This is a genomic window from Breznakia sp. PFB1-19 (assembly GCF_029893935.1).
In the GTDB taxonomy this organism is placed as follows: Bacteria; Bacillota_I; Bacilli_A; order Erysipelotrichales; family Erysipelotrichaceae; genus Breznakia; species Breznakia blatticola.
This window is the reverse complement of record NZ_JARXXJ010000008.1, coordinates 1-92,148: the sequence shown is the minus strand read 5'-3', so window position 1 is coordinate 92,148 and position 92,148 is coordinate 1. Positions and strand designations below refer to the sequence as shown.

Below are 92,148 nucleotides of genomic sequence, written 5' to 3'. Positions count from 1 at the left end.
GGTTCGGAGTAGTACAAGCAGAAATCAATGACATGTTCGATAAACGATACAATTAGACTCTACTGTGACGTTTACACAAAATTATTGACACTGCCGTACTCTTTTTAATCCATCATTCTTGTATTTATCATTAATTTGTCTAATTTTAGAATACATTTTATATTTCTATAATCCTTACTTTTAGCATCCAACAGTTTTTGATTGCATTTTTAAATAGTCTGCCCAATACTTATACATTCTTTTTTCATTTAGGTCCTTTGTAGCGAGCAGAGGTTCTTTTATTGGCATATATCTAACAAATGAAGAAATCTCTTTTGGAAATCCAAAGTCTGCATAAATAACTTCTACTACTTCAAAGGCATCATCATACTTTTCCTTATTTTCATATACAAAAGATAAAACACTGTATAGGAATTTCTCTTTTGTTTCTTGTTCTTTTTCAATACAAGAGTCACCAACAATTTTTTCTACATATAAGATTGTAGATTCGTTTCTGTGCAAAATAGCAATCTCCATAATTTTATTATGATCATAATAGTTTTCATTAGAAAGTAAATCTATTGCATAATCAATTGCATTCTCTTCATTTAGATAATTATTATTTATTCCAAATAATGTATCACACCATGAAATACTAATTTTATTCTTTAAAAATTCATATGGTAAATGAATTTGCAGTGTGTTCAAATTATTCATCACTATCTCCTCTAAAATTTAATGATTTGTCCATTCAGTAATAGTCACTATATAGCTATTCGTAATGTGTATGCTGCTTGTTTACGCATTAAACTCTTTCTTAATCAAGCTAATCTATTTCAGTTTTAAAACAAAAACATTAAATGATCTCCACTAAAAAACTTCCTCTTATGTAATGTCTTAAAACTCACATATCGTAAATTCACATGTGCATTATATACTTTTGGACAAGAATATGGATCAATTGCAGGAATCACTCTTCTTGTTACAAACAATTGTTATAGCCGTTTTTATCTATAGTCTTTTATCTATATTCTTTGCTTATTAAATATTTATCGGGTATTCTTAATTCAAGTTCGTCCTTTAAATCACAAAAAAAGCTACTTAATTCAATTTTCTCAAACCATATTGACTTGGAATCAAGATTTAAATATGAACTTCCTTGCTTTATACTACAGCCGAAGATTCCACCATCATATGTCATTACACATATGTAATAATTATATGCATTGAACTCAATTTGGAATCTTCCATGCTGAATTGATTCTTCATATATTTCTAGAATATAGTCTTTGCCAATTTTTTCAAAAGCAGTTTCAAGTTCTAACATTACATCATCTGCTATATCTCTTATTTCTTTACTTTGCATACCAAAATTCTCCTATCTCTTCTACTTCAGTAAAACCAAGCATTTTATCCATATACCCATTCATCAAATAACATACGTTTTTCCCATCATTGCAACTGATTTAAATCAAATAATTGTTTAACTATTAGGTTACATCGCTCCTATAGATAATCCTAATTATTTTTAAGGTCAAGGTATGTATCATCATATTTATCAGTTAATTGTTCTTCTAACATTAAGTTCAACATATTTGGATTCAATGTATTCATTCCACAAATGAAAACTACAAAAAGTTGCTTTCCTATCGCAATATCATCTAATAACGATTTTTCTCCGATCTATTTAGCATGTTGTACTCACTAGAATTAATTCGAAATATGGTATATTTTTACAATCGTTTCATCTTTTTGAATACACATAATATATTTTTGCCAATTTCTTCACGAATAGATCTTGATGAATTTAGATCACTAAATCGTTATTGGTTTGCCAATTGTTCTTCTACTAATGAAAGAATAAAGTCACCAAAATCTTCTGCTAAATTATTAGTTTTTTCATATTGTTCTCCTGTATATATTCCCATAATGACTTTTGGTTCCTGCTCTTCATTTAAATCTCCATAATCTAAAAAAGCCATATATCCATCATTATAATTATAAATAGGCAACCAATTTCGTGGTAAATTGTTTTTCTTTCTATAGTACATGCAGGACTCTACAATGCTTCCTTCTGGTATAGCACTAAAATCTGTTTTGATTATTCCATAAATTTCACATCCATCATATTCAATAAATCCATTTTTAGTTAGATAAAGAGTTAATTGTTTAGAAAACTGTACATTAAGTTTACACTCCGCATCTTTTATTACATTTTCGGGTATACCTGTCCCTGTCAAGTATCCATCACATTTCTTAGCTAATTCAATTGCTTTCTTGAAATTTTTATAACTCATATTCTTTACCCCTTATTTTTTGTAGTAACATTCCATCCAAATATGAACACCACCATTTGTTTCTTTTTTTTACTTGTTGGCATAGATCATCAAATGCATTTTTGACTTTTGTATTACTTGAAGCAGTTACATCGATAACTCCTTTATAATCATTCCGTTCTTGTTTTTGATAGGTTCGTACATCTTATTTGCTTTCACTGATTTTATCTCCTTGTGCATTCTCAGTTTTTTTCTAAGTACCCCTAGTTAACTAGCTGCACCTCTTTATAATCTATTTGATTTTATAGACTAAAGGCAATTTATGAATATCTTTCCATAATTTTATGATTTCGTCATCATTTATAGAATCAAGATTCCTAATAGATAATTCTATGATAAATAATGCTAACTTTTCCATCATAGCACTACTAGTACCAATCACACTATACGCTCCAGATTCAATAGTTAAAAAACCTGAAGATATATTTGACTCTTGTTGTTGAATTTTTCTCATTCTTTTATCTCCCAATACTCATTTTCTTAAGGACCGAACCCTGTACATTATCCACATTTTGTTTCTTCCAAGTATTGTTTACTTTTTTTAAAACATATAATCTAACAATATTGTCAAATTCGAATTTGTAGTAATAATAGTAGGCAGTTTCTATATATGCATCAACTCCTACAAAAACTTTCTGCTAGTCTTCTTTTAATTCATGTTCCGTTGAATTTTCTACATACATATCAAGTTCAATTAAATCAAACGCACTTATAACACTTTATAAGTCAGTTGGTATTTTGGAGTCATTTGCTTTTAGAAAATACTCTAGCTATCTGTTGAATACCTTATTACCTTTCCCTTCGTCAAAAATCCAAACAACACTGTCGCCATATACAGTCTTATTAATTGTATAATTTCTCAACTCGTTCATTTCACTTGTGTAGTTTCCATTATCGTTATAGTAGTAACTGCTTACCCCCTTTGTGTTTTCAACACTTTCTAATTGGTTTTTATCATTATATGTATACATTTTAACACCTTCATCATTTACTGGAAAAAGTTTATTTCCATTCATATCGTATGTGTAGGATATTTTAATTAGTTTAATATGCACTTATTTGGAATACTTTATTTTAATTTCATCAACTATATATGATTTTGCTTTTGATAAGTCTGGTGTTTCAACAACTTCAAGAGTTAAGTCGTAAAGTTTATTAATATCCTCTTTTCGAAAATTTTGTATACCGTTATATTCATATATATAACCATCTATCTCGTAACCCTCATATAAAAATAGAAAATGAGGATAATATGGACCGAAGGTTGAACTGTCTTCTTCGGAAATGTTAACACAAATACTCTCCTGTTATGAAGTGACCATTGTCAAGAGTAAATTTACATTCATAATAACCTTAATTATTAAATTGTCATCAATGGCACATAAAAGCCCCGAATAAACAAGATCTTATCGACAGTTAACCACTCTGTTATTCTAGGATTGGTTACCTCAGGTTAATGGCCTGTCAAATTAGTTCTATAATCTTAATACGTGGATCACAAGCTTCTATAATTACGTGTTTGCATTACATTTAATTATCACTCATGCCAGAAAAGGAGAATCGTAGGTAACTAGACCTGTCTCATTTCTGCTTCGAAGCTCATACATGCCATCAATGTTGTAAATTTTTCTTTCTATAGTCTACCTCTTCTTTCTTAATTTTTTAATTCTATATATCAACTATAGCCGAGTATAGTAAGATAACGTTTTAATTTATATTTCCTGTTTCCATTCCCCAGATAAAGCATGCTAACTCTCTTGCTATCGCTGTTACTGCTTTGTTTCTATTTACTCCTCGATAGATCATTTTATTGAATTTCCTTTGTAGTCTTTCCGCTGCTTTATCGGCATATTTAATCGTTTCTTGACTTTGTCCTTTTTGTCTTGCTTTTAGTGCTTTTGATTTACTTCCTGCCGTACCCTTCACCAATGCTTGTGCACATTCCACTAGTAACCGTCTTACTGTTGAGTTACCTTGTTTGGTTATACTTAGATATGTGACTTTATCTCCACTTGATGCTTGTCCTGGTGTTAATCCTACATAAGATGCAAATGCTTTTGCTGTTGGAAAACGATTGAAATCTGATATTTCTACATGTACCGTCATTGCTGATGTTACATCTATTCCTTTTAAACACTTTAGTTGTGATATCGGTTTTTCATATACTTCCTCTTTTGACATTTCTATTAATTTCTCTTTAAATCTTTCGATTTTGTCATTCAATGTATCATATTCATTTAAGTATTCATCAAGGACTTCTCTAAGCAAATCTGATAATTCAAGAGACTTTAGCCATTTGATATGTGCTATTGTCCATCTTGATTTTCCTTCATACTTTTGACCGTGTCTTAAAGTTAATGCATTAATATGTTGTTTGACTTTTTTTCTTTCTAATTTAAAGTCTTCCATCATTCTAATGTATTCTTTAATTTCTACATCTTTATCGTTTGGTACATATACTTTCCTATAAGTTCCATTCGCGAGATTTTGTGCAATACTTCGTGCATCAAGCTTATCATTTTTGTTTAATTTATCTTTACTTGAACGTTGCATTGTTGTTGGTGCTAAAATATCACAGGCAATACCTTTATCAACTAATTGATGATAAAGAAAATAACCCAAACATCCTGCTTCATATCCTGTTAAAATATCAACAGTATCTTCATATTTGCTTCTTATTCTTCTAATAAATTTTTCAATGTTTTTGACATCTGCTCCACATTTTACTTCTCCTAAGATTTCTCCAGTTAATCCATCATAAGCACATAAGCTATAACTGTTCTTATGGACATCCATACCAATATAAATTATACTTTTCATAGTGACCTCCTATTGTCGTTATGGTAACGATTCTTAATATTATTTTTACAATTTCTATTATGAATCTAAATCCACGTTTAGACAACTTAGGGGGTCACTTCATATTATCTTACAATTAAAGACTGTGTATGGCGATGAACCAATCACATCATTGCCTTTTTTCAATACAAAATTGAGATTTTTAAATTCTTTTGTTGTTTTTGGAACTACAGATAATTCAACCAATGCTCCATTATAAATATATGCGTAATCTAAAATCATAAGCGAATTATTTGGTCCACTTTTGTATTCAGTCTCTCTTATCTTAGTTTTATCTGTGTTTATGAAATCATCTTCGATAAAGTTATAAACTACATCAAAGTATTCCCCTTCGAATATTATGTCATTATTATAAAATTCCTTATAGAGTTCTTTTTGTTTTCCTGAGAAACTATCGAGATCGATTGCTTCATATTGGTCTGAACATCCAACTAATAAAATCAAAATTATTATTAAAACTAATTTTTTCTTTCCCATTTGATATACTCTATCATGACTCAATTGACTCACAATATTACCCCTTTCTTTACTTCTTTCTTATGCTATTACTAATAAACTTTGACTCGGCTGTATGCTTCTTTCATCGAAAATATGACACAATTCTCTTTTCCATGTCCATTGTATCCAAGTTCATAAGGTTCAGCATACCAGTTTTCATATAGATTTCTACCATATCTTTCGTCTTTTCTTATATATGGGGCTGTAGATACCTCTAATATTTCCTTATCAGTATATTTGACTCCTGAATCAACAAAAATACTAATATTTAATTAATTAAAAATTATTATTCCTAGCAAGTTCATCAACATTTTCAAAATACTCAAACTCTGGATTTATGATTGATAAAAACTCTATAATCGCATTATTCTCTCCAGCTTGAAACTCTATTCTTTGGCTATACTTTGGGTTTTCATTATCCATTTTCTTAGAAAATTTGATTGCCTTTTTACAATATTTTGTTAAAAAATCTCTTTCATCCATTTCACTTATGTCAATATAAATTTTCTTGTAAGAATCTAATTTCCCGCAATTATATTCATATAATTCATCCTTAGTGTTTTGTGTTAATCTTTTGAGATATTGTAATTTTAGTTCTACTACATCTCTTAACGTGATTTTACCAACAATATTTTTCATATTTAATCTCCAATCCAATTTAAATTCGCATCGTACGTTCCCATTCGTATAGTTTTTAAGTTTAAATTATTTACTGAATCATCCATCTTCTATATTCCATCATTATGAGATTCTATGTTTAGACTAATATATCCGTTTCCTCTTTTATAAACCCTGCCTCCATTTCTGGTGCAGGAATTGGTTTTAGTATAACTAAGTTTTTCAGCAGTAGCATATGCCTCTTTTATTAGTCATTGGTTTCTTATTCGATCCCTGTATGATCTAAAGAAATAGAGCAAATGCTCTAATTTTTAGCTTTTAATACTTTTTGCTACTACATCCATCCATAATGCTTTAAATATTTGTCGGGTATTCTTAATTCAAGCTCATTTTTGAGTTCCTCAAAAAAAGTATAAAAATCTGCTTCTTCATACCATTTTTGACTATTTGTAATACCTATTCCAAGTTTCCCACTAGAAATAGCGGCTCCCATTCTTCCTCGTTCATAATTAATCATCAAATTAAAATAATTATATGCTGTAAATTCTATGGTAAAAGATTGATGATTAATATCATCTATTACATTCGAAACACAAAAGTTATCAACTCTATTTCCAAAAAAATCTCTAATCTTTGAATCAAATTCAAATGCCATTTTTTCTGTATTATTTAATTGCATACAATATTCTCCTTCATAGTATGTTCTAGTAAAATTATATTTTTCTTGTAAGTACTACCACTCATCAAGTTCGCAAAGCTACTCGACCCTTATTTGAATTTTTGTTTCTATCTTTTTTCTTGTCACCATCTGGATCAAACAAATTAGTATTTGTTCTTGCATTACTTTGTACCTTGACTATAATCTCATCGTTGTTATATTCATCTGATAAAAACTTTGATGTCACTATAGGATCATACAATTCTATAGTTCACTGATAGCTGAACATAGTTTTACTAATCACAGATATATCCTCTTTTTTGTAGTTTGTTTATATACTCTTCTCTCTTAAGAAAACTAACACTAGGTGATATTATATTGATGGATTTCTCATTATATTCTATGATTTCACTAACTATTACTACATCATCTTCAACACTAACATTCACAGTTATATATGGAATATCTTTTAGCGCTTGCTCATAGTTTGCCTCAAGCTCTTTCTTTAAACCCTGAATATCTTCTTCATTTCGATTTAAATATTTCGTTGTAACTTCCCTCTTAATAATCTCTTCATCTTTATAATATACTTTTTCCTTTATTTCCTTATCTGCTGTCTGCATATTACATATTTGCTCTCCACTTGCTGAATCACAAGAAACTAGAAATATGAGAATTAGCAAATAAAATGTATATTTTTTAATGTTGTCTGTTTTTTTGATCATGCTCTCTCCATTTTCATTACCTTACAATTAGCTCTTTTATAAATCACATGTATTCACAATGGTCATCATGAACTGAACCTTATATTTCCTTGTTTTTCTTCATTTTCTAACAGTTCTTGTTAATATTAAAATGTAATATTTGAATTTGGGTATGAATGAACCCTTAGTTGAAAAAGTCTCCATTAATATTATTGTAAGCAATTAAACTTGTAACTAAAACAGTATCATTGTTGTAGATATATTTATCAACAATGCTTTTTTCCTGCGTCTATTGCGTCTATAGTGAAATGACTTTCGTTAGCCAAAACTTTTTATCGGAGTTTTCAACTATAGTTATTTGTATGTGAATTTTTAATCACTCAAATTGCATAATTTTCTTAGATCATGAAATGTATCGATTACTTATCACTTTCATTTGTTGATTCACATGTATATCCACCCTTTTTAAGAGCGTTAATGAATTCATCTTCATTCTCCAACGTATCTACTGATATCATCATCGAGATGTAACTTGTATCTAATGGAATTACATTTTCAACTTTTTCAAAATCTACAGCAATACTCAATTCAAACGAATCATCAAACGGTGTAAATTCAAATGTTTGACCTTCGTTTTCTGTGTGATTCTCAATATCATTTGTCATCTTGTATATAAACTCTTCTTTATCTTCTGCGTATGCACTATATGGTATTTTAAATTTTTGTTCAACATTTATTATTTCATTATTTTGATATGTACTTACTACCGTAGTTGTTGTATCATCATTAATTTGTGTACATATGTATTGTACTTTATCCATTGTTTTTGATTTTGTACAACCACACATTATACAAATACAACAACATAAATATATTATTTTTTTCATTGTATCTATACCCTCCAATACCGGCCCTCTGTAGTTAGTATGTCTATTACTGTATTAACTGTATTTTGAGCTATATAATTCTTCACACTTTTCATAGAGCGAGTTCCTGATACTTGAACTTTAAATCGTCTACTTAATTAATCATTTCACATATTCAATTTCAATACAATCTACAACTTCATAGTCATTACTATTTTCTTTATATTCTCGCACTTCTAAAGTAAGTGTTTTAAATATATCTGTTTCATCTTTGTCTATATCGCCTAATGAACGATAATAAGAAAGTAAACTTTCTTGTTCATTTGAGTTATATGCTATTAGAAAATATGGATAATACGGTCCAAAAGTTTCAATCTCATCTTTTCGTATATTAACACATCGATCTTCACTACAACTGAAAAACAGTATTGGCGATATTGCTATTATTTGTTCATTTTGAACTAGATAAAATCGAAGGTTTGTAAATTCTTTGTTAGTCTTTGGCACTATACTCAAACCAATTAGTAGCCCATCATTTTCATATGCAGCATATATTATTCCTAATGTGTCTGGACCATTTTTAAATTTTGTAAGTCTTAGTTCATTTTGATCTATTTTATAACTTGCAAAATTCGAATCAAAGGTATCAAATGTTATATCAAAAAACTCTCCGTGATAGATGTTTTCATTCTCATAAAATTCATCATATTCAATTTGTTGTTGTTCCGTGAGCATTTCTTTAGAAATTTTCTCAACTTTATCTTCACATCCTGCAATTACAACGGTTGTAATCACAAGTATGAATTTTACTATTTTTTTTACCATTATCTATCCCCCAGCAAATTCTAATTCTTAATTTATTGTCAGAATAAGAATATTCTTTTATATACTCTATTTCTATACTATCAACAACTTCATAATCAGAACTATTTATTCCACAAAAAAAGTGCAGCACTAAAAAACACTTACGGTTTCTTAACTCCTGCACACATCAATATATTTATTTTAGCATAATGTGATAAAAATGCTAGTTTATTTCATTCGTTTAATTAAATCTTCTATTTCTACTTGCCCTGGTGCACTCACTGTACCAAGTGCTGCATAGGTTAAACATGAACCTAATGTTGTAGCATGTACACGTGTGAACTCACCGAGTTCTCCCATCGAAATTGCTACGAACAGATCACCATTTTCTTTTAATGTTTTAGCAGCTTCAACCGTTGCATCGACATCCTTTTGACTTTTTGGCATATTTGCGATTTTTGCAATATCTGCACCTAGTGTATACATATGTTGCATGCGTTTAATGATAACGTCTTTTGTTGGGGTTGAATCAAAATCATGGTAAGACAAAATAACTGCAATTCCTGCTTGCTTTGCCTTTTGGACTAATGGTTGACCAACTGCTGGATCCACATTCATTTCAATATCAACAATATCAACTAACTTTCCTAAGATAATCGTATTATACAGCAAACTGTAATCACGGCTTTCAATTGCACGCACACCACCTTGGTTTGCATTACGGAATGTGAAAATCAGTGGTTTATCTTTACGAATTTCGTTGATTTCTCGTAATAATGGAAGTAGTTTTTTCTCATCTAGAACATCGTCATAGTGATCGACACGCCATTCCATCATATCTGCTTTTGAAGCAACAATTGCTTCTACTTTTTTTAGTATTTCTGTATCTGTTGTTTCAACAATGGGTACACAAATCTTTGCTTTGCCACGACCAAGTGTTGTTTGTTTTATTTGTAGTTCTTTCATCTCTCGTTCCTTTATATTCGAATTCATTATACACTATAACAAATCCCCAGAGTTTCTTCAATGTAAGTACTTAATCCTTTTCGATTGTAGTACCCCAACCATCAAATTCACCATCGTGATCTTTAGCTAATGTAATTAGTGCATTTGTTGTTTGCATAATGTAGTCCATTTGTGGAATATCCACAACTGAGACAAATACTTGAATACCTTTGCGTTCTACCTCACAAATATCCAACTCATGAATATCTGCAAATACATCATCAAGTGAACTAGCAAAGGCTTTTGCTTGTTCATTGGTTTCAAAATACGTGTAGAAATCAATCTCACGTGCTTTACAAAATAGTTCTCCTTGATTTCGTAAATCGTTGATAATTGTATCGTTTTTGATCCAGTTAAATCCATACGCATCTGGATATAGTTTTGTTTGGTAAAACTTTCCATGATCATGAAGTCGAGTCACAATCTTTGACTGTAAGTCTTTGTGGTTTCGTAACAGTTGATTACACATCGATTCCCAACGAATGATATGTTTACTCATAAAGACAAAATCACGATTTCCATCTTGTGTTCGTGTTCCCACGAAATAGAATCCTTTACGACCCCACTGTTTTTCAATTTGATCTTCTACTAGATATAGTTTTTCTAACTCTTCTTTAGTTGGAAATCCTAAATCGTTTTGTTGGTCGTAATGAATGGTTAAAATATAAGTATGTTCTAAATCTCTAAATAAATATTTAAATGCTCCATAATCAAAACGCACGGACGTATTCCCTTTAAAATACACACGCCAGTCTTCACTTAATTTGTTCACACTGTGTTTTTGTTTAGGTTTTAGTACCTTAGGTGCTTTAATATTTGGTTTTTTAATTTTTGGTTTCATTACATTAAGTTTCATAGTATCCTCATTATTTATGCAATTCAATCAATTGTACAAAATCATACGTATTTTCTAATTCTTGTTTCGCTTTTGCAAGCGCTTCTTTATCTTTGCTTAATGCAAAAACGGAACTACCACTTCCTGACATCAAGACTACTGGAAAGCCATATGCTTCTAGTGCTCGCTTAACTTGTTTAATATCAGCATTTAATGATAGTGAAGGTTGTTCAAGTGTATTATCTAGCAGTGCAAGATATGTATCGTCTTGCATTGTAATCTTATCAACAATCGCATCGATATTTGGATGAACTGCTTTTGCAAAATCAATTCCAGCAAATGCATCTTTTGTTGAAACACCACTAGCTGGTTTGACTAAGATTCCAGATATATCTAATGTTGCATCAATCGGTGTGATTTTTTCTCCAATTCCTTGCACGCGTGCAAGTGTATTAGCAATGCAAAATGGCACATCTGCACCTACTTTAACACCTAAAGCAAACAAGGCTTCCTCTGTTAGTTGTAAGTCACACAGTTTATTGATAGCAACGATTACTGCAGCACCATCTGCACTTCCTCCTGCAAGTCCTGCTTGCATTGGAATACGTTTTTCTACATGTATATGGAAATGACCAATTGATGGATATGCTTTACGCATAACATGTAGTGCTTTTACGACGGTATTACTTTCATCAAAAATCATATCTATATTTGCTGAAAATGCATCATCTTTAGCAGTTTCAATATGCAAAGTATCATGTAAATCAATAGGTGTCATAATCATATCCATTTCATGATAGCCATCATCTCTTTTTCTAATCACATTTAGTGCAATATTGATTTTCGCATTGGCTTTAATGATCATGTAGCACCTCATATAGTCTAGCAAACTCTGTAGCTTCCATGCTTTCAGCACGACGTTTGCTATCAAGGTTTGCTGCTTCTAATGCCACTTTGGCTTTTTCTTTATCTTGAAGGTATTCACCTAAGTTATTTAAAATCGTTTTTCTTCGTTGTTTAAAACAGGCTTTAACTAACTCAAAGAACGCTTCTTCATTATCTACCAATTTGCTTGGGCGATACGTAAACTGTACAACTGCACTATCCACATTTGGTTTAGGATTAAACACATGTTTACTGATTTTTAAAATCGTTTGGACATCATAGTTATATTGACTCACAATACTTAGTGCATTGTAATCTTTTGTATTTACTTTTGCTGAAAAGCGATCGGCTACTTCTTTTTGCATCATAACCGTTATCTTTTTAATTTTAACGTCACTTTCAAATAGCTTAAAAAGAATTGGCGTTGTAATGTAGTATGGTAAATTTGCTGCTACGACTACTTCGCTTTCATCTGCAAGAATTTTAGCTAAATCAGCTTGTAGAAAATCTTGATGGATAATTTCTACATTGTTATATGGAGCTAAAGTATCGTCCAGTACAGGAAGTAAACGATCATCAATTTCAAAAGCTATGACTTTTTTTGCGTGTATCGCCAAAAATTGCGTTAATGCACCGATCCCTGGTCCAATTTCTAATGCAGTTGAATTTTCTGATAACAAAGACTCTACTGCAATTTTCTCCACGATTTGTGGTTCAACTAAAAAGTTTTGTCCATAATTCTTTTTTGCATACATTTGATGCTTTTCTAATATTTCCTTTGTATAGGAAGGTGTCGCAATAATTCTATCCATGTGTATCCTCTATGATTTCTGCTACTTGTGTATAGGTTAAACCCACCATATTGATGCGTTTATATAATGTCTTTGCATTGCATTTTCCTAAATGAAAGGCATTTGCAATTGTTTGTCGTCTAACTGCACTATCACTTTGCCCTTGCAAGCCTAGTGATAAAAACTGTTCCATTGAAAGTGTGGTTGTATCTGTTTGTGTAAAACTTACTACATGTTCTAATGCATCAAGCAAATCTTTTTCGTTTGCATGTTCAATTCCAACTTTTTTTGATGTTCTACTCTTACTTTTTTCAATAAAGGCATTTTTCAAATTTGGAATTTGCTCATTAATCACTCTACGTATTCTTTCTCCAACATGATCTGGATCAAGAAATAAAATGACGCCTCGCGTTGTATTTGCTTGTTGGATTTGTCGGATTGTTTGTTTGGAAAGATTGTAGCCATTGGTTTCAATGGTATCTACATCAAAGTATTGTTTCAACTTTGCTGTATCATGTTTTCCTTCAACCACAATGATTTCTTTGATTTTTAACATACCATGATTATAGCATAGAAAAAAAGGAAGAATTATGTGTTTAGCACTCTTCCTTTAGCTTGTTGTGACAGATTCTAAAAATTGTAGTAATTCTAGTGCAATATCATCAATAAAATAGTAATATTCATCGATTTTGGCATGATTTGCTTCCTTCCAAACATCGATAGTTTTTATTATATGACTACCTTTGTACACCTTGATGTGATAATCACTATTTGATAGCGTTAAACGATACCCTTCTGGATTTGTTTCTTCATGAAATTGATCACTATCATACGGACATGTATCAAGTAACTCCAGTAACGTATTTGTTTGTTTCTCATTGAGTGTGTATTTTTGTCCATTATATGCAACTTCAACAACAGCTTCGATTTTTGATTTCGTCGCTGTCGTTGTTTTCTTATTGGTTTCAGTATTGTTGCCTGTACATCCAAAGAGCATCAATGTGACTATACACATGACTATCACACGTTTCATTCTATCCCTCCAACATTACGCTTTATCTAAATAGAAAAAGAAGGTTGTTCCTTTATTGACTTCACTTTCGACACCATATTCAACACGGTGTAATTCTAAAATCCCCTTAACGATATTTAAACCAAGTCCGGTTCCAATATCTTGTCGTTTCCATTTTTTCGGTTGTTTGAAATAGCGATCCCAAATATATGGAATTTGGCTTTTCTTAATCCCTTTCCCAGTATCTGTGATTTCAATGCGGACACGATGTCCTTCATCACGTTGATTCACATATACTTTCTTATCACTTCCAGTAAAGTGAATTGCGTTTCCTACTATATTATACACCACTTGGTTAATTCTTTCTTTATCTGCATACACAAATAATTCTTCACTGTAGTTAAATTCAATTATATAGCCATCATTTGCTAGCATCTTATTGATACGGTTGACGATATCTTGAATTGTCGTGGTGATATCAAATTCAGCAATATGCAATTCTTGACGATTTGTTTGGATTTTCGATAAATCAAGCAAGTTATTTACCAGTTGTGTAAGTCGCTGTGCTTCATCGATAATTACCTGAATATTTTCTTTGGTATTTTCACCAGGTAAATCACGCATAACTTCTCCATATCCAGTAATCATCGTTAATGGTGTACGTAAATCATGTGATACATTTGCCATCAATTCATTACGCATCGATTCTACTTTCTTTAGTTCTTCTACGGCATAATTTAAGGTATCATTAAGCTCTTCAATTTCCATATACCCTCTTGCATCAAAGTGAATATCTAAATTATTTTGTGCAAGGAGTTTTGCTTTTCCATTGGTTTTCTTGATTGGGTTTGCAATTGTCCAAGCAATTAAATACGCAATGATAAATGACATTGCAAGCACAACCCAAGTAATGATAAACAATTGACGCGTACTAGCTGCAACGGTTTCTGAGGTTGGTGATAATCTTGCATTCACAATAACCATATATGTATTATCATTTTTACTTGTAATAACATTGGTTACCGTCATATTGGTAAAAGCATCAAGTGGCTTTCCACCAAACTCTAATTGTATATCTTCTACATCAACAAGTTCATTATCAGTTTCTAATGCGCCTGCATAAAGTTTACTTACATCTTGATTTGCTTGAATTGCTTCACAAGATGCATTTTCTCCTGTAGCTAATGGTAATTCTTGAAAATGTTGTGCATCTACTTTTTCAAATACTTGAATACAATAGTTTTGATTGATTGTCAAATCTTGCACATATTGATTAAATTCTTCCTGATTATCAATCCGTTTTACCATCCTTGAAGCGGAACGTGTAATTTGTTGGCTTGTATAGTTTTGGTAGAATTCCTCAAAGAAGACAATTTGCATTAACCAAAGCAGTGCAATAATAATTGCCGCAAAGATTAAGATAAATGCCATTATTTGATTTTGTAGCTTAATTCTCTTCAAAACGATATCCTACCCCTCGGATTGTCACAATATTATTACTGTATTGTCCAAGTTTTTTACGTAATAGTTTAATATGTGTATCTAGTGTACGATCATCACCAAAGAAATCATATCCCCATACCTTTGAGATAATTTGTTCTCTAGTTAAAGCGATATCTTTATTTTCAACAAGATACAACAATAAGTCATATTCTTTTGGTGATAGATTTAATGGTTCACTATCAATTTTCACTAGGTGTGATGTATGATTGATTTCCAATGTTTTGTAGTTGTACATATCAACTGTTTGGTTTTTCTCATAACGTTTTAGAATTGCTGCAATACGCATCATCAATTCTTTTGGTGAAAATGGTTTGACCACATAGTCATCTACACCAATTTCAAACCCGTGGATACGATCATATTCTTCTCCACGTGCACTTAGCATTAAAATTGGTACACCTGAAAATTTGCGGATTTCACGACATGCGCTAAATCCATCTAATTCTGGCATCATCGCATCCATTATAATTAGATCGATACTTGGATTGAGTTTTACTTTATCAATAGCTTGCAATCCATCTTCTGCCTCTAACACTTCATATCCTTCAAACTTTGCATATTTTTTTACAATTTCTCTTATATTTGCTTCATCATCAACGATTAATAATTTCTTCATAGTCCGTACGCTCCTAAACATATTATAATACAAAAGTCCATAAAACCTATGGACTTTCCTTGATATATGACTGAAGTTTTGGTGAACGTAACCTACTCCATGACTTATTTTTCAGTTTCTTTTACATAATAAAGACAAACATCGGATAAAATACCCAGTCCATTATGTGCTACATATTGTGATAAACCATCGTTTTGACTGTTTACTAACGTGTTTGTGATAAGCAGTTGCAACGTATTTGTTTGCTTGATTACATCTTTAGGAATTACAAATCGATATGGTGGTGCAATTTGTACACCACAAGAAGTACCATTGACAACTAATTCAACAACTTCATTTGCTTCTGCAATTTCAAGTATATGATCTTGTTTAACTAGTTGCACATCATATGTATACAACAAGTTTCCACTAAAGCGAGCAAATGCTTCACTATGTAAGGCATCTAGTGTTTGCACACGTTGGTATGAAGATTCATTATATGCTTTACATTCCAATGAAGATAGCATATCTAATGTTTGTATAAATGATCCTTTACTTGGTTTACATTTTGAAGCTGTCGTACTAACGAGTACCAACATTTCATATGGTTGTAATGTAAGTTGGAAAGTAACAGAAGTTTCATCATACTTTGCATCTAGCGTATATACTTCATTAGTGGATGCATCATAAATTGCCAGTTCTTGCGCAAAAGGTAGTTTGACTTGTGTATCAATTGTATGTGTCACACTTTCATTATTAAAAACAAACACATGACTATTTGCACGATGCATGTAATGTAGCATACTTAAATCTTTTTCTGGTGTTTCTGTATAAGCAAGTTTATCTTTTTCGAGTTCTTGAGCTAATTGATCCAACGTACATGTTTTCCCAATCGATTCCAATCCAGCAGGTGCTTGATGAATCCATATAATTTGCACTTCTTTTGCCAGTTTTTCTAATGCATTCATTAGTTTTTTAGGTAAATATGGGGCATACGGTACAACAAGTGTATGAAATCCATATTGTTCAATCCAATATTTTCCATCTTGCACAGTTGCATCAATAAGGTAATCTTCACTGATGATGTTGCAATCAATCTGATTTTGTTGGAGTGTTTTCGTTACTTTCTGCACAAACATTGTTTTTCCTTGCCATTCAGCAAAGGCATGATAGAGTACACCGATTTCACACTGCTGGTGTCCATCTTGTAGTAATTCACATAAGCGATTTGTGTATGTTGACCACTGCGTAAAGTAGGCAAACTGTGGATTGTTGCCGTGTGCATAGAAATGTGGTGGACAATCAAAATCCGGGAACTGTTTTGGACTGAATGCATGAGGTACAATCACATTTACTCCATGTACCAACATATGATTGGTAATCCATTTCATCATCCGTAAACCTTCAACCCAACCATATGCACCAAAGGCTTCACACATCAATCTGCCTTTTTTCTTTGGATCCAATTTTGCTGCAGATTGTCCTAACTTACAAAGTGCATAGTGATAAAATTCTCCATCACTTCCACCTGTTGAAAATGCAGTATGTGCATAATCCATTCCAGGAATCACTTGACCACCAATAATATCAATACCTGCATACGTTTGACCAACCAGGCTGCGAAAGTAATGTCCTGGTCCATACCCAAGACGTGCATGTGCATTATTATCTTCTATCACATGTCCAACATAATCTACATCATGTGCTGTACACCATGCACCAATGACTGCTGAAAAGTTTTTCGCATATAAATCACTTACGATATCCATATAGTAAAAACGAGCATCATTCGCTGCTTTACTAACTCCAGTAAATAAGAATACCTCACAAATGTTTGCTTGTTGAAGCTTTTCTTCAATTGTCATATTCCATGGAATAACCATATCTGTTTTTCCAATGATACAATTCGCTCCTTTTGCATTACCAAAACGTGGTTCATCTGAGAAAAAACCAACAATGGTTTGTCCAAACTCTTGCGAGAAATGCGACCAATGTTTCTCATATACTTCGTTTAGTAAAATTTGTGTTGCTTCTTTTCTTGTTGGATCCAAGTATTCACGTGTTCCTACTTCTTGCCCGCAATACGTTGTATATAGTACAAAGATACTGTAATGATCTGCATCTAATTGGATCTTTAATTTTCCATGTTCCACTTGTGCTGTAACATCTTGCAAGCTATCTTCAATAAATGCATCTTGGCCACTTGTGTCGTTTTTTGCAATATATACTTTATATAATGCATCATTTTGATGTTCTTTATCCATCATGAGTTGTCGAAATTCTGCATATGGTGCAATGGATAGTTCTCCTTGCAATACAGGTCCGCAAATATCATAACGACGGACTCGTAAATACTGCTTTTGTAGGTGTTTTGGTACTTGTCCATTTGCATATCCAGTTGGAAACTTTGCATCATCTAGAATCCAAAGTTTCATTTGACGCTTCTTTGCTTCTTTAATAATAAAGGCAAGATCTTCCCACCATTGATCTTGTAAGAACGCAGGATGCGGACGTGATTCAATACATAAATTGTGAATGCCACTTTCATAGATCTTTGTTATATAGTCAAGTAATATCTCGTGTGATTCTCCATGTTGCCAAAAAAATGGAAACAGATGATTTGCTTCTTGATGTTTTAATAATGTGTTAATTTTTTCCATAATTCACCTCTATCACTTCTATGATTCATTTCGTATCACACGACATCCATCAAGCAAACCTTATTTTATTTCCTTCTTATACGTTTCGCGATATACACTTGGTGTCATTTGATACTTCTTTTTGAATATCTTATAGAAGTATGTAATATTTTCGTAGCCGACTTCTTCCATAATATCGACAACAGGCAAAGTTGTGCTGATAAGTAGTTGTACAGCATTTTTTAAACGTTCTTCTTGAACTAGTTGAATAAATGTCGATTTTGTATATTTCTTAATGACTTTACATATCTTATAATCCGCAATTCCTAATTGTTTTGATAAAACAACGAGTGAACCTTCTTTATATTTCGTATGAACGTATTTAAGAATACGACTCATTAAGACTCTTTCACTACTTTCTGATTTATGGGTTTGAATATTTTCTGGATGATTCATCAATTCGGTTAATAGTAAACCAACCAATAGTTTTAGTGATACCCTTGCATTCATCTGTGGACGATACAGTTCGCTAATAATCAATTCGATATAATCTAGAGCAACTAGATTGTTGGATTCATGAAATACAAGAAATTCTTTTGTATCATCATAGGAATAAAGTGCCTGAAAAATAAAACGTACCACTTCATTATCCGTATCCACTATCGATGATAAAAACTCGAGAAACTCAGGTTGAATAATGAAATTAAAGATAATGTCATCTTCCCCAGTAAAGAGAATTTCATGTTCTACATTTTGATTTAATAAAATAAGTTCTCCTTGCTGGATGGTAATCTTTTTTCCACTAATTACATGTGTCATTGATCCACTATATACATACGACAATTCAATATAGTTATGTCGATGCATCGGATACTGTGCAAAACGTGCATGTTTACGCACAGAAAACAAACGATCCTCATCGTGTAATTTACGATAATCAATGACATTTGAATTTTCATGCATATAAATCGATTTATCAATTTTATGCTTCATATTCAAATTATCAATCTCTTCATCTGTGAATGTAATAAGCTCATCTAGTATCTCTTGTTTGATCATCGTGCACCTCATGCTTGTTACTCATAGTTTATCATAGATGCAAAAAGAAGATAAAGACGGACTATCTTTACCTTCAAAGTAATATTATGCCTCTCTATTTGCTAATACATAGGAAAGTACTGCTGAAACTGCAAATGCAATGAGTGCACATACAATAAATCCATAGAAACTAATATCAAGACCATCCGGATTAATCATTCCTGGAATTCTAAAGAATCCATCACCAACCATGGCATATAAACGTGCACCAAGTCCACCAAGAATTCCTCCTGCTAGACCTCCACCAATCCAAGCAGCCGCAAAACATTTTATTTGTGGTAAGGCAATTGTATAAATCGTTGGTTCGGTTACCCCACATAAACACGATGCCATCGCACCAAATCCAATGGATTTCTTTTCTGGATCTTTCATTTTTAATGCATATCCAAGTGATACACCTGCAAGTGCCCAAACAGTTAATCCTAAAATCGCATTGATTGGATCACTTCCCATCGTTACGATGTTATTGATTAACACTGGAATAAATGCTGCATGTAATCCAAGAAGCACCATTACTTGCCAGAATGCTCCAAATAAGATACCTCCAATAATTGGACTAAAATCAAACACCCCAACAACAAAATCAGATAATACACTTGATACAATATTCATAACTGGTCCAATTGCCAGCCAACTTAATGGTACTGTGATCATTAATACAAGTGTTGGCACTAACATAAGTTGTAACATTTGTGGAATAATTGATTTTGCAATACGCTCTATCCACGATGCAACATAGGATGCTAAGATAATTGGAAATAATGTACTAGAATAGGTTGCAGCTTCAATTGGTAAGCCTAAAAAGTTAAGTGCTTGTTCACCATTTACAGCAGCAACTAAATCTGGATATACAAGTGCTGCTCCAATTGCAGCCGTAACATATGGATTGCATCGAAATACTTTACCTGCAGAAAATCCAACGATAATTGGCATAAAGTATAGTACTGCATCAGATGCTGCATATAAGATAAGATACACTCCATCTGTTTTTGCAATTAGTTCAAATGTGACCGCTAGAGTTAATAATCCTTTGATAATTCCTCCTGCAATCATAGGTCCAATAATTGGCATGATACAACCAGAGATCATTTTAAAGAAACGATCAAATAATGAACCTTCATTATCTTTTGATGGTGCACTTTCTGGCGACACACCAATGATATTCTCTACTTCCTTAATTACTTCATTTACATGGGTTCCAATTATTACTTGATATTGACCACCTTTATTCATGACACCCTTTACACCAGGAATTGCTTTTACTTCTTCTTCATTTGGAATACTGTCATCTTTTAATACGAATCGCAAACGTGTCATGCAATTGGTAACGCTTTGAATGTTTTCTTTTTGGCCAACAGCAGCTACGACTTCTTGTGCAAGTTGGCTATAATTATTCTTTTTTGCCATATTCTACTCCTCTATCATCATCTTACTGTCATTTTGGTACCTTGACAACCACAGTATATCAAGAGTTTATATAGGCAAAAATATCTCATCTTGGTTTTTTGATTATCCTTTTTTGCAAAAAGAAAGATACAGTATTCATCATTAAACCGTATCTTTCCTCTTTAGATTATTCTTCTTTGTCAAAATCGTATTGAATTCCTTTACATAAGTAAACGATGTGTTCACAGATATTTACTGCATGATCACTGCTACGACCAATCGTGCGATACAGTGCAGATAAGTTAAATGCATCTTCTAAGTCGGCAACATTATTTTTAATCACAATCTTACGGAAATCTTGTAAGAGTGCTTCAAGTTCTTTATCTTGTGTTGGAATTTCATATGCCAAAGAAACATCTTTTTGTTTGTAAGCAATCATGATATCCTCTAACATTTTCACCAATCTTTGTTGGATGAAACTTGCTTCTTTTAATATTTTTAGTGTTGCTGGATTGTCTAAGTTCTTAATCACAAACTTTGCCATGCTTTTTGCATAATCGCCAATTCTTTCTAAATCGGAAGCAATCTTGATTGCGACGATCACACGACGTAAATCTGTCGCAATTGGACGCAACAAGACAATATCGGCAATTGCTTGTTCATTGATGTTTGTTTCATAGTTATTGATGATTTCATCATTGTGCATTACTTGTCGAGCAAGTGATTTTTCTGGATGTTCAAATAACACTTCACAGTTTTTATGTTGTTCGATAACTTGTCTTCCCATATGTCGAACACTGGTTTCAAGTTTTACTAGTTTACGATCTAATTTCAGCATAACATCCTCCTCTTACCCAAATCTTCCAGTAATGTATTCTTCTGTTTTCTTATTTTTTGGATTGGAGAAAATATTTAAAGTACTATCAAATTCTACAATTTCCCCCAATAAGAAGAACGCTGTATCATCACTGACTCTTGATGCCTGTTGCATCGAGTGTGTAACAATCAAAATCGTATAATCCTTTTTAAGGATATCAATCAGTTCTTCAATTTTTTGTGTTGCAATTGGATCTAGTGCACTCGTAGGTTCATCCATTAAGATGACTTCTGGTTTCATGGCAATTGCACGAGCAATACACAAACGTTGTTGCTGTCCACCAGACATGCCTAATGCATTTTTATTTAATCTATCTTTTACATCATCCCATAACGCTGCAGCTTTTAAGGAGCTTTCAACAATTTCATCTAGTATCTTCTTATCCTTTACACCCTGACAACGTGGCCCATAAGCAATATTGTCATAAATACTCATTGGAAACGGATTTGGTTTTTGGAATACCATTCCAACTTTTGTCCGTAAATCAATCGTATTTATTTTATCAGACAGTATATTTTTACCATCCATATTGATTTCACCAGTAATCTTTACCCCATCTACTAAATCGTTCATTCGATTCAATGTTCTTAGAAACGTTGACTTTCCACATCCAGAAGGACCGATGAGTGCAGTTACACGGTTTGCTTTTATGTTGATATTCAAATCCTTTAATGCTTGAAAATCACCATAATACAAATTTAAATGTTTTACCTCAAATTTAATATCTTCCATATTATCCTACTTTCTTCTGAATTCGTCTAGCAACCAATTTTACAATAAGATTCAATGCAACAATTACCAATATTAGAATGGTAGCCGTCGCAAATGCTTGCGCTCTTTGTTCATCACTGACACCTTCACTTGCTAGATAGTAAAGGTGGGTTGTTAGTGTTCTTGATGAAGAGAATATCCCTTCAGGCATATAGTACACCATACCAGCGGTTAGTAATAACGGTGCACTTTCACTAACGATTCGACCAATCGCTAAGATGATGGCACTAATAATTCCATTCAAACTTGTTGGTAAGATAACTTTAAAGATGGTTTGTACCTTACTTGCACCTAGTGCATAACTTGCTTCTCTAAGTTCATTTGGAATGGTTTTTAATGTTTCTTCAATCGTTTTAATCAAGACCGGTAGTATCATAATTGATAAGGTTAAAGATCCTGATAAAATGGAATATCCATTTGTGAATGGTTGTAAGATTGTCACAAACAAACTAAATCCAAAAAGTCCATAGACAATACTTGGAACACTGGCTAATCCATCAATGGCAAAACGAATAACTTCGGTAATCTTATTTGCTTTTGCATACTCATGTAAATAGAGTGCACTACATATCGATATTGGTGTCGCAATAAGTAAGGTTAGTCCAACCGTGTATAACGTTCCAACTAACATCGGTAAGATTCCACTATTTGGATCACTTGGACTAAAACTGTTTGTTAGAAAATCCCAACTTACATGCGACAGTCCTTTTTGTAAGACAAATACGATAATTACAACAAGTGAAATAATACTAATTGCACTTGCTAAAAAGATAAACAGGTATTGGATACCATCCATAATTGTTCGTTTTTTCATGAATGTGCCACCCCTTTTCGTTTTACTCTAAGTATGATGATATTGATCAAACATACAAAGATAAAAAGGACAACCCCGGTTGCAAACAGTGCAGCTTCATGGGTTCCACTAGCATATGCAAGTTCCATAATAATGTTACCTGTTAAAGTTCTTCCACCATTCAGATACGCTTCACTAATAGGAATAAGTTGTGGCATCATATTGGCATTTCCTGCTACTAGCATAACAGCCATGGTTTCTCCTAGTGCTCTTCCTAAACCTAGAAGAAACGATGTCAGGATTCCACTTTTTGCATATGGTATTTTGGTTTTCATAATCGTTTGCATCTTTGTTGCTCCTAGTGCAAGCGAGCCTTCATCAATTGTTTTCGGTACTGCTTTTAGTGCACTTGTCGATAATGATACAACCGTTGGTAATATCATTAGTGCCAAAATCAATGATGCCGTAAACAGTGTTGTTCCACTACGAATGTTAAATAGTTTTTGCACAAATGGAACCATTACAGTTAATCCAAAAAATCCATAGATCACACTTGGAATCGATGCGAGTATTTCTACTGCAAATAAAACAAAACTCGCAATTTTCTTAGGTGCGATTTCGCTAATAAAGATTGCTGTATATAAACCAACAGGTATTCCAATCAAACATGCAAGAATCGTTGTAAGAATACTTGCCACAACAAAGGATGCAATTCCAAATTGTTCAGTTGATGGAGACCATACATCCGATGTAATAAATTCAATAATATTTACTTCTTTAAATAATGGTAAGGCTTTTAATAAAGTGAAAATAAGAATGGCAGCTAAAGCAATTACGGAAATACACGTAAAAAAGAAAACAACGGTTTTAAAGATTGCATCGATTCTTAATTTTGAATGCATACGTTTCATTCGCTACTTCCTTTCCACAGGTATATAATTATGTGCTTCAATTAGTTTCTTTCCTTCTTCTGAGAAAATGAAATCAAATAATTCACTACCTTGTTTCTCTCCTTTTTTCTGTACAAGTAAGAAAGCACGTTGGATTTTATACGTTCCATCTTTTACACTTTCTTCACTTGGTAATACGCCATCAATTTCTAATACTTTTACATTATCCGATAAGGATCCTAGTGAAATGTATCCAATCCCATGTTCATTAACCGATACATCACTAATTATGGAACCTGTTGCATTTTGAATATCGGAATTACGAATCAATTCACTTGATGTAAATCCTACAATGCTTTCAAAGCCATCGCGTGTTCCACTACCTTCTTCTCGTGAGACGACAGCGATTTCTTTATCATCACCACCTACATTTTTCCAATTGGTAATTTTACCAGTATAAATATCTTTTAGTTGTTCCATCGTGATGGAATCCACTGGATTATCTTTATGTACAACTACGACAATTCCATCTAAGGCAATGATCGTTTGATCAAGTTGCTTTGCTTCTTCAGGTTTTAATTCTCTTGAAACCATACCTAGTTGAAAGGTTCCATCTTCCGTTCCTTTTATCCCTACACTGGAACCTCCACCTTGGATACTTACTAAAGCATCGTTTTTCTCATTGTATGTTTCTGCGATACTTTCCATAAGTGGTTGTATTGACGTTGAACCGCCAATAATCATGGATGTTATCCCTTCACTTGTACTTCTTCCACCACATCCGCTAATTACAAGAATGCAGCAAAGACTTAGTATTGTTCCTATCTTTTTCATCCAAACCTCCATCTTACATGTAAATTATAAGTAAGACATATGTTCTTATTGTTTACAAACTGTTAAGAAATGGTTAAAAAGTTTTGACATTTTGCTTTTTTATAGTTTGTATGTACAATGAAGATACAAAAAGGAGTAACTATGACAAACATAATGGATTATCTTGCTTGGCGTGGGGATCTAACTTTCCAACAAGATCCCTTCAATGAAATAGATGCACTAATACTTGCACGCTTATCGTATTTGCGTTTTGATCAAATGGTCGACTTTCAACTTGATAAAACAAAACCACTGGCGGATGTTGCAGCAATGTATTTTAAGGTGCCAGTAGATCCCAAATCACTAAGTCCAACTGAACTTGAAGATCAACCATTCTTACAAGCTTTGGCAAAAAGTATTCGCTTCAAAGATCTTTTACTATCTGGATATCGCAATCATATTGATCCTATACTAGAAAAACAGTTTGCTTGTATTACGATCCAATTAACTAAAGATATATACTATATTTCCTATCGTGGAACCGATAATACGCTTGTTGGTTGGAAAGAAGATTTCAATATGACGTACTTAACTATCATCCCCGCACAACAAGATGCACTTGCATATATTGAAGAAGTAAGTCAAATCTTACCTGGCAATTACTATCTTGGTGGACATTCTAAAGGTGGTAATCTAGCTATTTATGCAGGTATGTTTGCCAAAACAAAACTACAAAAGCAAATCCTTGGCATCTACAACTTTGATGGTCCTGGCTTTCAGAAAGATACCGCAACACTATTTGCGAAAAAGCCACTTAGTAAAAACGTATATACATATGTTCCACAAGGTTCGATTATTGGTATGCTGATGTATCGCTATCTTCCTTATACGGTTGTTAGTAGTACAGAAAAAGGGATCAACCAACACGATGTCTATAGTTGGCAAATTCTTGGAAAACAGTTCGTATATGAAAATTCACGCACTGAAGATAGTCATTTTATTGATCGCACCATTAAGACATGGATGGATCAAATTCAACCTGATGATCGCAAGAAATTCATCGATTCGATGTTTGAACTTTTTGCTAGTGTGGGTACAGATACCGTTCATGAAATGGGTGAATCTTGGTTTAAATCATTAGGTAGTATGCTAGATGCATATTCCCACCTGGATAAAGAAACACGCAAAGATATGGGAGATGTTACTTCACTCTTGATGAGTACCATCTCTAAAAATATGAAGGATGTCCATCCATTAGATAAACTTCGCTTGAAAGTAAAAAATACCAAGCCTACAGAATAATCCTGTATGGCTTGGTATTTTAGTTTTTAATCCAAATTTGGAATGACGAACCTTTATCTACTTCACTTTCAATCACAAGTTGTGCATTATGGGCATCAAGTACAGACTTTACAATCGATAATCCTAACCCACTACCACCAGAAACACGAGAGCGTGCCTTATCCGTACGATAGAATCGTTCAAAGATGCGTTCTTGGTCTTCTTTTGAAATTCCTCGACCTTCATCTTTTACTTCAATTACATATGAATCCCCACGATATAGTGTAGATACTGTAATAGCTCCATGATCACTATAGCTAATTGCATTGGATATTAAGTTATTGATAACGATTTGCATTTGTCCAGGATCCACAAAGATTGGTTCTTTGTTTTCATAATTCGTTTGAATTTGTAATCCTTTTTTATTTGCTTTATACGATAAACTAGCAATACTTGCATCAATGATTTGTGTTACATCGCAAGATTCACGTTTCATAACAAGTTGTTCACTAGATAATCTTGATAACTGCAATAAATCATATACGATTCGTTCTAGCCGACTATTTTCATATTCGATTTGTTCAAGGAAGTCTTTTCGTACTTCTTCATCATTAAATCCTTCTCGATTTAAAATTTCAACCATTCCTTTAATCGCACTTATTGGTGTTTTTAATTCATGTGATGCATCTGCTATAAACTGTTTTTGCAGTACTTCTTGACGTTTAATTTTTGTAATATCTTGAAATACGATTACACAACCGCTAAACTGATTATTTTTAAATAATGGTTCACTGTATGCTTCGTATTCTTTTTCATGCACGACAATCGTTTTTCGAATTTCTCGTTCAAATAATGTCGCATCAAAAATGAAACGATATACAGGACGTTCAAAATCATTATGTACATATGTAAGTCGTCGTTGTTCTTTCGACTGACGAAACTCTGCAAAACTATCATTGAATAAAAGCACTTCCCCATTACGATCCAATAAGATTAACGGCATCGGTAAATTGGAAATTAATGTAGCAAGTTGTTCTTGTCGAATATCCGCTTGAAATGTCACGTTTTGAATTTTTGTATGTAAACGTGCATTTTCTGCTTTCTCAATACTTTCGCGTTCTTGTGCTTCTTGATAGGAAAAGTATCCTGCTGTTACACCTAATAGAATAATGACCAAAAAGCTTGGCAGGTTGAACATATAAACACCAATCAAACCAAAGAAACAAAGTAAAAGAACTTTTTGATAGCGTTCTTTAATCATTCTTTTGCCTCAAGTATATACCCAACTCCACGGGAAGAACGAATTTCCACAGGAGCATCTTTTAGTTTTGAGCGCAGTTTGAAAGTATGCACATCCACAATTCGCGTATCTCCATCATAATCAAATCCCCAAATATCATTTAAGATTTGGTCACGCGATACAACGATATTTGCATTGCGGATAAAGTACGTAAGTAAATCGTATTCTTTCTTTGTTAGTTGTAATAAATTATCTTGCAAATACACTTTCCGTTTATTTTCATCAACACGTAAACCTGAGAATGTTTGTTCCTGCTTTGTGTTGTTTCGTTTTAGATGGGACTGTACACGCGCAAGTAATACACGTGGTGAAAATGGTTTGGTAATATAATCATCGACTCCAGCTTCAAATGCTTCTAGGATGTTAGATTCCTCATCTTTTGCCGTAAGCATAATCATTACACCATCAAGCCCCTTTTCACGAAATTTTCTAACTAAATCAATTCCCTCAATTTTAGGAATCATCCAATCAATTAAAAATACATCGTATGCTTGACTATAGGCTTTTTCTAAAGCAACTTGTCCATCACTTGCTTCATCAACTGCAAAACCAGCAACCTTTAAATCATAGGCAATTAGTTTACGAATATTTGTTTCATCTTCAATCAATAGTATTTTTTTCATGGTCCATCCTCGTTTGTATTAATCATAGAACAAATGTTCACAATTGAAAAGATATGTTAACTAAAAAAGAAAAAAGTTAACACAATCTTCATCTAGAATCCATCATTCCTAAACAAAAAGGGCACTTGCCCTTGTCGTTTTACATATTATTTATTTCATAAATGGAATTTTCTTGCGAATTCCTCCTCTAACTACACCAACAAGAACTTGTAGAATGTTTGCTACATCATCATGTGCATAACCAGTTTTATTTGCTATCCAACTTACCATATTGGCATCAACTTCTGGTTTGAATGGTCGCTTAATTTCTTTAGTGCAATATTCTTCATATGCATCTGCAATCTTTGTACAGATTTCTTTATCTTTACCTGTTTGTTTCATTACTTCATCAATTACATTTGTGTAGTTCATTTTATTTACCCTCTACTTCCCTTAAAATCCAATCCATTCAAAGATATTTGTCTCTTTTTCATCTTTGAAATCAAATGTGTCTTTATCATCATCCGTCTCTTTAAAATTTGTTTCTACGTACTTTTGAATTGCTGGTTTATCTAAATTTCTTTCCACTACTTGTGATACTAACCCAATTCCTACTAACATGACACATGCCACAACTAACTTATTTCTTTTCATATACATTTCCTCCTCGTCTTTTCTAGGCCTTTATATGTTTGCTTATTGTTTCTGTAACTTTTGTTTTACTATTTTTCTTCTCATTAACTACAAGCATCTGAAAGATTGCATTTACAACACTTTCTATTTGTATTTCAATTGTAGATCCTTGAATGTGACTCAAATCAAATAGTGTTTGAATTCCTGCAATTAGAAATTGAATATCTTCTAATGGTTGCTTAGATATAAACTCTCCATTTGCATTTCCTTCTTCAATAATTTGTGCATAGATTGGACAAATTACTTCAATAGTTCTTTGCAATGTTCTTTGTTTCATCAGTGCATTGTTTGCTTCATAAAGTTGTTCAATCATTACTTTCTTATTGTCTGTTTTTGGTTTACTGAAGATACATTGCAGCAATTTATCCATTGCACCTAGCTCTTGTTTATCCATAATGGTTGTTGCCGTTTGTAAGTCTTCATCAATAAATCGCATAATTACTGCATCCATAACTTCTTCTTTTGATTGGAAATAATAATAGAAGGTTCCTTTTGCAATTCCAACTTCTTTTAGAATGGCATTTACCGTTGTATCTTCATATCCCTTACTTGTGAATAGTGCTTCAGCAGTATCAAGTATTTCATTTCGTTTGATATCGAATTCTTGTGTGTTTGACATGTCCTTCTCCTTTGTCGACCGCCGGTCTATATACATATAGTAATCGACCAACGGTCGAATGTCAACAATTTCTTTACACTTTTTTTATTTTTTATTCTTTGATTCTTTTTTGACGTTAAAAAAAGGGCCTTTCGCCCTTAGAGTAATTCTCCATATTTTCTGATATAAATCTTTTTCATAATGCTTACACCAACAAAGTATAAGAACATTAAACCAAACATCCATGCAAAGTAAATAACTGGTAATCCAGTCAATTCAAAGTAACTTGCAAGTGGTGTGTATGGCAGTGCAATAATGAATAGTACAGAAATCGTTGTTAAAGACATAAGTACTGCCGATGGTCGTGATTGAATAAATGGTATTTTACTTGTACGCATCAACCAAATCACAAAGGTTTGTGTACACATAGATTCAATTAACCAACCAGTTTGGAATACAGCAACATATAGAAGTTGCATTGATGGATCACTTATTTGATGATACATCAATCCATTACATACCATTGGACAAATCACAAAGTACAGTAATAGATAGGTAAGAATATCAAAGATGGAACTAATCGGTCCAAAGTATTTCATAAAACTAGAAATGCCATCTGCTTGCCAACGTCTTGGTTTCAATAAGTATTCTGGATCCATGTGATCCCATGGAATTGCTGTACATGATAAATCATACACCAAATTAAGTAAGATTAACTGTACTGGATCCATCGGTAGAAATGGTAAGAAGGCACTTGCTATTAATACAGAGAACATATTTCCAAAATTAGAGCTCGCTGTAATTTTGACATATTTCATCATATTTCCATAGGTCTTTCTACCTTCAAGAATCCCTTTTTCTAATACCATTAAATCCTTTTCTAATAAAATGATATCTGCACTTTCTTTTGCAATATCTACTGCTGTATCTACAGAAATTCCAATATCTGCTTGATTCATTGCAAGTGCATCATTGATACCATCTCCCATAAAGCCAACTGCATGTCCTTTTTCTTTCATAAGCCGAACTAGACGTGATTTTTGTTGGGGAGATAGTTTTGCATAGATATCAACCGTATCCACTTTCTCCTTAATTTGTTCATCACTCATTTTTTCTAAATCACTTCCAAGCAAAATATCTTGTACATCCATACCTACTTGTTTACAGATTGCTTGTGTTACTACATCATTATCACCAGTTAAGACTTTTACATTCACTCCGTAATAATGTAAGGCTTCAATAGCAGCTTTCGTTGTTGGTTTTGGTGGATCAAGAAATGCTAAATAGCCAATCAGTACCATATCTTGTTCATCCTGTACACCAAAGGCATCAACGTCTTTTGGATTTGTTTTTTGTGCAACTGCAATTACACGCATTCCTTCTTTGTTAAGTCGATCTACTACTTGAACAACACGATCTTTCATGTCTTCACGTAATCTCGTGACTTGTCCATCTAGTTCAACATATGTACAAATATGTAATATCTCTTCTACTGCACCTTTTGTGATCAATTGTACTTTTCCTTGATGATCTTTTACGACAACACTCATTCGTCTTCGATTAAAATCAAATGGAATTTCATCAACTTTTTCATAGCGATCGACAATATCTTCAAACATTTCTTTTTCTTGTGTTTTATTAATAATCGCGATATCGATAAAGTTCTTTAGCCCTGTTTGATAGTAACTATTTAAAAATCCATGACGTAACACACGATCATCTTCATTTCCATTAACATCTAAGTTATATTGCAATACAACTTTATCCTGGGTAATTGTTCCTGTTTTGTCTGTACAAAGAATATCCATTGCACCAAAGTTTTGAATTGAATTTACGTTCTTAACAATTACCTTTTGTTTGGACATTTGATATGAACCTTTTGCTAAACAGGTTGTAGTAATCATTGGCAGCATTTCTGGAGTTAAACCTACTGCAATGGAAATCGCAAACATTAATGCATGAACAAAGTCACCTTTGCTAAATCCATTAATAAAGAAAACAATCGGTACCATGATAAGCATGAAACGAATAAGTATCCATGATACATGGTTCATTCCTTTTTCAAAACTTGTTTCTTCTTTTTCTTGTATTTCCTGGGAAATAGAACCAATGAGTGTCTCATCACCTACTGCTACTACGACACCAATAGCAGACCCTGATACGACATCACTTCCCATAAATACGAGGTTCTCATATTCAATGGTTGGTTTATCATCTTGTTCATGATCAGCAAACTTTTCAACTGGAGCACTTTCACCAGTTAAACTACTTTGTTGAATAAATAAGTCTTTGGTTTGAAATAGACGCATATCTGCTGGAATCATATCGCCAGCTGCTAAATACACAATATCACCAACAACAATTTCATTAATTGGCACTTCTGTTGCAGCTTTTCCTTTACGCTTAACTCGCGTTGTATTCTCAATCATTTCATTGAGTTTTTCTGCTGCTTTACTACTACGACTTTCTTGGATAAATCGTAACAAGCCACTACTAATTACCATAATGGAAACAATAATGATAGTTGTCCAGTCCTGTTTTTTATCTGGCATTAACACAACATCTGTGAAATACGAGATCACAACTAAAATAATCAAAATCAAACTAAATGGATTGATAAATGCATCAAACAAGCGTTTCCATACACTATCGGGTTGTTTACTAGTCAGTACATTTTCTCCAAACATTTCCATTTGTTCTTCTACATGTGTTTCATCAAATCCATCCATACCACTATCAAGCATATCTAACAAATTCATAATAGGTAATTTTGCTGCTTGTTTAAGTCTTGCTTTTAAAGTCTTTGCTTTTTTTACTTCTGCTTTTTTTGCTTCTTCTTTATGTTTTTTAAATACAGTCATCTACTTACCTCCCTTGGGATGGTTACAACAAGTAACTGTAATCGTCACATGCTATACCATGCCATATATCTTGTATTTGCCTCTGCTTTGGTCCTTCGTCCATGTGACTCACTCCTTTCAAACATAGAAAAAGCCGCTCTCAAAAGAAAACGGCATTAAAAAACTATGACATTTCCGTTTGAGCTTTAGCTTTGTAGGGCGATGAAATTGCATTAAGTATGACCTTGAATCGATCATACCTGCTAACCTGCGCATAGTGTCTCCACTATTTTGCGGCAGCAACCCGTATCCCTACAGTAACCTTACTTACCGGTTTTTCTAGAGACATCATAACGCGAAATGCCAAAATGTACAACATTTATCCACGAAATCTTCACTTTCCGCTTATGGTAGAATGTCCATTTCTATGCTATTATAATGATATTATGAAATTTAAGAAAGCAACGACACAAAAAGAAATATTTCAACTTATGCGTATCCGAATTGACGTATTTGTGATTGAACAAGAAGTAGATCCAAGTATTGAAATTGATGATGCGGATGGCTTATGTGATCAATACGTACTCTATGATGACAATGAGCAAATCGTTGGTACTTGTAGAGTCATCATAGAAAATGATTCTTGGCACGTAGGACGTGTAGCTGTAAAAAAAGAGGACCGCAAACATAAGTATGGAAGTTATATGTTACAACAAGTAGAACTACTTGCTCGTCAAGCAAATGCAAAACAACTTGCGCTTGGCGCACAAGTAACTGCAATGCCTTTTTATGAAAGAAATGGATATGTTGGATTTGGTGATATCTTCTTAGATGCACATATTGAACATAAAATGATGGTGAAACAATTATGAGTAGAAGAAGACAAAACCTTTCCAGGGTTCGCCAACCACAAAAGTTTGATTACATCTTATCGTTAATCATCGTACTATTCTTTGTGGCTTCAATTATCACCATTGCTGCTTGTAAACCACTTTTACCTGTTTACTTAAGTTTATGGGGACTAGATGGTGTACTCACAAAACAAATTCTATTTTATATTCTTGGAGTCATCATCATTGCCGTAATTATTTATTTCGGTAATGATAATCTCTTTGATTTTGCGAAGATTGGCTATTTCATCTTCTTAGCATGTCTGGTGTATTTGTTTATGTCCAGTCAAGTGGTCTATCGCTTCACTGGTCGCTATTTGCCACTCGCTTCTCCTGTAAATGGTTCAACCGCGTGGCTACAAATACCCTTACTAAATATACAACCTTCCGAGTTTATGAAGGTTATGCTAATTATTATTAGCGCTTATGTAATTGAGCAACATAACGAAATGAAAGAAGATGATTCCTTTGAAAGTGACATTCACTTATTTATTGAGTTATTAAAATGGATCTTAGTTCCTGCCATACTCATTCTACTACAACCAGATACCGGAATCTTCATTTTGATTCTATTCTCGATTATGGTTATGGTTATCTGTTCTGGAATTCGTAAAGAATGGTTAATCTTTGGTGGAATCGTAGTTGTCGCTGCAGTTGTGCTATTCTTATATTTATTTTATTTCAATCAACCATTATTTGTAAAAATATTTGGTGATAGTTATAAGGTTAAGCGTATCTATGGTTGGCTGTATCCTGAAGAATATTCAACAGGTGTTGGTTTACAACTATACTCATCCCTACTTGCGATGGGTTCTGGTGGTTTATTTGGACATGGTTTCCAAGCCAGTCTTATCAGTTTTCCAGAACCACATACAGATTTCATCTTCGCGGTTATTGGAATGAACTTCGGATTTATTGGCTGTTTATTTGTAGTTGGTTTATGTGTTGCCTTAGATGTGCGTTTATATATTATTGCATCCAGGTCAAAAAATAGTATTGAGAAATTGATGGTCATTGGTTTTCTAGCCATGTTCATCATTCAACAATTAGAAAACATCGGAATGGTTGTTGGATTATTGCCAATAACCGGAATCACTCTCCCACTTATTAGTGCAGGTGGTTCCAGTATGTTATCCTTCATGATTGCCTTTGGTATTATTATGAATGCATCATTAAAAGCAAAAAAGTTATCAGACTATGTATATTAGTCCGATAACTTTTTTTATCTTCTAAACCAAGATTTTTTCTTCTTATAGAAAGGTTCATAGCTTTTCACTGCACTTTGACCAAAGTCACTTTGCAATTCAACCATATCTAAAAATTCACCTTTATCTAAATATTGTGGTGCTAAACGACCAATCTTAGGAAAATCAACTTCCTTTTGCGTTGTATCAACCACCATCAAATAACTACCTTCGCCATCTTTCATCATATATAGCAAGTATGCACTCGAAACACTTTTTAATGTTGGTAATAATTCTTTTACTGCATCAATGAGTTTCGTTGGATATTTCGCAGGAATTCCGATTTGCACAGAAGTTTCCTTTTCAACAACAACTTTTTTTGCACCAGATAACATATCTCTGGTAAATAAGAAATTCTCAGTAAACGGATTAATGACAAGTCCTGCATATGATTCATTTTTTAACACTAATGATTTTCCATCCTCAAAAGATACCATAAGTGTTTGTTGGCCTTCTTGTTTGAGCCATTTCCCCAATTCATTCCAATCGGTAAAGTATGGCAGATAATACTCATTATTTGCATTTGTAATTCCTACAAAACTAATTGTTGAGCCTTTTTCTAATACTGTTTGATTTCCATCTTGTTCTCTTGTTTTTGCATCCAGCTTTACTGGTACTAAAAATATCGCTTGTTCCAATTCTTGAAAAAATGCGAGTTCATTTTCTTTGGTTGGTTGTTCCTTCAACTGTTTCATACAAGCAACAAGCTTTGGATTGACCACCGGTTTATTTACATCATAATCTTCTCTCATATGTTTCCCTCTTTTACATCACTTATATGTATTATAACGCAAAACAAGCCGACATGACTGTCGACTTATCTTTATGCTTCATTATGGAATTCACGATACAAGTAGTTTTTGGATACACCTTGTTCCTTTGCAACCTTTTTGATTGCTTCTTTACTGCTCATTCCATTTTCCATATATTGTTCTACTTTTTCTTTTAGCAATGGTAAAGGCATGACATCTTTTTCTTTGTCGCAACCTTCAATAACAACAACCATTTCACCTTTGATATCATCAACAACTTCAAGAACTTCACTGATCTTTCCACGAATAAATTCTTCATGCATTTTTGTTAGTTCTCTTGCTAAACAAATATTGCGATCTCCTAATACTTGTAAGCTTGTTGTTAACATCTTTTCAATGCGATGTGGTGCTTCATAGAAAATCATCGTATATGGAAGACCTTTTACTTCTTCTAAAAATTTTGCACGTTTGTTTTCTGTTGCATCCATAAATCCATAAAATACAAATGGTTGTGGTATTAGCCCACTAGCTACAAGTGCATTTAAACATGCACTACTTCCAGAAATCGGTACAACATTGTATCCTTCAGCAATCACTTTTTCTACTAAAATATGACCTGGATCAGAAATACAAGGGTATCCTGCATCACTAACTAGGGCAATATTTTTTCCTTCTTCAAGAAGTTTAAGAATTCCTTTTACACTTTCATTCTCATTATGTAAATGATGTGCAATGATATTTGTTTCAACGCTAAAGTGATGACATAGTTTTTTGGTATTGCGTGTATCTTCAGCAGCAATCACATCAACTTCTCTTAAAACTTCAATAGCACGTGGTGTCATCTCTTGTAGATTTCCTATTGGAGTAGCAACCACATAAAGCGTTGCCTTTTCATTATGAAAACTTTTTTGTCTAATCATAAAGTTTTACATCCGGTAATAGAACATTGATATCTACAAACTGGATGTCCTCCTTATTTTCAATTTTCGCTTGTTTTAATAATAAGTTGTAACTTGTAATACGATATTGTTTTCCATTGAACTCAATTCGTGAATTGATCTTTGGTAAATCTTTACGCATTTCTGTATACAAGTCATCTTCATAGCGTAGACAACATTTTAACTTTCCACATTGTCCTGATAACTTTTGAATATTCAGTGCCAACAATTGGTTTTTTGCCATGTTAATTGAAACCATTTCAAAATCACTCATATATCTTGAACAGCATGTTTCTTGTCCACATTGCCCAAGTCCACCAATCATTTTTGCTTTATTACGTGGTCCTACTTGACGTAGTTCAATACGACAATGGAAAATTGATGCTAAACGTTTCAATAATTCACGAAAATCGACACGTTCTTCTGCAACATAAACAAAGGTAATTTTGCTTTGATCTAATGTATATTCTGCTTCAATTAAATTCATATCTAAATTTAAGTTTTTAATTTCCGCATCACAAGTTTTTAGTGCTTCCTTTGCTTTTTCCTTGTTTACCTCAAAACGCTCTTTATCCTTCTTACTTGCTTTTCTAAGTACAGGCTTAAGTTCCATCTTTCCTTTATGTTCTTCAATTGATAAAACATCTCCAGAAACATGTGCCATCTCAATTCCACGAACGGTTTCAACGACAACTAGATCTCCAGATTGAAAATCACTTTGTGTTGCACCGAATGTATATGCACGTCCATGTTCTTCAAAACTAACTGGAACGACATGTGTAAATGCATCTTTTTTACTCATCCTTTACACCTCCATTTCATATAAAAATTCATCCATCAATAAAGCGATATTTACCCCTTTACGATTTTTATCTTTCATTTGATTGCATACAACCATGAATTTTGTTGCTAATGAATCATCAATAGCATTCAATAGTTGATCATAACTTGTAATTGCTGTATGTTGTTGCATCAACTTATCCTTACCTAAACTCACTAACATTTCAAACATATATTTTGCGACTAAGCGAACTTCACGTTTCCCTTTCGCGAACCCTTGTTGGATGAGTACGTTAACATCACGATCCCGATTGCTTATTTTCTTCACAAACGTTTCAAATAGATAACGTGCATGCTGATACTCATCACTTTCTTCAATCGCAATAATGTTGGATAAATCCACTTGCATGTGGGAAAGTAGATATGCATCATATGCATCCATATCTTCTTTTAATTGATCATACACCGTTCCATCTTTTTGCTTATGAAAATGTATCATTTGGCATCTTGATTTAATTGTATCTAACAATTGATCTGGATGTTCAACTAACAAAATTGCCATAACTGGACTGGTTGGTTCTTCCAAAAATGTCAACAAACTATTTAATGCACTTGGGGTTGTATTTTCTGCATGATCAATAATATAGATCTTCATTCCTACACTTTCCAAATTAGTTTTGGCAAATTCTTCTTTTAGTTTTATCACATCATCTTTTTTGATCGAAGTTGTAGTTCCATCTAAATAAATAAAATCTGCATAGTTGTGGTGCATGATTCTTTGACAAGTATCACATGTCTCATCAGCAAACCCAACACTCTGACAAACCAAACTTTGTGCAAGCAACATTGCCGTTTCTTTTTTTGGTGTATTTTGATCTCCAACAAACATATATGCATGTGCCAAACGATTATTTAATAATGCGTTTTCTAGCACTTGATATACTCTTGGTTGTTCGCGTTTTAAACGTTCTTTAAACATGATCGATTACTTCTTTCACCTTTCGATATGTATCTGCATATACAGCTTCAACATTTTGATTTGCATCAATAACAGTAATTCGTTTTGGATACAATTTAGCAACTTCATCATAACCCTTTGCAACTAGGTAATGAAAGCTTTCACTTTCTTGATCCAAACGATCTAAGTGTTTTCTTGATGCAATTCGTTGCAATCCATTTTCAGGATCCACTTTCAATAATAAGGTTGCATCAGGCATTGTATCTGCAATTGCAAATTGATTCATTTGGTAGATTTCTTCAATCCCAAGACCTCTAGCTACCCCTTGGTATGCTAATGATGAATCAATAAAACGATCACATAACACAATCGTTCCAGCTTCTAGTGCAGGAATCACTTTTTCAACTAAATGTTGACGACGTGCAGCAGCATAAAGTAACGCTTCTGTTCGTGCATCCATTGCAGTATGTTCTGGATCAAGAATTAATTCTCGAATTTTTTCAGCAATCTCAATACCTCCAGGTTCTCTGGTTTGAATCACATCGTATCCTTCTTCAATTAATTGCTCATATATTTTTGTAGAAATCGTTGTTTTTCCACAACCTTCATTTCCTTCAAATGTTATAAATGTACCTTTTTGCATACATACCTCACGTTCACTGATTATTATACCATTTTTCTTTCTGCTTTTAAGTATTAAAGCGTAAAGATACATTATGATAGTTGTGAGATGAAATCTTTGTGCTAAAATAGTACCTATGAATGGAGAGTACTTATGAACTATATTGCAGACTTTCATATTCATTCGCTATTTTCGAATGATTCTGAAGAGCGCTTAGAAAATATTATTGAACAAGCGAAAGCTAAAGGTGTTAAGGAAATATGTTTTACTGAACATGTGGATTATGGAGTAAAATTCGACCATGATGATCCTGAACATCCAAATGTGGATTCAACACAACGTAATGTTGATTACCCTTTATATATAAAAACACTGACACAACTACAACAAGACTACAAAGATGATTTAACGATTCGTATTGGTTTAGAATTTGGAATGCAACGTCATCGTATTGATACTTACCAAAGACTATACGATCGTTTAGATTTGGACTTTGTTATTCTATCTTGTCATGAAATTGATGATAAAGAGTTTTGGACATATGACTACCAAAAAGGTAAGGATGAAGATGAGATGAGCATGGGATATTATGAAGAACTATATACTCTTGTAAACTCCTATAAAGATTATTCAATTTTAGGTCACTTAGACCACCTAGAACGCTATATTCCAAATCATTATCCCTTTGAAAAAAGCAAAGACATTATTACAAAGATATTAAAAATTGTTATTGCTGATGGAAAAGGAATTGAAGTCAATACTTCAAGTTTTGCCTATAAATTGCCTGATTTAACACCAGCACGTGAAATTCTTGAACTATATTATGAATTAGGTGGAACTATTATTACACTTGGCTCTGATGCACATACTGCAAATCGCATAGCAGATCACTTTGAAGAAGTAGCTACTATTTTAAAAGAAATTGGCTTTAGTCAATATTGTACATTTGAAAAAATGAAACCAATCTTCCATGCATTATAAAACGAGAGATATTTAATATCCCTCGTTTTTTTATCGTCTTAACATTTCTGATACAACTAAACCAACAGTTTTCATAATTGCATCACGTTTTTCTTTTTCTACTTTTGTTAGTGAACGTAGTAACATAATCGATGTTTGTGACCATGAATTTGTTAATTGTGCTACATCAGTTATTTGATTATCATCAAAAATTTCACTAAGACTTACTATAAATGTTTCACGTTCTTGATGTGTCAAACTAAGCAAAGCATCTCGTGCCTTTCGATTGATCTGATAGAAACGACTATCCAGTTGATCAAGATATATAAAGTTAGTATCCTCTATCATCCATGTATATAAATTATGTTGCAATAACCATCGCTCATTACTTTTCACTATGCGATAGTTCTCTTCATTTTCAAAAAACAAACCAAAAAATGTTGCTTGCGTAACAAACTTATAATAGCGATTTTGAATAGGTTCAAGTGACTCAACACTTTGTAAAGCTGGTCCATCAAAATTATAAATTGCTTTGATTTTTCGTTGTACTTTTTTATTTACATGTAACGATGCATAGGTGGCAATACTTCCACCTTTCGAATGTCCAACCACAATTGCTTTTTTAAATGGATGTTTCAGCATTTGTTCAAGATAACGTACACCATCTTGTTGCGCAGGAACAACTGGATATACTAGCATATGTAAATCTTCTTTCCACCCTAATATTGAGGTGTCTGTTCCTTCAAATACAATATAATACATCTGTTTATAAGCAAATGTTAGTGCATGAAACTGTTCACATGTTTCTTCATTGATAATCTTAGTTTCATTAATTAGTTGTATGTTTTGATATCGTTTTGCATGAGCAAGCGCAAGTAATAAGCGTCGATTATCTTTTCCACTTAAATAACCTGCTTCTACTTCTTGTAAGTCTAATAAATGTGCTATTTGTTTTAGCTTTGGTTTTGCATAAATGTTTCGTATAGTTCTATAATCGATATAACTGAGTTGGGCAAAAATTAGTGCATCAACATGCGTAAAAGGGAGTTCTTTCAAACTCCTGTTTTGATATTTTTGGATGTATCGAAAAATATCGGACATTTGATCAACTCCCTTTGTACATTAAACTTCTTGAATTACTGGTAATGCAGTTTCAGTGAATACTTTTTTTAATGATTCACATGACTTATCAAATTTTCCTTGATCTACTTCATTTAGTGGTAACTTAATTACTTCTCTTACCCCTTTACGACAAATAATTGCTGGTACACCAATGTATAGTCCTTTTTGACCATACTCTCCATTTTGATATGCACTTACTGGAATTACAACATCTTCATTATTTAAAATTGCGAGTACAATCTTATTTAATGATAAACCAATTCCATAGTTTGTGACACCTTTTAATTCGATAACTTCATATGCAGCATCACGTACTTCTTTATAAATATCTAATAAATCACTGAAGTCCTTTCCTTTTTCATCGATATAGTTAAGTAAACTTTTTGCACCTACATAACAGTTAGTCCATGATACGAAACTTGAATCTCCATGTTCTCCTAAAATATACGCATGAATACTTCTTGGATTAATTCCCAAGTAATCACTCATTAAGAAACGCAAACGTGCAGAGTCAAGAGATGTCCCAGAACCAAACACTTGATTATGTGGAAGTCCAGTCACTTCTTGGGCAACACAGGTTAATACATCTACTGGATTACTTGCGATAACAAGCACCCCATTAAAGCCACTTGCTTTAATGTCCTCACAAATTTCTTTCATAATTCGTGTATTGATTGCAGTTAACTCTAAACGTGATTGTCCAGGTTTTTGATTTGCTCCTGCAGTTACCACAATGATATTGGCATCTTTACACTCTTCATATCCACCTGATTTAATAACCATCTTTGAATTTGGAGCATATGGAAGCCCATGACTTAAGTCCATTGCCTCTCCTTTTGCTTTTCCTTCATTGACATCAATAAGTACAAGTTCATCAATACCATTCGCCATTAATAATGTATACGCCATACTCATTCCAACAGATCCTGTTCCTACAAGTACAACTTTTCGATCTTTGATTGTTCTCATAATATCCTTCTCCTGTTCTTTACCTTATTGTACATGCTTCTTGTCTTTTGTACCAACGTTATGAATTATCAGTTTGTTTATAAGTTGTTAGCACCATATTTTGGGTAAACTTTTGCCAACCTTTTCAAATCCTGTATAATAAGGTAGAGGTATATATACATGTATAAATTAATAGCTACAGATTTAGATGAAACTCTACTTAATGATGACCATGAAGTCTCATTAAAAACAATGCAAGCAATTCATAAAGCACAAGAACAAGGAATCTATATTGTTCCTTGTAGTGGACGTGCACCAGGATTTCTAGCAAATCTTTATGATGAATTACATATCAATGATGATCACAACTATAGCATACTAGCAAATGGATCAATTGTGATTCAAAACAAAAACGAAACCATCATTTCAGCAGTAAGTATTCCTTTTGAAATTGGAAATTCGATATTTAATGATGCTACTGATAAGGGATACTGTGTAGAAGTTTTTACTCCTTCAACAGTTTATGTGTTTCAAGTAACAACCGACGAAAAAGAACGACTTCTTAGTTTTGGTAAACGGATGCAATTTATTGATAACATAAACTATTCGATTTTTGAAAACCAAAAAGTGTTGAAAATCCTCATCGTAAAAGATGGTGGAATACCAGAATTTCAAGAGTATGAAGCCACTCATACCCATGTGTTTGAAAATAAAGTTTGTGTAAGTTACTCAAGTAATCGATATATGGAAATCAACCCTTTACATGTAGATAAAGGAACTGGATTACTTGCACTTGCAAAACATTTGAATATCCCAATTGAACAAACCATTGGTGTTGGTGATAACTTTAATGATATTGGATTAATGAAGACTGCAGGCTTAAGTATTGCTGTTGCAAATGCAATTCCAGAAATAAAAGAACTTGCTGATGTCGTTCTTCCTTATACAAATAATGAAGATGCGATTATGCATGTACTTGAAGAATATGTATTTTCAAAAAAGTAGTGATATAATGATTCAAGGTGATATAAATGAATAATAATCCAATTGGCGTCTTTGATTCTGGTCTTGGTGGAATCAGCGTCCTTAACACATGTTTGACAATCTTACCAAACGAACATTATATATATTATGGTGATTCTTTACATGCACCATACGGAACCAAGCAAAAGGAAGATGTCCTTGCTCGATGCATTGAAATCTGTGACTACTTTATCCAAAAGAATGCAAAAGCAATTGTTGTTGCTTGTAATACTGCAACCAGTGTTGCAATTACTGAACTTCGTAAACGTTATAGTATTCCAATTATTGGCATGGAACCTGCCTTAAAGGTAGCTGCACATAATAAAGAAAATAAGAATATTATTGTGATGGCAACACCATTAACTTTAAAAGAAGAAAAGTTTGCATCATTAATGGCTAATTATGCAAACAATAATACGATTTTAAAAATGCCGTGTCCTGAATTTGTAGAAATCGTGGAACATGGAATGCAAGATGTCCAGTCTAGAGTAAACAAACAAATCGATGTATATAAAGATCTTATTCAAGACTTGCATATTGATAGTATTGTCTTAGGTTGTACACACTTTTTGTTTGTAAAACAAGAAATCGAGAATTACTTTAACCACAATGTTCAAATGATTGATGGAAATGAAGGAACTGCTCGACAACTAAAACACTTACTGGAAATCGATGGAAATCTGGGAAATCATAAACAAAAAGTGGAAATATTCAATTCGGATGAATCGAAACTTCCACTTAGTTATCAATTAGTAGATGCTTAGGTATCTACTTTTTTCTTGCCATAATATACGACACTGCTTTATTTACGAAAGCATTTGGTAAGAGTTTTGTGCAGATATACCCTAGTTTATTGTATACACCAGGAATAATCATCATCTTATTTTTCTTCAGTCCCCGATATGCGGTTTTCGCAACACTCTGTGCTTCCATGACATGCATGGTAAACAAGTGTGTATCTTCTGCATCTGATTTCGATGCAAATAGTGTTCTTGTTGCTCCTGGACATAATGCACTTACTTTCACTTTGTATGGTTTACATTCATTATGCAGTCCTTTCGTAAATGAAAGAATATATGCTTTTACTGCTCCATACACTGCTGCATTTTCTAGGCCAACAAAACTAGCCATACTAGCGACATTGAGTACACTCCCATATTGATGTTTTACCATTTGTGGAACATAGTAATGACATAACTCCGTAAGGAAATTATTTTGTAGTTGTATCATTTCCATTTGTTTTTGTAAGTCACTATGTACAAATGCTCCATACTCCATAAAACCTGCATTATTTACAAGTGCATCTACTGGATCTTTGATTTCGTTATATAGTAACTTGGCTGCATTTGCCTGACTTAAATCAAGTGCATAAATTTGTACTTGAATGTTATATGCATGCTCAAGCTCTGCTTTTTGTTGCTCCAGTTTTAGTTTGCTACGTGAAACAAGGATAAGATTGTATCCATCACTAGCAAATAATTTTGCTAACTCATAACCAATCCCACTCGTTGTTCCTGTAATTAATGCGTTCATGTATGACTCCTTAGATGATGTTTTTACGTTTTTGTTTTTGAATAATAAAAGCCACAATAAATATCACAACACCAAACAATAAAACAATTCCCATATTTTGATAAATTGGTGTTAGCTGTTTACTATCCATTTTTGTCAATTCGAAAATCAGATCATTATTTCTAACAAAATAGTAACTTGGTGTAAACTTGGCAACCGTAAGTACGCCATCCGTTAATAACGACTGTTGAACAAAACTACCACTCACGAAAGCTAAGAATAAACTAATAACATTTTGCATTCCACCAATGACTTCACGTTTCTTCACAAAGACACATAGTAAATAACCTAATGCAAGCGATGGCACAACTATACATGCTAAGTTAAGAATGTATAAATGACTACCAATAGCTTTCATTGCATTTCCAAATACACCATATGCATACGCTGTTGAACATAATACAAAGATTGCTCCTAATGTAATAGTTGCTAAGGCAATTTGGAAGTTATAACTCTTATTAGAAATCGGTGAAATCATCAAACGACGTTTAATATCTGTCTTATTTAATTCAATCATAACAATTCCAATAGCAGCAATAAGTCCACTAAAGAATGAATAATTCAAGAAGTTGAATAAGAAGTTAATTGGTAAGTCATCTTTTTGTTGGACGCCTGTATACGCAATTTCTTCTTTCATATCTTCATTGGTTGCTTTAATGACATCCTTGATATCACTATTTCCATATGTTGCATGTGCATACAGTGTATCTGTATAGTTTGTTACATAACTATCCACGACATATGCAGATGAACTATCTGGTAATTGTTTCTTTTCTAATTCGATAACTGCTTGACTATCAAGTGATGCTTCATATCCTTTTGGAATATACAATACATAATCCACTTGACGATAATACATCGCATCTTCGATGTCTGCTTCTTTGACATCTTGCAATTCAACTTTATCTTTTAGATATGTTGTTAGTGCTTTGGATGCTTCACTTTGATCTTGGTCAGCAATGACTACTTTTGCTTTTGTCTCAATTGACGATGATGCACTATCTTGTACAAACATAAATGACATCGCAAATGCAATAAGTAATGTCACGATTACCGACCACTTGTTTTTATATATAATACGGAAGAATAACTTAAAGACTTGCATATGTTTTCCTCCTTAATACTTGATATGAAATCACGAGTAATACTACACCAATACCAACCATTACACATGCGTTGATATACACAGGTTGCATATCACTATAGTAATACATCATATTAAATGAGTTCGTAATAAGTGATGCAGGATTGATGTATTTAATCAGCGGTGAAATTTGTTCTAGCATATATGGCATTGTGTTAATCATCATTCCTGCTAAAAAACAGCTAAATAATGAACCCATACTTAAGATGGTCATATTCGTATTTTCTCGCAACTTTGATACACTTCCCACAAAGATTCCTAATGCCAAACTCATTAACATTCCAGAAACTGAAGTAAGTACAAGTAATCCCATTTGATTTCCAAAATCAATACCGAGCACAAATATTAAAAATGCATAGGCTATACATAATTCAATGCTCAAAAGTATAAACATCGCTAGAAAATCAATACACACAACTTTTAACTTATTTGTTGGTGCAACATTTACGCGTACTGCGCGATCACTTTGATTTGCTTGTGAATCCTTCATACTTTGCAGTCCATAAAATGAACCATATAGAATTGTCATGGCAATTACTGTATAAAAATACTGCATTACTGGATCTTTACTTCCTCCAGCTGCTGTTTTTTCTTTTACATTCGTATGTATACTTGATACATCTTGAATGACTTGTTCACTGATCATTGTTGGATCCTTTTTTGCAAGTTGTGTAACTGTGCTTTCTACTTGAATGTATGAATTTGCAATCTGTTTTAAGACACTTAAATTCATCCCTTTATTAATTGAAAGTAGTTCTGGTTTACTATCACAAATAAAGATTGCGTAGATTTCATTGTCTTCTAACATTCGATTGGCTTCTTTTTCACTTGTTTCGTGTAGAATCAGTAGGTTGTTTTCTTCATCTGCTAGTGTATCAAGTACACTTTTAAATGTTTCATTTCCTTTATCTACAACCGCTACTTCGATTGGATCGAGTTTTTCTGCTTCCATAAGTCCACCAAATGCAAAATGAAATAATAACGATAATGCAATTGGAAATAGTAAGGTCCAAAATAGAAAACTCTTATTTCTTGTAAAGACAAGAAAACGATACTTGAATAAATGCATCTTAGTCTCTCAATTCTGTTCCAGTAAGTTCTAAGAACACATCATTCAAGGTTGGACTTTCACTATGTACCTTTATAAAGTCTACTTTTTCTTTTTTAAAGTAGTTTAATATTTCAATCAATGTTCCATTATTACTTTGTACTTCAAGTTCAAGTAATCCATGTGCATATTGTACTTTCTTTAAATCTTCTCTTGCTTTCAGTACTTCGATTATTTCCTGGGAAATATCTTCTAATTCAAAAATGATTTTCTCACGGATGGAGATACTTTCTTTCAAACTATCTTTAGTTCCTTGTGCAATCACTTTTCCTTTATCCATGATTACAATACGGTCACAGATTTGTTCCACTTCTTCCATATAGTGTGTTGTATAAATCACAGTCGCTCCTAATCGATTTAATTCTAAAATGTTTTCTAGAATTCGATTTCTTGATTGTGGATCTACAGCAACCGTTGGCTCATCTAAAATAATAAGCTTTGGTTTGTGTGCAATTCCACAAGCAATATTCAAACGACGTAATAATCCACCACTTAATTCCTTTGGAAACTTCTTTTGAAAATCTTCGATTCCCACAAATTGAATGGCTTCTTTTACATATTCTTTTCGTTTTTGACTATTTTGAATATATAACCCACAAAAGTAATCAATGTTTTGGTATACCGTTAACTCTTCAAATACAGCAACATTTTGCATGACCAAACCAATGTCCTTTTTAATGTCATTTGCATCTGGTGACATTGGCTTATCAAATATTTCAATACTTCCTTTTTCATACGTTAGCAGTGATAATAAACAATTGATTGTTGTTGTCTTCCCACTACCATTTGGACCAAGTAGTCCTAAGATTTCCCCTTGTTGTACGTCAAGATCTAAACCATTAATTGCTTTAAAATCCCCATAACTCTTTTCGAGCCCTTTAATTGATACAATCATAATTCCCTCTTTCTGTTTAACACAAATTTATTTTATAGTATCTTTTTATCTACGACAAGTCTTGCAAGTCTATAATTGATTATTTGTGTATAGCTTCAGCAAGAACAATTACCGCCAAAGCAAATAAGTAAACAACCCAAGCAGTTGCCCACCATCCATATATCATTCCTAAAGTTACATAGATAGCTGTAGCAAGAATCCAAGCTACTGGAGCTACTTTATCACTTGCTTTTGCTGCCTGTTTTTCATTTTGTAGTTCTTCGTAGTTATCATTAAGTAATGTACGATACATCGTTTTTGTAGTTCCTGCATGTACACATAGTACAACTCCTAATGCAATTAATGCAAAGAATGTTACATTTGCAATGACCTCTTTAAATACGTATTCAATCACTGTATATCCTGCAACTGCACTTATAAAACAAAGCACTCCGATAATAATTTCAACAACAAATGCTAATTTTGATTTTTCATATGCTTGAATTATTTCCGTTTTTGTTTGATAGTCAAGTTCAATCATATCTTTCATGTATTTATATCCATCCATACTCATACCTGCATAAATAAACAATCCTACAGCACAAGCAATTGGGAAAAAGAAGAAGATTCCACTTAATGCATTTGCAAAGCCAAATGAATATAATTCACTTGCTACATATCCCAAACTTAATCCTGCAAATATACATACTAAACCAATACAAACTAAAGTTGTTTGCTTTTTATATTTACGAATGTATGTATGTGCATCTTCACTTGATACATATCTTGCATCAACAGAAATGCTTTCTTTTTCAATATTTAACTCTCTTAATAGTTCATCCATATCACCAAATTGTTGAAGAACTTCTTTGATTGCATCTGTCTCGCTCATACCCGCTTCACGATATTCGTGATATGCATCTTCCATATGATCTTGTAGATTCATTTTCATTTCAGCTACTTCTTTCGTTTTTGGTAAGTCTTTGAACATCTGTTCTAAATACGCTCTAATTGTTTCCATTTTTTTCTCCCTTGGTGAACTGATTAATCACTTCTTTAGTGACTTCCCACTCTTCGCATTTTTCTTTGTAATAGGCAATTCCTGCATTTGTTATTTTGTAATAGGTTCTTCGTTTCCCAAATGTTTCATTTCCATAATAGGAAGTAATAAATCCATTTTTTTCTAAACGCGTAAATGCAGAATACAATGTCGTTTCCTTCATTTTGTATTTTCCGTTTGATAATTGCTCTATTTCTTTTGATATCTCATATCCATAGTTGTCTTTTTCTAGTAACACTGCCAGTATCATCGTGTCGTTATAGCCACGACTTACATCACTACTAATCATTGTTTTCCTCCTTTTACTCCATCTGATGTACTTCATCTGTCATAGTAATATTAGCACATGTACTACGACAGGTAAAGTAAAATATATAAAAAGGATAAAATTAATTATCCTTTACAGTAATTGAATGATTGCTGCACCTAGAAAACATAGACCACCTATCACCCATATAATGACTGCACTCATTCCTAATCCACTTGTTTCTTTCCTGCGATAATACCTGAATGCAAAGTAGAAAAAGTAAAAAGCTAACATTATATTTGCAATATATGTTGGAGCTTTCCAAATTACTACACATGTAATACATGCATATAGCATTATAAATCCGTATTCTTTTAAAAATTTCTTCATCTTGTACTTCCTTTTCTATACTGTAGCACAAAAAGAAAAGGAATGAATCACATTCACTCCCTAATTCTTATTAGTCGATCATTGCAGGTTCCCATTCTTCTTTTGTTGGTAACCCTAATAATTTAACAACTGTGTTCGCTACGTTAGCTAATCCAAAGTCTCCATCTTTAACTTTTACATCTGCGTTGTAGAAGATAAATGGTACTTTATTTAATGTATGTGAAGTTTTTGCTTTAAGTGCAGCTCCTTCTTTTTTAGGTTTTTCATACATTTCATCAGCATTTCCGTGGTCAGCAGTAACAAGCATTACACCATTTACTGAATCAATTGCATCTTGAAGACGTTTTAATTGTAAATCAACTGTTTCTACTCCAATAATTGTAGCTTCATAATTACCAGTGTGTCCAACCATATCTCCATTTGGATAGTTTACACGTAAGAAATCATATTTACCAGATTTTATTGCTTCAACTAATTCATCTGTAATTTCAGCAGCTTTCATCCATGGACGTTGTTCGTAAGGAACTACATCACTTGGAATTTCTACATATGTTTCTAATTCTTCATCGAATTTTCCAGCACGGTTTCCATTCCAGAAATATGTAACGTGTCCATATTTTTGTGTTTCACTAATTGCGTATTCTCTAATTTTATTTTCTACTAAGTATTCCGTCAAAGTATTTTTAATTTTTGGTGGGAATGCTAAGAAGTGTTCAGGAATATTTAAGTCTGAATCGTATTGTAACATACCAGCAAATTTTACATCTGGTTTACGTACACGATCAAATTTATCAAAATTTTCTCTTTCAAATGCTAAACAGATTTCTTGTGCACGGTCTCCACGGAAGTTGAATAAAATTACTGAATCTCCATCTTCAATAGTACCTACTGGATTTCCATCTGCAGCAATAACAAACGCTGGTAAGTCTTGGTCAATTACACCAGTTTCTGCACGGTATGTTTCAATTGCTTCTTTTGCAGATGCAAATTGTCTACCTTCACCTAATACGTGTGTTTTCCATCCTGCTTCAACCATTGGCCAGTTTGCTTCATAGCGGTCCATTGTAATTTGCATACGACCACCACCTGATGCAATGATTGCATGGAAGTTATCATCGTTAAGTTCTGCAAGTTTGTTTTCAAGTGCATCTACATATTCAAGTGCACTTGTTTCAGGAACATCACGTCCATCTAATAAGATATGAACACGAACTTCTTTTGCTCCTTGTGCTTTTGCTTGTTCTAACATTGCAAATAAGTGGTTAATGTGTGAGTGCACATTTCCATCTGATAATAATCCGATAAAGTGTAATGTTTTGTCTTTAGCACTATCTACTAAATCGTTCCACGTTTCACTTTCGAATAAATCTTTACTTTCAATTGCTTCGTTTACTAATTTAGCTCCTTGTGAGTAGATTTGACCACAACCTAATGCATTGTGTCCTACTTCAGAGTTACCCATATCTCCATCACTAGGTAAACCTACGGCTTTTCCATGTGCTTTAATTGCGATATTTGGGCTTGTTTCATATAAATTATCCAATGTTGGTGTAAATGAATTAGTTACAGCGTTTCCAAATTGGCTGTCATTGATTCCAACACCATCCATTACGACTAATAAAACTGGTTGTTTACTCATTTTTGCTTCCTCCTGATCATTCTAATGACGTTCTATATAAATATAGCACAATTCGTGAAACTTTTAACTAATTTGTTATTCTATTTGCAAATTCGTTGCTAAATCTTTCTAACGCTTCTCTTAAGTTATCTGAACAAAACTCATACTCATGTGGGTTTAGGCAAACAACGAGTCTATCATTTAGATGTAGCATATAATTAATTTCTGCTCTCTCTTTGCTCTTAACTTTCGTTAAATTCATTTTATTTGCTTCTCGTAGTAAAACAGCTTTTTCTAAAACAGAATAATTATCAATATCAATTTGATCATAAATGCTTTCTTCAAAAGTTTTTAAATTTATTTTATGATTTTCATTAATTCTCTTTACAATTGTATTTTCATCAGTATTCTTCTCATCAATTAACCTATGCAATTCTTCACTCGTTGTAATATGTAAAATACACGATAAATAACTATATATAATTGAGGCATTTCTTCCTTCATAAAGCATTCTTAAATTAATAATTTGCTGATAGTAATCATCTGACTTTTTTATTCTTTCAACTAAGAAATCATCAAATTTATTAAAATCTTTCTTTTCAATATCAATCAAGTCAACAATACCATTTTCATTTTTTAAATACTTAATTACACCTACATTGTTATGTCTTGAATTGACTGCATATTTAGCAAAAACACTATCATGTGACATGACAACAACAGTTTTATTCTTAAGTATATTAAAAATGTATTCTGTTAAAATCGATCTTCTATAATGATCCATAGCAGAAATTGGATCATCAATAAAAATTAAATCAGTCTCTTTTTTTTCACAATCTAATAAAAACAGTATAAAAGATATAGTGTTTTTTTCTCCATCCGATAATGATTCTTTTCTATCTTTTTCTTCTATATCATTATGATGAACTAATTTGTATTCTGTAATTTCACTTTTACTATACTTAGCTTGTATCTTATATGGAATATTACATTGATTTATTAAATTATTTATTTTTTTCGTTTTTTTAGAAAGTAATTTATTTGTTTTTTTTCTTGCCTTATATGCCTCATTGATTAGCATATTTAGTTTTTTATTATATTCATTTACATATGGAACTAGCATTGGGAAGTAATTATTAAATTCTTTATTTATTTTTATTTTAGTTAATTTTGAGTGTATCAAGTCTTCATTTTGATTAGATAATCTTGCAATGGCATTGCTAAACTCATCAAAAACTAATAAAGCGACCATAATATCTCTTATTGTGTTACTTAAATTCTTAATTCCAGAAGTCGTTGTAGGAATTGGAGAACTTGTTACTGCATTTATATCAGCCTCATTTAATCTCAACACTTTAAAACTTTTGTTATCAACTTCTTTTATTCTATTTAACTTCCTTTGCTTTGTTTTTGATAATTTCTTATCACAAAAAGGACATTCTTCATTTTCTATTAAATCTATTCCGTCTAATAACCATTGATTCTTTTCATCAGTATTGCTTTGTAAATAAGCAAATGCTGAATTTGACTTCTTCGAAATATCTATTGTTAATTTATTGATCTTAGCAGTAGCTTTTAATTCATAAGTTGACGTTTTTAATTTTGTTCCTCCTAACTCTTTTGCTAATTTTTTATAACATCCAACTAGATCATTTATTCGTTCTATTTCATCTTTGATATTTATTATTAGAGTATCAAAGTCTATCTGTATTTGCTGATATTCATTATCGTCATCAATTAAAATATCAAATATTGAATCATTTGATGTAGGAAATATATATTTATTTTCGCAACTAAAATCAAATTGCTCGATATTATATATTGATGGATCTTTTCCATCAATTAGTATTTTTGTATCACTATTAACCCCTATCATTTTATTGAATTCTAAATCTTCTTTATGTATTGCTTTGTTTATTGAAGATTTACCTGTCCCTGAAAGACCAAACACAAAGTTTATTTTGTCATCAACTAAATCCATATCTAATTTCTTAATATTTCTATATGTTTCTATTTTTATATGCATTTTGCACCCCCTATTACTATATATATTACATTTATATAAGATATTTTTCTATATAAAAAAGTGATGGAGAAAAACACTCCATCATCTTAAAAGACAATACAAAAGACAAATAAAAACTAAATTGGGTACTTTCTACACTGTATATGGAATTTCTAGTCAATCTTCTGTTGTACAATTATAGAGGGTACCTTTTATGCCTATTCGACAAGAAACAGCTAAATCCCACTTTTCCATTGCAAACAAGTCATTTGATAATGCTTGGAGATTACAAAGATATGATTCAACCAAGCCCACAATTCAAAAGATATTTACTGATCAATGGAGTGATTTTTTGAAAGATCCTCAAGTTGCTCACAATGGTTTTCGTGATGTGACTTTAAAAGAAGTCCAAAAGATGATGGACTGTGGAACCTTTGAATGTGGTTTTGAAATTTATGAGTGTCCCGATTGTCATACAACCAGTGTTGTCTGTTATACATGTAAAAGCAGATTCTGTTCTTCTTGTGGTGTTAGATATGCTAAAGAACGAGCACTTAGTATTTCCGCAAATGCTTTAGATGTTCCTTATCGACACCTAGTTTTTACGATTGATGAAGAACTAAGAGAGTATTTCTTAAGAGATAGAGAGATGCTACACCTTTTATTTAGTGCAGTCAAAGATACACTGTTTTATGTTTTCGATAAAATCAATGGAAAAAAAGACACATTTACTCCAGGAATCATTATGGTTTTGCATACTTTTGGACGTGCATTAAACTGGAATCCACATATTCATTGCTTAATCACTGAAGGCGGGAATGAACAGTAAACATATTTATAAGAACATAAATTTCATCAATTATGAGTCATTGAGAAAATCATTTATGCGTACTCTATTGTATAAAATGAGAGACTCTTATGATGTGAATTCTAGAGAATACAAAAATTTCAAAAAACTAATAAGCAAGTTATATCGTGAGCATAAAAAAAGTCGCATTAAAAAATGCTCCTACTTGGGAAGCCGCTCTATCAAGCGTTTCCTTTTTGATTTATAATGTAAGTATGATTGACGAAACTTTTCATGGTCAAATGTTTAATATCTTTTGTAAAGATTATCAAACACGTGATTACCCTATCGATCACCCTATCAAGGCATTAATGTGGGATCATGTTGATTTCATCGATACCCTTGTTAGCGAAGGTAAATGTCGTTCTGCTGTTCAAGAAAATGTAGAACGAATGCTTTTATGTCGCACAGTATATTTAGGTTTTGATTTATTTGAATGTCCTAATTGTGGTAACGAGAGCATGATGCCTCGTTGCTGTCATTCTCGCTTTTGCAATAGCTGTGGTGTTAAGTATTCTAAACAACTTGCTCTCAAAGCTACACATATGTGCTTAGATGTTTCACATCGTCACGTAGTGTTTACGATTCCCGACTCTATGAGAAATTGGTTTAGACAAGATCGCTCCAGAATCAATTTGCTTTTTATTGCAGCTAGAAACACTATTGCCTCTCTAGTTAATCAACCTTTGTATAAAAAATTGAAACGTAAACTCAAGAAAATCAAAAATCAGTATTACCTCTACCAAGATCATCGTCATGCTCGCCACTTTGGGATGATTGCATCACTTCACACTTTCGGCCGTGATTTAAAATGGAATCCACATATTCATGTATTAATTCCTGAAATGATCTACGATAAAGATAAAGATAAAGATAAGCTTATCCCTTTTACTCACTTTGATTACACAAAACTAAGAAAGACATTTCAGTTTGAATTACTTAGATTAATGGAAGAGAAAATCGGACCGTCATTTAAAAAACATAAAAACCAATATTTTGAAAACTACAAGGATGGACTCTATGTTTATGCCAAGAAAATGGATTCCGATGATACTGATGCAGATATAAATGAAGACCATAGTGATAATATAAAAGGTTGTATTAACTACTGCATGCGTTATGCTGGACGGCCAGCAATGGCAGAAAGTCGAATCACAGAATATGATCGTTTAAGTAAAAAAGTTAAATGGTTCTATCATGATCATAAAGACGAAAAACGATATGACGTTGAAGACGATGCAGAAACTTTCGTAAAAAAACTCATCATGCATATCCCAGACAAGTATTTTCATACTGTCCGGTATTTCGGTTTCTACAGTAATGCATCAAGCAAGGAACTAGATCACCTTCATGAATTACTTGGAAATCAAAAAAAGAAGAATTACACAAAAGAAGTTCGTAAGGCAAAACAAGAGGCAGCTCTAGAAAAATTACATTATCGCACACACTTAATTGACTCATTTAACCGTGACCCTTTAAAATGTACTTGTGGTCATATACTTCAACACATTGAAACATATAACCCACTAGAGAAGAGGAAGAACGATAATGAGTACAGAAAAGAGTGTATTAATGAAATGCGAAGGATGCAAATACCAAGAAATGGTCCCTGTCTGGGTCCTAGAAGAACTGGGAGAGTTCTCAACTAAACCTAACGAGCCACACAACATGAGTTGCCCAAAATGCGATAGTGAAATGTATGAAGTTAAGCAAAGCAAAGAAGCTTAACTTTTTCGTGCACCATATAATCCTAAATAATTGAAAAACCGGGTTCGTATTTTGAATTCGGTTTTTTTATTATTTCACACTGACGAAACAAAGTTCTTAAAATATAAAAAAAGAATAGCTCTTACGAACTATTCTTCAATTATCATTTCATCATCGATTAAGATATCAGCTAGATTTGCTTTACGAACTTCTTCATAACGGTGACGTGATTTGATATCCCATGAATTATTATCCATACATACAAATCGTCCATCTAGTGATAGATCTGTATAGAATTGTGCAATTCTATCTTCTTTTTGACTTTCTGTTAATTCATTGCGATCACAAACAGCGTTGAATAAATCAATAAAGACTAATTCTTTGTTTGTTTCCTTTAGCACTTCGTATGCTACATCGATCATTGGTTGCTTCATATAGCTTCCCCCTCCTACATTTTTTCTGGTGCTTCGACTCCGATTAACCAAAGAGCGTTACGTAAAGTGATTTGACAAGCACGTAACAAGTCTAAACGTTGTGCACTACGTTGTGGATGTTCATTATCAATGACTTTACATGCGCCATAGAATGAATGAAATAGTGATGCTAGCTTTTGAATGTAATTGCACATCTTATTTGGTGCTCTGTTTTTTGCTGCATCAGCGACAACGTTAGTAAATTCATGAATGTATTTCAATAACTCTAACTCTTTTTCGTGTGTTAGTAAATCATAGTTATCTACAGTTTCATCAATTGTGCTACTACGTAAGATTGAACAAATTCTTGCATGCGCGTATTGTGCATAGAACACAGGGTTTTCATTGGTTTGTTTCTTCGCAAGATTTACATCAAAATCAAAGTGTGTATCCAATGCTCTTTGCACAAAGAAGTAACGAGCTGCATCTACACCTACATCTTCGCATAATTCACGAAGGGTGATTGCATTTCCTAAACGTTTTGACATTTTTACTTCTTCGCCATTATCAACTAAACGCACCATTTGAATGATATCCACTTCAAGTGTATCTGCATCTCTTCCCAATGCTTCAATACTTGCTTTCAAGCGTGGAATGTATCCATGGTGGTCTGCTCCTAGAAAATCTACCATCTTTTCGAAACCTCTGTCAAGTTTCGTGATATGGTATGCGATATCTGGTACTAAATATGTAAAAGATCCGTCGTTTTTACGTAATACACGGTCTTTATCATCACCAAATTTCGTTGTTTCGAACCATACGGCTCCATCTTTTTCATAAACGTATCCAAGTTTATCTAACGTTTCTACTGCTTTTTCAACTAAACCAGCATCACGTATTGATTGTTCACTTGTAAATACATCAAACTCAACTCTAAAGTTCTTTAGGTCGCGTTTTAGTTTTTCAAGTTCTAGACGAATTCCTTCTTTCTTAAAGAAGTTATGTACTTCATCTGAATATTCAAGATATGCATCACCATATTCTTTAGCAATGGTTTCTGCAATTTCTTTAACATCTGGTCCATGATATCCATCTTCAGGAAGTTCTACTTGTTTACCAAAGTTATTTGCATAACGTGCATATAATGAACGTGCAAGGTTATCTACTTGGTTTCCTGCATCATTTACATAGAATTCACGAGTAACATCGTACCCACTCATTTTTAGTAAACGTGTTGTTGCATCACCCCATGCAGCTCCTCTAGCGTGTCCTAAGTGTAAATCCCCAGTTGGGTTTGCACTTACATATTCACAGTTAATTTTTAAATTCTTTCCTGAATCGTTATATCCATAATTGTCACCAAGCTCAATAACTTGACGAATCACTCTTGTTAGACTATCACTTTGCATTTTGAAATTGATAAATCCAGGACCTGCAATTTCCATAGATGCAATGTTTGCAGCTTCTGTATCGATTGTATCGACTAAAGTTTGTGCGATGGTTCTTGGATTGTTTCCAATTACTTTTGAAAACTTCATCGCTGTATTGGTTGCATAATCCCCATGGCTTTTATCCTTAGGTATCTCAATAATGATATCTTCAATTGCGATATCCACTTGGAATGCATCTTGAATTGCTTTAGCAATTGACTGTTTTAGTTGTTGATCAATTGTACTCATTAAGATCTCCTTTCATCATAAACGTAATCTTGAAACCATCGTGATCTTGCGAATGTAATACATCATAGGCAATGACAACTTGGTTATCATCTTTACGATATAGGTGCGTAAAAAGATCAATATTCATATCTCCAAACTCACTTTTAATTAGGTTGGTTGTATCTTCATTTTCAATAAATTTCAAAATTGAATGAACATCCCCAATTCGTTCAATCTGGGCATAGTTTTCATATACTCGTAATATTACTTTTGCACCAGTTTCTTCTTCATATGTATATTGTTCATAGTCATCATATATATCATGAGTAGCTTCTCCGATAAATAAGTCCTGACTCTCTTTTGTATACAGATGTTGGTGCATCACATGTAGTTTCTTTTTCATAGTTATATCGCACATTATAGCACGAAATACCTGTAGTGCAACCCTAATTTCAAAAAAAGGAAAGCTAGTATTTATGAGCTAACTTTCCAATAAAGTTTGAAACCTTTTCATCTAGATTTTGATTCGAATCAAGTTCATCTAAATCTAGATTTACTGTACGAACAATTAATGAATCCATAAGGTTCATTTTATTAAAATCAAAGGTTCCACCAAAATCAATCGTCGTTTGAAGTAAATTTTGATATTCTGGTATATTTTTTTCGATAATTTCATCAATTGCTGGAGTTCTTGTTCCTCTATTTACAAACAAATGTAAAGATTTATTTGATAATTGATGAATCTTGTCACGCATAAAACGTATCAAGTCTTTACGAAGTTTTCCTACATATAAGGGACTTCCAAAGATAACAGTTGTATAACGATCTAAGTTTAATACATCCACGTCTTCAATATTCACTAAGTCTGCATCACAATTGTCTGCAATGGTTTTTGCGACCTCTTCTGTACTACCGTATTTCGTAGCATATAATACTAATGTTTTCATACATAACTACCCCTTCCACTATATTTTTCCACTACACACACTGCGTGGATGTACATAATAACAAATAAATCATAATATCTCTAGTTAAAAACTACTATAAATGATAATTGGTTGTTTACGAGTTAAAATCGGTATTATATATATAAAAAAGAAGGTTTTTACACCTTCTTTACAAGTTTATTTATAGATTTTTACTTTGTCGTCGATATTCATAAATTCTTTATCACCTGGATCACCAGCTGGTTTACCAATTGGCATTTGGGCAACTAAACGCCAACTATCTGGAATGTTCCACGTTTTTTTCACTTCATCATCAATAACTGGATTGTAGTGTTGCAAGTTTGCTCCATAGCCAACCGATTCTAGTGTTGTCCACATTGCATATTGCATCATTCCATTTGCCTGTCTTGACCAGTCTCTGAAGTTCTCAGCGTAGTTAGGCATCTTTGCAGCATAACCTTCTACAACGTCTACATCATCAAAGAATAACAGTGTTGCACTTCCTGATGCAAAAGCTGTATCAATCTTTTTTTCTGTAGAAACGAATTTTTCTGGATCATTTACAATTTTACGTAACGTTTCTTTTACAATTTTCCAGAATGTATCATGTTGTTCATTTTCTAATACGATAATGCGTTGACTTTGCATATTGAATGGAGAAGGTACATGTTTTGCTACATCCTTCACTAATGCTTCCAATTCTGCGCTATCAAGCACTTTTTCATTTGATATTTGGTAATACGTACGACGATCTTTTATACTGTCTAAAATAGATTTCATATTATCAAGTTCCTTTCCTTTTGTTATTCTCATTATAAGCAATATACAAATATATTTCATTGAAAGTGCATAGGTAAAAAAAAGATGGATTGTTATCCACCTTAGATGTGACGTATCGTACGTCAATTATTCAGTTTTATAATTTTACAAATTTTTCTACATCAACAACGAAGATTGTAGCTCCACCTACTTGTACTTCTACTGGGAACGATGCGAATCGACCAATATCGTATGATGCAGTTGATGGTACAACTTCTGTACGTTTACGAGAGAATTCTCCGATTACTTCAATTGCACGATCGACTTTATCGTCTTCCGTACCTACGATTAATGTAGTATTACCAGCTCGTAAGAACCCACCTGTTGTAGCTAAACGTGTTACTTGATAGTTTTCCTTTGTCAGTGCACTAGATACACTGTGTGAATCATCATTTGACATAATTGCTAAAATTAATTTCATAGTATCACCACTTCCTTTTCTTGATTATAACAATTTCTTAATCATTAGTCTATTCATAAAATTATTTGCAAATTAATTCTATTTTATAACTTCTTTCTACCTTCTAATGCTTTTATGAGTGTGAGTTCATCAGCATAATCTAGATGTCCTCCCATCGGTAATCCATGAGCAAGGCGAGTAACTTCAACATCTTTATTTTCAAGTAACTTTCCAATATAGAGTGCCGTTGTTTCTCCTTCAATGGTTGGATTGGTTGCAATTAGTATTTCATTTACATCATCTGTAATACGGTCCAGTAAACTTGCAATATTGATATCTTCTGGCATGATTCCTTTCGATGTCGAAATAACACCATTTAGTACATGATACAATCCGTGATACTGTGCAGTCTTTTCTAATGCGATAACATCCTTAGGACTTTGTACAATCGCAATCATATGTTGATTACGACTAGAGTCCTTACAAATATCACAAGTCTCTCCATCACTTAGATTTCCACAAATACTACAAGTACGTATATCATTTTTTAAATCAATTAAACTTTGAATGAAGCTATCAATATCTTCATCGCTATAGTTTAACATTTCAAATGCATAACGTTCGGCACTTTTAATTCCTACCCCAGGAAACTTTCTTAAGTTATCGATGAGGTTTTCAAACTTCTTTGGATACATATTACATACCTGGTATTTTCATACCACCAGTTAATGATGCCATTGCAGCTTCTTTTTCTTCAGTTGCTTTCTTTAGTACATCATTCATCGCCATTTGTACAAGTTCTTCAATCATTCCTTGGTTATCTTGATCCAGTACTTCATCTTTAATAAAGACACTTACGACCTCAAATGCACCATTCATTGTGATTTCAACAACTCCACCACCAACACTTGATACATATTGTTTCTCTTTTAATTCATATTCTTGTTTCGCCATATCTTTTTGCATTTTTTGGGCTTGTTTCATTAATGCGTTTAAATCCATATCTTCCTCCATTAGATGATATCTATATTATTCTTAAATAGAATATTTAGTTCATCACTTATTGATTGTTCTTTCTTTTCTTCTTTTTTAATTTCAAATGAAATTGGCTCTGGTAAGTTATTCGTACGATAACGTGTTTTAAATTCATCAATCACACGCGATGATTGTGTACTTGTTATCGCAAATACTTTCTTTTCTTGTTGGAACATCGATTTTACTAAATTTATAAATTCATTTTGTTCATCCAGTTCATTAATTTCTTTTGCTAACGGTAATGATCCAACTTCAAATAATGTATAAGTTTCAGCACTAGCAACAATTGTAGCATTTTTTAACATATTTGCTGCTTTAGCTACTTGCATATCTAAATCGGTGCAATATGAATTAATACTTCGCATTTGCTCACTTTCTTGTGCACGGATTTGTTTCTTTGCACCAACAAGTAAACGAAGTACAAATTCATCATCTAAATTCATTTTCTTTGGTTTCTTTGGCGCAACCTCTAATTCACTTGCTTGATCAATATACTGTTGATCTGTATTTGGTGTAATTATTTCTTCTTTTACTTCTTCCTGTAGGGTGACTTCTTCAACTACAGGTTCTTCAAGTGTATTTATAGGTTCTTGTGGCATTTCATCACTTATTAGTGCTATTGGTTCACTTTCTTCTGTACCACCTTCTAATACAGGTATATGCTCTTCTTCTGTATAATCGATTGTATCTTCTACCGGTTGTTGTGTTTCCTGAACTTCTACTTCTCTAGTTGGATGAATAACCTCATGTGTATCTACATCAACCATTGGTGTAACTGTTTGTAAGTTTTCTGGTGCAATTGTTTTTGTAGGTTGTTCAGTTACTTGAACAGTTTGTGTTATCGGTTCTTCATATGTTCCACGTGGAACAATTTTCATGATTTTTAATAATGCAACTTCTAAATATAAGATAATCGTTGATGCATTACGGTATTTATCATAACTATCCATTAGAATATCAATTACTTGTAGTGATATTTCTGTATTTAACTTACTTGATAATTGAACAACTTGTTCTTGATCTAAACGATTAAGTAACGATGCATCTCGAGTATAATCGTAAATAACCTTTTCTTTAAGTATTTCAATCATATCATTCGTTAATCGTTTAATATCAATTCCACGACTATCTAATGCTTCAATTGATTGCATTAAGCGTGACGTCTCATGTCCAATCATTAAATAAAATAAATCGAGTATCTCATTTGTTGTGATAATTCCATAGATTTCAAACACTTCAGATTGTTTAATAAAGTTTGGTGAATATGCATATACTTGATCTAAGATACTTAGTGCATCACGCATTCCACCATCAGCTAATTCAGCAATTGTATCAAGTACACCATCTTCTACTTGAATTTGTTCCTTATCAATAATATACGCTAAACGATCTACGATATCTTTTTTTGCTACTTTGGCAAAATCAAATCGTTGCGTTCGCGATATAATTGTTGGCAATACTTTATACGGTTCTGTAGTCGCAAAAATAAAGATAACATGCGCAGGTGGTTCCTCAATGGTTTTTAATAATGCATTGTAAGCACCTTGCGTCATCATATGAACCTCATCAATGATATATACTTTGTATTTACCTTTAATTGGTGCATATTTAACTTTCTCAATTAGATTACGTACTTCCTCTACCCCATTATTACTTGCAGCATCAATCTCCACAATATCTGGATGTACACCTTCTAAATCCGTTTTACAGTTTTCACAGACACCACAAGGTTTATGTTCTCCTGTACAGTTTACTGCTCTTGCGAATATTTTAGCTGTTGATGTTTTTCCGGTACCTCTAGGTCCAGTAAATAAGTACGCATGTGCAATTTTATTATTATCTATCGCATTTTGTAAGGTTTTGATAATGTGCTTTTGTCCAGCCATATCATCAAAATTTTCTGGTCTATAGGTTCTATATAATGCTTTATATGCCATTTACAATACCCTCTTTCTTTAGTTCTCATTATACCAAAATTCACATAGACAAACTATAAAAAAGACACGACAATTACGATGTCGTATCTTTACTTCTTATTTCGTTTCTCTTTAAAATAATCTTTTAGTAAACTTGCACATTCATCTGCAAGTACTCCTGAAGTATATGTAGGATAATGATTGTATCCTTGTTGGTCAAACATCGAAAAACTACTTACGATAGATCCACCCTTTTGATCACTTGCACCAAATACAACGCGATCTACCCGCGATAATATACTTGCACCTGAACACATTGGGCATGGTTCTAATGTGACATAGAGTGTACAACCTTCAAGTCGCCAACTTTGTAGTTGCTTACATGCTTCATTAATTGCTAGTATTTCTGCATGGGCAGTTGCTAATTGTTCATGTTCACGTAAGTTATGTGCACGAGCAATAATAGTATTATCTTTTACAATTACAGCACCAATTGGTACTTCATCCATTGCGTATGCTTTTTTTGCTTCAGCAATGGCTTCCTTCATATATATTTGATCCATACGATATCTCCAAAATATAATAAAAGCTACCACACACAATAGAGCTTCCATATGGCTGCTTCGTTCCCGACCTGACCAAGTTAGTTAGATATTGTTGCAGTAGCAAGACTAATTATAACGAATCATTTCTACTTTGACAAGTACTTAAAAAAAGTAATTACAGTTAGAATGTTCCACGTGGAACATCACAGTATTTGTTTCTCAAGTACAAGTATGTTTCTTTGTGTTTCCTTATCATGAACAAACTTTTGAATATGGTTGAAACCTGTATGAATCCAAAAGGATAATCCTTTTACATTCGTATGATATACACCTAATTGCATTGTACAATATCCTTTTTCCTTAACAAATCTCTCAATATACTGCATAGCAAGTGTACCATATGATTTCTTTTGATATGCTTGATCCATAAGAAACATTCCTATCCATGCAACATTATGACTAGGATATCCTAAGTACATATCAAAGAAACCAACGATTTGTTTATCTATTTCTATCACCATAAAGTAATGATGCTCTTTTGATGCATCTTTGATTGGTGGTAAATACTTATGTTTTAAGGAATCTGCAATATAAGTTTCATTGAAGTTTGAACCTTCTGCTTCTAATTTATCTGTCCATGACTTGCATATATCCTGTAGTCTCTTTTTATGATTACTTGTTGCAGGATATATACAAACATTTGGTTGTGATTGATGCATTATACTATTTAACAGGTACTAAACGTTTTTTACCACCCATATATGGTTGTAATGCAACTGGTACATTGATTGATCCATCTTCATTTAGGTTATTTTCTAATAATGCAATTAACATACGAGGTGGAGCAACTACGGTATTGTTTAGTGTATGTGCATAGTACTTACCATTTTTACCATTAACACGGATTTTTAAACGACGTGCTTGTGCATCAGATAAGTTAGAGCAACTACCTACTTCAAAGTATTTTTGTTGGCGTGGAGACCATGCTTCAACATCAATACTTTTTGTTTTTAAGTCAGCTAAATCTCCTGAACAACATTCAAGTGCACGTACTGGAACATCTAAATTTCTAAATAATTCAATTGTATACTTGTACATTTTATCAAACCAAATTGGACTTTCTTCTGGTTCACATACAACAATCATTTCTTGTTTTTCAAATTGGTGAATACGGTACACACCACGTTCTTCAATACCATGAGCACCTTTTTCTTTTCTAAAACATGGTGAGTAACTTGTATATGTTTTAGGTAATGTTTCTTCATCAATAATTGTATCAATGAATTTACCAATCATACTATGTTCACTTGTTCCAATAAGATAAAGATCCTCACCTTCAATTTTATACATCATTGATTCCATTTCCGCAAAACTCATAACTCCAGTAACTACATTACTGCGAATCATAAATGGTGGAATACAGTACGTAAATCCTTTATCAATCATAAAGTCACGTGCATATGTGATTGCAGCTGAATGTAAACGTGCCATATCACCTTCTAAGTAATAGAATCCATTCCCTGCTACTTTACGTGCTGAATCTAAGTCAATTCCATCAAAACGTTCCATAATATCTGTGTGATATGGAATTTCGAAAGCAGGTACTACTGGCTCACCATAACGCTCAACTTCAACATTTTCACTATCATCTTTACCAATAGGTACACTCTCATCGATAATATTTGGAATTACCATCATAATATCCAGTACTTTCTTTTGTACTTCTTCTTCACGTGCTTCAAGAGTAGCAAGTTCATCAGCCATTGCTTGAACATCTTTTTTTACTTGTTCCGCTTCATCGCGTTTTCCATCTTTCATTAATAAACCAATTTCTTTACTTAGTTTATTACGATTTGCACGTAATTCATCAGCTCTTGTTTGTGTCTCACGACTTTCTTTATCAAGTGCAATGACTTCATCTACTAATGGTAATTTACTATCTTGAAACTTCTTTTTAATATTTTCTTTTACGACTTCAGGGTTTTCTCTTAAAAATTTAATATCAATCATTGTTTATCTCCTTACAAAAATAAAAGAAGAGTGGCTTACCTAAAGGGGCGCTATGCAGCGCGTTGCCACCCTTCTTCAACTATACAGTCCTTAAAGTTATAACGGTACTACCGGATTTAATTACTCATTTCATTAAATCACTCAAAGGTTGATTTCACTGGAATTACTATTAGTTTGCACCTACCACTAACTCTCTTTAAATAATGATCCAATTACTTATCCTTATCATCGCTTTCTTTATTTATATCATTCACTTGCTTTGTTGTCTAGGTCTTCAAGAACTTTTTCAACGACTGTTTCTTCTAGTTCTTCCAAAACTTCGTCTTCTTCATTTTCTTGTTTCGCAACTGGAGCAACACGCGCTACTTTTTCATTTTCCGCTACGTTAATCAATTTAACTCCTTGTGTGTTACGACCATATACACCAACATTTTCTAGTGAAATACGAATAATAATACCTTGGTCCGTAATAATCATGACATCTTCGTCACCATTTACTGCACGAACAGCAACTAAGTTACCTGTTTTCTCAGTAATATTGATTGTTTTAACACCTTTTGTACCACGGCTTGTTAGACGGTATTCATCCATGTTTGTACGTTTACCATATCCATTTTCACTAACTGATAAGATATATTGACCTTCTTCACTTGTCGCCATACCTACAACTGTAGATCCATCAACATTAAATCCACGTACACCACTTGCACTACGTCCCATTGGACGTACTTGGTTTTCATTGAAACGTACTGCTTTACCATTACTTCCAGCAATAACAATTTCATTATCTCCATTTGTTTGACGAACACCTACTAGTTCATCACCATCACGTAAGGTAATAGCAATCTTACCATTTTGACGAATAGAATAGAATTCTTGTTCATCTACACGTTTTACTAATCCATTTTTAGTTACAAAGAATAAGTATTTCATTTCTGATTCTGTTTGTACTGGAATCATAGCACGAATCTTTTCACCTTCATTTAGATTTAGTAAGTTCACTACTGGAATACCCTTAGATGTTCTTGTTCCTGAAGGTACTTTATAACCTTTCATACGATATACACGTCCAAAGTTAGAGAACAGTAACAAATAATCATGAGTCGACATTGTAATTAACATATCAATTACATCATCTTCATTCATATTCATTCCTTTGACTCCACGACCACCACGGTTTTGTGTACGGTATGTATCAATTGGAATTCGTTTAATATATCCGGTTTCCGTCATAGAAATTACTATATCTTCTACTGGTATTAAGTCTTCATCCTCAATATCAATACCTTCATCACTAATTTCGGTACGACGTTCATCACCATATTTTTCTTTGATTTCTGTTAACTCATCACAAATAATTGTTAATACACGTTCATGATTTGCTAAAATATCTTTTAAATCTGTAATTCTAGCAAGTAATTCATTGTATTCATTTTCAATACGTTCACGTTGCAATCCAGTCAAACGACGAAGTTGCATTTCAAGAATCGCACGTGCTTGAATTTCAGATAATTCAAAGTTTTCCATTAAGCCATTACGTGCTGTTTCGTCATCTTTTGAATTACGGATTAATGTAATAATCGCATCAATGTTATCTAAAGCAATCTTTAATCCTTCTAAGATATGTGCACGTTCTTCAGCTTTTCGTAAGTCATATCTAGTTCTTCTTTCAATAACTTCGATTTGGTGATCAATATAATGCTGTAATGCTTCTTTGATATTCAATTGTTTTGGTGCACCATTTACAAGTGCTAAGAAGTTAACACCAAATGAACTTTGTAATGGTGTTAAACGATACAATTGATTTAATACTATATCTGGTTGTACATCTTTACGTAACTCAATAACAATACGTACTCCGTCACGGTTACTTTCATCACGTAATTCTGTAATTCCTTCAATTGCTTTATCACGTACAAGCTCAGCAATTTTCTTTACTAAATTTGATTTATTTACTTGATATGGAATTTCATTAAAGATAAAGCGTGTTTTTCCATTACTTTTCTCTTCAATTTTTACCTTTGCACGCGTAATAATACTACCACGACCAGTTTCAAAAGCTTGTTTAATTCCACTTCTTCCTAATATTGTTCCACCTGTAGGATAATCAGGTCCAAAGATATGATTTTCCATCAATTCCATAATTGTAATCTCTGGATTACGAATAATGGCAATCGTTGCATCAATAGTTTCACTTAAGTTGTGTGGTGGAATGTTGGTTGCCATACCTACGGCAATCCCCATTGATCCATTTACAACTAAGTTTGGAAATTTTGATGGTAAAACAGAAGGTTCTGTTTCTTCACCATCATAGTTTGGTACAAAATCAACCGTGTCTTTATTAATATCACGAATCAATTCCATTGTGATTTTAGACATACGTGCTTCGGTATAACGCATTGCCGCTGCACCATCTCCATCCATCGAACCAAAGTTACCGTGACCTTGAACTAATGGATAACGATATGAGAAATCTTGAGCCATACGAACCATGGCTTCATAAATAGATGAATCCCCATGCGGGTGATATTTCCCCATTACGTCCCCAACAATTCTGGCACTTTTCTTATATGGTTTATCAGAGTACATCCCTTGTTCATTCATCCCGTGAATAATACGACGGTGTACTGGTTTCATTCCATCTCTTACATCTGGTAAGGCACGAGCAACAATAACGGACATCGAATAATCAAGGAAACTTTTACGCATATCTGTGACGATGTCTAACTGCTTTATTTTATTAATATCATCCATTGCAAATTCCCCCTAAATGTCTAAGTTTTCTACGTATACTGCATTATCTTGAATAAATTTACGACGTGGTTCAACTTCATCACCCATTAGCATCGAGAATACTTCATCAGCAGCAATTGCATCTTCAATTGTTACTTGAATCAATGTACGATTTTCAGGATTCATAGTTGTTTCCCAAAGTTGATCCGCATTCATCTCTCCAAGACCTTTATAACGTTGGATATTGGTACGATCTCCCATCTCCGAACGAATTTGTTCCATTTCATCATCAGAATATGCATATTTAATGCTATTTCCTTTTTGCACTTTAAATAATGGTGGTTGTGCAATATAGATGTATCCACCTTCAACCAATGGTTTTAAATAACGATAGAAGAATGTCAATAACAGTGTACGAATGTGTGCACCATCGACATCGGCGTCGGTCATAATTACAATTTTATGGTAACGCAGTTTATCAATATCTAATTCCTCACCAATTCCAATACCAAATGCGGTAACCATGGAACGAATTTCATTGTTTTCAAAAATTTTATGTAAGCGTGCTTTTTCAACATTAAGAATCTTACCTCGTAGTGGTAAAATTGCTTGATATCGAGGATTTCGTCCTTGTTTGGCACTTCCTCCGGCACTGTCCCCTTCGACTATATAGATTTCTGATTGACTTGCATCTTTACTTGAACAGTCTGCAAGCTTACCAGGTAAACTTGAAATCTCAAGAGCACTCTTACGACGTGTTAATTCACGTGCTTTTTTAGCAGCCATTCTTGCTTTACTAGCAACTGTAGCTTTTTCTAATACGATTTTTGCTGTATCTGGGTTCTCTAAGAAGAAACGCTCTAAGTTTTCTCCTAGTATACTTGATACAATTTTACGTACTTCAGAGTTTCCTAATTTTGTCTTTGTTTGTCCTTCATATTGAGGGTTTGGGTGTTTGATTGAAATAATTGCAGTCAATCCTTCACGAACATCATCCCCAACAAGTGTTTCATCTTTTTTAATAAGACCATTTTCTTGTCCATATTTATTAATCACACGAGTTAAAGCAAGACGGAATCCATCTTCATGTGTTCCCCCTTCAATCGTATTAATGTTATTACAGAAAGAATAAATGTTAGGCATATATCCATTGTTGTATTGCAGTGCAATTTCAGCAATAATACCTTCTTCTAATCCTTCACAGTAAATTACATCTTGATGAATGACTTCTTTGTTTTTATTTAAGTATTCTACGTATTCTTTAATACCACCTTCATAGTGATAAATAATTTCTACTGGTTCAGCTTCGCGTTCATCACGAAGAACCATGCGAATCCCCTTATTTAAGAAAGCAAGTTGACGAACTCTGGTTTTAATTGTGTCAAAGTTATATGTTGTCGTTTCAGTAAAAATTGTAGGATCTGCTTTAAAGCGTACAATCGATCCATGTTGATTAGTTTCACCAATAACTTTTAATTCATCGACTGGTTTTCCTCCATCTTCAAAACGAAGTTTATGGATTTTACCATCTTGGTGAACTTCCGCTTCTAACCATTCACTTAAGGCATTAACAACAGATGCACCTACACCATGTAATCCCCCAGAAACTTTATACGCTCCACCACCAAATTTACCTCCGGCATGTAGTACTGTAAAAATAGTTTCTACTGTTGAACGTCCAGTTTTCTTGTGAATTCCGACTGGCATCCCACGTCCATTATCCTCAACACGAATAATGTTGTCTTTTTCAATAACGATTGTAATGGTATCTGCAAATCCTGCAAGTGCCTCATCAATTCCATTATCTACAATTTCCCAAACCAAATGATGAAGTCCACGTTCTGCAGTCGAACCAATGTACATCCCTGGTCGTTTACGAACGGCCTCAAGTCCTTCAAGAACTTGAATGTCATCTGCCGTATATGAATGGGTTACTTTTTCTTCATTCATCACTTATCCTCCTCTTATTTACTGTTCCTTGTATCACTTCATAATATGTAATATTATGATTCTTTTTTAATTGAATACATTCTGTTGCTGTAATAAACACTTGTACATCAACAGGTAATATATTTAATAATATCTCTCTTTTTTGTTCATCTAATTCTGAAAATACATCATCCAACAACAATACTGGATATTCTTTTTTGATTTGATAAATACTTTCAATCATCCCCAGTTTTAAACTAAGAATATAAATCCGTTTTTGTCCTTGTGAAGCAAAGGTTTCAACTTTTTGTTGGTTGATCATAAATGTAAAGTCATCTTTATGAATCCCAACTAAGGAAGTATGAAACAACTTCTCTTTTTCTCGATGTTTTCTCATTTTTTCTGACATCTTTTGTTTTAGTAATGTTTCATCTTCAATGTATGCTACATCACTTTCATAAACACAAGATATTTCTAAATCTTTATTTTCAAATAATTGAAAATACTTCTTTGTATGTTTCATCAACATTTCAATAAAATGATGACGCTGCTTCATGATTTTTACTTGTAAGTCAATCAGTTGCTCATCAAGTGTATCTAAAAACAAATCATCAATTTTATGATTTTTTAAATACTTGTTTTTTTCTTTTAGAATTTTATAGTAATCAACTAATGCATGTGTATAACCACTGCTTAATTTACCTAATTCTAAATCAATAAATTGTCTACGTTTTTTTGGTGCTTGTGAAAACAACAATAAATCATCTGGATAAAACATAATGGCATTAAAAAATCCAATGTATTCACTAACTTTACTTACCGGTGTATTGAATAAAAATAAATGTTTTCCTTTTGTGTCTACATTACACATCAAGGAAACCGTTTTATTATCATTCACAATTTGTCCTTTTAATGAAAAATAATCAAAGTTTTTTTGCATTAAATATTCATCATGACGCACCCGATGACTTTTCGCACAAGATAGATAATATAATGCTTCCAGTATATTGGTCTTTCCTTGTCCATTATATCCGTAAAACAAATGAATTCCTGGTGTGAAGTCCATTTGCAAACGTTCATAATTACGAAAATGTGAAAGTTGTAAGTTTTCTATGATCATACAATGGTAAATGTTTGACCTTCAACTACTACAACATCGTTAGGATATAATTTACGACCACGACGATCTTCTTTTTCTCCATTTACGATAATGTCCAATTCTTTGACAGCGAATTTAGCTTCACCACCACTGCTAATAAAATCAGCAAGTTTTAAAAATTGTCCTAGTGTTACATATTCGGTTTCAATCTTTATTTCCATAGATATATCTCCATTTTCCACCTAGATTATTATATCATATTTCAATGAAAATAGATAATTAAAAAGATAGGACACGTCCATATACACCCTTAAAAAGCTCTCTATTCAATTTTAGCTAAAATAATATAATTATGCGACAAATAAAAAACGCCCCGTAAAAGGCGTATTTTGCTATAGATAGGTACGAACTGGTAATACCAATTGTAATACTTCTTCGTTTTCTTCACTTTGGATAATGAATGGTTTCATCTCTCCTGAAAACTTAAAAGTAATCGTATCTGCATGAATTGCACGAATGGCTTCAAATACATAACGACCATTAAATGAAATCGCTAAGGATTCACCATTGAATGAAGCTGTTTTTAAAATCTCAGTAGCAGATCCAATATCTTGTGATTTCGTTGAAAGAATACTTTCGTTTTCATTAAGTTCTAATTTAATGATGTTAATTCCATCATTTTTAATAAAACTCATACGGTCAATTGCACTTAAGATATCTCTTGTTTCGACTTTAAGTTCATATTGGAACTGTTCAGGAATTAGTTTATTTGTATCAGGAAAACTTCCTTCAATTAAACGCGTTTGAATAAGTGTATCTTCAAATACAAATTGTACTTTCTTATTCGATACATGAACTTTGATTTCTTGATCATCATCTAATGACTTTAATAATTCATTTAATGATTTTGAAGGAATAATAATGTTGTAATCAATCGTACTATCGACTTCAAATGAAGTTTTTGCTAAACGATAACTATCTGTAGCTGTACAATCGACATGTCCATCATGAATATGAACATTAATTCCATTTAAGTATGGACGATTGTCTTTATCACTTGTCGCAAATAAAGTTTGATTTAAGACTGACTTTAATTTCATTGTTGAAATCGTAAAGAAGTCTTCTCCTTTTGTGAAATCAATCATTGGATATTCATTTGCATAAATACCAATAATATTAAATTCACTTGTTTCATCATAAATTTTTACATTCACTCCATCAGCTACTTCAATAGAAATAACTTCCGTGTCCATTTTACGAACAATATCAAGAATGTATTTTGCCTCAATAACAATTGAACCCGTTTGTTCAATTTCTAAAAAGCATTCATCACGTTTTGAAATATAGTTTTTAATTGAAATATCTGAATCAGATGCCATTAAACAAATTTCATTTTCATTTACATCAAATTTAATACCAGAAAATGCTGGTAAAGGTGAATAGTTTGAAATAGCTCTAGATACAACATTTAATTTTGTAAGCAATTGTTTCTTATCAACTTTAAAAAACATCGTGTGACCCCCTGTCTGTATAATAATTTTTTTAAGATAGTATTACTACTAGTGTGTGGAAAACTTTTAAAAGTAAAAAATAATAAGTATTTATCATACTTTTTAGCAGTTTTTCACTGTTTAGATTTACGGCAAAATTTTGTGGAAATAATTTATGCGTAAACACCTAAACGTTTTTTAATATCATCAATAACATCTTTATAGATACCTTTTTGATTTAGGTACCCTACAATTTTATCATAAGAAGTCATAATTGTTGAATGATCACGATTACCAAATTCAGATCCAATCTTTTTAAATGGTACATCAAGAAGTTCACGAATTAAGTAAATAGCGATATGTCGTGCATTTGCAATATCTGCAGTTCTTGATTTTGATTCAATTTGCTTCAATGTAATATTGTAGTAATTACAAACTTCTTTCTTTATTTTCTTTGGTGTTAATTCATCCGTTTGTGAAATAATCGGATTGTCTTTGAACATATCAATTGTGAAATGTTCATCAATAACTTCTGGGTTATGTAAGATCGCTTTAAATAATAGTTCATTTAAGGCACCTTCTAGTTTTCTAACATCTTCATTAAAACGGTTTGCAATATAGAAGAGTGCATCATCTGTAATAATAATTTCATTGGTTCTACCTTCAAGTTTCTTTTGAAGAATCGAAACCGCTGTTTCAAATTCAGGTGATGTAATACTTACCGATAAGCCCGATGTAAAACGTGAAATAATTCTCGCATTAATATTTTTTAGTTCTGAAGGGTACACATCACTAGTTAAAATGATCTGTTTCCCACTATCCTTCAACTTATTATAAATATTAAAGAATAATTCTTGGCTTTGATTTGTTTTTGCAAGATGCTGAATATCATCGATTAGCAAATAATCCAATTGACAAATACTTTCTATAAAAACATCAGATTTATTTTCTTTAAGCGATTTAATAATTAAATTAATGAAGTCATTTCCATCAATGTAAAGATATTTTACATCTGGACGATTATTTTTAAGATAATTACAAATAGCATGCAATAAATGGGTTTTTCCTAATCCAGAATTTCCATAAATAAATAATGGATTGTAAAAACTTTGTTCCCTCGAATACGCACAACCATATGCTGCTGCATACGATTGTTGGTTACTTTGACCTTGAATAAAATTCTCAAACGTATAGTTCTCTAAAATTTTATTTCCATTTTCAAAAATAAACTCCTCTTTTGGCGTCTCTTGACGTTTTCGATTAGACAGTTCTTTTTCTAATAAAACTTGAGCAGAAATTTGTTGATCTAGCTGCGTAGACAGTAAATCATTAAAGACTTCAATGTTTTGTTCGAAGAACCGTTTTGTCGTGATAAATGGGACTTCAATTGTCGCAATTCCATCACGCACATCGTAGAGAAGTGAATTTGAAACGTAAGAGTGGAAAACTGATTTTTCAAAGATATTGTTTTCTTGGATATTGTGCAAAATCTGATGCCAACAGTCTTGATACGTGTTTGATCCAGATTCCGTCATAAATATATCCTTTCCTAATACAAATTTACATCTCATATATTACATGAAATGATAGTAAATTACTACCATCAAAAAGTAAAAAACATAGTTTTCCACATTATCATAAAAATTGAAAACCCTTTAAAATAAAGGATATATCACGCTTTAAATAGTTTTCCCCATCTTTTGATGTGGAAAACTGTGGAAAAAGTTTGTGTTAAAAAGTACGATGTGGAAAGTGTGGAAAAGAAAATTGAGAAATTTCCACAAGAAACTAAGAATTGTATAGTTTTCCATAAAAGAAAATGAGCATGACTAAAGGGATTTAAACAACTTTCCCCAGTTTTCCACCCTATGTGGAAAACTATGTTTTTTAACACCATGGAAAACCTGTTTGAAACTAAAAATATATTCTTTTTTACATCATAAATAATAGAAAGAAATATTCGATAAATTGTATACTTTATGAAACATGAAATACACTTTTTTGTTGACTTGGATAAGGTGCTGCGATATAATCTAAAAGCAATGTTTATTAATATGTAGAAAAGGAGGTGTACTTGATGAAAAGAACTTATCAACCAAATAAGAGAAAACATCAAAAAACACACGGGTTTAGAGCTCGCATGAAAACACCTGGAGGACGTAACGTTCTAGCTAGAAGACGTAGTAAAGGTAGAAAAGTTTTATCAGCTTAATTAATATAACAATTAAAATGATAAACATGAGTTTAATAACAACGCTTTAAAAATATCTCGTCTTGGCGAGATATTTTTATTTATGTGAGGAATGTATATGAAAAAAGCATACAGGATCAAAAAAGCAGATGAATTTACTGAAATCATCAAAAATCGACAATTTTACAAATCCAAAGGAATTATTTTATATGTTAGAAAGCGTAAAGAAGATATTCCACGTGTTGGAATTACGGTAAAAAAGAAGATTGGAAATGCAGTTGTAAGAAATAAAGTGAAGCGACAAGTGCGAATGATGGTTCAAGAAATTTATAGTTTTGAAGAAAATTTCGATTCGATTTTACTTATTCGTGAAGATTATCTTGAAAACGACTACAAAAACAACAAAAATAACTTGGAAAGAATAGTAAAACAAGTTAGAATTAAAAAGTAAGCATTTTTAGAAATGGAGTAGAAAAATGAACATGATTAAAAAGTATATAAAAGATCATAAGAAGTTAATTATCTTCTCATTGTTCTTAATAGTTTTTGTTGCTGGGTGTAGTTCACCACGTAACGCAGATGGTACTGTAGATAAGGAACAATTAATTTTCCTTAGTACACCATATTTAAAGAGTATTGGTGATGGATGGTTTAACATCTTTGTTTGGCCAATGGCACAAATGATCAACTGGGTTGCAACATTCTCTGATGCAGGAGTTGGTATTATTGTAACTACGATTGTTGTAAACGTAATTACAGCTGCATTTACAATTAAACAACAAGCACAAACGCAAAAGATGCAAATGATTCAAGGTGAACAAGCTAAGATTCAAGCAAAATATGAAGGTAAAACGGATCAAGCAAGTAAAATGCGTATGAGCCAAGAACTTCAAATGCTATATAAAAAACACGACATCAACCCAATGGGTTCAATCGTAACGTTATTTATTCAATTACCAATTATGATTGGTATCTATCAAGCATGTATGAGAGCATCATCAGTTTATACAGGATCATTCTTTGGAATTGATTTAACGATGACACCACAAGCTGCAATTGGTGAAATGGAAATTCCAGTTATTGTAATTTTCTTATTAATGGCAGTAATGCAATTTGTTTCATTTAAAATTCCTCAAATTTTAGCGAAACGTCGTAATGAAAAGAATAGAAAAATTAAGAAATATGCACAACCTGAGAAAAAAGGTATGGCTGGAAACATGAACATGATGATGTATGTTTCTGTAGCAATGATGGTATTCTTAGGATTTAGCTGGCCATTAGGTATGACATTCTACTTATTAGTTAGTTCATGTGTTCGTGTAATTCAAAATATTGTGATTGATAAATTCTTTATTAAAGACTAGGTGGTTGCTATGAAAACATATACAGGGAAATCAATTGATGAAATTCTAGAAACGATTGCCACACAAGAAGATGTAGATATCGAAGATATTACATATAAAATTCTTGAAGAAAAAGCAGGATTTCTAGGAGTCGGAAAAGAAATTACAGTTGAAGCATTTACAAAACGTGATATCTTAGATTTTGTTTATGATTATATTCTTCAATTTTTCGATAACATGGAAATGGAAATCGAATTAAGTGTTGAAGAGGAAGATGATAACTTCTATAAAGCAACAATTAATGCAAGAAACAATGCGATTTTAATTGGTAAGAATGGTCAAACATTACAAGCTATGAATACGGTATTAAAAGCAGCAGTATCAGGAACATTCAAAAAACGTATTTCAACATTAGTTGATATTAATGGATATAAAGAAGAACGCTACCGCAAAGTTGTATCAATTGCAACACGTGTGGCAAAAAGTGTTCAACAAACTAAAACGGATGCAGTTTTAGATCCAATGCCAAATGATGAACGTAAAGCAATTCACAATCATCTATCAACATTTGATCACATTACAACGGTATCTGAAGGTGATGGAAATCAACGTCGTTTGAAAATCTGTTATAGCGAAGACTAAACACTCGAAAGGGTGTTTTTATTTTGGTATAAGTATGATTAAAAAGTCATACTTTTTAATGAAAGCATTATGTGTCGTAAAAAGTAAATATAGTATAATAAGAATTTCATATGCTATACTTTAGAAAAGGGGAAAGATAAATGGAACAAACGAAAATGGTTATCATCTTTTGTATTGCTTTAGTAATTACAATCATTTACTTCATTTTTATGATGAAAATACAAAATAAAAGCAAAGCAAAAGCGTATAAAACCATCGAGCAAGCAAAACAAGATGGTTTAGAAGTAACGGGATACTTATTGAAACAAAGACGCTATTATGAAGAAAACAAAAGCGTGTATTATAAAGCAACCTATAAATACTATACAAATCCTGGAAGTAAGATGTATAAGACAAACAAAATAATGCAAGGTCGTGCACCAGCGCAAATCACACTGTATGTAAACCCCAACAATCCAAAGAAAACCATGGGTGAACTTGAAATGATATATGGAAAAGGACCTGGTAAAATGACGATACCGTTTCTACTTGGATTTGTATTATTTTTCGTAGTAGTGCGTGTATTAGGAATTCTTTTTCAAATATAATCCAATAAAAAAATATGGCGTAATTGCCATATTTTTAATACTCTTGATCAATACTTTGTAAGATCGATACAACTTTTTGAATAGTTGCTTTTGTTGTCCCTATATTGAAACGGAAGAAGACATTACCAGGTTCTCCAAACTGTAAGCCCATTTGCATACCAAGTTTGTGAGAAATTAAAATATCACGCATTTCTTCAGTTGTCTTATGAAACTTTTCAAAGTTGATCCATAATAAATAGGTACCTTCATTTACATAAGTTGTAAATTTCGTATTTGCTAATCCATCACGTACAATTTCATAGTTTTCTTTTAAATATGCATTTAATTCATCTACCCAATATGCTCCATTTTCATAGGCAGCTTGCATAGCCGTTAGACCAAATACATTTACATGAGATCCACCAACTTCATCTAATTTTTGCGCAAATTGTTCTTTAGCTGTTGCTGTTGGTAAAAGCGCATAACTGATTTGAATTCCAGCTAAGTTAAAGATCTTAGTTGGAGCAGATAATGTATATATATGATCTGCATATGTACCTGCAACTTTAGCAATTGGAGTATATGTATATCCTTCAAACACTAAATCTTTATGGATATCATCACTTATAATTGATACATTATATTTTTGACAAATAGCAATAAGTGTTTCTAGTTCATCAGCTGTCCAAACACGACCACCTGGATTATGTGGATTACATAAAATAAATACAGATGGTTGGTGTTGTTTAATCTTTTCTTCAAAATCTGTAAAATCCATTTCGTAACGATTATTATTTGTAACTAAATCACTGAAGATAGGTACACGACCAAGTGCTTCACTGATTTTAAAGAATGGTGTGTAAATTGGTTGAAACATAATAATGGCATCATTTGGTTTACTTAGCATCAACAATAATGCTTTAATAGATGAAAGCACATTAGTTGAAAGAACGATATCATCCTTATTAATTTCAAAATCATGACGTTGTTTATTCCAACGTACAATCGAATCTAAAATTCTTTCACTTGAAAATGCATAACCAAATACACCATGACGTGCACGTTCAATTAATGCATCCAATACTTCTGGTGGACTTTGAAAATCCATATCAGCAACCCATAAAGGTTGTACATCTTTTGTACCAAAGACAAGTTCACGCTTATCCCATTTGGTACTATTTGTATTTTCTCTAATTATTTCTTGATCAAAACGACTCATACTTAATCACCTCATTTTCAATTGTAGTATGAAAAGAAGATAAAGTAAAATTATGTACCTGTACGTTTAGGTGTTTATTTATGAATTGTTTTCCGATACAATATAGGTATGACAAAATATCAAAGAATCTATCAAGAACTGTTAGATAAAATTAAAACAAAAGAATATAAAACCGGCGATTATTTACCAAGTGAAAACGAATTGATGAAAACATATAGTTCATCACGTGATACCATTCGTAAAGCTTTGCAACTACTCTTACAAAATGGATACATTCAAAAAGTAGTTGGTAAAGGATCCGTTGTTCTTGATAGTGAAAGAATTGCGTTTCCGGTCTCTGGAATTTCAAGTTTTAAAGAACTGAAAGAATCAATGGATGGAAAAATTGAAACAATTGTTGAAGAATTTAATCTCGTTCCAGCAGATGATAAATTAAAAGATGAGCTGCATATGGATGATGGCAATGTATATATTGTAGAGCGTGTTCGTTCTATTAATGGTGAAAAAATCATCCTAGATAAAGATTATTTAAATGGAAATATCATCCAAGGACTGACAAAACAACATGCACAAGATTCTATTTATGAATATATTGAAAATGAACTGAATTTAAACATCAGTTTTTCACGCAAGGAAATTACGGTCATTCCAGCCACAAAACATGATAAAGAAGTACTTGATATGTTGGATTATGATCTACTTGTTTGTGTAAAAAGTTATTCGTATTTAGAAGATGCAACATTATTTGAATATACAATTTCAAAACATCGACCGGATAAATTTAGGTTTGTTGATTTTGCTAGAAGAAGCCAGTAAACTACTCTTTTTGGGTAGTTTTCTTTTATGTAAAATGAAAACGTGTTGATTCTATAACAGCTAACAGCTATAGTAAAACTAGATACTTTCGTGTAAAGGTAAAGGATGGAAAAGAAGATGAAAAATAAGTCAAATAATATTAAATTGGTGGCAGTGGATGTAGATGGTACATTTGTTCGTACGGATTATACGTATGATAAACCAAGATTTCTTGCCATTATGGAGCGTATGAAAAAAGCAGGATGTGAATTTGTTGTTGCTAGTGGTAACCAATACTATCAACTACGTTCTCTATTTCCTGAATTTAAAGATACGATTAGCTACATTGCAGAAAATGGAGCACTTGTAAAAGCAAAAGATACAATCCTATTTACGACAGATATTCCTAAAGATGTAATTCATAAGACACTAGAAATTTGTAATCAATATCCAGATATTAAAAATACAATGTGTGGACTTGAAAGTGCATATTGTGAAAGAGGAAAAGTAAGTGAGAAATTCTTTAAACTAACCAATCATTACTATCACAAACTACAATGGGTAGATGACTTTGCAAATGTACATGATACGATTTTAAAATTTGCTCCAATGGTACCTGTAGAAAAGACAGATATGTATATGAAAATATTTGCAGAACAGCTTGATGGAGGATTAGTTCCAACATCGAGTGGTCATGGATCCATTGATTTAATTGTTCCAAATTGTCATAAGGCTTCAGGTATTGAACGACTTGTAAAACTATGGAACATTACACCCGAACAGTGTGTTGCCTTTGGTGATGGTGGAAATGATATAGAAATGTTAACGTACTGTGGGCGTAGTTATGCTATGGATAATGCACCAGATCATGTAAAAGCATGCGCAAAAAATGTATGTCCTTCAAATAATGAAGATGGTGTACTAGTAATATTAGATCAACTATTTCCAGTTGAATAAGAATGAGAAGAGACAATGAAAGATATAAAAATAATATTCTTTGATATTGATGGTACGCTAATTGATATGCAAAGAAAGCAAATTTCAGAACATATGTTGTATACATTACGTAAATTAAAAGAAAATGGTATTGTAATTTGTATTGCAACAGGAAGAAGTCCAATTTCTTTACCACATTTTGAAGGTATTGATTTTGATGCATATTTAACCTTCAATGGTTCATATTGTTATAACGAAAAGGAAACGATATTTAAAAACCCAATAGATTCAAATGATGTAAATGTTATCGTCGATAATGCCAAAAATATTGCAAGACCGGTTTCTGTTTCCACGATTCAAAAAAACATTGCAAATGGAAAAGATGATGATTTAGTTGAGTACTTTTCTTTTGCACACCAAGAAGTATATGTATCACCTAATTTTGATGAAGAAATTCATAATGAAGATGTATATCAGTTGATGGTATCTGCTACACCAAAAGAGTATGACATGCTTATGAAGCATACAAATCATACAAAAATTACTGCATGGTGGAATCGTGCAGTTGATATTATTCCAGCAAATGGTGGTAAAGGAAAAGGAATCGAAGAGATATTGGCATATTATGGATTTGATGCATCCCAAGCGATGGCTTTTGGTGATGGAAACAATGATATTGAGATGCTACAAACCGTTGGTTGGGGACTTGCCATGGAAAATGCATCTGATGATCTAAAAGAGATTGCAAATGAAATCATCGGACATGTTTCTAAGGAAGGAATTTATTACTACTGTGTGAAACAGGGATTCATTGAAGCAAAATAAGTAAAATAACTAGCATTAACTATGTGTTACACGATACAAAGTGATACATAATATGCTAGTTTTTTTATATACAACAAAAAAAGATTTAATTCATATTGACATACCTGTACGGACAGGTTATAGTGAAGATAGAAATAAACTTGTACGGACAGGTTGAAAGGATGAGAATAATATGAAAGATTTTACAAAGGATGCAACTTCTTTATTAGCGTATGTTGGTGGAAAAGAAAACATCAAAGCAGTTACTCACTGCATTACTAGAATGCGTTTTGTTTTAGTTGATGAAAGTAAAGCCGATATTAAGAAAATTGAAGCATTGCCATCAGCAAAGGGAACATTTACCCAATCAGGACAATTCCAAGTCATTATTGGAAATGATGTAGCAGACTTCTATAAAAGTTTTGTTGAAGTAAGTGGTATTGAGGGTGTAGATAAAAATGCCGCAAAAGAAGCTGCAAAAGACAATCAAAGTCCAATTCAAAAATTCATGAGCAATATCGCCGAAATATTTGCTCCATTAATTCCAGCACTTGTATGTGGTGGTTTGATCTTAGGATTTAGAAATGTAATTGGTGATATTCAATTTGGTGGACAAACCATTGTTGAAGGAAGTCAATTTTGGGCTGGTGTACATAGTTTTCTTTGGTTAATCGGAGAAGCGATTTTCCACTTCTTACCAGTAGGAATTACATGGTCTATCACAAAGAAAATGGGAACTACGCAAATTCTAGGAATTGTTTTAGGAATTTGTTTAGTATCACCACAATTATTAAATGCATATGCAGTAAGTGGAGCTACCGATATTCCATTCTGGGATTTTGGTTTTGCGAAAATTGATATGATTGGATATCAAGCACAAGTAATACCAGCAATACTAGCCGGATTTACTTTAGTTTACTTAGAAAGATTCTGGAAAAAAGTGATTCCAAGTGTTGTACAACTTGTAGTTGTTCCATTCTTAGCACTTGTTCCTGCAGTATTAATTGCACACGTAGTATTAGGTCCAATTGGATGGGCAATGGGTGATGCAATTTCGAATGTCGTATATACAGGGTTAACATCTCAATTTGGTTGGTTATTTGCGGGAGTCTTTGGTTTCTTGTATGCACCATTAGTTATTACTGGATTACACCATATGACAAATGCAATTGACTTACAGTTAATGGATAAATATAGTGGAACGATTTTATGGCCAATGATTGCTCTATCAAATATTGCCCAAGGGTCTGCAGTACTTGCGATGGTTTTCTTGCAACGCAAAAACGATGCTGCAAAACAAATTGCAATCCCGTCAATGATCTCTTGTTACTTAGGAGTTACTGAGCCAGCAATGTTTGGGGTAAACATTAAACATGGATTCCCATTCATTTCAGCAATGATTGGTTCAAGTATTGCAGCTATGTTATCTGTAGCAACAGGAGTTATGGCAAACTCAATTGGAGTTGGAGGAATCCCAGGATTCTTAGCAATTCAAGTACAACACTGGCCAATGTTCTTTGTTTGCATGGCAGTCGCAATCGTTGTTCCATTTGGATTAACATATGTGATTGGACTTAAAAAATTACCAGAAAGCGATCGCGTAAATCACGAAGAAGTAAACTTAGATGAAATAGCAGAATTGGCATAAAGATAGGAGGTTCTATGCATAACTATGGGAATAAAGTCATTTATCAGATCTATCCTAAATCATATAAAGATAGTAATGGTGATGGAATTGGTGACTTTCAGGGAATTATCGAAAAACTAGACTATCTTGAACAATTAGGAATTGACTATATTTGGTTAAATGCATGTTTTGTATCGCCACAAAACGACAATGGTTATGATGTACAAGATTATTACAATATTGATCCTGTATATGGAAGTATGGAAGATTTTGATGCATTAGTAAAAGAAGCAAAAGCGCATCACATTGAAATTATGTTGGATATGGTATTTAATCATACCTCAACCGCACATGAATGGTTTCAAAAGGCATTGCAGGGTGACAAGAAATATAAAGATTATTATATTTGGCGAAAAGGTAAGGAAGATGGTACACCACCAACCAATTGGGTGAGTAAGTTTGGTGGAAATACCTGGGAATATGTAGAACGTTATGATGCATATTACTTACACTTATATGATGTAAGTCAAGCGGACTTAAACTGGGATAATCCAGAAGTACGTGATGAGATGGCAAAGATTGTCAATTTTTGGATGGATAAAGGAGTTAGTGGATTTCGTTTTGATGTTGTCAATTTGATTTCTAAACCAGAAGTACTCGAAGATGATTATCAAGGAGATGGACGCCGTTTCTATACAGATGGTCCACATGTACATGAGTATTTACGTCAACTCAACAATGCATCCTTTGGAAAAATCGATGCATTAACAGTAGGTGAAATGTCATCAACGTCACTAGAAAACTGTGTAAAATATGCAGGAGAAAATCGTCAAGAATTAAGCAGTGTCTTTAACTTTCACCATTTGAAGGTCGATTATAAAAACAAAAACAAATGGGATATTCAAGAATTTGATTTCCAAGAGTTAAAAGATTTACTTGTTACATGGCAAGTAGGAATGCAAGAGTATGATGCATGGAATGCTTTATTCTGGTGCAATCATGATCAACCTCGTGTAGTATCACGTTTTGGAAATGATCGTACCTATCCAAAAGAAAGTGCCAAGATGCTAGCAACAGCAATACATATGTTACGTGGAATTCCTTACATTTATCAAGGTGAAGAAATTGGGATGACTAATGCGTACTTTACCGATATTAAGGAATACCGTGATGTTGAATCATTAAACTACTACGAGATTCTTAAACAAACAGGAATGAGTGAAGCAAAAATTATGAAAATATTGCAAGAACGTTCACGTGATAATGCAAGAACGCCAATGCAATGGGATGCTTCGATACATGCTGGATTTAGTGATGCTACTCCTTGGATTCAAGAAATCAAGAATTATAAAGAGATCAATGTCAAACACGCATTAGCTGATAAAGATTCCGTATTTTATCACTATAAAAAGTTGATAGAATTACGAAAAACATATCCAGTGATTCAACAAGGAAGCTTTGAAGTCATTGCTAAAGATCATCCAGAACTATTTGTGTATAAACGAATTCTTGGTGATACAGAAGTATTAGTTATTAATAATTTCTATGGTAAACAAGTTGATTATAAAATCGAACAAGCACAAAAGTATGAATTGCTATTATCAAATTATGGAGAACGTCCATGTACAGATAATATGCAATTACAACCATATGAATCGCTTATTTATATTACAAAACCCCAAGATTAACTAATATCTTGGGGTTTACTTTCTTATAGTGCTTCGTTTCCACTAAAGTACGGTAATAATGAAGCAATGGCTTGATCAATCTCATCAGTTGAACTTTGTTTCTTTAATACATCATATGCTTCAACAACCGCTTTTTGAAAAACAGGACGAACATCTTCAGGAACGGTATCTGGTTTTACTTTCATAGCAAGTTGCAATAACATATTCAATCGATTCCGTTTCAGAAAGTAATGATGTTCTTCATCAAGTTCTACGAATAAATCAATTACTTTCCATTTTTGGTTGTGCTCAGTTAACATCGCTTTTCGATCAATCATCACCTCGTGTTCTTTTAATATTTTAGCAACTTCAGAAATAATTGAAGGATCTACAACTGAGAAAACAATGACTTCATGAGCAAAAGGTCCAATATCTTCTTTTGGATTTGCTTCGTAACCTTCATAACCAAATAGATAACCTACTGTTTCATGTAAGTTCTCAGGATCTAAGACCAAAATATCAAAGTCTTCTTTTAAAGCATCAATGATTTTTGCTTCTTTCTCACGATTTTTATTTGTATATAATAAAATGGTACCTAACATAACAATTCCTCTTCTTTTCTTACCATTCTAATATAGCACAAATTCATACAAACAACCTATGAATATAATCCTTTACAGGATGACATATTGTTGATACAATAGCAAAGTAATAAGGGAGTAGTCGCACAAATCTGTGTGATTTAGTCAACATCACGAAACGAAAGTTTCTGGCTGAATTTTAAAGACAAGACTTATTGAAAGTTGTTTTCAATGAGTCTTTTTTATTACTAGACTCCAGGAGGATTGCATGAAACAATATACAAATTACAATTTGAAAGATGTGTTTGAGGAATTTGAAACCTCACGGGATGGATTAAAAGATAGTGAAGCAAGTGTCCGTTTAGCACGTGATGGGAAAAATGAACTAGAAGCAGAAGCACAAGAAAGCATTTTAAGTATTTTCTTATCGCAGTTTAAAGACTTACTTGTTATCGTCTTAATTGTGGCAAGTATGATTTCCATTGCTGTAGGTGAATTAGAAAGTGCGATTGTTATATTAATCGTAATTACACTAAATTCGATTTTGGGTACTGTACAAACCGTGCGTGCACAAAAATCACTTGATTCCTTAAAGCAATTATCAACACCGTTTACTCGTGTTATGCGTGAAGGTATTGTAAAAGAAGTACCATCAAGTGAACTAGTCGTTGGAGATATCGTACTTGTAGAAGCGGGGGATGTCATTAGTGCAGATGGACGTGTTGTTGATTCTTTCACATTACAAGTCAATGAAAGTTCATTAACTGGTGAGAGTGAAAGTGTTGAGAAATTCCCAGATCAAATTATTGAAGAAGGAATTCAAATCGGTGATCAACGCAATATGGTATTCTCAAGTAGTCTAGTTACTTATGGACGAGGAAAATATGTAGTTACAAGTACTGGAATGAAAACCGAAATTGGTCGAATTGCCCAAATGATGAATGCCACAAAAGAAAAGCGTACGCCTTTACAATTAAGCTTAGATGACTTTTCAAAGAAATTATCTTTTGTGATTATCGCAATTTGTTTAGTTGTACTTGGATTAAATATGTTACGTGGAGGAAATTTACTTGATTCCTTTATGTTTGCAGTTGCGCTAGCTGTTGCAGCAATTCCTGAAGCATTAGCTTCTATTGTAACTATCGTATTATCAATTAGTACACAAAAAATGGTCAAAGAACACGCGATTATGAAAAACATTAACGCAGTGGAAACGCTTGGTTGTGTATCCATTATTTGTTCGGATAAAACAGGAACCTTAACGCAAAACAAAATGAGTGTAGAAAGTATTTATTTGAACCGCCAATTGTATTTAAAAAATGCAGAATATAAAGACAATCGTGATATTCGTTTGCTTACTATGATTGGAATTTTATGTAGTGATGCAACTATCAACGGAGAACAACGAATTGGAGATCCAACAGAACTTGCATTTGTGGATCTTGGACGTTTCTTTGAGATGAATGAAAGTGAATTACGTGAGAAGTATTACCGTGTCAAAGAATTACCATTCGACTCGGTTCGTAAATTGATGACGACTGTATGTAATGTACATGATAAAAAAGTAATGTATGTAAAAGGTGCACCAGATGAATTATTACGTGTATGTACAAAATATTACTTTGAAGGTAAAGAGTTAGATATGACAGATGAAGTTCGTGAAGAAATTCTACTTCAAAACGGACTATTTGCTACACAAGGACAACGTGTTCTAGCTTTTGCTTATAAAGAGTTTAATCAAGATGAATTAACTTTAGAAGATGAAAGAGATTTAGTCTTCACTGGTCTAATTTCAATGATTGATCCACCTCGTGAAGAAAGTGCACAAGCAGTTGCGGATTGTTATACTGCAGGTATTAAACCAATTATGATTACTGGTGACCACAAAGTTACTGCAACAGCAATCGCGAAACGTATTGGTATTTATAAAGATGGAGATTTAGCATTAGAAGGTCGTGAACTAGCAGTGATGAATGATGATCAACTTCACGAAATCATCGAAAAAGTAAGTGTATATGCACGTGTTGCTCCTGAGCACAAAATCCGTATTGTTGAAGCATGGCAAAGTCGTGGTCACAATGTGGCAATGACAGGAGATGGTGTAAATGATGCTCCTGCATTAAAACAAGCAGATATTGGTATTGCTATGGGAATTACAGGAACAGAAGTAAGTAAAGATGCAGCAAGTATGATTCTTACAGATGATAACTTCTCAACAATTGTAAAAGCGATTGTGACAGGACGTAATGTATATGACAATATTAAAAATGCAATTGCCTACTTATTAAGTGGAAACTTCTCAGGAATCTTATCCGTACTATACTGTACACTATTTGCTTTACCACTTCCATTTATGCCAGTACACTTATTATTTATTAACTTGGTGACGGATTCACTACCAGCGATTGCGATTGGAATGGAACCATCAAATGCATATTTACTATATGAAAAACCAAGAAGTAAAAAAGCAAGTATCTTAAATAAAGCAACCCTTCAACAAATTGGTTACGAAGGATTACTAATTGCCATTGCAACACTTGTTGGATTCCACTTAGGACTTCAACAAAGTACAGGTCATGCAATGACATATGCATTTGCTGTATTATGTATGGCACGTTTATTCCATGGATTTAACTGTCGTGGAAAACAGTCAATTTTCAAAATTGGCTTAACAACAAACAAATATTCTATTTACGCATTTATTGTTGGATATATTCTAATCATGGGAATCATGATGATTCCAGCATTCCATGGTGTCTTTAAAATTGCAGATATCTCAGCAATGGATATTGCAATAATTAATGCCTTAGCATTTGCACCAACGATTGTCGTACAAATTACGAAAATCATTATGGGACGTAACGAGAAATAACAAAAGGTTCGCTTCAATTTGAGGCGAACCTTTTAAATCAGTAAGTCGGTTACATGTTTGAGCGCATGTAGTATAAGAATTATCCGAATGTTGTGATATCTTCAGCTACACTTTGAATACCACTAATTCCATAGTGTTCAACTAAATAATTAGCTGTAGTCTCACTTAAGTAACTTGGTAAACTAGGACCAACTTTTATATCTTTGATTCCTAAATGTAATAAAGCAAGTAAGACAATGATCGCTTTTTGTTCATACCAAGCGATATTAAATGAAATTGGTAATTCATTAATATCATTAAGCTTGAAGATTTCTTGTAGTTTCATTGCAATTACAACCCATGAATAAGAGTCATTACATTGCCCTGCATCAAGGACACGTGGTACTCCATTAATATCACCAAGATCTAGTTTGTTGTAACGATATTTGGCACAACCTGAAGTAAGAATAATTGTATCATCTTTTAAAGTTCTAGCAAAATCAGCATAGTATGTGCGATCACGTTTACGACCATCACAACCACTCATGACGATAAATTTACGAATACTTCCATTCTTAATGTTTTCTACAACAGTATCTGCTAATGCAAGAACTTGATTATGGGCAAATCCACCAACGATACTTCCTGATTCAATTTCTGTAGGTGCATTACAAGATTGAGCTTGTTTAATAATTTCGCTAAAGTCTTTTGTTCCATCTGGATTTACAGGGATACGTTTGAATCCAGGATAGTCACAGTTACCAGTAGAGTATAAGCGATCTACATATCCTGCATTTGCTTTTGGTGGCACAATACAGTTTGTAGTAAATAGAATTGGACCATTAAATGTTTCAAATTCGGTAGTTTGTTTCCACCATGCATTTCCATAGTTTCCTTTTAAGTGTGAATATTGTTTAAATTTCGGATAGTAATGTGCTGGAAGCATTTCACTATGTGTATAAATATCGATACCACTATCTTTACTTTGTTCAAGAAGTTGCGCTAAATCAGCTAAATCGTGTCCTGAGATAAGGATTCCTGGACGCGTTCCTACACCAATATTTACATTAGTTATTTCAGGATTTCCATAAGACGAAGTATTTGCAGTATCAAGTAATGCCATTACTTTTACTCCATAAGCTCCTGTTTCATCAACAACATGTAAGCATGTTTCAAGATCCTGCATTTCATTAAAGTTAGCTAATGTTTTCACCATGAAATTATGAATGTCTTGATCTTCATATCCTAAATGAATTGCATGGGAATGATATGCAGCCATTCCCATTAAACCACCCATAATTAGTGATTTTAGTGCATTGATATCTTCGTTTTCTTCATAGAAAGCAACTACATCATTACGTTTTGTGTACGTTTTTGCTTCTTCAATTTGCTGACGAATGTTTTCCTTATTAAAGTTTGCATTTGTAATAAGTTTGAATAATGAATCCATAATGAAGCGTTTTTCTTCATTGTGTCCTTCCGTATCATTTTCAATTTGCTTACTTAATACTTTTAAGTATTCTTTTAATTCATCAAGTAAGTTAGCTAATTCACTATCTTTACCACATACCCCTTGAATGGTACATGCTTTATTGCCTGCAGCTTCCTCACATTGATTACAAAACATTTTTGTGTTCATATATCGGTTCTCCTTTGTTATCTACAGGATTACTATATCGATAATGAATCGAAAAGAATGTGATAGTTGCAACACTTTAGAAATAATTTGGATTTAATGTAAATACATCCTTTTGAATCGAGAATATATTTTCAGTTTGCATTGCTTTTAACTCTCTAGATAAACTGCTTCGATTTACACTTAAGTATTCTGCAAGTTGTGTTTTATTATAGGGGATACGTACTGTATACGATTTGTCTTTTAGATGATAGAAGTTCAACATCTCAAAGATACGTTCTCGAATAGTTGTCTTATTGAGAATTTCTAGTTTATGTGTAAGAAAAACATTCTTTGTTGAAAGTATCGTAAGTAGATTTCTAAGTATCGGCTTAGGAAAATCAAAAACATCATCACGAGAAAAGTAAATAACATGTAGTGCACTTTTTGCAGTGATTTCAAAAGGTGTGATATTCTCATTTCCTAGAGCTACACTTTCTGCAAATAATTCGCCTTCACCTAACACAGTGACAAGTTTTTTATTTCCGTGTATATCATAACTACTGATTTCCATCGTACCACTTACAATAAGATACATATCATGAATCGTATCACCAATGGAAAAGATTTGTTCGTTACGCGCAAAGTGTTTATGATTGGCTTGTTGTAATACTTGATCGATGATATTTTGATCAACATTTGAAAACATTGAGATGGTTGTATGATTTTGCATAGAATACTCCTTTAATATTTTTTATCTACTCTTAATCTGATAGAGATAGTTATTCAATTTTCTAAATTTAGTTTATCATAAGCCTTTTTAAATAAATCATATGCTTCTTCTTGGGATATGTTTTGTATGTAAGACCCTCCCAATTCTTTTGTTTTTACATTTTCAAATATAAAGGATCCATTACTTTTCTCTGGATTATCATTCATTATAATATCAATTGAACTAATTCTTTCTGTTGGCCTGGCAAGCGAATATTTAATTATGTCTCCATCTTCTTCTATATCTACGATTAATGCAGTTTCAATAATCAAATCAAGAAATTTGGAACCATCATATGACTCAATATAAATAAAATAATATCTCGATATTTCTTTTCCTAAAGTTATATTTCCATAAGTAGTTTTACATTTCTTCAAATCAATACTTTCTATATAACTATTTAACTCATAGCTATCCATATATGCCATATAGTTAGTGGTATTCGAATACTCTAAATAACTATATTCTGTATAGTTGAAAATACTCTTTAAGGGATCAACGAGTATTTTGTCGCCTGAAATATCATCAATTTTTCGTGTATACCAATAATCTAAATCTTCTCTATACGTAAGTAATGTTGCACTTTTCACTTTACCTTGCTTAATATCTATTTCAACAGTAGAATTACTAAATGCATTAGCATATTTAGAAGTATGTTCATCATCTTCTAAAACTTCAAATTTTTTAGCTTTTATTTTATAATCCTTTGATGTATTATGCAATTCTCTATTTGTGGTATATATAAGACTTCTATTTTCTTTCTCTCTATTATCTCTAGTTATAGCTGTAAAGATAGTTATTATTGCAATAACTAGAGATAAAATTATATTAGTTACACTTAACCAAAATGTATCTTTTTTATAAAAAGATTTATTTTCGTTTTTAATTTCAATTTTTACAGATTTCTCTTCATTAGAAAGATTAAACTCAAAACCATTATTCCTTTTTATTTCGCTTAATTCTTTTCTTAACTTTTTATTTTCTTTTTTTAATTCATTTCTATTCATCTCGTCACCTTCAAATTAATCATAGAAATACTATATCAAATAAAAAGGTGCTGTGACAGATAGGTTTATTTAGCTACATTCTGAACGAATTTCTTTTTTTATTGATTTGTTCCATTTATTGTGAGCGTCAAATAAATGACGAATTTCTATCACATAATACAATTTCTAAGATATCTCTATACACAGGAGGTACCTTATCTTAAAAGAATCGACAATAACAAAATGGTAACAATTATTAACGAATGTGAATCAAGTGGTTTAAAAAAGTGAGTTCTTTGAGTTACATAGGATTCCACCAAACTAGTACTACAAATATCGATGCTTGTTTAGCAAAGAAGACGTGGAAACATTTGCAGAAAGACATATAGTAGTTGATCAACCCACAATAATTACGTTAAAGGTACGTGGAGCACCTGTCGAAGTTGATATTAGCTAATTAAGAACTTTAATATAGGATTTTCAATGATTGATGTAAATAAAGTTAAACATGGCTATATTGAAAAAGTAGTATTGATTTCACTTATGATGAAACAGACGAAACAATACGAGGTAAAACTACAACAAGCGCAAGAAGAATATGGACAATTGATGGAGCAAGTCCGCTAGATAAACCAAAAATGCTGTTTTAGTAAGTCTTTGCGGATGAATTATTATTGAAGAAACAGATTAAAGAAATTCTTGGACTACTATAAAAACAAATAAAAATAATTGAACATATTGAAACAATTAATGATACAGATATTCTGATCCTATTGAAGAAACAACCCCATCGTTGTCCAAGCTGTGGAGAATACACTTCTTACATCAAAGACTATAAAACAAGAAAAGTGTCACATAATAGTCTTATCAACCGTGACACTTTCCTATTCTACAAATGTAGAAGATACTTGTGTAAATCCTGCCAGATTTCATTCGTTGAAAACAATCCGTTTACAGCGAATAGACGCACTAAAGTATCTTCTAAGTCCATTATAAACATTTTAGATGATTTAAAACCATATAACGAAACGTTTTCCTCAGTGGCAAGAAGATACAACCTATCTGTTACTAAAGTAGTGGAGTTGTTTGATACTCATGTACAAGTACAACAAAAAGCACTCACACAATGATATTATCCCCCTTAGGTAGACAGTGCAAATAAATAAAGCACTTTTAACCTAAGGGGGTTTTATTATGGGAAGAAAAAATAAGTATTCATTT

93 protein-coding genes, 1 other RNA gene, 1 riboswitch and 1 other annotated feature are annotated in these 92,148 nt (G+C 32.7%); of the genes, 20 read left to right on the top strand and 74 right to left on the bottom strand.

Translation table 11 applies throughout. The features are described from left to right. Positions 1–180: 180 nt before the first annotated feature. The 28 genes from M2098_RS05790 to M2098_RS05655 all read right to left on the bottom strand — a co-directional run bounded on the left by M2098_RS05790 (position 181) and on the right by M2098_RS05655 (position 25,236). Positions 181–696, bottom strand: a complete 516-nt coding sequence (locus tag M2098_RS05790; RefSeq protein WP_280682325.1) for a DUF2247 family protein — start codon at positions 694–696, stop codon at positions 181–183. Between the two features lie 304 nt (positions 697–1,000). Beyond that, positions 1,001–1,345, bottom strand: coding sequence for a hypothetical protein (locus M2098_RS05785; protein WP_280682327.1), 345 nt, complete (start codon positions 1,343–1,345; stop codon positions 1,001–1,003). A 457-nt stretch (positions 1,346–1,802) separates the two neighbouring features. Continuing rightward, positions 1,803–2,276: an SMI1/KNR4 family protein gene (locus M2098_RS05780; protein WP_280682329.1), complete on the bottom strand. Its 474-nt coding sequence runs from the start codon at positions 2,274–2,276 to the stop codon at positions 1,803–1,805. A gap of 271 nt (positions 2,277–2,547) precedes the next feature. Further along, positions 2,548–2,769 (bottom strand): hypothetical protein, encoded by a 222-nt coding sequence (locus tag M2098_RS05775; RefSeq protein WP_280682330.1) that lies wholly within the window; start codon positions 2,767–2,769, stop codon positions 2,548–2,550. A gap of 316 nt (positions 2,770–3,085) precedes the next feature. Next, the gene (locus M2098_RS05770) at positions 3,086–3,370 is read right to left on the bottom strand and encodes a hypothetical protein (RefSeq protein ID WP_280682332.1); all 285 of its coding nucleotides are present in this window, start codon (positions 3,368–3,370) and stop codon (positions 3,086–3,088) included. A 652-nt stretch (positions 3,371–4,022) separates the two neighbouring features. Then, a complete protein-coding gene (locus M2098_RS05765) occupies positions 4,023–5,135 on the bottom strand; it encodes an IS110 family transposase (protein ID WP_134171455.1) in 1,113 nt (370 codons plus the stop codon). 99 nt (positions 5,136–5,234) lie between these two features. After that, entirely contained in the window at positions 5,235–5,651 is a 417-nt protein-coding gene (locus M2098_RS05760) for a hypothetical protein (protein ID WP_280682335.1), read from the bottom strand. 297 nt (positions 5,652–5,948) lie between these two features. Further along, positions 5,949–6,311 carry a hypothetical protein gene (locus M2098_RS05755; protein WP_280682337.1) on the bottom strand — a complete coding sequence of 121 codons (363 nt, stop codon included), beginning with the start codon at positions 6,309–6,311 and terminating at the stop codon, positions 5,949–5,951. Positions 6,312–6,624: 313 nt separating this feature from the next. Beyond that, positions 6,625–6,969: a hypothetical protein gene (locus M2098_RS05750; protein ID WP_280682339.1), complete on the bottom strand. Its 345-nt coding sequence runs from the start codon at positions 6,967–6,969 to the stop codon at positions 6,625–6,627. A gap of 275 nt (positions 6,970–7,244) precedes the next feature. After that, positions 7,245–7,673 (bottom strand): hypothetical protein, encoded by a 429-nt coding sequence (locus M2098_RS05745; RefSeq protein ID WP_280682341.1) that lies wholly within the window; start codon positions 7,671–7,673, stop codon positions 7,245–7,247. A 398-nt stretch (positions 7,674–8,071) separates the two neighbouring features. Next, positions 8,072–8,539: a hypothetical protein gene (locus M2098_RS05740; RefSeq protein WP_280682343.1), complete on the bottom strand. Its 468-nt coding sequence runs from the start codon at positions 8,537–8,539 to the stop codon at positions 8,072–8,074. 141 nt (positions 8,540–8,680) lie between these two features. After that, the gene (locus M2098_RS05735) at positions 8,681–9,343 is read right to left on the bottom strand and encodes a hypothetical protein (RefSeq protein WP_280682345.1); all 663 of its coding nucleotides are present in this window, start codon (positions 9,341–9,343) and stop codon (positions 8,681–8,683) included. Positions 9,344–9,550: 207 nt separating this feature from the next. Beyond that, complete coding sequence (aroD, locus tag M2098_RS05730) at positions 9,551–10,288, bottom strand: type I 3-dehydroquinate dehydratase (RefSeq protein WP_280682347.1); 738 nt, start codon at positions 10,286–10,288, stop codon at positions 9,551–9,553. Positions 10,289–10,358: 70 nt separating this feature from the next. Beyond that, positions 10,359–11,183, bottom strand: coding sequence for a DUF695 domain-containing protein (locus tag M2098_RS05725; RefSeq protein WP_280682349.1), 825 nt, complete (start codon positions 11,181–11,183; stop codon positions 10,359–10,361). Between the two features lie 10 nt (positions 11,184–11,193). Then, positions 11,194–12,027 (bottom strand): 4-(cytidine 5'-diphospho)-2-C-methyl-D-erythritol kinase, encoded by an 834-nt coding sequence (ispE, locus tag M2098_RS05720; protein ID WP_280682351.1) that lies wholly within the window; start codon positions 12,025–12,027, stop codon positions 11,194–11,196. After that, positions 12,017–12,859 carry a 16S rRNA (adenine(1518)-N(6)/adenine(1519)-N(6))-dimethyltransferase RsmA gene (gene rsmA, locus M2098_RS05715; RefSeq protein ID WP_280682353.1) on the bottom strand — a complete coding sequence of 281 codons (843 nt, stop codon included), beginning with the start codon at positions 12,857–12,859 and terminating at the stop codon, positions 12,017–12,019. The genes ispE and rsmA overlap by 11 nt, the downstream gene beginning before the upstream one ends. Beyond that, entirely contained in the window at positions 12,852–13,394 is a 543-nt protein-coding gene (gene rnmV / locus M2098_RS05710) for a ribonuclease M5 (RefSeq protein WP_280682355.1), read from the bottom strand. Before rnmV ends, rsmA begins: the two co-directional genes overlap by 8 nt. Before the next feature lie 54 nt (positions 13,395–13,448). Further along, the gene (locus M2098_RS05705; RefSeq protein ID WP_280682357.1) at positions 13,449–13,871 is read right to left on the bottom strand and encodes a hypothetical protein; all 423 of its coding nucleotides are present in this window, start codon (positions 13,869–13,871) and stop codon (positions 13,449–13,451) included. 15 nt (positions 13,872–13,886) lie between these two features. Next, the gene (locus M2098_RS05700) at positions 13,887–15,311 is read right to left on the bottom strand and encodes a HAMP domain-containing sensor histidine kinase (protein ID WP_280682359.1); all 1,425 of its coding nucleotides are present in this window, start codon (positions 15,309–15,311) and stop codon (positions 13,887–13,889) included. Continuing rightward, positions 15,298–15,969, bottom strand: coding sequence for a response regulator transcription factor (locus tag M2098_RS05695; RefSeq protein WP_134168954.1), 672 nt, complete (start codon positions 15,967–15,969; stop codon positions 15,298–15,300). Before M2098_RS05695 ends, M2098_RS05700 begins: the two co-directional genes overlap by 14 nt. Positions 15,970–16,073: 104 nt before the next feature. Beyond that, the gene (locus M2098_RS05690; protein WP_280682363.1) at positions 16,074–18,608 is read right to left on the bottom strand and encodes a hypothetical protein; all 2,535 of its coding nucleotides are present in this window, start codon (positions 18,606–18,608) and stop codon (positions 16,074–16,076) included. A gap of 60 nt (positions 18,609–18,668) precedes the next feature. Next, a complete protein-coding gene (locus tag M2098_RS05685; protein WP_280682365.1) occupies positions 18,669–19,646 on the bottom strand; it encodes an AraC family transcriptional regulator in 978 nt (325 codons plus the stop codon). Between the two features lie 84 nt (positions 19,647–19,730). Continuing rightward, positions 19,731–21,092 (bottom strand): PTS transporter subunit EIIC, encoded by a 1,362-nt coding sequence (locus M2098_RS05680; RefSeq protein ID WP_280682367.1) that lies wholly within the window; start codon positions 21,090–21,092, stop codon positions 19,731–19,733. Between the two features lie 166 nt (positions 21,093–21,258). Further along, positions 21,259–21,909 carry a phosphate signaling complex protein PhoU gene (gene phoU / locus M2098_RS05675; protein WP_280682369.1) on the bottom strand — a complete coding sequence of 217 codons (651 nt, stop codon included), beginning with the start codon at positions 21,907–21,909 and terminating at the stop codon, positions 21,259–21,261. 12 nt (positions 21,910–21,921) lie between these two features. Then, positions 21,922–22,680: a phosphate ABC transporter ATP-binding protein PstB gene (gene pstB / locus M2098_RS05670; RefSeq protein WP_134168964.1), complete on the bottom strand. Its 759-nt coding sequence runs from the start codon at positions 22,678–22,680 to the stop codon at positions 21,922–21,924. Position 22,681: 1 nt separating this feature from the next. Beyond that, complete coding sequence (pstA, locus tag M2098_RS05665; protein ID WP_280682372.1) at positions 22,682–23,533, bottom strand: phosphate ABC transporter permease PstA; 852 nt, start codon at positions 23,531–23,533, stop codon at positions 22,682–22,684. Further along, positions 23,530–24,423 (bottom strand): phosphate ABC transporter permease subunit PstC, encoded by an 894-nt coding sequence (gene pstC / locus M2098_RS05660; RefSeq protein WP_134168968.1) that lies wholly within the window; start codon positions 24,421–24,423, stop codon positions 23,530–23,532. The genes pstA and pstC overlap by 4 nt, the downstream gene beginning before the upstream one ends. Positions 24,424–24,426: 3 nt before the next feature. Beyond that, on the bottom strand, positions 24,427–25,236 hold the full coding sequence (locus tag M2098_RS05655; RefSeq protein WP_280682374.1) for a phosphate ABC transporter substrate-binding protein: 810 nt from the start codon (positions 25,234–25,236) through the stop codon (positions 24,427–24,429). Positions 25,237–25,377: 141 nt separating this feature from the next. Between M2098_RS05655 and M2098_RS05650 the strand changes: the two genes are divergently transcribed. Beyond that, on the top strand, positions 25,378–26,517 hold the full coding sequence (locus M2098_RS05650; protein ID WP_280682376.1) for an Mbeg1-like protein: 1,140 nt from the start codon (positions 25,378–25,380) through the stop codon (positions 26,515–26,517). Positions 26,518–26,536: 19 nt separating this feature from the next. On the opposite strand, the gene M2098_RS05645 is transcribed toward M2098_RS05650, so the two are convergent. From M2098_RS05645 to mgtA, 6 genes are all read right to left on the bottom strand, one after another. Further along, positions 26,537–27,757, bottom strand: a complete 1,221-nt coding sequence (locus tag M2098_RS05645) for an ATP-binding protein (RefSeq protein WP_280682378.1) — start codon at positions 27,755–27,757, stop codon at positions 26,537–26,539. Beyond that, positions 27,754–28,419 carry a response regulator transcription factor gene (locus M2098_RS05640; protein ID WP_280682380.1) on the bottom strand — a complete coding sequence of 222 codons (666 nt, stop codon included), beginning with the start codon at positions 28,417–28,419 and terminating at the stop codon, positions 27,754–27,756. The genes M2098_RS05645 and M2098_RS05640 overlap by 4 nt, the downstream gene beginning before the upstream one ends. Before the next feature lie 150 nt (positions 28,420–28,569). Continuing rightward, on the bottom strand, positions 28,570–28,830 hold the full coding sequence (locus M2098_RS05635; protein ID WP_280682382.1) for a hypothetical protein: 261 nt from the start codon (positions 28,828–28,830) through the stop codon (positions 28,570–28,572). Between the two features lie 21 nt (positions 28,831–28,851). Continuing rightward, positions 28,852–29,052 carry a hypothetical protein gene (locus M2098_RS05630; RefSeq protein ID WP_280682384.1) on the bottom strand — a complete coding sequence of 67 codons (201 nt, stop codon included), beginning with the start codon at positions 29,050–29,052 and terminating at the stop codon, positions 28,852–28,854. A 22-nt stretch (positions 29,053–29,074) separates the two neighbouring features. Next, complete coding sequence (locus M2098_RS05625; RefSeq protein ID WP_280682385.1) at positions 29,075–29,710, bottom strand: TetR/AcrR family transcriptional regulator; 636 nt, start codon at positions 29,708–29,710, stop codon at positions 29,075–29,077. Positions 29,711–29,847: 137 nt separating this feature from the next. Continuing rightward, entirely contained in the window at positions 29,848–32,550 is a 2,703-nt protein-coding gene (gene mgtA, locus M2098_RS05620) for a magnesium-translocating P-type ATPase (RefSeq protein ID WP_280682387.1), read from the bottom strand. Between the two features lie 161 nt (positions 32,551–32,711). Beyond that, positions 32,712–32,871: riboswitch (M-box (ykoK) riboswitch) on the bottom strand. 104 nt (positions 32,872–32,975) lie between these two features. Here mgtA and M2098_RS05615 point away from each other — a divergent pair. Beyond that, positions 32,976–33,401, top strand: coding sequence for a GNAT family N-acetyltransferase (locus tag M2098_RS05615; protein ID WP_280682389.1), 426 nt, complete (start codon positions 32,976–32,978; stop codon positions 33,399–33,401). Then, complete coding sequence (locus M2098_RS05610) at positions 33,398–34,627, top strand: FtsW/RodA/SpoVE family cell cycle protein (RefSeq protein WP_280682391.1); 1,230 nt, start codon at positions 33,398–33,400, stop codon at positions 34,625–34,627. The genes M2098_RS05615 and M2098_RS05610 overlap by 4 nt, the downstream gene beginning before the upstream one ends. A 14-nt stretch (positions 34,628–34,641) precedes the next feature. Here the strand turns inward: M2098_RS05610 and M2098_RS05605 are convergent, their stop codons facing one another. The 5 genes from M2098_RS05605 to tmk form a co-directional block, all read right to left on the bottom strand. Beyond that, positions 34,642–35,415 carry an enhanced serine sensitivity protein SseB C-terminal domain-containing protein gene (locus tag M2098_RS05605; protein WP_280712710.1) on the bottom strand — a complete coding sequence of 258 codons (774 nt, stop codon included), beginning with the start codon at positions 35,413–35,415 and terminating at the stop codon, positions 34,642–34,644. Between the two features lie 71 nt (positions 35,416–35,486). Then, positions 35,487–36,335 (bottom strand): 16S rRNA (cytidine(1402)-2'-O)-methyltransferase, encoded by an 849-nt coding sequence (gene rsmI / locus M2098_RS05600; RefSeq protein ID WP_280682395.1) that lies wholly within the window; start codon positions 36,333–36,335, stop codon positions 35,487–35,489. Further along, the gene (ricT, locus tag M2098_RS05595) at positions 36,328–37,155 is read right to left on the bottom strand and encodes a regulatory iron-sulfur-containing complex subunit RicT (RefSeq protein WP_280682397.1); all 828 of its coding nucleotides are present in this window, start codon (positions 37,153–37,155) and stop codon (positions 36,328–36,330) included. The genes rsmI and ricT overlap by 8 nt, the downstream gene beginning before the upstream one ends. 3 nt (positions 37,156–37,158) lie before the next feature. After that, positions 37,159–38,112, bottom strand: coding sequence for a DNA polymerase III subunit delta (locus M2098_RS05590; protein WP_280682399.1), 954 nt, complete (start codon positions 38,110–38,112; stop codon positions 37,159–37,161). Continuing rightward, positions 38,105–38,734 (bottom strand): dTMP kinase, encoded by a 630-nt coding sequence (gene tmk / locus M2098_RS05585; protein WP_280682401.1) that lies wholly within the window; start codon positions 38,732–38,734, stop codon positions 38,105–38,107. Before tmk ends, M2098_RS05590 begins: the two co-directional genes overlap by 8 nt. A 132-nt stretch (positions 38,735–38,866) precedes the next feature. On the opposite strand from tmk, the gene M2098_RS05580 reads away from it, so the two are divergent. Further along, entirely contained in the window at positions 38,867–39,694 is an 828-nt protein-coding gene (locus M2098_RS05580; protein WP_280682403.1) for a histidinol-phosphatase HisJ family protein, read from the top strand. Positions 39,695–39,724: 30 nt separating this feature from the next. On the opposite strand, the gene M2098_RS05575 is transcribed toward M2098_RS05580, so the two are convergent. Together M2098_RS05575 and M2098_RS05570 are read right to left on the bottom strand one after the other, a co-directional pair. Continuing rightward, entirely contained in the window at positions 39,725–40,774 is a 1,050-nt protein-coding gene (locus M2098_RS05575) for an Mbeg1-like protein (RefSeq protein WP_280686161.1), read from the bottom strand. Positions 40,775–40,795: 21 nt separating this feature from the next. Next, positions 40,796–41,764, bottom strand: a complete 969-nt coding sequence (locus tag M2098_RS05570) for an L-lactate dehydrogenase (protein WP_280682406.1) — start codon at positions 41,762–41,764, stop codon at positions 40,796–40,798. A 159-nt stretch (positions 41,765–41,923) separates the two neighbouring features. Here M2098_RS05570 and M2098_RS05565 point away from each other — a divergent pair, with 159 nt between their 5' ends. Further along, entirely contained in the window at positions 41,924–42,748 is an 825-nt protein-coding gene (locus tag M2098_RS05565; protein ID WP_280682408.1) for a Cof-type HAD-IIB family hydrolase, read from the top strand. Positions 42,749–42,774: 26 nt separating this feature from the next. Further along, the gene (murI, locus tag M2098_RS05560) at positions 42,775–43,530 is read left to right on the top strand and encodes a glutamate racemase (RefSeq protein WP_280682410.1); all 756 of its coding nucleotides are present in this window, start codon (positions 42,775–42,777) and stop codon (positions 43,528–43,530) included. A 4-nt stretch (positions 43,531–43,534) separates the two neighbouring features. On the opposite strand, the gene M2098_RS05555 is transcribed toward murI, so the two are convergent. From M2098_RS05555 to M2098_RS05515, 9 genes are all read right to left on the bottom strand, one after another. Then, positions 43,535–44,299 carry an SDR family oxidoreductase gene (locus M2098_RS05555; protein WP_280682412.1) on the bottom strand — a complete coding sequence of 255 codons (765 nt, stop codon included), beginning with the start codon at positions 44,297–44,299 and terminating at the stop codon, positions 43,535–43,537. A 10-nt stretch (positions 44,300–44,309) separates the two neighbouring features. After that, the gene (locus M2098_RS05550) at positions 44,310–45,443 is read right to left on the bottom strand and encodes an ABC transporter permease (RefSeq protein WP_280682413.1); all 1,134 of its coding nucleotides are present in this window, start codon (positions 45,441–45,443) and stop codon (positions 44,310–44,312) included. Beyond that, positions 45,430–46,551 (bottom strand): ABC transporter permease, encoded by a 1,122-nt coding sequence (locus tag M2098_RS05545; protein WP_280682414.1) that lies wholly within the window; start codon positions 46,549–46,551, stop codon positions 45,430–45,432. Before M2098_RS05545 ends, M2098_RS05550 begins: the two co-directional genes overlap by 14 nt. A 1-nt stretch (position 46,552) precedes the next feature. Continuing rightward, a complete protein-coding gene (locus tag M2098_RS05540) occupies positions 46,553–47,485 on the bottom strand; it encodes an ABC transporter ATP-binding protein (protein WP_280682415.1) in 933 nt (310 codons plus the stop codon). A 79-nt stretch (positions 47,486–47,564) separates the two neighbouring features. After that, positions 47,565–48,485: a permease prefix domain 1-containing protein gene (locus tag M2098_RS05535; RefSeq protein ID WP_280682416.1), complete on the bottom strand. Its 921-nt coding sequence runs from the start codon at positions 48,483–48,485 to the stop codon at positions 47,565–47,567. Next, on the bottom strand, positions 48,472–48,813 hold the full coding sequence (locus tag M2098_RS05530) for a PadR family transcriptional regulator (RefSeq protein ID WP_134169030.1): 342 nt from the start codon (positions 48,811–48,813) through the stop codon (positions 48,472–48,474). Before M2098_RS05530 ends, M2098_RS05535 begins: the two co-directional genes overlap by 14 nt. 111 nt (positions 48,814–48,924) lie before the next feature. Further along, positions 48,925–49,161 (bottom strand): hypothetical protein, encoded by a 237-nt coding sequence (locus M2098_RS05525; RefSeq protein ID WP_280682418.1) that lies wholly within the window; start codon positions 49,159–49,161, stop codon positions 48,925–48,927. A 70-nt stretch (positions 49,162–49,231) separates the two neighbouring features. Continuing rightward, entirely contained in the window at positions 49,232–50,800 is a 1,569-nt protein-coding gene (gene gpmI / locus M2098_RS05520; protein WP_280682420.1) for a 2,3-bisphosphoglycerate-independent phosphoglycerate mutase, read from the bottom strand. A 67-nt stretch (positions 50,801–50,867) separates the two neighbouring features. Further along, complete coding sequence (locus tag M2098_RS05515) at positions 50,868–52,805, bottom strand: hypothetical protein (protein WP_280682422.1); 1,938 nt, start codon at positions 52,803–52,805, stop codon at positions 50,868–50,870. Positions 52,806–52,998: 193 nt separating this feature from the next. Between M2098_RS05515 and M2098_RS05510 the strand changes: the two genes are divergently transcribed. Both M2098_RS05510 and M2098_RS05505 read left to right on the top strand, forming a co-directional pair. Then, the gene (locus M2098_RS05510) at positions 52,999–53,613 is read left to right on the top strand and encodes a transposase zinc-binding domain-containing protein (RefSeq protein WP_280682425.1); all 615 of its coding nucleotides are present in this window, start codon (positions 52,999–53,001) and stop codon (positions 53,611–53,613) included. A 146-nt stretch (positions 53,614–53,759) separates the two neighbouring features. After that, a complete protein-coding gene (locus M2098_RS05505) occupies positions 53,760–55,280 on the top strand; it encodes a transposase (protein WP_280682426.1) in 1,521 nt (506 codons plus the stop codon). A gap of 207 nt (positions 55,281–55,487) precedes the next feature. Here the strand turns inward: M2098_RS05505 and rpoE are convergent, their stop codons facing one another. From rpoE to dnaA, 19 genes are all read right to left on the bottom strand, one after another. After that, positions 55,488–55,772 carry a DNA-directed RNA polymerase subunit delta gene (gene rpoE, locus M2098_RS05500; protein WP_134169040.1) on the bottom strand — a complete coding sequence of 95 codons (285 nt, stop codon included), beginning with the start codon at positions 55,770–55,772 and terminating at the stop codon, positions 55,488–55,490. A 14-nt stretch (positions 55,773–55,786) separates the two neighbouring features. Further along, positions 55,787–57,430: an arginine--tRNA ligase gene (argS, locus tag M2098_RS05495; protein ID WP_280682429.1), complete on the bottom strand. Its 1,644-nt coding sequence runs from the start codon at positions 57,428–57,430 to the stop codon at positions 55,787–55,789. Further along, on the bottom strand, positions 57,417–57,812 hold the full coding sequence (locus M2098_RS05490) for a DUF1934 family protein (RefSeq protein ID WP_280682431.1): 396 nt from the start codon (positions 57,810–57,812) through the stop codon (positions 57,417–57,419). Before M2098_RS05490 ends, argS begins: the two co-directional genes overlap by 14 nt. Positions 57,813–57,876: 64 nt before the next feature. Continuing rightward, the gene (locus M2098_RS05485) at positions 57,877–58,356 is read right to left on the bottom strand and encodes a flavodoxin domain-containing protein (protein ID WP_280682433.1); all 480 of its coding nucleotides are present in this window, start codon (positions 58,354–58,356) and stop codon (positions 57,877–57,879) included. 177 nt (positions 58,357–58,533) lie between these two features. Then, positions 58,534–59,136 (bottom strand): nitroreductase family protein, encoded by a 603-nt coding sequence (locus tag M2098_RS05480; protein ID WP_280682435.1) that lies wholly within the window; start codon positions 59,134–59,136, stop codon positions 58,534–58,536. A 136-nt stretch (positions 59,137–59,272) separates the two neighbouring features. Continuing rightward, a complete protein-coding gene (locus M2098_RS05475) occupies positions 59,273–59,596 on the bottom strand; it encodes a cyclic-di-AMP receptor (RefSeq protein ID WP_134169050.1) in 324 nt (107 codons plus the stop codon). A gap of 83 nt (positions 59,597–59,679) precedes the next feature. Beyond that, a complete protein-coding gene (recR, locus tag M2098_RS05470; RefSeq protein WP_280682439.1) occupies positions 59,680–60,270 on the bottom strand; it encodes a recombination mediator RecR in 591 nt (196 codons plus the stop codon). A 1-nt stretch (position 60,271) separates the two neighbouring features. Beyond that, positions 60,272–60,577, bottom strand: a complete 306-nt coding sequence (locus M2098_RS05465) for a YbaB/EbfC family nucleoid-associated protein (protein ID WP_280682441.1) — start codon at positions 60,575–60,577, stop codon at positions 60,272–60,274. A gap of 11 nt (positions 60,578–60,588) precedes the next feature. After that, complete coding sequence (gene dnaX, locus M2098_RS05460) at positions 60,589–62,547, bottom strand: DNA polymerase III subunit gamma/tau (protein ID WP_280682443.1); 1,959 nt, start codon at positions 62,545–62,547, stop codon at positions 60,589–60,591. An 89-nt stretch (positions 62,548–62,636) separates the two neighbouring features. Beyond that, entirely contained in the window at positions 62,637–63,089 is a 453-nt protein-coding gene (tadA, locus tag M2098_RS05455) for a tRNA adenosine(34) deaminase TadA (protein ID WP_280682445.1), read from the bottom strand. A 19-nt stretch (positions 63,090–63,108) separates the two neighbouring features. Further along, positions 63,109–63,196, bottom strand: an RNA gene (gene ffs, locus M2098_RS05450) — signal recognition particle sRNA small type. 78 nt (positions 63,197–63,274) lie between these two features. Continuing rightward, the gene (locus M2098_RS05445; RefSeq protein WP_280682447.1) at positions 63,275–63,790 is read right to left on the bottom strand and encodes a GNAT family N-acetyltransferase; all 516 of its coding nucleotides are present in this window, start codon (positions 63,788–63,790) and stop codon (positions 63,275–63,277) included. A 4-nt stretch (positions 63,791–63,794) separates the two neighbouring features. After that, positions 63,795–65,081 (bottom strand): serine--tRNA ligase, encoded by a 1,287-nt coding sequence (gene serS / locus M2098_RS05440; RefSeq protein ID WP_280682449.1) that lies wholly within the window; start codon positions 65,079–65,081, stop codon positions 63,795–63,797. A gap of 40 nt (positions 65,082–65,121) precedes the next feature. Continuing rightward, positions 65,122–65,319: a binding site (T-box leader), on the bottom strand. 8 nt (positions 65,320–65,327) lie between these two features. Then, positions 65,328–67,835, bottom strand: a complete 2,508-nt coding sequence (gene gyrA / locus M2098_RS05435; protein ID WP_280682451.1) for a DNA gyrase subunit A — start codon at positions 67,833–67,835, stop codon at positions 65,328–65,330. A 12-nt stretch (positions 67,836–67,847) separates the two neighbouring features. Next, the gene (gyrB, locus tag M2098_RS05430; protein WP_280682453.1) at positions 67,848–69,764 is read right to left on the bottom strand and encodes a DNA topoisomerase (ATP-hydrolyzing) subunit B; all 1,917 of its coding nucleotides are present in this window, start codon (positions 69,762–69,764) and stop codon (positions 67,848–67,850) included. Next, the gene (recF, locus tag M2098_RS05425; protein WP_280682455.1) at positions 69,757–70,863 is read right to left on the bottom strand and encodes a DNA replication/repair protein RecF; all 1,107 of its coding nucleotides are present in this window, start codon (positions 70,861–70,863) and stop codon (positions 69,757–69,759) included. Before recF ends, gyrB begins: the two co-directional genes overlap by 8 nt. Further along, positions 70,860–71,063 (bottom strand): S4 domain-containing protein YaaA, encoded by a 204-nt coding sequence (gene yaaA / locus M2098_RS05420; protein WP_280682457.1) that lies wholly within the window; start codon positions 71,061–71,063, stop codon positions 70,860–70,862. The genes recF and yaaA overlap by 4 nt, the downstream gene beginning before the upstream one ends. 171 nt (positions 71,064–71,234) lie before the next feature. Next, a complete protein-coding gene (dnaN, locus tag M2098_RS05415) occupies positions 71,235–72,353 on the bottom strand; it encodes a DNA polymerase III subunit beta (RefSeq protein ID WP_280682459.1) in 1,119 nt (372 codons plus the stop codon). Positions 72,354–72,505: 152 nt separating this feature from the next. Next, positions 72,506–73,867, bottom strand: coding sequence for a chromosomal replication initiator protein DnaA (gene dnaA, locus M2098_RS05410; RefSeq protein WP_280682461.1), 1,362 nt, complete (start codon positions 73,865–73,867; stop codon positions 72,506–72,508). A gap of 542 nt (positions 73,868–74,409) precedes the next feature. Here dnaA and rpmH point away from each other — a divergent pair. The 5 genes from rpmH (at position 74,410) to M2098_RS05385 (ending at position 77,095) form a co-directional block, all read left to right on the top strand. Then, on the top strand, positions 74,410–74,544 hold the full coding sequence (gene rpmH / locus M2098_RS05405) for a 50S ribosomal protein L34 (RefSeq protein ID WP_067424745.1): 135 nt from the start codon (positions 74,410–74,412) through the stop codon (positions 74,542–74,544). 97 nt (positions 74,545–74,641) lie between these two features. Beyond that, on the top strand, positions 74,642–74,974 hold the full coding sequence (gene rnpA / locus M2098_RS05400) for a ribonuclease P protein component (protein WP_280682464.1): 333 nt from the start codon (positions 74,642–74,644) through the stop codon (positions 74,972–74,974). Positions 74,975–74,999: 25 nt separating this feature from the next. Then, a complete protein-coding gene (locus tag M2098_RS05395) occupies positions 75,000–75,887 on the top strand; it encodes a YidC/Oxa1 family membrane protein insertase (RefSeq protein ID WP_280682466.1) in 888 nt (295 codons plus the stop codon). A 9-nt stretch (positions 75,888–75,896) separates the two neighbouring features. Then, on the top strand, positions 75,897–76,508 hold the full coding sequence (locus M2098_RS05390) for a R3H domain-containing nucleic acid-binding protein (RefSeq protein WP_134170906.1): 612 nt from the start codon (positions 75,897–75,899) through the stop codon (positions 76,506–76,508). Positions 76,509–76,648: 140 nt separating this feature from the next. Then, positions 76,649–77,095: a DUF3592 domain-containing protein gene (locus M2098_RS05385; RefSeq protein ID WP_280682468.1), complete on the top strand. Its 447-nt coding sequence runs from the start codon at positions 76,649–76,651 to the stop codon at positions 77,093–77,095. 34 nt (positions 77,096–77,129) lie between these two features. Here the strand turns inward: M2098_RS05385 and M2098_RS05380 are convergent, their stop codons facing one another. Next, positions 77,130–78,293, bottom strand: a complete 1,164-nt coding sequence (locus tag M2098_RS05380) for a MalY/PatB family protein (protein ID WP_280682470.1) — start codon at positions 78,291–78,293, stop codon at positions 77,130–77,132. Between the two features lie 108 nt (positions 78,294–78,401). On the opposite strand from M2098_RS05380, the gene treR reads away from it, so the two are divergent. From treR to treC, 5 genes are all read left to right on the top strand, one after another. After that, positions 78,402–79,109 (top strand): trehalose operon repressor, encoded by a 708-nt coding sequence (gene treR, locus M2098_RS05375; protein WP_280682472.1) that lies wholly within the window; start codon positions 78,402–78,404, stop codon positions 79,107–79,109. A gap of 117 nt (positions 79,110–79,226) precedes the next feature. Beyond that, the gene (locus M2098_RS05370; protein WP_280682474.1) at positions 79,227–80,045 is read left to right on the top strand and encodes a Cof-type HAD-IIB family hydrolase; all 819 of its coding nucleotides are present in this window, start codon (positions 79,227–79,229) and stop codon (positions 80,043–80,045) included. A 15-nt stretch (positions 80,046–80,060) separates the two neighbouring features. Further along, a complete protein-coding gene (locus M2098_RS05365) occupies positions 80,061–80,849 on the top strand; it encodes an HAD family hydrolase (RefSeq protein ID WP_280682476.1) in 789 nt (262 codons plus the stop codon). Positions 80,850–81,021: 172 nt separating this feature from the next. Next, positions 81,022–82,476: a PTS system trehalose-specific EIIBC component gene (gene treP / locus M2098_RS05360; RefSeq protein ID WP_280682478.1), complete on the top strand. Its 1,455-nt coding sequence runs from the start codon at positions 81,022–81,024 to the stop codon at positions 82,474–82,476. A 14-nt stretch (positions 82,477–82,490) separates the two neighbouring features. Further along, a complete protein-coding gene (gene treC / locus M2098_RS05355) occupies positions 82,491–84,143 on the top strand; it encodes an alpha,alpha-phosphotrehalase (protein WP_280682480.1) in 1,653 nt (550 codons plus the stop codon). 23 nt (positions 84,144–84,166) lie between these two features. Here treC and M2098_RS05350 read toward each other — a convergent pair whose 3' ends face one another. Continuing rightward, positions 84,167–84,724, bottom strand: a complete 558-nt coding sequence (locus tag M2098_RS05350; protein WP_280682482.1) for a DUF3783 domain-containing protein — start codon at positions 84,722–84,724, stop codon at positions 84,167–84,169. A gap of 247 nt (positions 84,725–84,971) precedes the next feature. On the opposite strand from M2098_RS05350, the gene M2098_RS05345 reads away from it, so the two are divergent. Further along, positions 84,972–87,575 carry a cation-translocating P-type ATPase gene (locus M2098_RS05345; RefSeq protein ID WP_280682484.1) on the top strand — a complete coding sequence of 868 codons (2,604 nt, stop codon included), beginning with the start codon at positions 84,972–84,974 and terminating at the stop codon, positions 87,573–87,575. Between the two features lie 79 nt (positions 87,576–87,654). On the opposite strand, the gene hcp is transcribed toward M2098_RS05345, so the two are convergent. The 3 genes from hcp to M2098_RS05330 all read right to left on the bottom strand — a co-directional run bounded on the left by hcp (position 87,655) and on the right by M2098_RS05330 (position 90,948). Continuing rightward, positions 87,655–89,193 (bottom strand): hydroxylamine reductase, encoded by a 1,539-nt coding sequence (gene hcp, locus M2098_RS05340; protein ID WP_280682486.1) that lies wholly within the window; start codon positions 89,191–89,193, stop codon positions 87,655–87,657. Positions 89,194–89,269: 76 nt separating this feature from the next. Further along, on the bottom strand, positions 89,270–89,902 hold the full coding sequence (locus M2098_RS05335) for a Crp/Fnr family transcriptional regulator (protein WP_280682488.1): 633 nt from the start codon (positions 89,900–89,902) through the stop codon (positions 89,270–89,272). A 53-nt stretch (positions 89,903–89,955) separates the two neighbouring features. Next, on the bottom strand, positions 89,956–90,948 hold the full coding sequence (locus tag M2098_RS05330; RefSeq protein WP_280682489.1) for a hypothetical protein: 993 nt from the start codon (positions 90,946–90,948) through the stop codon (positions 89,956–89,958). A 462-nt stretch (positions 90,949–91,410) separates the two neighbouring features. Between M2098_RS05330 and M2098_RS05325 the strand changes: the two genes are divergently transcribed. Next, positions 91,411–91,554 (top strand): hypothetical protein, encoded by a 144-nt coding sequence (locus tag M2098_RS05325; RefSeq protein ID WP_280682490.1) that lies wholly within the window; start codon positions 91,411–91,413, stop codon positions 91,552–91,554. The last annotated feature ends 594 nt before the right edge of the window (positions 91,555–92,148 follow it).

Bases quoted from the DNA above. Each gene is read 5' to 3' on its own strand.
- M2098_RS05555 (WP_280682412.1), bottom strand. From the start codon at position 44,299: ATGAACGCATTAATTACAGGAACAACGAGTGGGATTGGTTATGAGTTA.
- M2098_RS05735 (WP_280682345.1), bottom strand. From the start codon at position 9,343: ATGGTAAAAAAAATAGTAAAATTCATACTTGTGATTACAACCGTTGTA.
- hcp (WP_280682486.1), bottom strand. From the start codon at position 89,193: ATGAACACAAAAATGTTTTGTAATCAATGTGAGGAAGCTGCAGGCAAT.
- M2098_RS05545 (WP_280682414.1), bottom strand. From the start codon at position 46,551: ATGCATTTATTCAAGTATCGTTTTCTTGTCTTTACAAGAAATAAGAGT.
- M2098_RS05765 (WP_134171455.1), bottom strand. From the start codon at position 5,135: ATGAAAAGTATAATTTATATTGGTATGGATGTCCATAAGAACAGTTAT.
- M2098_RS05370 (WP_280682474.1), top strand. From the start codon at position 79,227: ATGAAAAATAAGTCAAATAATATTAAATTGGTGGCAGTGGATGTAGAT.
- tmk (WP_280682401.1), bottom strand. From the start codon at position 38,734: ATGCAAAAAGGTACATTTATAACATTTGAAGGAAATGAAGGTTGTGGA.
- M2098_RS05775 (WP_280682330.1), bottom strand. From the start codon at position 2,769: ATGAGAAAAATTCAACAACAAGAGTCAAATATATCTTCAGGTTTTTTA.
- aroD (WP_280682347.1), bottom strand. From the start codon at position 10,288: ATGAAAGAACTACAAATAAAACAAACAACACTTGGTCGTGGCAAAGCA.
- M2098_RS05740 (WP_280682343.1), bottom strand. From the start codon at position 8,539: ATGAAAAAAATAATATATTTATGTTGTTGTATTTGTATAATGTGTGGT.
- M2098_RS05745 (WP_280682341.1), bottom strand. From the start codon at position 7,673: ATGATCAAAAAAACAGACAACATTAAAAAATATACATTTTATTTGCTA.
- M2098_RS05395 (WP_280682466.1), top strand. From the start codon at position 75,000: ATGAACATGATTAAAAAGTATATAAAAGATCATAAGAAGTTAATTATC.
- M2098_RS05350 (WP_280682482.1), bottom strand. From the start codon at position 84,724: ATGTTAGGTACCATTTTATTATATACAAATAAAAATCGTGAGAAAGAA.
- rsmA (WP_280682353.1), bottom strand. From the start codon at position 12,859: ATGGATAGAATTATTGCGACACCTTCCTATACAAAGGAAATATTAGAA.
- M2098_RS05615 (WP_280682389.1), top strand. From the start codon at position 32,976: ATGAAATTTAAGAAAGCAACGACACAAAAAGAAATATTTCAACTTATG.
- M2098_RS05580 (WP_280682403.1), top strand. From the start codon at position 38,867: ATGAACTATATTGCAGACTTTCATATTCATTCGCTATTTTCGAATGAT.
- dnaA (WP_280682461.1), bottom strand. From the start codon at position 73,867: ATGACGGAATCTGGATCAAACACGTATCAAGACTGTTGGCATCAGATT.
- M2098_RS05690 (WP_280682363.1), bottom strand. From the start codon at position 18,608: ATGGAAAAAATTAACACATTATTAAAACATCAAGAAGCAAATCATCTG.
- M2098_RS05445 (WP_280682447.1), bottom strand. From the start codon at position 63,790: ATGCATCAATCACAACCAAATGTTTGTATATATCCTGCAACAAGTAAT.
- M2098_RS05550 (WP_280682413.1), bottom strand. From the start codon at position 45,443: ATGCAAGTCTTTAAGTTATTCTTCCGTATTATATATAAAAACAAGTGG.
- M2098_RS05385 (WP_280682468.1), top strand. From the start codon at position 76,649: ATGGAACAAACGAAAATGGTTATCATCTTTTGTATTGCTTTAGTAATT.
- M2098_RS05605 (WP_280712710.1), bottom strand. From the start codon at position 35,415: ATGAGAGAAGATTATGATGTAAATAAACCGGTGGTCAATCCAAAGCTT.
- mgtA (WP_280682387.1), bottom strand. From the start codon at position 32,550: ATGACTGTATTTAAAAAACATAAAGAAGAAGCAAAAAAAGCAGAAGTA.
- M2098_RS05650 (WP_280682376.1), top strand. From the start codon at position 25,378: ATGACAAACATAATGGATTATCTTGCTTGGCGTGGGGATCTAACTTTC.
- M2098_RS05640 (WP_280682380.1), bottom strand. From the start codon at position 28,419: ATGAAAAAAATACTATTGATTGAAGATGAAACAAATATTCGTAAACTA.
- M2098_RS05750 (WP_280682339.1), bottom strand. From the start codon at position 6,969: ATGCAATTAAATAATACAGAAAAAATGGCATTTGAATTTGATTCAAAG.
- rnmV (WP_280682355.1), bottom strand. From the start codon at position 13,394: ATGTTAAAAATCAAAGAAATCATTGTGGTTGAAGGAAAACATGATACA.
- M2098_RS05655 (WP_280682374.1), bottom strand. From the start codon at position 25,236: ATGAAAAAGATAGGAACAATACTAAGTCTTTGCTGCATTCTTGTAATT.
- M2098_RS05785 (WP_280682327.1), bottom strand. From the start codon at position 1,345: ATGCAAAGTAAAGAAATAAGAGATATAGCAGATGATGTAATGTTAGAA.
- M2098_RS05365 (WP_280682476.1), top strand. From the start codon at position 80,061: ATGAAAGATATAAAAATAATATTCTTTGATATTGATGGTACGCTAATT.
- M2098_RS05705 (WP_280682357.1), bottom strand. From the start codon at position 13,871: ATGAAACGTGTGATAGTCATGTGTATAGTCACATTGATGCTCTTTGGA.
- dnaN (WP_280682459.1), bottom strand. From the start codon at position 72,353: ATGTTTTTTAAAGTTGATAAGAAACAATTGCTTACAAAATTAAATGTT.
- pstB (WP_134168964.1), bottom strand. From the start codon at position 22,680: ATGGAAGATATTAAATTTGAGGTAAAACATTTAAATTTGTATTATGGT.
- M2098_RS05645 (WP_280682378.1), bottom strand. From the start codon at position 27,757: ATGATTAAAGAACGCTATCAAAAAGTTCTTTTACTTTGTTTCTTTGGT.
- M2098_RS05485 (WP_280682433.1), bottom strand. From the start codon at position 58,356: ATGAAAACATTAGTATTATATGCTACGAAATACGGTAGTACAGAAGAG.
- M2098_RS05525 (WP_280682418.1), bottom strand. From the start codon at position 49,161: ATGAAGAAATTTTTAAAAGAATACGGATTTATAATGCTATATGCATGT.
- treC (WP_280682480.1), top strand. From the start codon at position 82,491: ATGCATAACTATGGGAATAAAGTCATTTATCAGATCTATCCTAAATCA.
- M2098_RS05695 (WP_134168954.1), bottom strand. From the start codon at position 15,969: ATGAAGAAATTATTAATCGTTGATGATGAAGCAAATATAAGAGAAATT.
- M2098_RS05390 (WP_134170906.1), top strand. From the start codon at position 75,897: ATGAAAACATATACAGGGAAATCAATTGATGAAATTCTAGAAACGATT.
- M2098_RS05575 (WP_280686161.1), bottom strand. From the start codon at position 40,774: ATGTCCGATATTTTTCGATACATCCAAAAATATCAAAACAGGAGTTTG.
- M2098_RS05465 (WP_280682441.1), bottom strand. From the start codon at position 60,577: ATGGATTTAAACGCATTAATGAAACAAGCCCAAAAAATGCAAAAAGAT.
- M2098_RS05635 (WP_280682382.1), bottom strand. From the start codon at position 28,830: ATGAACTACACAAATGTAATTGATGAAGTAATGAAACAAACAGGTAAA.
- M2098_RS05515 (WP_280682422.1), bottom strand. From the start codon at position 52,805: ATGCATATAAAAATAGAAACATATAGAAATATTAAGAAATTAGATATG.
- M2098_RS05325 (WP_280682490.1), top strand. From the start codon at position 91,411: ATGATTGATGTAAATAAAGTTAAACATGGCTATATTGAAAAAGTAGTA.
- M2098_RS05540 (WP_280682415.1), bottom strand. From the start codon at position 47,485: ATGATTGTATCAATTAAAGGGCTCGAAAAGAGTTATGGGGATTTTAAA.
- ricT (WP_280682397.1), bottom strand. From the start codon at position 37,155: ATGAGTAAAAAAGATGCATTTACACATGTCGTTCCAGTTAGTTTTGAA.
- gyrB (WP_280682453.1), bottom strand. From the start codon at position 69,764: ATGAATGAAGAAAAAGTAACCCATTCATATACGGCAGATGACATTCAA.
- serS (WP_280682449.1), bottom strand. From the start codon at position 65,081: ATGATTGATATTAAATTTTTAAGAGAAAACCCTGAAGTCGTAAAAGAA.
- M2098_RS05480 (WP_280682435.1), bottom strand. From the start codon at position 59,136: ATGAAATCTATTTTAGACAGTATAAAAGATCGTCGTACGTATTACCAA.
- M2098_RS05590 (WP_280682399.1), bottom strand. From the start codon at position 38,112: ATGTTTAAAGAACGTTTAAAACGCGAACAACCAAGAGTATATCAAGTG.
- rpmH (WP_067424745.1), top strand. From the start codon at position 74,410: ATGAAAAGAACTTATCAACCAAATAAGAGAAAACATCAAAAAACACAC.
- M2098_RS05330 (WP_280682489.1), bottom strand. From the start codon at position 90,948: ATGAATAGAAATGAATTAAAAAAAGAAAATAAAAAGTTAAGAAAAGAA.
- M2098_RS05625 (WP_280682385.1), bottom strand. From the start codon at position 29,710: ATGTCAAACACACAAGAATTCGATATCAAACGAAATGAAATACTTGAT.
- rpoE (WP_134169040.1), bottom strand. From the start codon at position 55,772: ATGAAGCAACCAATGATCGATGTAGCATACGAAGTGCTAAAGGAAACA.
- gyrA (WP_280682451.1), bottom strand. From the start codon at position 67,835: ATGGATGATATTAATAAAATAAAGCAGTTAGACATCGTCACAGATATG.
- M2098_RS05565 (WP_280682408.1), top strand. From the start codon at position 41,924: ATGTATAAATTAATAGCTACAGATTTAGATGAAACTCTACTTAATGAT.
- argS (WP_280682429.1), bottom strand. From the start codon at position 57,430: ATGAGTACAATTGATCAACAACTAAAACAGTCAATTGCTAAAGCAATT.
- M2098_RS05530 (WP_134169030.1), bottom strand. From the start codon at position 48,813: ATGATTAGTAGTGATGTAAGTCGTGGCTATAACGACACGATGATACTG.
- M2098_RS05780 (WP_280682329.1), bottom strand. From the start codon at position 2,276: ATGAGTTATAAAAATTTCAAGAAAGCAATTGAATTAGCTAAGAAATGT.
- M2098_RS05725 (WP_280682349.1), bottom strand. From the start codon at position 11,183: ATGAAACTTAATGTAATGAAACCAAAAATTAAAAAACCAAATATTAAA.
- pstA (WP_280682372.1), bottom strand. From the start codon at position 23,533: ATGAAAAAACGAACAATTATGGATGGTATCCAATACCTGTTTATCTTT.
- M2098_RS05755 (WP_280682337.1), bottom strand. From the start codon at position 6,311: ATGAAAAATATTGTTGGTAAAATCACGTTAAGAGATGTAGTAGAACTA.
- M2098_RS05380 (WP_280682470.1), bottom strand. From the start codon at position 78,293: ATGAGTCGTTTTGATCAAGAAATAATTAGAGAAAATACAAATAGTACC.
- phoU (WP_280682369.1), bottom strand. From the start codon at position 21,909: ATGCTGAAATTAGATCGTAAACTAGTAAAACTTGAAACCAGTGTTCGA.
- M2098_RS05510 (WP_280682425.1), top strand. From the start codon at position 52,999: ATGCCTATTCGACAAGAAACAGCTAAATCCCACTTTTCCATTGCAAAC.
- M2098_RS05790 (WP_280682325.1), bottom strand. From the start codon at position 696: ATGAATAATTTGAACACACTGCAAATTCATTTACCATATGAATTTTTA.
- yaaA (WP_280682457.1), bottom strand. From the start codon at position 71,063: ATGGAAATAAAGATTGAAACCGAATATGTAACACTAGGACAATTTTTA.
- M2098_RS05685 (WP_280682365.1), bottom strand. From the start codon at position 19,646: ATGATCAAACAAGAGATACTAGATGAGCTTATTACATTCACAGATGAA.
- M2098_RS05490 (WP_280682431.1), bottom strand. From the start codon at position 57,812: ATGAAAAAGAAACTACATGTGATGCACCAACATCTGTATACAAAAGAG.
- M2098_RS05475 (WP_134169050.1), bottom strand. From the start codon at position 59,596: ATGAAATTAATTTTAGCAATTATGTCAAATGATGATTCACACAGTGTA.
- pstC (WP_134168968.1), bottom strand. From the start codon at position 24,423: ATGAAACGTATGCATTCAAAATTAAGAATCGATGCAATCTTTAAAACC.
- gpmI (WP_280682420.1), bottom strand. From the start codon at position 50,800: ATGAGTAAACAACCAGTTTTATTAGTCGTAATGGATGGTGTTGGAATC.
- recF (WP_280682455.1), bottom strand. From the start codon at position 70,863: ATGATCATAGAAAACTTACAACTTTCACATTTTCGTAATTATGAACGT.
- treP (WP_280682478.1), top strand. From the start codon at position 81,022: ATGAAAGATTTTACAAAGGATGCAACTTCTTTATTAGCGTATGTTGGT.
- murI (WP_280682410.1), top strand. From the start codon at position 42,775: ATGAATAATAATCCAATTGGCGTCTTTGATTCTGGTCTTGGTGGAATC.
- ispE (WP_280682351.1), bottom strand. From the start codon at position 12,027: ATGATCATTAAAGCCAATGCGAAAATCAATATTGCACTAAATGTGATT.
- M2098_RS05535 (WP_280682416.1), bottom strand. From the start codon at position 48,485: ATGGAAACAATTAGAGCGTATTTAGAACAGATGTTCAAAGACTTACCA.
- M2098_RS05335 (WP_280682488.1), bottom strand. From the start codon at position 89,902: ATGCAAAATCATACAACCATCTCAATGTTTTCAAATGTTGATCAAAAT.
- rnpA (WP_280682464.1), top strand. From the start codon at position 74,642: ATGAAAAAAGCATACAGGATCAAAAAAGCAGATGAATTTACTGAAATC.
- M2098_RS05760 (WP_280682335.1), bottom strand. From the start codon at position 5,651: ATGGGAAAGAAAAAATTAGTTTTAATAATAATTTTGATTTTATTAGTT.
- M2098_RS05630 (WP_280682384.1), bottom strand. From the start codon at position 29,052: ATGAAAAGAAATAAGTTAGTTGTGGCATGTGTCATGTTAGTAGGAATT.
- rsmI (WP_280682395.1), bottom strand. From the start codon at position 36,335: ATGATTAGACAAAAAAGTTTTCATAATGAAAAGGCAACGCTTTATGTG.
- M2098_RS05345 (WP_280682484.1), top strand. From the start codon at position 84,972: ATGAAACAATATACAAATTACAATTTGAAAGATGTGTTTGAGGAATTT.
- M2098_RS05610 (WP_280682391.1), top strand. From the start codon at position 33,398: ATGAGTAGAAGAAGACAAAACCTTTCCAGGGTTCGCCAACCACAAAAG.
- tadA (WP_280682445.1), bottom strand. From the start codon at position 63,089: ATGGATCAAATATATATGAAGGAAGCCATTGCTGAAGCAAAAAAAGCA.
- dnaX (WP_280682443.1), bottom strand. From the start codon at position 62,547: ATGGCATATAAAGCATTATATAGAACCTATAGACCAGAAAATTTTGAT.
- M2098_RS05680 (WP_280682367.1), bottom strand. From the start codon at position 21,092: ATGGCAAAAAAGAATAATTATAGCCAACTTGCACAAGAAGTCGTAGCT.
- recR (WP_280682439.1), bottom strand. From the start codon at position 60,270: ATGTATCCAAAGAAGTTTGAAAACCTCATCGATAACTTAAGAAAGTTT.
- treR (WP_280682472.1), top strand. From the start codon at position 78,402: ATGACAAAATATCAAAGAATCTATCAAGAACTGTTAGATAAAATTAAA.
- M2098_RS05570 (WP_280682406.1), bottom strand. From the start codon at position 41,764: ATGAGAACAATCAAAGATCGAAAAGTTGTACTTGTAGGAACAGGATCT.